Annotated in this window: 107 protein-coding genes (1 of these 107 cut by a window edge); 46 read left to right on the top strand and 61 right to left on the bottom strand. The window is 68.9% G+C overall.

Going from position 1 to position 113,414, the window contains the following annotated elements:
* The first annotated feature begins 28 nt into the window (after window positions 1–28).
* The gene (locus ACH34W_RS24310; RefSeq protein WP_395963307.1) at window positions 29–154 is read left to right on the top strand and encodes a hypothetical protein; all 126 of its coding nucleotides are present in this window, start codon (window positions 29–31) and stop codon (window positions 152–154) included.
* Complete coding sequence (locus ACH34W_RS24305; RefSeq protein ID WP_395963306.1) at window positions 151–687, top strand: hypothetical protein; 537 nt, start codon at window positions 151–153, stop codon at window positions 685–687. Before ACH34W_RS24310 ends, ACH34W_RS24305 begins: the two co-directional genes overlap by 4 nt.
* 54 nt (window positions 688–741) lie before the next feature.
* Here ACH34W_RS24305 and ACH34W_RS24300 read toward each other — a convergent pair whose 3' ends face one another.
* The 8 genes from ACH34W_RS24300 to ACH34W_RS24265 all read right to left on the bottom strand — a co-directional run bounded on the left by ACH34W_RS24300 (window position 742) and on the right by ACH34W_RS24265 (window position 9,190).
* Complete coding sequence (locus ACH34W_RS24300) at window positions 742–1,566, bottom strand: NmrA family NAD(P)-binding protein (protein WP_395963305.1); 825 nt, start codon at window positions 1,564–1,566, stop codon at window positions 742–744.
* Window positions 1,567–1,682: 116 nt separating this feature from the next.
* Window positions 1,683–3,194, bottom strand: coding sequence for an AAA family ATPase (locus ACH34W_RS24295; protein ID WP_395963303.1), 1,512 nt, complete (start codon window positions 3,192–3,194; stop codon window positions 1,683–1,685).
* 154 nt (window positions 3,195–3,348) lie between these two features.
* Window positions 3,349–4,167 (bottom strand): MetQ/NlpA family ABC transporter substrate-binding protein, encoded by an 819-nt coding sequence (locus tag ACH34W_RS24290; protein WP_395963302.1) that lies wholly within the window; start codon window positions 4,165–4,167, stop codon window positions 3,349–3,351.
* Window positions 4,168–4,218: 51 nt separating this feature from the next.
* Window positions 4,219–4,875 (bottom strand): methionine ABC transporter permease, encoded by a 657-nt coding sequence (locus ACH34W_RS24285; protein WP_395963301.1) that lies wholly within the window; start codon window positions 4,873–4,875, stop codon window positions 4,219–4,221.
* Window positions 4,872–5,960 (bottom strand): methionine ABC transporter ATP-binding protein, encoded by a 1,089-nt coding sequence (locus ACH34W_RS24280; RefSeq protein WP_395963300.1) that lies wholly within the window; start codon window positions 5,958–5,960, stop codon window positions 4,872–4,874. The genes ACH34W_RS24285 and ACH34W_RS24280 overlap by 4 nt, the downstream gene beginning before the upstream one ends.
* Window positions 5,961–6,390: 430 nt before the next feature.
* On the bottom strand, window positions 6,391–7,257 hold the full coding sequence (locus ACH34W_RS24275; protein WP_395963299.1) for a DUF4097 family beta strand repeat-containing protein: 867 nt from the start codon (window positions 7,255–7,257) through the stop codon (window positions 6,391–6,393).
* Window positions 7,254–7,907 carry a response regulator gene (locus ACH34W_RS24270; protein WP_395963298.1) on the bottom strand — a complete coding sequence of 218 codons (654 nt, stop codon included), beginning with the start codon at window positions 7,905–7,907 and terminating at the stop codon, window positions 7,254–7,256. The genes ACH34W_RS24275 and ACH34W_RS24270 overlap by 4 nt, the downstream gene beginning before the upstream one ends.
* Window positions 7,895–9,190 carry a histidine kinase gene (locus ACH34W_RS24265; RefSeq protein WP_395963297.1) on the bottom strand — a complete coding sequence of 432 codons (1,296 nt, stop codon included), beginning with the start codon at window positions 9,188–9,190 and terminating at the stop codon, window positions 7,895–7,897. Before ACH34W_RS24265 ends, ACH34W_RS24270 begins: the two co-directional genes overlap by 13 nt.
* A gap of 134 nt (window positions 9,191–9,324) precedes the next feature.
* On the opposite strand from ACH34W_RS24265, the gene ACH34W_RS24260 reads away from it, so the two are divergent.
* From ACH34W_RS24260 to ACH34W_RS24240, 5 genes are all read left to right on the top strand, one after another.
* Window positions 9,325–9,876 (top strand): hypothetical protein, encoded by a 552-nt coding sequence (locus ACH34W_RS24260; protein ID WP_395963296.1) that lies wholly within the window; start codon window positions 9,325–9,327, stop codon window positions 9,874–9,876.
* A 129-nt stretch (window positions 9,877–10,005) separates the two neighbouring features.
* Window positions 10,006–10,572, top strand: coding sequence for a hypothetical protein (locus ACH34W_RS24255; RefSeq protein ID WP_395963295.1), 567 nt, complete (start codon window positions 10,006–10,008; stop codon window positions 10,570–10,572).
* A 187-nt stretch (window positions 10,573–10,759) separates the two neighbouring features.
* Entirely contained in the window at window positions 10,760–11,176 is a 417-nt protein-coding gene (locus ACH34W_RS24250; RefSeq protein ID WP_395963294.1) for a hypothetical protein, read from the top strand.
* Entirely contained in the window at window positions 11,173–11,502 is a 330-nt protein-coding gene (locus ACH34W_RS24245) for a hypothetical protein (RefSeq protein ID WP_395963293.1), read from the top strand. Before ACH34W_RS24250 ends, ACH34W_RS24245 begins: the two co-directional genes overlap by 4 nt.
* A 12-nt stretch (window positions 11,503–11,514) precedes the next feature.
* Window positions 11,515–12,219: a class I SAM-dependent methyltransferase gene (locus ACH34W_RS24240; RefSeq protein WP_395963292.1), complete on the top strand. Its 705-nt coding sequence runs from the start codon at window positions 11,515–11,517 to the stop codon at window positions 12,217–12,219.
* Window positions 12,220–12,251: 32 nt separating this feature from the next.
* On the opposite strand, the gene ACH34W_RS24235 is transcribed toward ACH34W_RS24240, so the two are convergent.
* The 5 genes from ACH34W_RS24235 to ACH34W_RS24215 all read right to left on the bottom strand — a co-directional run bounded on the left by ACH34W_RS24235 (window position 12,252) and on the right by ACH34W_RS24215 (window position 17,671).
* The gene (locus tag ACH34W_RS24235; protein WP_395963291.1) at window positions 12,252–13,838 is read right to left on the bottom strand and encodes an amidase; all 1,587 of its coding nucleotides are present in this window, start codon (window positions 13,836–13,838) and stop codon (window positions 12,252–12,254) included.
* Window positions 13,839–13,905: 67 nt separating this feature from the next.
* Complete coding sequence (locus tag ACH34W_RS24230; protein WP_395963290.1) at window positions 13,906–14,511, bottom strand: response regulator; 606 nt, start codon at window positions 14,509–14,511, stop codon at window positions 13,906–13,908.
* The gene (locus tag ACH34W_RS24225; RefSeq protein ID WP_395963289.1) at window positions 14,508–15,629 is read right to left on the bottom strand and encodes a sensor histidine kinase; all 1,122 of its coding nucleotides are present in this window, start codon (window positions 15,627–15,629) and stop codon (window positions 14,508–14,510) included. Before ACH34W_RS24225 ends, ACH34W_RS24230 begins: the two co-directional genes overlap by 4 nt.
* Window positions 15,630–15,748: 119 nt before the next feature.
* The gene (locus tag ACH34W_RS24220; RefSeq protein ID WP_395963288.1) at window positions 15,749–16,399 is read right to left on the bottom strand and encodes an ATP-binding cassette domain-containing protein; all 651 of its coding nucleotides are present in this window, start codon (window positions 16,397–16,399) and stop codon (window positions 15,749–15,751) included.
* Window positions 16,400–16,504: 105 nt separating this feature from the next.
* Window positions 16,505–17,671: a lactate 2-monooxygenase gene (locus tag ACH34W_RS24215; RefSeq protein ID WP_395963287.1), complete on the bottom strand. Its 1,167-nt coding sequence runs from the start codon at window positions 17,669–17,671 to the stop codon at window positions 16,505–16,507.
* A gap of 74 nt (window positions 17,672–17,745) precedes the next feature.
* On the opposite strand from ACH34W_RS24215, the gene ACH34W_RS24210 reads away from it, so the two are divergent.
* Window positions 17,746–20,244, top strand: coding sequence for a DNA topoisomerase (ATP-hydrolyzing) subunit A (locus ACH34W_RS24210; RefSeq protein ID WP_395963286.1), 2,499 nt, complete (start codon window positions 17,746–17,748; stop codon window positions 20,242–20,244).
* On the opposite strand, the gene ACH34W_RS24205 is transcribed toward ACH34W_RS24210, so the two are convergent.
* The 3 genes from ACH34W_RS24205 to ACH34W_RS24195 are packed head-to-tail and all read right to left on the bottom strand — an operon-like array spanning window position 20,207 to window position 22,051.
* Window positions 20,207–20,710, bottom strand: coding sequence for a DinB family protein (locus tag ACH34W_RS24205; RefSeq protein WP_395963284.1), 504 nt, complete (start codon window positions 20,708–20,710; stop codon window positions 20,207–20,209). The two genes, ACH34W_RS24210 and ACH34W_RS24205, sit on opposite strands and share 38 nt — an antisense overlap.
* Window positions 20,711–20,714: 4 nt before the next feature.
* Window positions 20,715–21,230 carry an anthrone oxygenase family protein gene (locus ACH34W_RS24200; protein WP_395963283.1) on the bottom strand — a complete coding sequence of 172 codons (516 nt, stop codon included), beginning with the start codon at window positions 21,228–21,230 and terminating at the stop codon, window positions 20,715–20,717.
* A complete protein-coding gene (locus ACH34W_RS24195; RefSeq protein WP_395963282.1) occupies window positions 21,227–22,051 on the bottom strand; it encodes an NAD(P)H-binding protein in 825 nt (274 codons plus the stop codon). Before ACH34W_RS24195 ends, ACH34W_RS24200 begins: the two co-directional genes overlap by 4 nt.
* Before the next feature lie 63 nt (window positions 22,052–22,114).
* Here ACH34W_RS24195 and ACH34W_RS24190 point away from each other — a divergent pair, with 63 nt between their 5' ends.
* Window positions 22,115–22,615 carry a MarR family winged helix-turn-helix transcriptional regulator gene (locus ACH34W_RS24190; RefSeq protein ID WP_395963281.1) on the top strand — a complete coding sequence of 167 codons (501 nt, stop codon included), beginning with the start codon at window positions 22,115–22,117 and terminating at the stop codon, window positions 22,613–22,615.
* Window positions 22,616–22,675: 60 nt separating this feature from the next.
* Window positions 22,676–23,260, top strand: coding sequence for a CGNR zinc finger domain-containing protein (locus ACH34W_RS24185; protein WP_395963280.1), 585 nt, complete (start codon window positions 22,676–22,678; stop codon window positions 23,258–23,260).
* A 74-nt stretch (window positions 23,261–23,334) separates the two neighbouring features.
* Here ACH34W_RS24185 and ACH34W_RS24180 read toward each other — a convergent pair whose 3' ends face one another.
* Window positions 23,335–23,703, bottom strand: a complete 369-nt coding sequence (locus ACH34W_RS24180) for a nuclear transport factor 2 family protein (protein WP_395963279.1) — start codon at window positions 23,701–23,703, stop codon at window positions 23,335–23,337.
* Between the two features lie 112 nt (window positions 23,704–23,815).
* On the opposite strand from ACH34W_RS24180, the gene ACH34W_RS24175 reads away from it, so the two are divergent.
* A complete protein-coding gene (locus tag ACH34W_RS24175; protein WP_395963278.1) occupies window positions 23,816–24,382 on the top strand; it encodes a thioredoxin family protein in 567 nt (188 codons plus the stop codon).
* Between the two features lie 5 nt (window positions 24,383–24,387).
* Here the strand turns inward: ACH34W_RS24175 and ACH34W_RS24170 are convergent, their stop codons facing one another.
* The 14 genes from ACH34W_RS24170 to ACH34W_RS24105 form a co-directional block, all read right to left on the bottom strand.
* Window positions 24,388–24,771, bottom strand: a complete 384-nt coding sequence (locus ACH34W_RS24170) for a hypothetical protein (RefSeq protein ID WP_395963277.1) — start codon at window positions 24,769–24,771, stop codon at window positions 24,388–24,390.
* A 125-nt stretch (window positions 24,772–24,896) separates the two neighbouring features.
* Window positions 24,897–25,499 (bottom strand): PadR family transcriptional regulator, encoded by a 603-nt coding sequence (locus ACH34W_RS24165; protein WP_395963276.1) that lies wholly within the window; start codon window positions 25,497–25,499, stop codon window positions 24,897–24,899.
* A 95-nt stretch (window positions 25,500–25,594) separates the two neighbouring features.
* Window positions 25,595–26,263, bottom strand: a complete 669-nt coding sequence (locus ACH34W_RS24160; protein ID WP_395963275.1) for a response regulator — start codon at window positions 26,261–26,263, stop codon at window positions 25,595–25,597.
* Window positions 26,260–27,429 (bottom strand): sensor histidine kinase, encoded by a 1,170-nt coding sequence (locus ACH34W_RS24155; protein ID WP_395963274.1) that lies wholly within the window; start codon window positions 27,427–27,429, stop codon window positions 26,260–26,262. The genes ACH34W_RS24160 and ACH34W_RS24155 overlap by 4 nt, the downstream gene beginning before the upstream one ends.
* Window positions 27,430–27,522: 93 nt before the next feature.
* A complete protein-coding gene (locus ACH34W_RS24150) occupies window positions 27,523–29,091 on the bottom strand; it encodes a N,N-dimethylformamidase beta subunit family domain-containing protein (protein ID WP_395963273.1) in 1,569 nt (522 codons plus the stop codon).
* A gap of 370 nt (window positions 29,092–29,461) precedes the next feature.
* The gene (locus ACH34W_RS24145) at window positions 29,462–30,817 is read right to left on the bottom strand and encodes an APC family permease (protein ID WP_395963272.1); all 1,356 of its coding nucleotides are present in this window, start codon (window positions 30,815–30,817) and stop codon (window positions 29,462–29,464) included.
* 140 nt (window positions 30,818–30,957) lie between these two features.
* Window positions 30,958–32,310: a hypothetical protein gene (locus ACH34W_RS24140; RefSeq protein ID WP_395963271.1), complete on the bottom strand. Its 1,353-nt coding sequence runs from the start codon at window positions 32,308–32,310 to the stop codon at window positions 30,958–30,960.
* Entirely contained in the window at window positions 32,307–32,696 is a 390-nt protein-coding gene (locus ACH34W_RS24135; RefSeq protein ID WP_395963270.1) for a hypothetical protein, read from the bottom strand. Before ACH34W_RS24135 ends, ACH34W_RS24140 begins: the two co-directional genes overlap by 4 nt.
* Window positions 32,697–32,727: 31 nt before the next feature.
* A complete protein-coding gene (locus ACH34W_RS24130; RefSeq protein ID WP_395963269.1) occupies window positions 32,728–33,843 on the bottom strand; it encodes a molybdopterin-dependent oxidoreductase in 1,116 nt (371 codons plus the stop codon).
* Window positions 33,819–34,436, bottom strand: a complete 618-nt coding sequence (locus ACH34W_RS24125; protein ID WP_395963268.1) for an SAM-dependent methyltransferase — start codon at window positions 34,434–34,436, stop codon at window positions 33,819–33,821. The genes ACH34W_RS24130 and ACH34W_RS24125 overlap by 25 nt, the downstream gene beginning before the upstream one ends.
* Window positions 34,433–35,083 carry a TIGR04282 family arsenosugar biosynthesis glycosyltransferase gene (locus tag ACH34W_RS24120; RefSeq protein WP_395963267.1) on the bottom strand — a complete coding sequence of 217 codons (651 nt, stop codon included), beginning with the start codon at window positions 35,081–35,083 and terminating at the stop codon, window positions 34,433–34,435. Before ACH34W_RS24120 ends, ACH34W_RS24125 begins: the two co-directional genes overlap by 4 nt.
* On the bottom strand, window positions 35,080–35,778 hold the full coding sequence (locus ACH34W_RS24115) for a glycosyltransferase family 2 protein (RefSeq protein ID WP_395963266.1): 699 nt from the start codon (window positions 35,776–35,778) through the stop codon (window positions 35,080–35,082). Before ACH34W_RS24115 ends, ACH34W_RS24120 begins: the two co-directional genes overlap by 4 nt.
* Window positions 35,775–36,782 (bottom strand): NAD-dependent epimerase/dehydratase family protein, encoded by a 1,008-nt coding sequence (locus ACH34W_RS24110; protein ID WP_395963265.1) that lies wholly within the window; start codon window positions 36,780–36,782, stop codon window positions 35,775–35,777. The genes ACH34W_RS24115 and ACH34W_RS24110 overlap by 4 nt, the downstream gene beginning before the upstream one ends.
* Window positions 36,783–36,943: 161 nt before the next feature.
* Entirely contained in the window at window positions 36,944–39,031 is a 2,088-nt protein-coding gene (locus tag ACH34W_RS24105; RefSeq protein ID WP_395963264.1) for a type IIA DNA topoisomerase subunit B, read from the bottom strand.
* Window positions 39,032–39,629: 598 nt separating this feature from the next.
* Here ACH34W_RS24105 and ACH34W_RS24100 point away from each other — a divergent pair.
* Window positions 39,630–39,860 carry a hypothetical protein gene (locus ACH34W_RS24100; protein ID WP_151563348.1) on the top strand — a complete coding sequence of 77 codons (231 nt, stop codon included), beginning with the start codon at window positions 39,630–39,632 and terminating at the stop codon, window positions 39,858–39,860.
* A 116-nt stretch (window positions 39,861–39,976) separates the two neighbouring features.
* Here the strand turns inward: ACH34W_RS24100 and ACH34W_RS24095 are convergent, their stop codons facing one another.
* On the bottom strand, window positions 39,977–40,672 hold the full coding sequence (locus ACH34W_RS24095) for a GNAT family N-acetyltransferase (RefSeq protein ID WP_395963263.1): 696 nt from the start codon (window positions 40,670–40,672) through the stop codon (window positions 39,977–39,979).
* Between the two features lie 35 nt (window positions 40,673–40,707).
* On the opposite strand from ACH34W_RS24095, the gene ACH34W_RS24090 reads away from it, so the two are divergent.
* Window positions 40,708–41,451 (top strand): YaaA family protein, encoded by a 744-nt coding sequence (locus ACH34W_RS24090; RefSeq protein ID WP_395963262.1) that lies wholly within the window; start codon window positions 40,708–40,710, stop codon window positions 41,449–41,451.
* A 132-nt stretch (window positions 41,452–41,583) separates the two neighbouring features.
* Here the strand turns inward: ACH34W_RS24090 and ACH34W_RS24085 are convergent, their stop codons facing one another.
* The 3 genes from ACH34W_RS24085 to ACH34W_RS24075 form a co-directional block, all read right to left on the bottom strand.
* Window positions 41,584–43,245, bottom strand: coding sequence for an RNA polymerase sigma factor (locus tag ACH34W_RS24085; protein ID WP_395963261.1), 1,662 nt, complete (start codon window positions 43,243–43,245; stop codon window positions 41,584–41,586).
* 255 nt (window positions 43,246–43,500) lie between these two features.
* Window positions 43,501–45,804: a SpoIIE family protein phosphatase gene (locus ACH34W_RS24080; RefSeq protein ID WP_395963260.1), complete on the bottom strand. Its 2,304-nt coding sequence runs from the start codon at window positions 45,802–45,804 to the stop codon at window positions 43,501–43,503.
* 487 nt (window positions 45,805–46,291) lie between these two features.
* Complete coding sequence (locus ACH34W_RS24075) at window positions 46,292–46,873, bottom strand: HhH-GPD-type base excision DNA repair protein (protein WP_395963258.1); 582 nt, start codon at window positions 46,871–46,873, stop codon at window positions 46,292–46,294.
* A gap of 99 nt (window positions 46,874–46,972) precedes the next feature.
* Here ACH34W_RS24075 and ACH34W_RS24070 point away from each other — a divergent pair, with 99 nt between their 5' ends.
* From ACH34W_RS24070 to ACH34W_RS24020, 11 genes are all read left to right on the top strand, one after another.
* Entirely contained in the window at window positions 46,973–47,677 is a 705-nt protein-coding gene (locus tag ACH34W_RS24070) for a molybdopterin-dependent oxidoreductase (protein ID WP_395963256.1), read from the top strand.
* A 64-nt stretch (window positions 47,678–47,741) separates the two neighbouring features.
* On the top strand, window positions 47,742–48,437 hold the full coding sequence (locus ACH34W_RS24065) for a cytochrome b/b6 domain-containing protein (protein ID WP_395963255.1): 696 nt from the start codon (window positions 47,742–47,744) through the stop codon (window positions 48,435–48,437).
* A gap of 93 nt (window positions 48,438–48,530) precedes the next feature.
* Window positions 48,531–48,788 carry a hypothetical protein gene (locus ACH34W_RS24060; RefSeq protein ID WP_395963254.1) on the top strand — a complete coding sequence of 86 codons (258 nt, stop codon included), beginning with the start codon at window positions 48,531–48,533 and terminating at the stop codon, window positions 48,786–48,788.
* A gap of 102 nt (window positions 48,789–48,890) precedes the next feature.
* The gene (locus tag ACH34W_RS24055) at window positions 48,891–50,486 is read left to right on the top strand and encodes a hypothetical protein (protein ID WP_395963253.1); all 1,596 of its coding nucleotides are present in this window, start codon (window positions 48,891–48,893) and stop codon (window positions 50,484–50,486) included.
* A 111-nt stretch (window positions 50,487–50,597) separates the two neighbouring features.
* Window positions 50,598–52,235, top strand: coding sequence for a TY-Chap domain-containing protein (locus ACH34W_RS24050; RefSeq protein WP_395963252.1), 1,638 nt, complete (start codon window positions 50,598–50,600; stop codon window positions 52,233–52,235).
* A gap of 21 nt (window positions 52,236–52,256) precedes the next feature.
* Window positions 52,257–54,005 carry an SseB family protein gene (locus ACH34W_RS24045; RefSeq protein ID WP_395963251.1) on the top strand — a complete coding sequence of 583 codons (1,749 nt, stop codon included), beginning with the start codon at window positions 52,257–52,259 and terminating at the stop codon, window positions 54,003–54,005.
* A complete protein-coding gene (locus tag ACH34W_RS24040) occupies window positions 54,002–54,370 on the top strand; it encodes a hypothetical protein (RefSeq protein WP_395963250.1) in 369 nt (122 codons plus the stop codon). Before ACH34W_RS24045 ends, ACH34W_RS24040 begins: the two co-directional genes overlap by 4 nt.
* 28 nt (window positions 54,371–54,398) lie before the next feature.
* Window positions 54,399–55,196 carry a putative hydro-lyase gene (locus ACH34W_RS24035; protein WP_395963249.1) on the top strand — a complete coding sequence of 266 codons (798 nt, stop codon included), beginning with the start codon at window positions 54,399–54,401 and terminating at the stop codon, window positions 55,194–55,196.
* A gap of 153 nt (window positions 55,197–55,349) precedes the next feature.
* The gene (locus tag ACH34W_RS24030) at window positions 55,350–56,102 is read left to right on the top strand and encodes a LamB/YcsF family protein (RefSeq protein WP_395963247.1); all 753 of its coding nucleotides are present in this window, start codon (window positions 55,350–55,352) and stop codon (window positions 56,100–56,102) included.
* Complete coding sequence (gene pxpB / locus ACH34W_RS24025) at window positions 56,099–56,740, top strand: 5-oxoprolinase subunit PxpB (protein ID WP_395963246.1); 642 nt, start codon at window positions 56,099–56,101, stop codon at window positions 56,738–56,740. The genes ACH34W_RS24030 and pxpB overlap by 4 nt, the downstream gene beginning before the upstream one ends.
* Window positions 56,737–57,591, top strand: coding sequence for a biotin-dependent carboxyltransferase family protein (locus ACH34W_RS24020; RefSeq protein ID WP_395963245.1), 855 nt, complete (start codon window positions 56,737–56,739; stop codon window positions 57,589–57,591). Before pxpB ends, ACH34W_RS24020 begins: the two co-directional genes overlap by 4 nt.
* A gap of 24 nt (window positions 57,592–57,615) precedes the next feature.
* Here ACH34W_RS24020 and ACH34W_RS24015 read toward each other — a convergent pair whose 3' ends face one another.
* The gene (locus ACH34W_RS24015) at window positions 57,616–58,320 is read right to left on the bottom strand and encodes a histidine phosphatase family protein (protein WP_395963244.1); all 705 of its coding nucleotides are present in this window, start codon (window positions 58,318–58,320) and stop codon (window positions 57,616–57,618) included.
* Window positions 58,321–58,366: 46 nt separating this feature from the next.
* The gene (locus tag ACH34W_RS24010) at window positions 58,367–59,113 is read right to left on the bottom strand and encodes an SDR family NAD(P)-dependent oxidoreductase (protein WP_395963243.1); all 747 of its coding nucleotides are present in this window, start codon (window positions 59,111–59,113) and stop codon (window positions 58,367–58,369) included.
* An 85-nt stretch (window positions 59,114–59,198) separates the two neighbouring features.
* Between ACH34W_RS24010 and ACH34W_RS24005 the strand changes: the two genes are divergently transcribed.
* A complete protein-coding gene (locus ACH34W_RS24005; protein ID WP_395963242.1) occupies window positions 59,199–59,834 on the top strand; it encodes a TetR/AcrR family transcriptional regulator in 636 nt (211 codons plus the stop codon).
* A gap of 118 nt (window positions 59,835–59,952) precedes the next feature.
* Window positions 59,953–61,110 carry a Fic family protein gene (locus ACH34W_RS24000; protein ID WP_395963241.1) on the top strand — a complete coding sequence of 386 codons (1,158 nt, stop codon included), beginning with the start codon at window positions 59,953–59,955 and terminating at the stop codon, window positions 61,108–61,110.
* A gap of 165 nt (window positions 61,111–61,275) precedes the next feature.
* On the opposite strand, the gene ACH34W_RS23995 is transcribed toward ACH34W_RS24000, so the two are convergent.
* Both ACH34W_RS23995 and ACH34W_RS23990 read right to left on the bottom strand, forming a co-directional pair.
* On the bottom strand, window positions 61,276–62,484 hold the full coding sequence (locus ACH34W_RS23995) for an RNA polymerase sigma factor (RefSeq protein ID WP_395963240.1): 1,209 nt from the start codon (window positions 62,482–62,484) through the stop codon (window positions 61,276–61,278).
* Window positions 62,481–62,855 carry a YciI family protein gene (locus tag ACH34W_RS23990; protein ID WP_395963239.1) on the bottom strand — a complete coding sequence of 125 codons (375 nt, stop codon included), beginning with the start codon at window positions 62,853–62,855 and terminating at the stop codon, window positions 62,481–62,483. The genes ACH34W_RS23995 and ACH34W_RS23990 overlap by 4 nt, the downstream gene beginning before the upstream one ends.
* 120 nt (window positions 62,856–62,975) lie before the next feature.
* Here ACH34W_RS23990 and ACH34W_RS23985 point away from each other — a divergent pair, with 120 nt between their 5' ends.
* Window positions 62,976–63,746 carry an SMP-30/gluconolactonase/LRE family protein gene (locus tag ACH34W_RS23985; RefSeq protein ID WP_395963238.1) on the top strand — a complete coding sequence of 257 codons (771 nt, stop codon included), beginning with the start codon at window positions 62,976–62,978 and terminating at the stop codon, window positions 63,744–63,746.
* A 171-nt stretch (window positions 63,747–63,917) separates the two neighbouring features.
* A complete protein-coding gene (locus ACH34W_RS23980) occupies window positions 63,918–64,532 on the top strand; it encodes a DUF4287 domain-containing protein (protein ID WP_395963237.1) in 615 nt (204 codons plus the stop codon).
* A gap of 81 nt (window positions 64,533–64,613) precedes the next feature.
* Here ACH34W_RS23980 and ACH34W_RS23975 read toward each other — a convergent pair whose 3' ends face one another.
* From ACH34W_RS23975 to ACH34W_RS23965, 3 genes are all read right to left on the bottom strand, one after another.
* The gene (locus tag ACH34W_RS23975; RefSeq protein WP_395963236.1) at window positions 64,614–65,714 is read right to left on the bottom strand and encodes a winged helix DNA-binding domain-containing protein; all 1,101 of its coding nucleotides are present in this window, start codon (window positions 65,712–65,714) and stop codon (window positions 64,614–64,616) included.
* Window positions 65,715–65,812: 98 nt separating this feature from the next.
* Window positions 65,813–68,623 carry an AAA family ATPase gene (locus ACH34W_RS23970; protein ID WP_395963235.1) on the bottom strand — a complete coding sequence of 937 codons (2,811 nt, stop codon included), beginning with the start codon at window positions 68,621–68,623 and terminating at the stop codon, window positions 65,813–65,815.
* A 429-nt stretch (window positions 68,624–69,052) separates the two neighbouring features.
* Window positions 69,053–69,556 (bottom strand): VOC family protein, encoded by a 504-nt coding sequence (locus tag ACH34W_RS23965; protein WP_395963234.1) that lies wholly within the window; start codon window positions 69,554–69,556, stop codon window positions 69,053–69,055.
* 10 nt (window positions 69,557–69,566) lie between these two features.
* Between ACH34W_RS23965 and ACH34W_RS23960 the strand changes: the two genes are divergently transcribed.
* From ACH34W_RS23960 to ACH34W_RS23950, 3 genes are all read left to right on the top strand, one after another.
* On the top strand, window positions 69,567–70,493 hold the full coding sequence (locus tag ACH34W_RS23960; RefSeq protein ID WP_395963233.1) for a haloalkane dehalogenase: 927 nt from the start codon (window positions 69,567–69,569) through the stop codon (window positions 70,491–70,493).
* Window positions 70,494–70,551: 58 nt separating this feature from the next.
* On the top strand, window positions 70,552–71,301 hold the full coding sequence (locus ACH34W_RS23955; RefSeq protein WP_395963521.1) for a ribonuclease HII: 750 nt from the start codon (window positions 70,552–70,554) through the stop codon (window positions 71,299–71,301).
* Window positions 71,302–71,374: 73 nt separating this feature from the next.
* Window positions 71,375–72,004, top strand: a complete 630-nt coding sequence (locus ACH34W_RS23950; protein WP_395963232.1) for an endonuclease — start codon at window positions 71,375–71,377, stop codon at window positions 72,002–72,004.
* A 140-nt stretch (window positions 72,005–72,144) separates the two neighbouring features.
* Here ACH34W_RS23950 and ACH34W_RS23945 read toward each other — a convergent pair whose 3' ends face one another.
* Entirely contained in the window at window positions 72,145–73,440 is a 1,296-nt protein-coding gene (locus ACH34W_RS23945; protein ID WP_395963231.1) for a TerD family protein, read from the bottom strand.
* 168 nt (window positions 73,441–73,608) lie between these two features.
* On the opposite strand from ACH34W_RS23945, the gene ACH34W_RS23940 reads away from it, so the two are divergent.
* Both ACH34W_RS23940 and ACH34W_RS23935 read left to right on the top strand, forming a co-directional pair.
* A complete protein-coding gene (locus ACH34W_RS23940) occupies window positions 73,609–74,277 on the top strand; it encodes a DoxX family protein (RefSeq protein ID WP_395963230.1) in 669 nt (222 codons plus the stop codon).
* 196 nt (window positions 74,278–74,473) lie between these two features.
* The gene (locus ACH34W_RS23935) at window positions 74,474–75,352 is read left to right on the top strand and encodes a hypothetical protein (protein WP_395963229.1); all 879 of its coding nucleotides are present in this window, start codon (window positions 74,474–74,476) and stop codon (window positions 75,350–75,352) included.
* Between the two features lie 120 nt (window positions 75,353–75,472).
* On the opposite strand, the gene ACH34W_RS23930 is transcribed toward ACH34W_RS23935, so the two are convergent.
* Both ACH34W_RS23930 and ACH34W_RS23925 read right to left on the bottom strand, forming a co-directional pair.
* Window positions 75,473–76,567, bottom strand: coding sequence for a lipoyl protein ligase domain-containing protein (locus ACH34W_RS23930; protein ID WP_395963228.1), 1,095 nt, complete (start codon window positions 76,565–76,567; stop codon window positions 75,473–75,475).
* A gap of 71 nt (window positions 76,568–76,638) precedes the next feature.
* The gene (locus ACH34W_RS23925) at window positions 76,639–77,277 is read right to left on the bottom strand and encodes a TetR/AcrR family transcriptional regulator (RefSeq protein ID WP_395963227.1); all 639 of its coding nucleotides are present in this window, start codon (window positions 77,275–77,277) and stop codon (window positions 76,639–76,641) included.
* A 123-nt stretch (window positions 77,278–77,400) separates the two neighbouring features.
* Between ACH34W_RS23925 and ACH34W_RS23920 the strand changes: the two genes are divergently transcribed.
* The 3 genes from ACH34W_RS23920 to ACH34W_RS23910 all read left to right on the top strand — a co-directional run bounded on the left by ACH34W_RS23920 (window position 77,401) and on the right by ACH34W_RS23910 (window position 80,008).
* On the top strand, window positions 77,401–78,822 hold the full coding sequence (locus tag ACH34W_RS23920) for an MFS transporter (protein ID WP_395963226.1): 1,422 nt from the start codon (window positions 77,401–77,403) through the stop codon (window positions 78,820–78,822).
* A 278-nt stretch (window positions 78,823–79,100) separates the two neighbouring features.
* Window positions 79,101–79,382 (top strand): winged helix-turn-helix transcriptional regulator, encoded by a 282-nt coding sequence (locus ACH34W_RS23915; protein WP_395963225.1) that lies wholly within the window; start codon window positions 79,101–79,103, stop codon window positions 79,380–79,382.
* A gap of 74 nt (window positions 79,383–79,456) precedes the next feature.
* Window positions 79,457–80,008, top strand: a complete 552-nt coding sequence (locus tag ACH34W_RS23910; protein WP_395963224.1) for a carboxymuconolactone decarboxylase family protein — start codon at window positions 79,457–79,459, stop codon at window positions 80,006–80,008.
* A gap of 95 nt (window positions 80,009–80,103) precedes the next feature.
* Here ACH34W_RS23910 and ACH34W_RS23905 read toward each other — a convergent pair whose 3' ends face one another.
* A complete protein-coding gene (locus ACH34W_RS23905; RefSeq protein ID WP_395963223.1) occupies window positions 80,104–80,883 on the bottom strand; it encodes a helix-turn-helix domain-containing protein in 780 nt (259 codons plus the stop codon).
* 88 nt (window positions 80,884–80,971) lie between these two features.
* Here ACH34W_RS23905 and ACH34W_RS23900 point away from each other — a divergent pair, with 88 nt between their 5' ends.
* A complete protein-coding gene (locus ACH34W_RS23900) occupies window positions 80,972–81,352 on the top strand; it encodes a nuclear transport factor 2 family protein (RefSeq protein ID WP_395963222.1) in 381 nt (126 codons plus the stop codon).
* Between the two features lie 46 nt (window positions 81,353–81,398).
* On the opposite strand, the gene ACH34W_RS23895 is transcribed toward ACH34W_RS23900, so the two are convergent.
* Entirely contained in the window at window positions 81,399–82,310 is a 912-nt protein-coding gene (locus ACH34W_RS23895) for a MerR family transcriptional regulator (protein WP_395963221.1), read from the bottom strand.
* A gap of 250 nt (window positions 82,311–82,560) precedes the next feature.
* Between ACH34W_RS23895 and ACH34W_RS23890 the strand changes: the two genes are divergently transcribed.
* Entirely contained in the window at window positions 82,561–83,376 is an 816-nt protein-coding gene (locus ACH34W_RS23890; protein WP_395963219.1) for a hypothetical protein, read from the top strand.
* Between the two features lie 88 nt (window positions 83,377–83,464).
* On the opposite strand, the gene ACH34W_RS23885 is transcribed toward ACH34W_RS23890, so the two are convergent.
* From ACH34W_RS23885 to ACH34W_RS23850, 8 genes are all read right to left on the bottom strand, one after another.
* On the bottom strand, window positions 83,465–84,712 hold the full coding sequence (locus ACH34W_RS23885; RefSeq protein WP_395963218.1) for a cytochrome P450: 1,248 nt from the start codon (window positions 84,710–84,712) through the stop codon (window positions 83,465–83,467).
* Window positions 84,713–85,269: 557 nt separating this feature from the next.
* Window positions 85,270–86,397 carry a hypothetical protein gene (locus ACH34W_RS23880; protein ID WP_395963217.1) on the bottom strand — a complete coding sequence of 376 codons (1,128 nt, stop codon included), beginning with the start codon at window positions 86,395–86,397 and terminating at the stop codon, window positions 85,270–85,272.
* A 1,133-nt stretch (window positions 86,398–87,530) separates the two neighbouring features.
* Complete coding sequence (locus ACH34W_RS23875) at window positions 87,531–87,854, bottom strand: helix-turn-helix domain-containing protein (RefSeq protein WP_395963216.1); 324 nt, start codon at window positions 87,852–87,854, stop codon at window positions 87,531–87,533.
* Complete coding sequence (locus ACH34W_RS23870; RefSeq protein WP_395963214.1) at window positions 87,851–88,978, bottom strand: tyrosine-type recombinase/integrase; 1,128 nt, start codon at window positions 88,976–88,978, stop codon at window positions 87,851–87,853. Before ACH34W_RS23870 ends, ACH34W_RS23875 begins: the two co-directional genes overlap by 4 nt.
* A gap of 101 nt (window positions 88,979–89,079) precedes the next feature.
* Window positions 89,080–89,871 carry a DUF1883 domain-containing protein gene (locus ACH34W_RS23865; RefSeq protein ID WP_395963213.1) on the bottom strand — a complete coding sequence of 264 codons (792 nt, stop codon included), beginning with the start codon at window positions 89,869–89,871 and terminating at the stop codon, window positions 89,080–89,082.
* A gap of 631 nt (window positions 89,872–90,502) precedes the next feature.
* Entirely contained in the window at window positions 90,503–93,316 is a 2,814-nt protein-coding gene (locus ACH34W_RS23860; RefSeq protein WP_395963212.1) for a vitamin B12-dependent ribonucleotide reductase, read from the bottom strand.
* A 108-nt stretch (window positions 93,317–93,424) separates the two neighbouring features.
* Window positions 93,425–93,898: a transcriptional regulator NrdR gene (nrdR, locus tag ACH34W_RS23855; RefSeq protein ID WP_395963211.1), complete on the bottom strand. Its 474-nt coding sequence runs from the start codon at window positions 93,896–93,898 to the stop codon at window positions 93,425–93,427.
* Between the two features lie 466 nt (window positions 93,899–94,364).
* Window positions 94,365–94,595: a LysM peptidoglycan-binding domain-containing protein gene (locus ACH34W_RS23850; RefSeq protein ID WP_395963210.1), complete on the bottom strand. Its 231-nt coding sequence runs from the start codon at window positions 94,593–94,595 to the stop codon at window positions 94,365–94,367.
* Between the two features lie 291 nt (window positions 94,596–94,886).
* Between ACH34W_RS23850 and lexA the strand changes: the two genes are divergently transcribed.
* Complete coding sequence (lexA, locus tag ACH34W_RS23845; RefSeq protein WP_395963209.1) at window positions 94,887–95,585, top strand: transcriptional repressor LexA; 699 nt, start codon at window positions 94,887–94,889, stop codon at window positions 95,583–95,585.
* 1 nt (window position 95,586) lies between these two features.
* On the opposite strand, the gene ACH34W_RS23840 is transcribed toward lexA, so the two are convergent.
* The 3 genes from ACH34W_RS23840 to ACH34W_RS23830 form a co-directional block, all read right to left on the bottom strand.
* The gene (locus tag ACH34W_RS23840; protein WP_395963207.1) at window positions 95,587–96,582 is read right to left on the bottom strand and encodes a hypothetical protein; all 996 of its coding nucleotides are present in this window, start codon (window positions 96,580–96,582) and stop codon (window positions 95,587–95,589) included.
* An 81-nt stretch (window positions 96,583–96,663) separates the two neighbouring features.
* On the bottom strand, window positions 96,664–99,162 hold the full coding sequence (gene leuS, locus ACH34W_RS23835; RefSeq protein ID WP_395963520.1) for a leucine--tRNA ligase: 2,499 nt from the start codon (window positions 99,160–99,162) through the stop codon (window positions 96,664–96,666).
* A 288-nt stretch (window positions 99,163–99,450) separates the two neighbouring features.
* Entirely contained in the window at window positions 99,451–99,912 is a 462-nt protein-coding gene (locus tag ACH34W_RS23830) for a hypothetical protein (protein ID WP_395963206.1), read from the bottom strand.
* A gap of 339 nt (window positions 99,913–100,251) precedes the next feature.
* On the opposite strand from ACH34W_RS23830, the gene ACH34W_RS23825 reads away from it, so the two are divergent.
* A complete protein-coding gene (locus ACH34W_RS23825; RefSeq protein ID WP_395963205.1) occupies window positions 100,252–101,796 on the top strand; it encodes a long-chain fatty acid--CoA ligase in 1,545 nt (514 codons plus the stop codon).
* Window positions 101,797–101,856: 60 nt separating this feature from the next.
* On the opposite strand, the gene ACH34W_RS23820 is transcribed toward ACH34W_RS23825, so the two are convergent.
* Window positions 101,857–102,705 (bottom strand): helix-turn-helix transcriptional regulator, encoded by an 849-nt coding sequence (locus ACH34W_RS23820; RefSeq protein ID WP_395963204.1) that lies wholly within the window; start codon window positions 102,703–102,705, stop codon window positions 101,857–101,859.
* A gap of 108 nt (window positions 102,706–102,813) precedes the next feature.
* On the opposite strand from ACH34W_RS23820, the gene ACH34W_RS23815 reads away from it, so the two are divergent.
* Entirely contained in the window at window positions 102,814–103,545 is a 732-nt protein-coding gene (locus ACH34W_RS23815) for an SDR family oxidoreductase (RefSeq protein WP_395963203.1), read from the top strand.
* A 615-nt stretch (window positions 103,546–104,160) separates the two neighbouring features.
* Window positions 104,161–104,643 carry a hypothetical protein gene (locus ACH34W_RS23810; RefSeq protein ID WP_395963202.1) on the top strand — a complete coding sequence of 161 codons (483 nt, stop codon included), beginning with the start codon at window positions 104,161–104,163 and terminating at the stop codon, window positions 104,641–104,643.
* A gap of 430 nt (window positions 104,644–105,073) precedes the next feature.
* Here the strand turns inward: ACH34W_RS23810 and ACH34W_RS23805 are convergent, their stop codons facing one another.
* Entirely contained in the window at window positions 105,074–105,949 is an 876-nt protein-coding gene (locus ACH34W_RS23805) for an alpha/beta fold hydrolase (protein WP_395963201.1), read from the bottom strand.
* 179 nt (window positions 105,950–106,128) lie between these two features.
* Here ACH34W_RS23805 and ACH34W_RS23800 point away from each other — a divergent pair, with 179 nt between their 5' ends.
* Entirely contained in the window at window positions 106,129–107,520 is a 1,392-nt protein-coding gene (locus tag ACH34W_RS23800; protein WP_395963200.1) for an aspartate aminotransferase family protein, read from the top strand.
* A 90-nt stretch (window positions 107,521–107,610) separates the two neighbouring features.
* Here ACH34W_RS23800 and ACH34W_RS23795 read toward each other — a convergent pair whose 3' ends face one another.
* Entirely contained in the window at window positions 107,611–109,164 is a 1,554-nt protein-coding gene (locus tag ACH34W_RS23795; RefSeq protein ID WP_395963199.1) for a GMC family oxidoreductase, read from the bottom strand.
* A gap of 229 nt (window positions 109,165–109,393) precedes the next feature.
* Between ACH34W_RS23795 and ACH34W_RS23790 the strand changes: the two genes are divergently transcribed.
* The 3 genes from ACH34W_RS23790 to iscB all read left to right on the top strand — a co-directional run.
* A complete protein-coding gene (locus ACH34W_RS23790; protein ID WP_395963198.1) occupies window positions 109,394–110,758 on the top strand; it encodes an MFS transporter in 1,365 nt (454 codons plus the stop codon).
* A complete protein-coding gene (locus ACH34W_RS23785; RefSeq protein ID WP_395963197.1) occupies window positions 110,755–111,768 on the top strand; it encodes a hypothetical protein in 1,014 nt (337 codons plus the stop codon). Before ACH34W_RS23790 ends, ACH34W_RS23785 begins: the two co-directional genes overlap by 4 nt.
* Before the next feature lie 302 nt (window positions 111,769–112,070).
* On the top strand, window positions 112,071–113,414 hold the 5' portion of the coding sequence (gene iscB, locus ACH34W_RS23780) for an RNA-guided endonuclease IscB (protein WP_395963196.1). Its footprint extends 108 nt past the window's final position; only the first 1,344 of its 1,452 coding nucleotides appear in the window; the start codon lies at window positions 112,071–112,073; the stop codon falls past the right edge of the window.

Below are 113,414 nucleotides of genomic sequence, written 5' to 3'. Positions count from 1 at the left end.
GTGCCGGGCGCGGGAGATCGTGGCTCGCATGAGCACGAAGTGGAAGATCAAATTGGCGGTCGTCGCCGCGCTGACCGCGCTGATCGCTGGAGCTCTGCTGGCCACCGGCTCCGACGAGCCCGCGGTATCGCAGACCATCGGGAGCGTGCGATGACGGCCATGACCGTGGAGAAGCCAGCTGCCATCCGCATGACCAAGGGGCCCGTGCCCCGGTGGGCCGACTGGGCCGCGCAGGCGACGATGTGGTGCGCGGTGCCGTCCGGCATCTGGCGGATCCTCTTCGGGCTGGGCCTGCCGGCTGGTTTCACCGGGTCGCAGGATCCGGACAACGGCCCCTGGTACCTGTTGCTGTACGTGATCGGGTTGACGGTCCTGTCCGAGGCGCTCGCGTTCCTCAGCATGGGACTCGTCCGGCCGTGGGGCGAGATCTGGCCGCGCTGGGTGCCCTTCCTGCGCGGCCGTGAGATCCGCCCGCTCGCCGCGATCATTCCCGCCGCCCTCGGCTCGGTCGCGCTGATGCTGATCTGGACACCGATGTTGTTCGTCGAGTTCGAGCCCGATCCGGAGCTGCCCCACGGCTCCAAGGGCGTGATCCTCTTCGTCTGCTACGCCCCGCTCGCGGCATGGGGTCCGTTGCTGGCGGCAGTCACCGTGGCATACGCGGTACGCCGCCGACGCCACGGATGACGGCCATGACGAGGCGGCGAGGCGGGCGCCGGTGCCCACCTCGCCGCCCTCCGGTCACGGGCGGAACGCGTCGGCGTTCTCCGCGGCCCACTGAGCGAAGCTGCGCGCGTCGCGGCCGGTGATCTCCTTCACGGTCGGGACGACGGTGTAGCCGGCCTCCGGCGTGTTGCCCAGCGCCTCGACGAGGAACTCGATGGTCTCCTCGCCCATGCCATCGCCGCGCCACTTGGCCCGCGCCTCGTCCACGGTCAGCTCCACGAACCCGATGTCCCTGCCGATGGCCGCGCTCAGCATCGCGACCTTCTCCTTGAGCGTGATCGCCTCGGGGCCGGTGATGGTGCAGGTCTTGCGGTTGTAGCCTCCCTCGACCAGCACTGTCGCCGCCACGGCGGCGATGTCGCGCTCGTGCACCAGCGCGCTCAGCCGGTCGCCGAACGGCTCCTTGATGACGCCCTCGGTCTTGATCGTCTGCGCCCACCAGCGCAGCGTGTTGGACATGAACTCGACCGGCTCGAGCAGCGTCCACTCGATGTCGGTGGCGGCGAGGGCCTGTTCCAAGTCACCCTCCGCACGCCCGCCGAGCACCGTGACCCGGCGCACACCCGCCTCGGCGGCCAGCTTCACCAGACCTGCACCGTCGGGCAGTGGCGTGTAGTCGTCGCCGGCGAAGTTGATGAGGTGTGCGGCCTCGACGCCGTCGAAGACCCCGGCCAGCGAGTCGAGGCGGGCGAGGTCACCGGCGACGACCTCGACACCCTCGGGGAGCGCGGCCTCGGCGGGGTTCCGGGTCAGGGCGCGAACCGGCTGCCCGGCGGCGAGGAGCTCCGCGACGACGAAACGGCCGACGGTCCCGGTGGCACCGGTGACGAGAAAGGTCATGACAGACTCCACATCTTTCGGAACGGAACGTTCTACTCTCACTATAGCAGAACGGAACGCTTTATTCCGAATGAGGGACGGTCCTGTTGCAGGCGCTTCACAACAGGCGTTGGGAGCTACGAGCAGGAAGGCGGGGACTGAGACCAGCGTCCTGAGCGCGGGCGACGCACGGGAGCCGGGACCTCGTCGGCGGTGTCTTCGAAGTCCTCGAAGTCGAGGTCGTCGTCGGCTTCGGTGGCGGCGCCGAGGAGGCCCGGGGTCAGGCCCTGGCCGGGGGCCGACATGCCGTCCAGCGCCTGGGCGAAGTGCTCGTCGGTGAGGGACTCGACGTTCTCCTGGGTGCGGAGCGCCACGAGCACAGCGCGGCGGAGGAGTTCCTTGATGAACGAGGCGGTCACGCCCTCGGTGCGTTCGACCACGGCGTCCAGGTCGGCGTCGAGGCGGAGATGGCGCGCGTAGAGACGCAGCAGGCGCAGGCGGCCCTCGGCGTCGGGGCGCGGGATCTCCACGGCCAGGTCGACGCGGCCGGGGCGCTCGGTGAGGGCCCGTTCGAGGACCTCGATGCGGTTGGTGGTGAGCATGAAGACCACGTCGGCGTCCTCGGCGATGCCGTCCATCGCGTCGAGCAGGGAGAAGAGGATCGGCGAGCTCTCGTACATCTCGCGGTCCTCGGCCACCAGGTCCACGTCCTCCAGGACCAGCACGGCCGGCTGCAGGCGCCGGGCGAGCGCGACGGCGTTGTCGAGGAAGCGCATCGCGGGGCCGGTCAGCTGGATCACCGTGTAGCCGGTGAGCTGACCGATGAGGTAGCGGACGCTGTGGGTCTTGCCGGTGCCGGGCGGGCCGTAGAGCAGCACACCGCGCTTGAGGTGCTGGCCCGCGGCGAGGAGGCGTTCGGCCTGCTCGGCGATGCCGACGACGTGCGCCTGGATGCCCTCCAGACGGCCCTCGGGCAGGATCACGTCCTGCGCGGTGAGAGAGGGCCGCGGCAGGAACGTGACCAGCTGGTTCTCCATGTGCTCGCTGACGCCGAAGCTCACGAACTGGCCGCGCAGGACGTCGTGCTCATCCTTGAGGCGGCGCACCTCGTCGCGGACCGCCGTGGCGACCTCCCGTTCCCGGGCGAAGACGACCAGGCCGACCTGCCGGTTGTAGTCCTCGGTCGTCTGGACGCCGAGGACGACGGGCGTGCCGTCGGCGGCGCGGCTCGGCACCATGCCGAGCTTCACGACCTCCATGTTCTGGTCCGGCGCGATCCCGGTGGTCCCGTAGTCGGCACGGCCGAGGCGGTACGAGCCGAAGTCGAGCGCGCGGGTCAGCATGGAGTCGAGGCTGTCGAAATGCCGCTCGCCGCCGGCGATCCCGAACCATTCGGCGCCCGGCGAGTACGCCGCGAGGTACGCCTCCACACCGCGCTGCAGGCTGGCGTGATCCCAGTCGGCGAAGTCCTCGTCCACGGTGAGCACCTCGTGGAACTCGCAGCCGAGGTGGTCGGTCAGCCGCCTGATGAGGGGCGACTGGGCGTTGTCGTCGCTGACCCGGTCCGCGGCGGAGCGCAGCAGGCGCTGGAGTGCGGCGGCGATGGAACGGGCGGACGCCGGATCGAGTTCGCCATCAGGTGTGGACACGAGTTCCCCGTTCGGTTGGCCGCCCGCCTCAGAGTGGCAGGCCTTTCCCGCCGACCGCGAGCGAATTTCGCACCCGTACAGACGAGGAGACCCCGGACGGAGTTCCGTCCGGGGCCTGCGCTCCAGTGCGTCACGACGTGACCGCTCCAGCGCGTCACGACGTGGCGATGAGCACCGAGCCCTTGTACTTGTCCTCGACGAACTTCTTGACCTCGGGGCCCTGGAGGAGCTGGACCAGCTTCTTCACCCGCGGGTCGTCCTTGTTCTCCGGCAGGGTGACGATGCCGTTGGCGTACGGGTTGCCCTCGGGCTTCTCCGCGACCAGCGCGTCCTTGTTGGGGGCCAGGTCCGCTTCGAGGGCGTAGTTACCGTTGATCACGGCCGCGTCCACGTCGTCCAGCGACCGGGGCAGCTGGGCAGCCTTGAGCGCCTTGAACTTCAGGCTCTTGGGGTTGGCCGCGATGTCCTTCTCCGTGGCGCTGGTGGGCGCGCCCGGCTTGAGGGTGAGCACGCCGTTGTCGGCCAGCAGTTTGAGCGACCGGCCCTGGTTGGCCGGGTCGTTCGGGACCGCGACAGTGGCGCCCTGCGCGAGCGCCTTGATGTCCTTGACCTTCTTGGAGTAGATCCCCAGCGGCTCCAGGTGCACCGGTGCCACGAACGCAAGCTTGGTGCCCGACTTCTTCTCGAACTCCTGCATGAACGGCACGTGCTGGAAATAGTTGGCTGTGACCTGCTTTTCCTTGAGCGCGTTGTTCGGCTGCACGTAGTCGTCGAACGTGACGATGTCCAGCTTGAGACCGGCCTTGGCCGCGAGGCTGTCCTTGACGTACTTGAGGACGTCGCCGTGCGGCACCGGGTTGACGGCCACCTTGAGCGGCGCGTTCTTGTCCTCGGACGCGTCGGACGAGCCGCAGGCGGTCAGTCCGGCGAGCAATCCGGCGGAGGCCAGCGCGATCGTAATCTTGCGAAGCACGAAGAGTGCCTTTCTCTTGATGGGGTCTATCCGGGGGGAGGCCGTCACCGACTATTTGTGGTTCAGGCGCCGGGCGAGGAGATCGCCGACCAGCTGGACGGCCAGCACGATGGCGACGAGCAGCACCACGGTCGCCACCATGACCTTGGTCTCGAAGCGTTCGTAGCCATAGGAGATGGCCAGGTAGCCCAGGCCGCCGCCGCCGACCGTGCCGGCCATCGCGGTGTAGCCGATCACTGCGATCACCGTGACGGTGAGGCCGGACACCAGGCCCGGACGGGCCTCGCGCAACAGCACCTTCCCGACGATCTCCCGGCGGGTGGCGCCCATCGCGCGGGCCGCATGGATCACGCCCGGATCCACCTCGCGCAGCGCGATCTCGACCATGCGTGCGAAGAACGGGATGGCGCCGACCGTGAGCGGCACGATCGCAGCGGTGTTGCCCAGGCTGGTGCCCGTGATCAGCTTGGTGAACGGGATGATCGCGACCATCAGGATGAGGAACGGCAGCGACCGGCCCACGTTCACGACGAAGCCGAGCAGCTTGTTGAGCGGCGGAACCGGCAGCAGGCCGCCCCGCTCGGTGAGCACGAGCAGGACTCCGAGAAGGGTGCCGAGCACCGCTGTGAACGCCGTCGCCACGGCGGTCATGGTGAGAGTTTCCTTTGTGGCCGGCCAGAGGAGCGGCCACACTTCGCTCCAGGTCATGAGAGCGCCTCCTCTTCCGTAAAGGCGGCCTCGCTGTGGACCGCGGCGTCACCGTCGACCGCGGCGTCACCGTCGACGGCGCCCTCGCCGTCGGCCGCGGCCTCACCGTGGACCTCGACGGTCAGCCCGGAGTCGCGCAGGTGCGCGAGCTGGGCCGCGTTGATCTGGGGGTCGCCGGGGAGTTCGATGCGCAGCCGGCCGATGCGGGCGTCGCCGATCTCCTCGACGGCGCCGCCGAGGATGTTGACGTCGATGGAGTAGGTGCGGGCCAGCGTCGACACGAACGGCCTGTCGGCGCTGTCGCCCTCGAACGTCACGTCCGCCACGGTGGTGCCGGGCCGGACGGTCGCCTCGGGCAGCGGGAACAGGCCGCGGGCCAGTTCGGAACCCGGCCGCAGCAGCAGGTCACGGACCTTGCCCGACTCCACCACCCGGCCGTCGCGCATGATCGCGGCCGAGTCGCAGATGCGCTTGACCACGTCCATCTCGTGGGTGATCAGCAACACCGTGAGGCCGAGGCGGCGGTTGAGGTCGCGCAGCAGTTCGAGGATCGAGGCCGTGGTCTCCGGGTCGAGCGCCGAGGTGGCCTCGTCGGACAGCAACACCTTGGGCCGTCCCGCGAGCGCCCGGGCGATGCCGACGCGCTGCTTCTGCCCGCCGGAGATCTGCGCAGGGTAGGCATTGGCGTGCTCGCTCAGGCCGACGAGCTCCAGTAGCTCCGCCACCCGCTGCGCACGCTCGGCCCTGGGCACGCCCATGACCTCCAGCGGGAACGCCACGTTCCCGGCGACCGTGCGGCTGCCGAGCAGGCCGAAGTGCTGGTGGATCATGCCGATGCCCTGGCGGGCCTTGCGCAGCTCACCACCCGGGAGCGCGAGCAGGTCCTGCCCGTCAACGACCACGCGCCCGGTGTCGGGTCGCTCCAGGAGGTTGACGCAGCGGAGCAAGGTGCTCTTGCCGGCGCCGCTGCGGCCGAGGACGCCGAAGATCTCGCCCTCGCGGACCTCCAGGTCGACGCCGTCGACGGCGGCCACCTCACGCCCACGGGCGCGGTAGGCCTTTCGAAGTTTTTCGATCTGAATCAAGGGAATTCATCCGTGCGGAAGTCCCCGCCGTCAGGCGGAGCAGGTGATCAGGACAGGAACGAACGCCGCTGGCAACGCTGCTGGAACGCTGGGAGCGTGCTGCGCGGGGAGGCGGGCTACGCGGGGAGCGTGCTACGCGGTCTCTACGAGCGGCCGGGCGGCCACGGCGCGTGGCTCAGCAGATGCAATTCGAAGATCATGTGAGGCTCGGGGGTCGGAGTTCGCTCGCTTCGGGGCGCGAGGCTCTGGCAGGGGCCCTCAGCGGTCACACATTCGCCGACAGCACGCACAGCGCATGGCCCGCGGTGGTTGCGGGCCGCGCATGAGGCGGGTGCGTACGTCGATCATGATGTCATCAGTAAACCTGTTCGACATAGATGACGCAAATCGGCCGTACCCCCTAGGACACCCCCTATGACCTGCGTCACTGTCACTTCGGGTAGCCGACACGGACGGAGCCCGAGCCGGTGGTGACGCTGATCTGGCCGGTCGCGTCGTTGTCCTCCAGGGCGCCGTCGATCTCTCGGTCGCCCGACCCCGTCCAGCCGTCCACCCGGTAGTGGGTGCCGCGCGGAACCGTGACGGTCGCGGCGCCGGAGCCCGTCCTCACGTTGACCTTCTGCGGCGGATCCACGAACGACAGATCGACCGAGCCGGAACGCACGCCCGCATCCACCTCCGGCGAGGCCAGGGCGCGGCCCTCGATCGAGCCGGAGTTGGTCCCCGCCCAGACCCTGCCGCGCAGGTGGTCCAGCTTGACCGCGCCCGAGGTGCCGTGGATGCGGATGTCCCCGGCGATGTCGCGGATGACGACCTGCCCGGACGTGGCCTGGACGCGCACCGACACCTCCGGTGGCACCTGCAGGTCGAGGTCGGCCGCGCAACCGAAGTCGCCGTACGGGGCCACCTTGTCATCGCAGACGACCAGGATCTTGAGGGTGCCGGCCTGCATGCTCTTGATGACCTTCGGTTTGGTGACCGACCACGTGAGGGTGCTGTGGAGCTTGACCCGGCCGGTGGATCCGGCGCCGATCGCGACCCCCGCGCTGCCCGCGTCGATCTCCAGCGCCTTGATCGCGCCCGGCACGGTCTCGGTCGAACGCTCGGTCCGTTCGAACAGGCGGCCCAGTGTCGCAATGCCGGTGGGGAGCACCACCACGATCGCGGTGAGCACCGCCAGCACGATCCAGACGCCCCTGCGGCGAGGGCGTTCCGGCTGGGTCGCCGGGCTGGGCGGGGTCGGCGAGCCAGGCGGGGTCGGCGGAGTCTCGGCCGTGCGCGGTTCCGTCATCATCATGTCGGGTCGCCCCCTCGCAGGAACCTCAGCACCGCTAGGACCCGGCGGTGGTCAGCCTCGGCGTGGGGCAGGTCGAGCTTGGCGAAGATGTTGTTGATGTGCTTGGCCACCGCGCTGTCGCTGACGACCAGCTTCTCGGCGATGCCCGCGTTGGAACGGCCCTCGGCCATGAGCTCCAGCACCTCACGCTCGCGCGGCGTCAGGCGTTCGAGCGGATCGCTGTTGCGGCGCAGCAGCAGCTGGGACACCACCTCGGGGTCGAGCGCGGTGCCGCCGGTGGCCACGCGCCGCAGCCCGTCGAGGAAGACCGAGACGTCGGCGACGCGGTCCTTCAGCAGGTAGCCGACCCCGCTGGTGTTGGCGGCCAGCAGGTCCGCCGCGTACCGCTCCTCCACGTACTGCGACAGGACCAGCACCGCGACCTCGGGCCACTGCCGGCGGATGACCAGCGCGGCGCGGATCCCCTCGTCGGTGAAGCCGGGCGGCATCCGCACGTCCACGATCGCCGCGTCCGGCCGGTGCCGTTCCACCGCCGCGAGCAGCCCCTCGGCCTCGCCGACCGCCGCCACGACCTCGAATCCGGCCGTCTCCACGAGCTTGGTCAGCCCGGCTCGCAGCAGCACCGAGTCCTCGGCGATCACAATGCGCACGGCAACTCCACGGTGATGGTGGTCGGTCCCCCGGCGGGGCTGGTGATCCGGAACGTACCGTCCACGGACTGCACGCGCCGCGCCAGCCCCGCCAACCCGGTCCCGCCAGCGCCACCGGTCCCGCTGGCACCACCGGTCGCGCTGGCACCGGCGGCAGCGGAGGAGGAGGGGATGGCGCCGCCGATTCCGTCGTCGGTGACGGCCACCCGGAGGAGGTCGCCGATCCGGTCCACGTCGATCTCCACCTTCGTCGCCTTCGCGTGCTTGACCACGTTGGTGAGCGCCTCGGAGACGACGAAGTAGGCCACGGCCTCAACGGTCGAGGACGCCCGTTGCGCCACGTCCACCCGCAGCCGTACGGGCAGCGGAACGCGGGCGGCGACCCCCGAGAGGGCGGCGTCCAGGCCGCGGTCCTCCAGGACGGCCGGATGCAGGCCGCGGATGAGGTTGCGCAGCTCGGTGAGCGCCTCCTTGGCCTCCTCGTGCGCCTCGACGATGACCTGCATCGCCTCGTCCGGGATGTCGGTGAGGGTCTCCCGGGCCAAGCCGAGGTTCATGGCCAGCGAGACGAGCCGTTGCTGCGCGCCGTCGTGCAGGTCCCGCTCGATGCGGCGTCGTTCGAGGTCGGCCGCGTCCACGACGCTGGCGCGTTTCTCGGCGAGGTCCTCGACCTTCCGGGCAAGCTCCTCGGCACGGCTCGGCCCCAGCAGGGCGACCCCGGCACGCGTGTCGAGGCGAGTCACCCATGCCGCCAGCCAGGGCGCCGCCAGCAACAGCAACACTCCACCAACGCAGATGACCGCGACGGTGGTGGCGCCATGGTTGTTAAGCGACAGCCTGCTGGAGTCGGGAAGTGCCCAGGCGAACGTGGGGAGCGCAGCCATCGCGACACCCGCCGCCCATACCCACAGGGTCAGCAGCCCGCCCGCCGCGATGAGCGGCCCAACGAGTACGTGATAGAGAAGCACCCGCCAGGCGGTCCATGAGCGCAACTGGCGCAGGGCGCCCTGCCAGCCAGGGCCGTACTGGTCCTTGCGCGGGAGCAGCGGGATTTCCACGCCCAGCATCGCCCAGAACCGTTCGCGGTGGGCCCGGGTGAGCGGATGCGCCAGGAGCAGCACCACGATCGCCGAGATCCACCAGAAGCGGTACGGAGCCCAGAACGGCAACCAGACCGCGAGCTGCAGCGGCACCCCTGAGACGACGAACGTGGTGTCCCGCCACGTCGCCGCTGACCACGGAGCGTGCGTGCGCGCACGCCTCAGCGCAGAGATGGATGCCATGAGGCAACACCGTATTGGCCCTGTTGAGGTGCCGCCATGCAGTGCACGTGAGGATCGAGGGTGAACCTAGTGCCACCCCATGTCGGATATCGGCGTTACTGAAGGTGACGTACAACGCGGCCAGGCTTTGGAGCATGAGTTACGAACCTGCGCAGCGGACGCGTACCGGCGTCCTGGGATGGGCGCTGACCGGCGCCGGAGCGGCGATGGTGCCGTGGATGTACGTGCTCGCGACCCGGTTGCCGTCCACCACGGAGGTCTCCAACTGGTCCACGGCGTGGGTCGGCCTGGACACGATGCTGGCGGCCGGGTTGGTCAGCACGGGCGTCCTGCTGCGGCGGAAGGACTCCCGGCACACCCTCACCGCCGCCGCGACGGCCGCGCTGCTGGTGATGGACGCCTGGTTCGATGTGACCACGTCGGCCGGGGGTGCCGAGCGGGCGACGGCCGTGGGCCTGGCGGCTGGTGTGGAGCTCCCGCTCGCCGCGCTGTGCGCCGCGCTGGCCGTCCGTGGCCTGCGCAGCCCACACCAAAGCGGCCAACACCAAAGCAGCCAGCACCATAGCGACCAGCGCCAAGGCCAACCACGCCTGAGCGGCCCACACCAGAGCGGCCCACGCCAAAGTCGGCGACGCGCTAAAGGGCTCTCGAGGAAGAAGATGGCGAGTGCCGCACTGGTGGGCTGAAACGTCATTCGATCAGGTGAAATCAGCCGACTCCGACCCTTAGAGTGGGGTTTCGACATCGGGCCTCTTCCGGCTTCGGAGGGGCCCGTTCCGCTGTCCGGCACGAGCACGATCAAGAGGTTTCCGGAGATGACCGACCACGAGCTGTACGACGAGCTCCTCCGGCTGCTGCGCGAAGGGATGCCGGAGCCCGCGCCAGCCGAGTTCGACGACGAGACGGGCTTCCTGCCGCTCGGCGTCGATGTGGACGGCGATGTCGCCGTCGTCACCTTCCTGTGCCGCGAGCCGCTCGGGTTGTTCATCGAGGGCACCACGTTCCACCGCCGCAACGGCGAGTGGATGGAGCTGGGCGGCGGCGGAGGGGCGGCGCCGGACCGGCCACTGGCCCGCCGCACCGCGTCCGAGCTCGGCGGGCACCACCTCCTGACGTACGGCACAGGCAAGACCGTCCGCAATGCCGACCGGCTGCTGCCCTGGGGCGCCAAGTGGGTCAGCCAAGCGCGGCTGCAGGTCTCGGCCGAGGTGGCACGGCTGCACGTCGGCAACCGGTTCATGAGCGTGCCCGCGCACGGTCACGCCGTGGTGGTCTGGGGAGCACGCCGCGCCCCGGTCGTCGAGGCGCTCTCGGAGGACGGCTCGGTCCTCGGCTCGCTCGATCTCGGCCAGCCACTTGGAGCGCTCCGTTCCACCGCCTAGAGCCGTGACCAGGCACTGACCGCGTCCACCGCGCACGGTCGCTGGCGCGTCGCCGCCGACCGTCTATGACTCCGCGTATATGTGTCACTAACTGCGCGTACATCAATTCGATTACATATGGTTACTAGCGATCACTATTTGTGTTAATTTCCGGACGACAAGGAGACTTCGGCGACAGGAGACACCCATGGGATGGCGAGGTTTGTTGTCCTGGAATCCCTTCGGAACGATGATCGCGGTGGCCGCGATCATCCTCGGCGCGCTCGGCATGATCATCGGAGACGGCGTCAGCCAGGGCATGACCAACAGCCTGGCCGGTCACGCCAACGTAATCGCCCACCTGTGGGGGGCGATGTTCACGGTGGGCGGCCTCGTCAACCTCTACGGGCTGTACGCACGGCGGCTGGTGATCGAGGTCCCCGGCCTCTACCTGATCACCGGCGGCTACGCGTTCTACTGCCTCACGGTCATCACCGGCCTGCGCACGCACGGGCTGGCCGCCGGCACCATCTCGGGTGCGCTCACCATCGGCTGCCTGCTCAAGGCCCACGCCATCATGAACCGCGCCCGCGACGTGGCGCAGGAAGGGCGTGAGGCCGCATGAACACCGCCAACATCATCGTCTCCATCGCCCAGGTCGCCGCGGGCGGCACGATCGTCCAGGCCATGGTCGCGGTGTTCCGCCGGCGCGGCGAGCTCCGCCAGCTCGACCGGCAGAGCGACTCGGTCGCGGTCGACACCGCCGACCAGGTCGTCACGATGTTGCGGCGGGAGCTGGTGGAGAGCAAGGAGGAGCTCGCCGACCTCAAACAGGACCGCGCCAACCTCCAGCGCCAGGTCGGCACGCTCAGCGAGCACGTCTCCAGGGTCAGCGCCGATCTTGCCGTGGCGCGCGCTGATCTCGACCGCTTCCGGAGCAGCTCGTCCTGACACACTGGCCAGGTGGCCGTGCCGCCGGACTATGACGACGATCCCGGGCGTTTCCGCCTTGGTTCGCGCATCACCGAGCGTCATCTGACGGCACCGAGCCTGTACGAGCATCTCGCCGCCAGGCTGATCCGCCACAACATGATCGTCGATGTCGGCTGCGGGGAGGGCGCCCTCGCGGCGGCGCTCCGCTCCTCCCGCCCCGCCCGGCCTGCCGGCCTCCCCCCGCAGCGGCTCGTTGGCGTGGACGCCTCGATCACGATGCTCGGCGCACATCCGCGTCCCGTGGTCCTGGCCGAGGCGACCCGCCTGCCGTTCGCCTCAGGGGTCTTCGACGCCGCCCTGGCCATCAACGTGCTCTACCACCTGGACGATCCGGTACCGGCTCTCCAGGAGGCCCGCCGAGTCCTTGCCCCAAGCGGTGTGTTCATCGCGTCGGCCATTGCCCGCGACGACAGCCCGGAGCTCGCCGATGTGTGGCACCGCGCGCCCACGCCCTTCGACGCCGAAGAGGCTCCAGACCTTGTCGCCGCCGTCTTCGGCGCGGTCGAGGTGGAACGGTGGGACGCCGCGCTGATCACGCTCCCGGACCGCGACGCCGTCCGCGACTACCTGATCGCGCGCCAGGTCCCGCGCCAGGCAGCCATCGACGCCTCGGGCCGGGTCAGGACGCCGCTTCCGATCACCAAGCGCGGCGCCCTGATCCTCACGCACCGATGATCGGAACAGCGGCTGATCAGAGCGGCAGGTGATCAGAGCGGCGGTGTGGTCGGCGGGAGCGTGCGGTGCCGGGTCGCCTGCTCGTAGGCGTAGCCCATGCCGAGGAGGCTCGGCTCCGTGAACGGGCGGCCGAGCAACTCCACGCCCACCGGAAGGCCTCCTGCGGTGAACCCAGCGGGCACGCTCAGCGCGGGGAAGCCGCTGTAGGAGGCCAGCCTGCAGTTCAGATACGACTGCGTAACGCCGATCTCCGTGGGCGGCCGGGTGATGCTCGGGTAGACGATCGCGTCCAGGTCGTGCGCCCGCATCAGGTCGGTGATGCGCTGCTTGAGGATGTCGCGCTGGCGCAGCTTCTCCTCGTACGACGGGTTGGGCAGCGGCGGGCTCCCGACCCAGGCCTTCAGGGTGGACAGCACGCTTGGCGTGACCTGCCCTGACGTGGCGATGTCGGCGAGCGTGATCTGGTCGTACGGGGGTTCCAGCCGCGCCAGCGAGGCGGGGCGGCCCTGGGCGGACGAGGCCAGATAGGCGTTGAGGTCGCGCTCGAACTCGTCGCGGACCCGGTTGGCGCCCGCCGCCGTGGCGAGGATCTCCGGCTGCGCACCGAGTTCGACCGTGCGGGCGCCGAGCTCGGCCATCCGGGCGACGGCGGCGCGGACCCGGGCCGTCGTCTCCTGCTCGTCGCTCGTGGCCGTCGCAAGGTAGTCGGTGAAGATCCCGATCCGCTTGCCGCGCAGGGAGCTCTTGCGGAGCGTCTTCTCGTAGCTGCGCGGCGTCCTGCCGATCGCGGCCCGCGTGACCGGGTCCTTGGGGTCGTAGCCGGCGGTCGCGTCGAGCACGAGCGCCACGTCGCGGACGGAGACGCCGATCGGGCCGGCCACGTCCTGTGTCCCGGCGAGCGGCGCCACGCCGTCGCGGCTGGAGAGGCCGAGGGTCGGCCGCAGGCCCACGAGGTTGTTGTGCGCAGCCGGGATGCGGATCGATCCGCAGGTGTCGGTCCCCATCCCGACGGGGGCGAAGGCCGCCGCGACGGCCGCGCCGGTGCCGCCGCTGGAGCCGCCGGGATGCCGCGCCGGGTCGTAGGGGTTGCGGGTCTGACCGCCGAGGGAGCTGATCGTGTAGATGTTCATCGCGAACTCGTGCATGTTGGTCTTGGCCAGCACGATCGCGCCCGCCTTGCGGAGGCGGCGCACCTGCTCGGCGTCGTCCGGCGGCTGGAGTTCGCGGAGGGCGGCCGAGCCGCTGGTCGTGGGCATGTCCGCGGTATCGAAGTTGTCCTTGAGCACGATCGGGACGCCGTGCAGCGGCCCGCGGACCCGGCCGAGACGGCGTTCGGCGTCCAGCCTTTTGGCGTCGGCGAGCGCGCGCTCGTTCACCCTGATCACGGCGGTGAGGCCAGGACCTGCGGTGTCGTACGCCTTGATCCGGCGCAGGTACTCCTCAACGAGCTGAACCGAGGTGACCTTGCGGGTGGTGAGCAGCGCGCGGATGTCGGCGACGCCCAGACCCGCGACCTGGGGAACGCGGCGGGACGGAGCCGCGCTGGCGGCGGGGGTCGGCAGGAGCGCCGCAGTCAGGGCCGCAGTGGCGGTGAGCGCGGTGAGTCGGCGGGGCAGCATCAAGATCCTTTCGGGGGCCTGCGGGGAGGCTAAAGGATCAACGACGGCGATGGGTTGCGGTGATGTTTCAGAGCCAGCCGAGGTCGCGGGCCGCTCGTACCGCCGCATGGCGGTTGTCCACGCCCAGCTTGGTGACGGCCGCGGACAGATAGTTGCGGACCGTTCCTTCGGAGAGACCGAGGGAACGCGCTATGCGCGAGATCGGAACGCCGTCGGCCGCGGCGCGGAGCGTGTCCAGCTCGCGCGGGGTGAGGGGGCACTCCTCGGCGGCGAGCGCGTCGGCGGCTAGCTGCGGATCGATGTACCGGGCGCCGTCGCAGACCTGGCGGATGACCTGGGCGAGGCGGGCGCCGGGGGCGTCCTTGCCGAGGAAGCCGCGGACGCCGGCGCCCATGGCGCGGCGGAGGTTGCCTGGGCGGCCGTGGGCCGTGACGATGACCAGTTTGCAGGCGGGAAGCTCGCGGGCGAGGCGCTCGGCGGCCGCCAGCCCGTCCAGCCCGGGCATGTCGATGTCGAGCACGGCCACGTCCGGGACGAGCTTGCGGGCCAGGTCGACGGCCTCGTCGCCACGGCCCACGTCGGCGACGACCTCGATGCCGTCCTCGGTTTCGAGAAGGAGGACGAGGGCCTCGCGGATGAGGGCGTGGTCGTCGGCGAGCAGGACCCGGATCATGACTCTCTCGTTTCCAGGGGCACCGAGGCCCGTACGCGGAACGTGCCGTCGCCGTCCGGCCCGGCCGCGAGCTCGCCCCCGGCCGCGGCGACGCGTTCGGCCAGCCCCTGCAATCCGGTGCCCGGCGTGTGCGACCGGCGGTCGGCGCCGTCGTTGACGATCTCCAGGTGGACGCGGGAGTCGGCGGCCAGGGTGATCCGGCACCAGGAGGCGCCGCTGTGCCGCAGGATGTTGGTGGCGGCCTCCCTGGCGACCCAGCCGAGGGGTTCGTGCACGTGGGCGGGCAGGTCCGGTATCGCGGGCCGGTCGCAGCGGATGCCGGCGGCCTGGAGGACGGCGGAGATGCCCTCCAGCTCAGTGCGCAGCGACGTCGCCCGGTAGCCGCGGACGACCTCCCGCACGTCCCGGACCGCGTCCCGCGCCATCGTCTGGATCTCGGTCAGCTCCTTGCGGACGCGCGGCGGGTCCCGGTCGACGAACCGTTCGGCCACCTCGGCGCGCAGCGCCACCGCCTGCAGGCTGTGACCGAGGACGTCGTGCAGGTCGCGGGCGAAGCGCAGGCGCTCCTGCCCAACTGCCGAACGGGCCAGCTCGGCGCGCGCCTCCCTGAGCTCCTGCACGATGTGAAAGAGCCAGACGGTCACGTACCCCGAGAAGGCCGTGATCGGAAAGCCGATCGCCTCGTACAGGACGCTCAGCGCGGGAAGGCCCAGCAGCAGGCCGTACACCGGCGTGAGGACGGTCCCCACGGCGGTGACCGGGACGGCATGGCGGAGCGGCAGGACGACGGCGATCAGGCCGGCCGGCACCATCAGCAGGTTGCCCCAGCCGGCGTCGCCGCCCAGCACGGCCGGGAGCACCCAGCACAGCCCGCCGATCGCGGCCAGGCCGAGACTGTGGACGGGCGCCGTGCGGCGCATCAGGTTGAGCCACAAGAGCCGCGCGTAGAGCACGAAGATCGCCACAACGCCCGCTCCGCCGGCCACAAGGCGCCCCGGCTCCCGCCGCTCGATCAGCTCGTACCAGAGCGCGGGCGCCAGGAGACCCGTCAGCGTCACCAGCGTGAGCGCCACAATGGCCGCGGCGACCACCGTGGGCCGGGGGATCCTGGGTTGCACCTGCGTCTCCGAAGGACAGAGGGGCTCCAGAGTATGTGACCCGGCCAGGGCGTCTGCGTTCAGTTGTGACGAGCGGGGTCAGCCGATCCCCTCGCTAGGCAGCTCGCTTAGCGGCTCGCTTAGGCGGCCCGGACTCGCGCGGAGCTCTGGCCGACGGGCAGGCGTCCCTTGTCCATGGCCCCGATGCGGTCCGCGCGGCAGGCCTCGTCCACGTCACGCGTGGTCAGCAGCACCGTGACCCCGTTCGCCGCCAGGAAGAGCAACACCGACCAGATCCGGCGAACGTCGTGCTCGCCGAGCCCCGCGGTCGGCTCGTCCAGGAACAACACGTCGGACCGGCCCACCAGGGCGAGCGCCAGGTCGAGCAGCCGCCGCTGACCGGCGCTCAGCCGCTCGAACGGAACGTCCGCCTGCGCACCCAATCCCGTGAGCCGCAGGGCTTCGTCCCGGGTCAGCGGGTCGAGCGTCCAGCGCCGCCAGGTGTCGACGACCTCGGCGACCGTCAGGCCGGGGAAGAGCCCGCCGTCCCGCCATACGGCACCCGAGCGCACGGCGTCGCGGTACGGGTCGGCCCTGCGGACCCGCACGGTCCCGGAGGTCGGCCGGCGGGAGCCCGCGACGGCCTCCAGGAGCGTGGTCTTTCCCGCTCCGTGGCCGCCGAGCAGCGCGTAGATCTCCCCCTTGGCGACGGCGAACGAGACGCCGCGCAGGACCTCGTTCTCGCCGAGGCGGACCTGCAGTTCGCGCACTTCGATCACATTCGCCCGCATGATCCCATGCTGCCGATCATGTGCTCGAACGTGCAGTCACGCCCGTCAGGAATGCCCCATGACATAAGCGGGGGCCACCCATGACAAATGTCACGGGGCCAAATGTCACGGAGCAGGGACGACGAAGTCCGGACCGAGCTCCCCTGGCCGCGTCACGCCGGCCAAAGTCAATGTCAGCTCCAGCTCAGCCTGCAGACACCGCAGCACATGCCGGACGCCCACCTCCCCGCCGAGCGCCAGGCCATAGGCGTACGGCCGGCCGACCAGGACCGCCTTGGCGCCCAGGGCCAGTGCCTTCGCCACATCGGAGCCCGTACGGATGCCGCTGTCGAACAGCACGGCCGCCTGGTCGCCCACCGCCTCGACGACGCCCGGCAGCGCGTCCAGCGACCCGATGGCCCCGTCGACCTGGCGGCCGCCGTGGTTGGAGACGATGATCCCGTCCATGCCCGCGTCCACCGCCTGACGGGCGTCATCAGGATGCTGGACGCCTTTGAGCGCGATCGGCCCGTCCCAGTGCTCCCGCAGGAACACCAGATCACTCCACGTCAGCGACGGGTTGCCGAAATTGGCGACCCAGTGGACCAGCGCCATGTCCCGGTTGGCGTCGGTCACGGGCCCGCCGACGGCCTTCTGGAAGACCGGGTCGCTGAAGTAGTTGGCCACGCCGATGCCGCGCAGGAACGGCAGGTACGCCTGGTCGAGATCGCGCGGCCGCCAGGCCAGGGTGAACGTGTCGAGCGTGACGACGAGGGCCGTGTAACCAGCCGCCTTCGCCCGTTCCAGGAAGCTGACGGCCAGCTCCCGGTCCTTGGGCCAGTAGAGCTGGTACCAGCGGGAACCCTCCCCGTTCGCCTCCGCGACCTCCTCCATGGCGTGCGAGGCGGCCGTGCTCAGCACCATCGTCAGCCCGGTGGACGCCGCCGCCCGCGCCACGGCGAGCTCCCCCTCCGGATGGAAGATCGACTGCACCCCGATCGGGGCCAGCACCACCGGAGCCGACATCACCGTCCCGAGAACCTCCACCGACAGGTCACGTTCGGCCACGTCACGCAACATTCGAGGCACGATCCGCCACCGGTCGAAGGCCTCCCGGTTGGCCCGCGCGGTGGACTCGCTCCCCGCCGACCCCGCCACGTACCCGAACGCCGGCGCGGAGAGCCGACGCTCGGCAAGCGCCTCCAGCCTGGTCAGGTCGGTGGGGAACCCCGGCAGCACCTCCCCCAGCCCCGCCAGGTAGATCTCGTTCTGAAAATCCGCCAATGAGCTCATCCGAGAACCTCCATGCGGCGCGCCGGACCGGGTTGGGTGCAAAAATGTCCCAGAGACCGGCCACAATGTTGCCCATGGCACGACGCGGATCCCAAGCCCCTCCACCGCCGCCGGACTTCGAAGAGAACATCATCGATGTCGATGTCTCCGAGGAGATGCGCGGCAGCTTCCTCGAGTACGCCTACTCGGTCATCTACCAGCGGGCGCTGCCGGACGCGCGCGACGGGCTCAAGCCCGTGCAGCGCCGCATCCTCTACTCGATGAACGACATGGGCCTGCGCCCCGACCGGGGGCACGTCAAGTGCGCCCGCGTCGTCGGCGAGGTCATGGGCAAACTGCACCCCCACGGCGACAGCGCGATCTACGACGCGATGGTGCGGATGGCCCAGTGGTGGTCCATGCGGATGCCGCTGGTCGACGGGCACGGCAACTTCGGCTCGCTCGGCGGCGACGACATGCCGGCCGCCATGCGTTACACCGAGGCCAGGCTGTCGCGTGCGGCCATGCAGATGGTGACCTCCATCGACGAGGACACCGTCGACTTCCGGCCCAACTACGACGGCCAGGAGACCGAGCCGGAGGTCCTGCCCGCCGCGTTCCCCAACCTGCTGGTCAACGGGGCGGCGGGCATCGCGGTCGGCATGGCGACCAACATGGCGCCGCACAACCTCGGCGAGGTGATCGCGGCCGCGCGGCATCTGATCGACCATCCCGAGGCGTCACTCGACGACCTCATGCGCTACGTGCCCGGCCCCGACCTGCCGACCGGCGGCAAGATCGTCGGCCTGGAGGGCATCCGCGACGCCTACGAGCGCGGGCGCGGGACGTTCCGGACGAGGGCCACCGCCCACATCGAGAGCGTCACCCCCCGCCGCAAGGGCATCGTGGTCAGCGAGCTGCCCTACGCGGTCGGCCCGGAACGGGTCAAGGCCAAGATCAAAGAGCTCGTCAACGCCAAAAAGATCAACGGCATCGCCGACCTCAAGGACCTAACCGACCGCAACGTCGGGCTCCGCCTGGTCATCGAGATCAAGAACGGTTTCCACCCCGAGGCCGTGCTGGAGGAGCTCTACCGGCTCACGCCGATGGAGGAGACCTTCGGCATCAACAACGTGGCGCTGGTCGACGGCCAGCCGCGCACGCTGGGGCTGCGCGAGCTGCTCCAGGTGTACGTCGACCACCGCATCGACGTGGTGCGCCGCCGGTCGATGTTCCGCCGCACCAAGCGCGAAGACCGTCTCCACCTGGTGGACGGCCTGCTGATCGCCCTCCTCAACATCGACGAGGTCATCCAGGTCATTCGGCAGAGCGACGACGCCGCGCAGGCCAAGCAGCGGCTGATGCAGATCTTCCAGCTCTCCGAGATCCAGGCGCAGTACATCCTCGACACCCCGCTGCGCCGCCTCACCCGCTACGACCGGCTGGAGCTGGAAAAGGAGAAGGAGCAGCTGGCACGCGAGATCGCCGAGCTGACCGCGATCCTGGAGTCGGAGCCCAAGCTGCGCGCCGTCGTGTCGGGCGAGCTGGCCGACGTGGCCGCCGAGTTCGCGACGCCGCGCCGGACCGTGCTGCTGGAGGCGTCCGGCCAGACCCGGTCCGCCGCCGTGCCACTGGAGGTCGCCGACGACCCGTGCCTGGTGCTGCTGTCCTCGACCGGGCTGCTGGCCCGCACCAACTCGGCCGACGCGCTGCCGGCCGAGGGCACGCGGTCGCCGCACGACGTCCTGGTGTCGGTGGTGCCCGCGACGGCCCGCGGCCAGATCGGCGCGGTGACATCGGCGGGCCGCATGATCCGGGTGGACGTGCTCGACCTGCCGACGCTGCCGCCGACCTCCACCCCGCCGTCGCTGGCCGGCGGCGCGCCGCTCAGCGAGTTCGTGGTGCTGGAGCCGGGCGAGACCGTGGTCGGGCTCGGCAGCCTGGACGACGTGGGCGCCGGGCTGGCACTGGGCACCGAGCAGGGCGTGGTCAAACGGGTGGTGCCCGACTATCCCGCCAACCGGGACGACTTCGAGGTGATCGCGCTCAAGGACGGCGACAAGGTCGTCGGCGCCGTCCATCTGGAGACCGAGGAGACGGACCTGGTCTTCATCGCCACCGATTCCCAGCTCCTGCACTTCCAGGCATCGCTCGTCCGGCCGCAGGGCCGGGCCGCGGGCGGCATGGCGGGCATCAAGCTGGCGTCCGGCGCACGGGTCGTCTGGTTCGGCGCCGTCGATCCCGAGTGGGATGCCCGGGTCGTGACGATCTCCGGGTCGTCCTCGGCCCTGCCCGGCACCCAGACGGGCGCGATCAAGGTAGCCGACTTCGCCGAATACCCGGCCAAGGGCCGCGCCACCGGCGGCGTGCGCTCGCACCGTTTCCTCAAGGGTGAAGACACCCTGCTGATGGCCTGGGCCGGTGTGACCCCGGTCCGCGCCGCCTCGTCCACCGGCAAACCGCTGGAGGTCCCGGAGGAGCTGGGCCGCCGCGACGGTTCGGGCGAAAGGCTGAGCAAGCCGATCGCCGCCTTGGGCGGCCCGTTGGGCCCGCTCGCTATTCGCCGGTGGCGCCGTCGATGCGTTCCCGGATGAGGTCGGCGTGCCCGTTGTGGCGCGCGTACTCCTCGATCATGTGGGTGAGGATCCAGCGCAGCGAGTAGACCGTGCCCTCGAACTCCGCGGTCGTGTCGAGTGACTCGGTGGCGTCCACGATCTCGCAGGCCAGCGCGCACTCCTCCTCCCAGGCCGCGAACGCCTCGCCGGGATCGGCCTCGTCGGCCTCGAAGGGCGAGTCGTCCCCGGGGCCCCGCTTCCAGCGGAACGGGATGTCCTCGCCGCGCAGCACCCTCCGGAACCAGCCCCGTTCGACCTCGGCCATGTGCCTGACCAGCCCGAGCAGGGAGAGCTTCGACGGCGGGACGTTCCGTTCACGCAGCTGCTCGGTCGTCAGGCCCGCGCACTTCCAGGCGAAGGTCTCGCGATGCCACTGCAGGAATCCGGTCAGCGTCGCACGCTCATCTCCGACCAGCGGCGGTTCAGTCCTTGCGGTCTCGTCCATCCGATCATGATGCCAACGCACCGGCCGGACGTTCGATCGCGGGAGTGTCCACCCGGGTATCCGATCGCCGGGCAAGGATCAGGCAGCCGAACGCGCACACCGCAGCGACGGTACGGACGGCGTGCGCGATCTGCCACCGGTCCCGGTCGTCCGCCCAGCCGGCCGGAGGAGCCTGCACGTTCCAGTCGGCCTGGTCGTTGTTGATCGGGTAGTTGACCACCATCGTCAGCACGAAGACCAGCACCAGCAGCGCGAGCGCCGACAACACCGGCCACCGGCCGCCTTCCCGCGTCCGGAACGCGGCGACGGCCAGCAACGCCGTCGCGATCAGCGCGGGGAGGAGGGTGGCCCCGGCGAGCCTGTCGAGCGAGTCGAGCTCGACCTGTCTGACCTGCGCGTACACCCGGCCGTCGTAGCTCCGCAGCGACAGTTCCAGGACAAGGACCGCGACCAGGAATCCGGCGAAGACGCCGCCGAAGAGCACGCTGACGAACCGCGCGCCGCGTACCAGAGCGCTCATGACCGGCCGCCGAACTCCGCCGCGTGGTCGGCGGCCCACCTGGCGTACGTGAGCGCCGGGCGGCCCAGCACCTCCGCCACCGTGCCGGTGGACGGCCCCGGTTGCTCGGCGCAGGTGGCCAGGTAGCCGAGCATGCGGTCGGGCACGTCCTCGGGCACGCCTTGGGCGAGCATGCCCTCGCGGACCTCCTCAGGGGGCACCTCGGTGAACATCAGGCCGGTGCCGATGGCCTCACCGATGAGGCGGACCTTGTCGCGCTGGCTGAGGGACTCCGGGCCGGTCAGAGCATACGCACGGCCGGCGTGTGCGGAGTCGAGCAGCGCCCGGACGGCGACTTCGGCGATGTCGCGCTCGTGGATGGACGAGGACGCCGCATCGCCGTACGCGCCGCGAACGGCTCCGGTGGCGCGGATCTGCGGAGCCCAGGCCAGGTTGTTGGCCGCGAAGTCGGCACAGCGCAGGAAGGTCCACTCCAGGCCGGAGGCGTCCACGGCCTTCTCGGCGGCCTTGAACGCGGCGGCGAAGCGTTCGTATCCGCCTCCGTACTCCACGGTGACCGCGGACAGCAGCACCGCTCGCTTGACGCCTTGCGCGGCCGCCGCCACGAGCAGTTCCCCGATGGTCTCGCCGACCGCCCGCGGTGCGATGAGGATCGCTTCCACACCGGCCATGTCCGAAGCCTGCGAGACCACCTTCGCGCCCTCGGGCAGGTCGGCGGACTCCGGCGAACGGGTCACGGCCGTCACTTCCTCACCCGCCTCCAGCAGCAGCTTCACCACGCTGCGCCCGACGACCCCCGTCGCCCCGGTCACCAGAATCATGCGGATACCTCCATTGCCGTAAGATATGGAAACCGTAACATATTGATTTGAGAGACATACAATATGACTTCCGTAACACCTGCCGACCGAAGGCGGGCCACCGTCACCCTCCGTGAAGCACTGCGCGAGCTGAGCCTGCAGCTCTCGCTCCTCAACCGGCAGGTCGGAGCGCATCTCGAACTCAAGGACGTCGACCTTGACTGCCTGGATCTCGTGAACGCGCACGGACCCCTGACCCCGAGCGCGCTGGCCCGCCGCGCCGGGCTGCACCCCGCCACACTGACGGGCATCCTGGACCGGCTCGAACGAGGCGGCTGGGTGGTGCGCGAACGCGACCCCCAGGACCGCCGCGCCGTCCAGGTCCGGGCTGTGCGCGAGCGCAACGCCGAGCTGCTGGGGCTGTTCGCGGGGATGAACGCGTCGCTCGACCAGATCTGCGGCGGCTACGAGCAGGCCGAACTGGAACTGCTCGCCGGCTTCCTCCGCCGCACCGCCGACGCCGGGATCGAGGCCGTCAAGGAACTGGCCGGCGAGGAGACCCCCCGCCGGCCGAAGTCACGCTGAGCCCGGTACGTGTGAACGGGTCGCGGTCGTGACACCGGATATTGTGGTTACGTGACGGCGATGGCGAGGGTACTGACGGGCCGCGACGGGCAGAGCTTCACGTTCGATCCGGGCGCCTTCTGTCTCGAACTCCTGCTGACCGGCGGCCCAGGCGTGTACGCGTACTGGGAGATCCTGCACACGCCGGACGACCTGGCCGGCTGGCTCAAGGAGTCGCGCCTCGCCGCCATCGCCCCCCTCGACGATCTGCGCGTCCGCCCCGCCGAACTGAGCGCCGTCAAGGCGTTCCGGGACACGATGCTGAGCGTCGCCCTCGCTCTCGCCCACGACCAGGACCTCCCGGCGGACGCCCTCGAAACGATCAACGATGCCGCCGGACCCGTCCCCCGCCCGCGTATCGACCCCGTCACCGGCCGGCGCGCGTGGGCGGGCCCGGTGACCGGCACCCAGATCCTCGGGGCGGCCGCCCACGAGGCGATCGATCTGCTCACCGGTCCCCACCGCGACCGTGTCCGGGAGTGTGCGGCATCCAACTGCCTCCTGCTGTTCGTCGACACCTCGCGCCCCGGCAAGCGCCGCTGGTGCTCCATGGAACGCTGCGGCAACCGCAACAAGGTCAACGCCTATCGGACCCGCCAGACCTGACGCACTGCGGTGCAAGTCGCACTACCGCCTGCCCGACGTCTGACGTCGGCGCGCAATACCGGCGCGCGATGTCGTCACTGCTCGATGTCGTCCGGCCCCCAGAAGGCCTCCATCCTGGTGACCTTGCCATCCTCACCGAACGTCATGACGTCGATGGCGCGGATGCGCAGCCCCATGGCCGGGACGTCCACGGTGAAGGCCATGGCCGCGCTCGTCCCGTGCGAGCCGCGGATCGGGACGTCGAGAGACAGCTTCGCGCCTGAGCCGATGGCGTTGACGTAGAACTCGTCGATCGCCGCGCGGCCCTGGATCTGCGGCTGTCCGACCGGATCCTCGATCACCGCGTCATCCGCGAACAACCCCGAGACCGCGGCGGGGTCACCGGCGTTGAAGCCGTCGATGTACGCCTGCAACACGGCCTTCATGTGCTCCTGAGTCGGCATGATCTCAAATTACCAAGCGAACGTTTGGTCAAGCCAGCCGCCGCGGGGAGTTCGCCGTCGAGGTCCGGCGGGGTGGGGCCCGCGCCCCGGCCGTCCGGGTAAGAATGGGCGCATGGCGATCTCCTCGTTCATGGTCCCGCTCGGGACGCCCGCACCCTCGTTCGCGCTGCCGTCCATCGACGGAGGCGAAGTCTCACCGGAGGACTTCGCCGGTGCGCCCGCGCTGCTGGTGGTGTTCCTGTCGAACCACTGCCCCTACGTACGCCGCATCGAGCACGCCATCGGTGCGGTGACGGCCGAGTACGCGGCCCGCGGCCTCACCACCGTCGCGATCTGCAGCAACGACGTGGTCAACTACCCCGACGACGGCGCCGACCACCTGCGCGAGCAGGCCAAGCGGGCCGGGTTCGGCTTCCCCTACCTCGTCGACGAGTCGCAGGAGGTCGCGCGGGCCTACCGGGCCGCGTGCACGCCGGACTTCTTCCTGTACGACGCGGAACGGCGGCTGGCCTACCGCGGCGAGTTCGACGGTGCCCGACCGCGCAACGACCTGCCTGCCGACGGCTCCACGCTCCGGGCAGCACTCGACCACGTGCTGGCAGGCGAGACCGTACCCGAGCCGCACACGCCCAGTCTCGGCTGTGGCGTCAAGTGGAAGCCCGGCAACGAGCCGGGCTGAGATCGCTAACCGGCACTGACCCGGGGGCGTGGCAGACCAGGGCGTGGCAGACCCTGCCGTGCCTTCCCGGGCTGGAGCCCCCGTTCGGCTGCGGCGGCCAGCGCCTCCAGGAGTTCGGCGGGGCTGCCGCCCTGGTCGTCGTAGTGCCAGTAACGAATGATGTGTTCGCCCTCCGCGCCCGGGTTGAACCGGCCGAGGGCGAAGCAGCCCGCGATGGCCATGCGGACGATGACGCGCTCGCTGTCGTCCTTCTGCAGGCAGTAGGCGGCGGCGTCGATCAGGCCGATCGCCGCCCGGGCGTTGCGCCCGTCGTCTCGCGCCTCGGCCCGGTTGATGCGCCATTGGGCGTACGGCCGCAGGTAGTCCGCGATCATCCAGGTCTTGGGCACGCCAACGTCCTTTCGGGCTTACCGGACGGGGAATCATTTCCCATGGTGAGCAGCCGACTCCGGGACGGTGGCGGACTTGACCCAGCCCTTGCCGAGCGCCTCCCCCGCGTTGACCGCGGGAACGATCAGGGCAGCTCGTCGAGGTCGGTGAGCATCCGTTCGGCGAGGTCGCACTCCGCGGCGTAGTAGCGGGCCGCCCAGCGTGCCACCAGCTCCGGATAGACCCAGCCGGGCATCTCCGCTGCCCTCTGCCGTGAACACTCGGCCTCGTCGTGCAGGCGCTGGGCGTTGTCGCGGTGCTGGGACACGATCTCGCGGAGCCGTTCGGGTGTGGTCAGGTGGCCGAGGCACACGCGCAGCGCCGCACCGTGCTTGAGGACGGGCTGTTCGACGGGCGCGTCCTCGACCCAGTGGGAGAGTGCGTTCCGGCCCGCGCCAGTGATGCTGTAGACACGCTTGGTCCGGGTGTCGTCGCCCGTCACCGTGCGCGAGGCGGCGTACCCGACCTGCTCGAGCCGCTTGAGCTCGGAGTAGATCTGGCTCATCGCCGGGCTCCAGTAGAAGAACCGGAGGATGTGGTCGGCCCATTGCCGGACCTCGTAGCCGGTGAGCTCCTCGCCGAAGGACAGGATCCCCAGTACCGCCCAGGCTGTGGCCGGGAGCCGCGCGGACATGTCGTCGTCACCGTCGGTCAGATGTGCGGGGGGCCGATCTGCGGTTGGCGGCATGCTCGCAAGCGTAGTCCCGATCATGCCCTCCGACGCAACAGGGCCTGACAAGTTCTTGACAGATATCTCTGACTAGCCAGGACTTGGTTGCCCGTTCAACCGGCGAGGCCGTGGCGGAAGGCATAGGTGACGGCCTGTGCCCGGTCGCGCAGCCCGGCCTTGGCGAAGAGGTTGTTGATGTGGGTCTTGACGGTGGCCTCGGTGATGAACAGGTCTCCGGCGATCTCGGCGTTGGACCGGCCCTGCGCGATCAGTGCGAGGACCTCGCCCTCGCGGCGGGTGAGCCCGTCGGGCAGGTCGCCGTGCCGGACCTGCTTCTCGCCCGCGTGCTCGCCCGCCGCGACGGCCTCGACCAGCCGGCGCTGCACGGCGGGGTCGAGCAGGGACGAGCCGTTCCGCACGGTCTCGACGGCGGCGGCGATCTGCTCGCCCCCGGCGTCCTTGGTGAGGTAACCGCGGGCCCCGGCGCGCAGCGCCGCGAAGATGGACTCGTCATCGGCGTACGTCGTGAGCACGACGATCTCCACCTCGGGATGCGCGGCCTTGATCCGCCGGGTCGCCTCGACCCCGTCGACCCGGGGCATCCGCAGATCCATGAGCACGACCTCCGGCGCCAGCTCGGCCACCTTGGCCACCGCCTGCTCACCGTCGGCCGCAGAGCCGACCACGTTGATCCCGGGCAGCAGTTCCAGCAACAGGAGCAGCCCCTCACGGACCACCGTCTGGTCGTCGACGACCAGCACGCGCGTCCTGGCGGCGCTCATACAGGCACTCGCAGCGACACTCGGAACCCCTTCCCCTGCGGCCCGGTGTCCAGGGTCCCACCGATCAACTCGGCGCGCTCACGCATCCCCACCAGTCCGTACCCGCCGCCCAGATCCGCCGCGATCGCATCTTCGGTGCCGCCCGTGTCGGTGACCTCAAGCTCCACCCGCCCGTCGAGATAGGCGAGGTGCAGCTGGACGCGGGCACCCGGTGCGTGCTTGCGGACGTTCGTCAACGCCTCCTGTGCCGTGCGGATCACGGCCAGCCCGGCCTGCGGTGAGAGCTCGCGAGGGGTGCCCGACACCTCGGTCTCGCACGGGCGGCCCGTACTGACCCGGAACTCCTCGGCCAGCTCCGTCAGCGCCTCCTCGGGCTGGGGCGAGTCCCCGCGCAGTGTGGCCAGCGCGCGCCGCGTCTCCTCCAGACCCGAGCGGGCCAGCCGCTGCGCGCGTTCGACCCGGTCCAGCGCCTGAACGCGGTCGCCGTCGCGTGCCAGCAACATCCGCGCCCCTTCCAGGTGAACGACCTGCGCGGACAACGAGTGCGCCAGGATGTCGTGGATCTCGCGGGCGATGTGCGACCGCTCGGCCAGGATCAGCGTGTCGGCCTCCGCCCGCTTGACCGCCTCCTGAGCCAGCTCGCGCTGCCGGTTCGCCATCGCCCCCAGCGCCACCGCGACGAAGGCCGCCATGAGCCCGAAGTCCGTGCCCGTGGTCTGGATGTCCCAGCTGATCAGCCCCACCGCCGCCACGGCCACCGCCGCGAGTGCCATCCCCCATCGGAGAGGCAGGAAGTTGAGCAGCACCCAAATGGCGATCATGGCGAAGATGAAGCCGCCGTTCTCCCGGGACGACAGGTCGTACAACCACAGCGACGCTCCCACCGAGATCAGCAGCAGCACCGTCCCTTCCCGCCAGCGCGGCGCCCATTCCGCCCGCGCGAGCCGTGCGTCACGGGGCGAGCGGGTGAGCCAGATGCCCGCGCTCAGACATGCGAAGGCGATGACGTTCAGAACGACCACCAGCAAGCCCTCGCCGTGCAGCGCCGGCTTGGGATCGGACTGGAGCAGGTCGCGGACGTACGCCACGATGCCCCACGTCAACCCCGCGGCCACGATCAGCAGGCGCAACCATCCGGGATCTGGACAGACCCGCTCGAATCTCACGCGACGACGCTAACCGATGCGGATCCTCCGGCGGATCGGCGCCAGGCAGGACAGAGGATTCTCCACCCAGGGATGGAGAGCCCTGGCAAGCCCTCATGAGGTGAACTCGCGCAGGTTGTCCTTGACCGGATAGGTGGTGCCGAGAGGCCCGGCGGCCATCGCCAGCAGCAGGTTCTCGGTCGCCTTCGTCACGAATCGCCGCCCCGCCTCGGTGACGCCGTGCCCGCACTTGGGCCCGCGCATCGCGCAGACCCAGCGCATGGTGCCGGTGGCGACGACACCGGAGCCGCTCTTGGTCGTGTAGTACGTGGCGTCCGCGGTCTTGGCGATGCCGCCGCAGTCGATCGGCGAGTGCGCCAGCACCTCGATGGGCCGCGGCGTCGGGCCGATCGGATTGATCGCGTCGGTCTCCGGGCCGATCAGGCCGGGGAACGCGGTGCCCTTGCGCGCGCCGGTGCCGCGGAAGAGCCAGCTGCCGGGACGGTGGACGGTGAACGAGCCGGCCGCCGGGAAGCAGTTGTACATGATCCCGATGAGGTCGCTCTCGGGACGCGCTACGGGCGGCAGTCGCCAGTCGTGCGTGGACTCCTTGGGGTTGGACTTGGCGACCGGGTCCTCGGAGGAGTCCTTGTAGCAGGTCACCAGGCGGTCGGGGCCGAGCTTGGTGGGGCTGAAACGGATGTGCCGGTTGACCGCGTTGGCGCCGAGGAACGCGACGTTGACTCCGCTGTCGCGTGCCTTGGTGACGTTCGCGCGCATGTTGGTGGACCAGTACTCGTCGTGCCCGAGCGTGACCAGACCCCGCGCGCCTTCGAGGAGGTCCGGGCTGGCGTGCAGATCGTTGTCCGTCGCGTACGCCAGCTGTTTCCCGGTCTTCTCCGCGAGGACGATCGCCGGATGCTCATAGCCCATGAACTTGCCGGTGCCGTCCTTGTCGTACGGCCGGTCGAAGCTGACTGCGCGCGACCGGTCGCTGTACCCGCTCGGCCCGTTGTAGAGGTTGTGGCCGCCCCACATGTTGTACGCCTGCCAGGTGGTGGTGGCGTTGAGGATGACCAGCCGTCCGGCGGTATCACGCGAACGCAGCGTCATCGGTACGTACCGTTGGGCGCCTGAGTCGGCCGTGAGCCGCAGCAGGTAGACGCCTTCGGGCCAGTCCGTGGTGGTGACTGTGAGAGACGGTTTCCATGGCGCGGTCACCGTGTAGTTCTGGTTGCTCACCTTGGGGTAGGCCTGGCGGACACCGGGTTGGCGCGGCGATTCCCAGAGCTTGCGTGCATGCGCTCCGCCGTACCAGCCGACCCGGAACGCCTCGGCCTTGAAACCCTTGGTCGTCGTCGACACGAACAGCTGGAAGCTCTCGCCGGGGAACACGCTCACCCGGTCCGCGTAGCCCTCGATCTCGTCCGCCTGACCGCGCTTGCGCAACCGCCAGTCCGGCGTGCCCGGCCGCGCGTTCTCCGCGATGGTGTCGGCGACCTTGGGCGAAGCCACCACGGCCGGCCTCGCCGTGCCGCCGCCGCCTGCTCCCCCGACTGCTCCCCCGACTGCTCCCTCGCCACGCGGAGGGCCGTCGTCACTCCAGAACGCACACCCGCCCAGAAGGAGAAAGGGCAGGACGGCGAGCAGGGTCCAGTTGGTGATCCCCCGAAGTACGCGCACGGGCTAGCATTCTGCCGAAAAGGGGAGACATATGAGTCTCCTGTTACAGAAGTCGCCCGCAGCACACGTTCGCTCGCGGGCCACAGCGCCAGGCAGCCCACCGCCGCCTCCCGCGCCACTCGGGTCCAAGGGACGAACCACAACAAAGCCACAAAGACAGCCCAGAGGTCGTGCCGCTGCACGCCGACCAGGCCTTCGTCGACCGTCATCGCGTACCCGCACAGCCGCCAGCCGGAGAGCACCACCGCGATGGGCGGCAGCGACAGCCACTCCTGGACCGCCGCTCCCACATCCTCGAGACCCATCGCCACTCCTCCCGGAAACCGTGATCACTACGGTCCCGTGGAGGCAGGGGTGTCGTCGGTAACCCCTATGGCCGACTTGGGGTGGTACTAGGTTCACCCCTGCCGACGATGAGGCGGTTGACGATCCACAGCAGCACGCCGATCCCGATCAGGATCGCGGCCCGCAGATAGACCTCGCCCTCCCGCCCGGTGATCGGCAGCGTCAAGAACAGGCAGCTCACCGCGCCCAGCGCGGGCATCCAGGTCGGCGCGCGGAAATGGTCATGCTCGACCGGTTCCCTGCGCAGCACCAGCACGCACACGTTCACCAGCGCGAAGACGAACAGCAACAACAACACCGTCGTGTCGGCCAGCCCGCCGACGTCCCCGGTGCTCACCAGGATCACCGCCAGCGCCACGGTGAACACGATGGACACCCACGGCGTCGCCCGCGTCGGGTGCGTCACGGCGAACACCTGCGGCACGATCCGTTCCCGCGCCATCCCGTACACCAGCCGCGACGCCATGATCATGTTGATCAGCGCGGTGTTGCCGACCGCCAGCAGCGCGATCAGCGCGAACAACTTCGGCGGGAAGCTCAGTCCCGCGACCTCCACGACCTCCAGCAGCGGTCCCGTCGAGGACTGCAGCGTCTCCGTGTCGACCAGCATCGTCGCCGTGAACGCGACCGCGACGTAGATGACGACGGTGATGGCGAGCCCGCCGAAGAGGGCCCGCGGGAAGTCTTTGGCCGGTTCCTTGGCCTCCTCGGCCAGGTTGACGGAGTCCTCGAAGCCCAGCAGCGCGTAGAACGCCAGCGCGGTGCCGCCGAGCACGCCGAGGAACGCCCCGTTCGCCGGATGGAACTCCAGCGCCCGGCTGGGCTCGCCGTCCCCGCTGATCAGCGCGAACACCCCGATCACCATGATCACGAGCAGCCCGAACGCCTCGATCAGCGTCAGCACCACATTGACCTTGATCGATTCGGAGATCCCGGCGAAGTTGACCAGCGTCACCAGCCCCAGGAAGATCAGCGCCCCCACCAGCGTCGGCAGCGAGACGAACTCCGCCAGGTACTTCCCGCCGAACGCCCGTGCCGCCGCGCTCGCCGAGGTGATCCCGCTCATCATCACCGCGAACGCCACGATGAACGTCACGAACGGGATGCCGAACGCCTTGTTGGTGTAGAGAGCGGCCCCGGCGGCCTGGGGATACTTGCCGACCAGCTCCGCGTACGCGGTCGCGGTCAGCGCCGCCAGCACGAAGGCCACCAGGAACGGCACCCACACCGCTCCGCCGACCTCGCCCGCGACCTGCCCGACCAGCGCGTAGATGCCGGCGCCGAGGATGTCCCCGACCACGAACACCATGAGCATCCTGCGCCCGATGACCCGCTTGAGCCCGCCCTTGATCTCCCGCGGATCGACCGCCGTCTCCGACATTCACGCCTCCCTCGCCCGGCCCTGGATCACCACCTACCCAGCAAACGATCACTTATCGTCGAGAACCGGCGACGGACGGGAATCACCGGACGTCGTCACCATGGCGAGCCGTCACACGCGAGCCGTCACCATGCGAGCCGTCACCACTCAGAGAGGACCAGGGACTGCACCAGCAGGGCGGTGACGGCCTGAGCCGCGAGCCAGCCGCGCGACGGAGGTGTGTGGCGGGCGGCGGCGACCATGATCCAGGCGGCGTACGGCACCCAGATGCGTTCGACCTCGCCCCTGGTCACCCCCGACACGGCCAGGGCGATGGTCCCCAGCAGCGCCGCGCCCACCAGCAAGGTCGGGAGGGGCGGAAGCACCCGATCGCGGGCGGCGCGGCCGATCGGCGCCAGTGCGGCAGGGAGCGCGTGGGCGACGGCCGGGCCGACGAGCAGCCCCAGGACGGCGAAGTCGGCGACCAGGAAGTACCAGTAGGAGCGCATCGCCGAGCCCCGGCTGACCCGGTAGGTCTCGAACGTGGCCGCCACGCCGTCCGGCCACCAGAACCCGCCCATCGTGAACGCCACAGGGACGATCGCGCAGCCGCACAGCAACACCACGGCGACTCGCGCGGACGGGCGGGCGGCGATCAGCACGGCCGCCGGGACAGCGAACAACGGCAGGAGCCCGTAACTCAGATAGGGCAGCGAGCCGAGCAGCAGTCCACCGCCGAGCGCGGCCAGGGCACGGTTCCGTTTGGCGGCGAATGCCACGAGGACCGTCCCCCACGCCCCGACTCCGAGGAAGAACGCGTCCATGGCGGTCGCGATCCAGAGCACCAGCGGGGCCATGACGAGGAACGGCAGCGTACGCCGGGCGAGCTCCTCCCCGGCGAGCAGGCGCACGGTCATCGCGACGGCGACGATCGCGGAGGTGCCGACCACAATGATCACGACCGCGGCCCAGGTCGTCCCGCGCAGGCCGACGGCGTCGAGGGCCCAGAAGACCAGCGTCGGGAGGGGTGGATGGCCGCGGATGTGGGTCGGGTAGCCGTTCAGCCGGTCGGTGAACGTGTGAAGCCACCCGGCCGGGTCGGCCCGTACGGCGTCGAGCCCGGCGGGGTACTCGGTCGGGGCGTCGAGCGGCTTGGCGATGTGGTCGAACCCGTCGCTCAGCGCGAGCACGACCGTCCAGGCCAGCGTCGCGAGCCAGGCCGCCAGGAGCAGCGGTCGCCAGGTGAGGCGCCGGACGAGCACGGGCAGCGCCGCCACGTACAACACGGCGACGGCGATCGCCGGGTAGAGCTGCCAGGTGTGCGGCTCACCCCGGGCCTCCGCGTGCAGCGGCGGCAGTTTGTCCTCGGTGGCCAGTCCGGCGCGCCGCATGAAATACCCGGCGACGAAGGTCGCCGCGATGAGGAGTGCCCATACCACCACGGCCACACGGCCGCTGCGGTACACCGGCTCGGCGGGCCGGATCAGGGTGGACGGCGCCTCGCGAGTGATCATTTCTGTGTCCGCTTCCGGAGGAGCCAGATGACCGTGACGGCCACGACGAGGGTCAGCAGGATGACGAGAGAACGCCCGTACGAGAGCGGGAGGATCGACGGGTTGTCCGGGCGCCGGCCGGTGCTGAGCAACATCGGCGACGCCACCAGGGTGAATGCTCCTGCGACGATCAACCCGGCCCGAGCCGGAGTGCGGTAGGCGACGGGCAACCACGCGGTGAGCGCGCCGATCACGAGGACGGCGGGCACGAACACGAAATCGTGGACGAGTACCGCCCCCGCGAACCACACCACCCAGGAGCGCGGCTCCGACTCGGTCAGGATCCCGCGCAGACCGAGCAGGATCAGCGAGCCGCCCACGGCGTACAGGGCGATTCTGGTCTTCATGCGACCACCCCGTTCATGCCGCCACCCCGTTTCATGCGACCACCACGGTGTGCAACCACTTGGTCTGGAGCACGCCCGGCCGGTTGGGTGCGATCAGCCTGCAGGGGCTGCCGTGGTCGAGGTCGAGCGGTGCGCCGTTCAGGTCCAGGGCCAGCAGGGTCAGCGGATCCCGCCAGTGCGGCGGATCGACCCATGACTTGCGGTACGGGCCGCCGCGCTGCAGGGACTCGACCCGTACCTGCGCGTCGGCGGCGACCCCCGCCATCCGCAGGAGATCCCGCAGCCGCACGCCGGTCCAGTCGCCCGAGGCGCTCCAGCCTTCGACGCACGAGATCGGCAGGCGTTCGGTGTGCTGCGGCAGGGCGCGCAGCTCCGCCATCGTGAAGGTGAGCTCCTTCTCGACCCGCCCGGTGACGGTCAGCGTCCAGCCCGGCTTGCGCGCCGTCGTGGTGACGCCCGCGGCGACCGCCGACGTGTTGACCGGCAGCCGTGCGGGGCCGACGCCCGGACGGCGAGGGGCGAGCACCGCGAGCCGGGCCAGCGGCGAGAACGTCTCCCCGACCGTGGTGAGCATCACCGCTCCCGACGCGGCGGCCACCGTGAACAGGAAGGCACGCCGGTTCACCCCGTCCTCGGGCCGCTTCATCACCGTGCGCTGGACCTTGGACCACTCGTTCACCACATGGATGATCAGGGCCCCGATCAGGATGTAGCCCGTCCAGTAGTGGGCGACGGTGAAGAAGAAGGGGAACGCGTACCAGTAGGCGATGTTGAGCAGCCCGGTGAGCATCTGGAAGAGAGCGGCCGCGACGAGCAGGAAGATCAGTCCCCGCTCCACCGCGTGCCGGACCGACCGGAGCGACGGCCACTGGAACAGCTTGGGATAGACGGTCCACATCTTGGCCAGCAGCAACGGGATCGTGGCCAGGCCCCCGATGACGTGCAGGCCCTGCGTCACCCGGTAGAGGTTCACCGGGCGGGACGGCCAGCGCAGCCAGTCAGGCGGCTGCTGCATGAAGTGGCTGATCAGACCGGTCAGGAACGCGACGCCGAAGCTCACGCCGAGCCAGATGCCAAGCCATGAGGCCGTGCGCTCATCGTGCAAGCGGCTGCTGAAGCGGCCTAGAACCGAAGGCTGACGAACCATCGGCCTGCCTCCTCCCACATCTCATCCACTGCGGCCCCGCAGCCTGCCGCGAACACACCGATGTCATCGGCCGACACCCTGGCCCAGGCGAACCACTCCCCGACGGTGTGCGCCATGCGGAGCCGGACCTGTTCTGTGTGCGAACGTGTGCCGGGACCGGCCACCTCAGCGAGGATCCGGCCACCCCGGCCGAGCAGCTCGCCCGCCCGGCGCAACAGCGCGACCGGATCGCCGCCGATGCCGATGTTGCCGTCGGCCAGCAGGATCGTCTGCCACAGACCGGCCCCCGGCACCTGGTCGAACACGTCCCGGCAGAGCGCAGGCCCGCCCGACGCCACGGTCAGCGCGACCGCGTGGGGGGCGATGTCGATGCCGAGCGCGAGCAGGCCGCGTTCGGTCAGCGCCACGGTGAGCCGCCCGGGACCCGACCCGACGTCCAGCGTCGGCCCGGCGCACCGATCAAGGAGCGCGGCGTCCCCGGGTCGCAGCGCCAGCCAGTCGCCGATCGGCAGCGGGCGCCGCCTGCCCGCTGCGTCCTCGATCTCGACCCGGTGCGCGCCCTCCAGCGCGCGTTCGTACAGCTCTCCGATCATGTCCGGACGGCCCGCCCTTCCCGCATTCGCCGGACCGCGGCGGCGAACCGGCCGTCCGGCGTGGCGGTCGCCACCGCCTCGGCGTCGGCGGCGGTGTCGACATCGGTCAGCACCGGCAGTGATGCCACCGACAGGTCGGCCGCGCGGAGCCGATCGAGCTGGACCCGGCCGGTGTTGGAACGCGACATCGGCACGCCATGGAGCAGTCCGGCGTCGGGCCGGGAGAGGCCCAGCAGCCAGAATCCTCCGTCGGCGGCCGGGCCGAAGACCGCGTCGTGCGTGCGCAGCAGCTGCGCAGCCTGCTTGAGCAGGGTGGGGCTGACCTGCGGGGTGTCCATGCCGATCAGGACGAGCGGGTGCCCGGTCCAGGCGTCGTCGAAGGCGGCCGCGAGACGTTCGTCCAGCCCGCCCCCGCGCTGCGGGATCACCCGGAATCCCGGCGGCAGCCATTCGCCCGGTTTCCCGGCAAGGGCCAGCACCCGGTCTGCGGCGGGTACAGCCGCGACGGTCGTGAGGGTGTCGGCGAGTGAGGCCTCGGCCAGCTCAGCCGCCTCCTCAGAGGTGTAGGCGGGCGTGAGGCGCGTCTTCACGCGTCCAGGGACGGGTTCCTTGGCGATGACCAGAAAGGTGACCTGGGCGGCGTTCATGAGGCGACCTCGGCCAGCACACGGCGCATGTCCCGGACGGCCCGTACCGTGCCGCCGACCGTTCCGGTGACCTTCGACCGGCCAACGCGCGGCAGGTAGGGCACGTCCAGCTCGACCACCCGCCAGCCCTCTTCGGCGGCCCGCAACACCATCTCCAACGGGTAGCCGAACCGCCGGTCGTGCAGGTCCAGAGCCAGCAGGTCGGCGCGCCGGGCGGCCCGCATCGGCCCCAGGTCGTGCAGCCGGGTGCCCGCGCGCCGGTTGAGTGATCGAGACAGCACGGCGTTGCCGAGCCGCGCGTGCGGCGGCCACGCCCGATGCCCCGCAGGGCGCCGCCGCCCCATCACGAGCATCGGCCGGGTGGCCACGTCCAGGCGAGCGCCCGGCTCCAGGCGGCGGGTGCCCGCGTCCAGCTCCGCCACGAACCGGGGGAGCTCACCGGGATCGAGCGAGGCGTCGGCGTCCATGACGCACACCACGTCGGCCGTCGCCGCCACCAGCCCGGCATGGCACGCCGCGCCGAAGCCGCGTTGCGGGGCGTCCACGACCTCCGCGCCGTGGTCACGTGCGACGCGGGCGGAGTCGTCGGTGGAGGCGTTGTCGACCACGATCGGCCGGAACCCCGCCGGCATCCGGGACAACACCCACGGCAGCGCCTCGGCCTCGTTGAGACAGGGCAGGATCACGTCGATCATGCCGTCACCCCGCACGCGGCGAACTCGGCCATCCCGTCCTCGAACGACACTTCCGGCGCGAACCCGAGCTCGCGGCGGGCGCGGCCGGAGGAGGCCACGATGTGCCGCACGTCCCCGACCCGGTACCCGCCGGTCACCTGCGGTGCCGGGCCGCCGTAGGCCGCGGCCAGCGCCTCGGCCATGTCGGCGATCGTGCGCGGTTCGCCGCTGGCGATGTTGTACGCGCGGAACGCCTCGGCGTCACCCGCGACCACACGTTCGAGGGCCAGCACGTTGGCACGGGCGACATCGCGCACATGGACGAAGTCGCGCCGCTGCCCTCCGTCCTCGAAGACCAGAGGCGCCTCGCCGCGTTCCAAGCGTGACCGGAAGAGCGCGGCGACCCCGGCGTACGGGGTGTCGAGCGGCATCCTCGGCCCGTAGACGTTGTGGTAGCGCAGCGCCGCCACCGAGCCGCTGGTCATCCGGGCCCAGGACGTGGACAGATGTTCCTGCGCGACCTTGGTGTCGGCGTAGACGTTGCGCGGGTCGAGCTCGGTGTCCTCGCCGACCGTGCCGGGCTCCAGCGGATTGCCGCAGCGGGGGCAGCCGGGCTCGAAACTGCCCGCGCGAAGCGCCTCCTCACCGCGCGGCCCGGGACGGACGGCCCCGTGCCGTGCGCAGGAGTAGGCGCCCTCGCCGTACACCACCATCGAGGAGGCCACCACGAGCGCGCCCACACCCGCCCGCGCCATCTCAGCCAGCAGAACGGCGGTGCCGTGCGCGTTGACGGAGACGTAGGCGGGGAGATCGAAGACGTCGACGCCGAGGCCGACCATCGCCGCCTGGTGGCAGACCGCGTCCACCCCCCGGAGCGCGCGGGCCACCGCCGGGGCATCGCGCACGTCGGCGACCTCGCCGTCCGCCCGCAGATCCAGGCCGCGGACGGTGTGCCCGGCGGCGGTCAGCGCGTCGGCGATGTGGGAGCCGATGAACCCGGCGGAGCCGGTGAGCAGCACGTTCATGCTCCGACGTTAAGTCGCCGAAGGGCCCCGGGACCGGATAGGCGGCCTGCCGTACGAACCTCGTAAGATTTGCCGCCGCGTCAGCGAACGCCAAAGTGATCGATCAGGTGCCGAGATGATCGATCAGGTGCCGAGATGATCGATCAGTGCCGAAACGTCGATCAGGTGTCGATGCGTTCGATGTCGAGTTCGGCTGCTCCGGCGGTGATGAACTCGCGGCGGGGTGCCACCTCGCTGCCCATCAGGAGGTCGAAGATCTTCGCTGCCTCTTCGGCGTCCTCGATGCGGATGCGGCGCAGGATGCGGTGCTGCGGGTCCATCGTGGTCTCGGCCAGCTGGTCGGCGTCCATCTCACCGAGGCCCTTGTAACGCTGGACCGGCTCCTTCCAGCGCTGGCCCTTGCGCTCGAACTCCACCAGCTTTTTGCGGAGCTCGGCGTCGGAGTAGCAGTAGACGTACTTTTCCTGCCCCTTCTTGGGCTTGACCAGCTCGATCCGGTGCAGCGGCGGCACGGCGGCGAAGACCCGGCCCGCCTCCAGCATCGGGTGCATGTAGCGGTAGAGCAGAGTCAGCAGGAGGCAGCGGATGTGGCTGCCGTCGACGTCGGCGTCGGCCATGAGGATGATGCGGCCGTAGCGCGCGGCGTCGATGTCGAAGGTGCGGCCGGAGCCGGCTCCGATGACCTGGATGATCGCGGCACACTCGGTGTTCTTGAGCATGTCGGCGACGGACGCCTTCTGCACGTTCAGGATCTTGCCGCGGATGGGCAGCAGGGCCTGGAACTCGGAGTTGCGGGCCAGCTTGGCGGTGCCCAGGGCGGAGTCACCCTCGACGATGAAGAGCTCGCTGCGGTCGTCGGCGGTGCGGCAGTCGACCAGCTTGGCCGGGAGGGCGGAGTTTTCCAGGGCGTTCTTGCGGCGCTGGTTGTCGCGCTGGGTGCGCGCCGCGATGCGGGTCTTGGCGGCGCCGACGACCTTCTCGAGAACGGCGCGGAGAGGCTGCTTCTGGCCGCGCGGGGGGTTGTCGAAGATCGTCTTGAGCTCGCGGCCGACGACCTGCTGGACGATGCGGGTGGCGGCGGAGGTGCCGAGGATCTCCTTGGTCTGGCCCTCGAACTGCGGCTCGGGCAGGCGGACGGTGACGACGGCCGTGAGGCCCTCGAGGATGTCCTCCTTGATGACGTTCTCGTCGCCGTTCTTGAGCAGCTTGGTGGCGCGCAGCTGCTCGTTGAGAACGCGGACGAGGGCGCGGTCGAAGCCCTGCACGTGGGTGCCGCCCTTGGGGGTGGCGATCACGTTGACGAACGACTTGGTGACGGTGTCGTAGCCGGTGCCCCAGCGGAGCGCCACATCGACCTCGAGATCACGTTCGACGTCGGTGGGGGTGAGGTGGCCCTGGTCGTCGAGCACGGGCACGGTCTCGGTGAAGTGGCCGCGGCCCTGGAGCCGGAGGACGTCGACGACCTCGGCGTCCTTGGCCAGGTAGGAGCAGAACTCGCTGATCCCGCCGTCGAAGCGGAACGTCTCCTCGACGACCTCCTCGCCGCGTTCGTCGCGGACGTCGATGGTCAGGCCGGGGATGAGGAACGCGGTCTGCCGCATCCGGTCCATGACCAGGGGCTGCTCGACCGTGGCGTCCTTGATGAAGATCTGCAGGTCCGGCCAGAAGCGCACGCGGGTGCCGGTGGTCTTCTTGGCCACCTTGCGGATCGTGCGCATGCCGGACTTCTTCTTGAACCGGCCCTCGGGACCGGGGGTCGCGAACTCGCCCGGCAGGCCGCGCTTGAAGCTGATCGCGTGGGTGGCGCCGTCACGGTCCACTTCGACGTCGACGCGGGCGGAGAGCGCGTTGACGACGGACGCGCCGACGCCGTGCAGGCCGCCGGACGCGGTGTAGGACACCCCGCCGAACTTGCCGCCGGCGTGCAGCCGGGTCATGACGACCTCGACGCCGGCCAGGCCGGTCTTGGGCTCGATGTCGACCGGGATGCCGCGGCCGTTGTCGACGACCTCGAACGAGCCGTCCTTGTGCATCGTCACGCCGATATGGCTGCAGTAACCGGCCAGCGCCTCGTCGACGCAGTTGTCGACGATCTCCCAGAGACAGTGGGCCAGTCCCCGGCTGTCGGTCGACCCGATGTACATGCCGGGTCGCTTGCGCACGGCCTCCAGCCCCTCCAGCACCGAGAGGTGCCGGGCGGAGTAGCCGTGCGGATCGTCAGTGGCCTTTTCAGCGGTCGCGGCGGTCAACTGCGTGTGCTCCTAGAGACGCAAGCGAAGCTTGTCTGCGCAACGGTCGGGGGTTGCGGTTGGCCAAGCAAGGCTTGTCCTTCGAAAGAGTGGCTGGGTGGGGGCTACGAGTAGGTGGACGTCGGCAGCAGAGTACCCCCGGGCGCCGACGGTCCTCCGCCAGGCTCGCCGAAACCGGCGAGCGGATGTTCGAACATACCATCGAATCTGTCATCGGTGGGGGTCCTCCAGGGGGCACGGCGGGGCGGAGAAGCCCAACTCCACCCGTGGACCGGTGTCCCCCGACCTGGCCATCCGTAACTTCCTGATCATGACACACACCCTCAAGGTTGACTGTCTCCACAAACGGTACGGGCCTCGGACCCTTGCCCCTTGCGCAGATCGGAATCCTTCTGGAAATCGCGTTGGTGGCCGCGGTGGTCGTAGCAGACTGTTCCGCTGGCGCGCCACATGACGCTCATAAAACCCTTGCCGGAACGTGTGACGTCGGTCACTTAATGCCCCATTCTGCTCTGGGCGTACTTCAGGGCAGGTTGGGAACGCCAGCGTCGGGTTAGATGTTCTCCTAAGTACCGACCCCGAGCATGAGGAAGGTGCCGTGACTGGAGCCCTTGCCCCAACCAAGCCGCTGTCCGTCGCAGACCGTTGCGACCGCTGTGGCGCCCAGGCCTACGTCCGTGCAGTCCTTGTAGGCGGCGGCGACCTTCTGTTCTGCGCCCACCACGGGCGTAAGTACGCAGAGGCTCTCCGCGCGAACGGGGCCGACATTCAGGACGAGAGCGACAGGCTGAACGAAACCCCGGCTTCTGCCCCTGCCGAAGAGCGGTAAGCCCCTACATAAAAGAATCCCGCGACGGCGGTCACCGGTATGGGTGGCCGCCGTTGGCATTTCGGGAAGGCCTAGTTTCACACAGTTATCACTTCAATACTCTCCGTATTGAAAAATCACTTCACGCGGTAGTGATAGCCCCCGGCCACCTCGAATCCCTCCGACGCGTACAGCACCCGGGCGGCCGCGTTCTCCTCGACGACCAGCAAATAGGCACGCGTACACCCCAGTTCGCCACCCCACCGCAGCAAAGCGCGGAGCACACGCCGGGCGAGGCCGCGCCGCCGTGCCTCAGGCGCCACCGCCATCGAGTAGATCCCAAGCCACTCTCCCTGGACCACCCCACGCCCTACGGCCACGCCGTCGAGCATCGCGTACCCGGCCGGAACACCCGTGAGGATCTTCTCCGCCATGGGCAGCTGCTCCGGATACCGGCCGTCCACCGACCACCACAGATCCAGCCATTCCCGCGACGGCGTGTCGTCGATCGCCACCCCGCCGCCACCCTCGCCGATCTCTTTGATCATCGCCAGCGTGGGATCGACCCGGGCATAGCCGCGCTCGGCGAGCGTCCCGTCCAGCCCTTCCGGACGTGCCTGATCGCTCACCGAGAAGACGGCGGGAAGGCCGAGCTCGGCATAGAAACGTTCGGCCCGTTCGATCGCCACGTCCACCCGCCCCGGATCCCCCAGGGGGAGCACGGAGTTGGCGCGCTTGGTCACCCCGTCGGCGTGTCGCAGTCGCCAGCCGCCCATATCCTGGGAGAACGGGGCGGGCCATGCCTCGGCCACAAGGTCGTAGATGCCGTCCATCGCAGAACCTTATGGGATGTTTTCGGGGGGAATGTGTGCTCATCCTGCTGCCGCCGTCGGAACGGAAGGCGACCGACGGGGAGGGCCCGCCGCTCGACCTGACCAGGCTCAGCTTCCCGGAGCTCAACCCCACCCGTGAACGTGTGCTCGGCGCTCTGGCCGAGGTGTGCATGCGCGCCGACGCGCCGGAGGTCCTGTGCCTGCCCGCAGGGCAGATCGTCGAGGCGCTCGGCCGCAACCGGGCCCTGTACGAGGCGCCGACGCTGCCCGTCTCCCGCCTCTACACCGGGGTGCTGTACGACAACCTGGCCCTGCCCGGCCTGGAGCCGGACCGCGCCGCCGACCAGATCATCGTCTTCTCGGGGCTGTGGGGCGCGCTGCGGCTCACCGACCGCATCCCGCCGTACCGGCTGGCCATGGGTGTGACCCTGCCCACTGAAGGGCGCCTGGCGGCCACCTGGCGGCCCGCTCTCAAGGAGGCCCTGCGCCCGGACGGCAGGCTGGTGGTGGACATGCGTTCCGGCCCGTACATGGCGGCCTGGAAGGCCCCGCAGCCGGCCGTGACGGTCAGGGTGTTCCGTGAGCGCATGCTCGGCGGCGTGCCGAAGCGCACGGTCGTCAGCCACATGGCCAAGGCCACCCGCGGCAAGGTCGCCCACGACCTCATCAAGGCAGGCGCGACCCCGCGTACACCCGAAGCCCTCCTCAAGGCCGTCGCCGACCTCGGCTACACGGTCGAGCTGAACGGCGCCCACCTGGACGTGATCCTCCACGCCTGACCAAGCCGCAGCCTGACCAAGCCGCAGCCTGACCAAACCCCAGAGATGTCGGCTTCCAGTTTTGGGTGCTTGCTACGAGAAACGCCGGTCTTGCCCCACTGGGGCCAGACCGGCGTTTCTCGTGATGGGTGATCAGTCCAGGTAGTCGCGGAGGACCTGGCTGCGGCTCGGGTGACGCAGCTTGGACATCGTCTTGGACTCGATCTGGCGGATGCGCTCGCGGGTCACCCCGTACACCTTGCCGATCTCGTCGAGCGTCTTGGGCTGGCCGTCGGTGAGGCCGAACCGCATCGACACCACGCCTGCCTCGCGCTCGCTCAGCGTGTCGAGCACCGAGTGCAGCTGCTCCTGCAGCAGCGTGAAGCTGACCGCGTCGGCCGGGACGATCGCCTCGGAGTCCTCGATGAGGTCACCGAACTCGCTGTCGCCGTCCTCGCCCAGCGGGGTGTGCAGGGAGATCGGCTCGCGGCCGTACTTCTGGACCTCGACGACCTTCTCCGGGGTCATGTCGAGCTCCTTGGCCAGCTCCTCCGGGGTGGGCTCGCGGCCCAGGTCCTGGAGCATCTGGCGCTGCACGCGGGCGAGCTTGTTGATGACCTCGACCATGTGCACCGGGATGCGGATGGTGCGGGCTTGGTCGGCCATCGCGCGGGTGATCGCCTGCCGGATCCACCAGGTGGCGTACGTGGAGAACTTGTAGCCCTTGGTGTAGTCGAACTTCTCGACCGCGCGGATCAGGCCGAGGTTGCCCTCCTGGATCAGGTCCAGGAAGAGCATGCCGCGGCCGGTATAGCGCTTGGCCAGCGAGACCACCAGCCGGAGGTTGGCCTCCAGCAGGTGGTTCTTGGCGCGGCGGCCGTCCTCGGCGATCCACTCGAAGTCCTCGAGGTCCTCTTCGGACATCGACGGACCGTCGGACGCCAGGCGCTCCTCGGCGAACAGGCCGGCCTCGATGCGCTTGGCGAGCTCGACCTCCTGCTCGGCGTTGAGCAGCGGGACCTTGCCGATCTGCTTGAGGTAGTCCTTGACCGGGTCGGCGGTGGCGCCCGCGGCGGCGATCTGCTGCGCCGGAGCGTCGTCCTCGTCGTCACTGAGCGTGAACGACTCTTCCTCGGACGTGGTGGTGCCGCCCTCGGGCGCCTTGCCGGCGGCGGCCGCCTTGGCGGCGACCGGCTTGGCGGCGCCGTCCTCGGTCTCGCCGTCGGTCGCGTCGTCGGTCTCGGCGACCACTACCAGGTCCGCCTCAAGATCGGCGAGGTCGGCTTCCTCGAGGTCGGCGACGTCGACGTCCTCGTCCTCGAGCTCAGGGTCGTCGCCGGCCTTGCCGGTCGCCTTCACCGGGCCCTTGGCGGCGTCGGCGGCGGCGACCTTCTTGGCGGCTCCGGCCTTCTTCGGCTTCGCCGGGCCCTTCTTGGGCTCGGCCTTCTTCGCCGCGGGCGCCGGCTTGGGCGCGGCGGCGGTCTCGTCAGCGTCGTCACTCACGACCGCGGTCACCGTGTCGGGCTGCTCTTGTGCAGCAGCGGCTGTTTTGGGCCTGCGCGCCGTCGGCGTCGCGCGCTTGCGCGGACGCTTGGGCGCTGCGGAGTCGGCAGCGCTCACCATGACGGTTACACCCTCCTTGCTGAGGCTCCGCAGAATGCTGGAGGCCTTCGACACGGGGATGTCGGCCTCCTCGAACGTACGTCGTACGTCGTCGGCGTCGAGGTAACCCTGGGACCGTCCACGCTCGATCAGTTGCGCGATGACGTGCTCGTGCAGATCTGACGCTTTCGAGGTCGAGCTAGCAGGCGACACAAATACCTCTCGAACGAACGTGTGGCTTGGTTGACCCAAGTGCCCTGACGGGCCCGGCCTCACACTGGGTGGGGCCACACACTGGGCGGGCGCTCCGGTGCGGGACCGCAGCGTACCCGCTCTTACTAGGGTCAAGCATTCTGGCACGGCTGCGCATTCCGCATCGATGTCCTGCCCGGTAACACACCCACCTTAGAGGGCGCCGAGCGGTCCTTCGTACGTACTGCGCCGTCTTGCGCGGGTCTTCGGTGGTGATCAGGCGGACTTCGGTGGGACGTGCAGGGCAAGTACGGTCACATCGTCCACTTGCTCATACCCGGCAAGCATGCGATCGACCAGAAAGTCGACAAGTCTCTCTGGGTCTCCTACCACTTCAGGTGGGGCGTCCATGGCCACAGAGACGAGCTCCTCGAGGCCGGCGTCCACTCCACGCCTACGGTTCTCCACCAGTCCATCGGAATAGAACACCACAGTGTTGCCGGTCTCGATGGAAAAACTTGTCTGTTGCCTCTGGCTCGGCCATCCGAGGGGCGTGCCGGGCTCCCGGGTGCTCACGCGCGCGGGCGTGTCGGGCGAGATCAACAGGGGTGGCGGGTGGCCCGCGTTGCTGAACGCGCCGCGGCCCGTCTCGGGATCGATCACTGCGTACGCGACCGTGGTGAACTGTTCCTCGTCCTCGGTCGCGCTGAACAGCCGGTCGAGGCCCGCCAGCACCGCGGCAGGCCGCGGATCGTTCAGCGCGAGGGCGCGCAGGGCGTTGCGGACGCGGCCCATTCCGGCCGCGGCGAGCACGCCCTTGCCCATGACGTCGCCGACGGCCACGGCGAGCCGGTCGTCCGGCAGCCGGAACACGTCGTACCAGTCGCCGCCGACCTGCACATGGCGTGTCGCGGGGTTGTAGCGGGCCGCCAGCTGCATGCCGGGCAGCTGGGGAAGATCGCTGGGCAGCAGGCTGCGCTGCAGCTCCTCGGCGGTCTTGTGTTCGCGTTCGAACAGCAGCGCGCGCTCGACGGCCAGGGCGCACTGGCCCGCCAGCGCCTCCAGGAAGACCCGCTCCTCCTCAGTGATCTCCCGGGGGCGCGTGAACGAGAACCGCAGGGCGCCGATCGGGGCGCCGGCCGCGAGCAACGGCAGGCCGACCCACGCGCGCTCCTCGGTGTGCTGCAGGAACAGGCCCGCCTCGTCACGGCCCAGCTGCAGGCGGAGGCTGTCGGGATGCTCGGCGAGGAACGGCCGGCTCTCGCGCACGGCGACCGACATAACAGTTTGGTCACTTACTTTGAAGTCGTCGCGGGAGGAGGGCCTGCTCTCGCCGCCGCGGCCGTCCAGTTCGGCGCCCGGCTGGGACGGCGCGACGATGCTCAGCCGCAGCTTGTCGTCGTCCAGCAGCGCCACCGCGGAGTAGTCGGCGCCGATCGCCGACCGGCCCACCTCGGTGATCACCTGGACGACCTGGCTGACGGTGAGGGCCTCGGCCAGCATCGAGGTGGCCTGCTGGAGCCGCGCGGTGCGCAGCGCAGCGGCCGACAGCTGCTCGGTGAGCCGGCCGCGCATCTCCTCGGCCTCGCGCTGGCCGGTCACGTCGGTGTTGGCACCGACCCACTCGATCACCGTCTCGCCCTGCCGGATCGGCACGGCGCGGACGTCGAAGTGGCGGTACGTGCCGCTCTTGGTGCGGATCCGGTAGTTGGTCTCGAAGACGCGGTCGTCCTCGACGCACTCGCGCCAGGTCGCCTCGATGCGGGGGCGGTCTTCGGGGTGGACGACCGCCAGCCAGCCGTCGCGGGCGTAGTCGTCGGGCGTCTGGCCGGTGATCGACCGCCACTCGGGCGCGTCGTCGATCACGTCGCCCTCGGGCGCCGCCACCCAGACCACCTGGGAGCTGGCCTCCACGAGCGAGCGGTAACGCTGCTCCTTGCGGCGGATGACCTCCTCGGCGCGGCGGCGATCGGTCACGTCCAGCACGGTGAGCACGACGCCGAGCTGCTTGCCGTCGCGGCCGTGCGAGGGCAGCCACGAGCAGCTCAGAATCCGTTCGTCACCGAACGGACGCCCGGGCGTGTCGCCGCCGGCGATGTCACTGGCGATGTCACCTGCGCGGTCGCCGCCGCCGGCCCCGGTGCCCGCGTCCGCGGCGGACTCCGGGAAGTGCGCGGTGGACGGGCCGTTGGAGCTGGGCGGGCCGTTCGTCTCGTTGGGCGGCTCGCCTGCCGGGGCCTGGGTCGGCGCGGACGCCGCTGCTCCCCGTACGACCAGGTCGATGTCCGTCAGCGGCCGGTCCTCGGCCAGGACCTTGCGCAGCGCCGCCTCGAAGGCGGTCGCCAGCTCCTCGGGGAGCACCTCGGCGGGGAGGCGGTCCTGCAGGTCGCCGGCGGCCAGGCCGAGCATGCGGGCGAGCGCGTCGTTGACCCGGCGACAGCCGTGCCCGGTGTCGAAGAACGCGAAGCCGGCTGGAGCCTCCTTCATCAACGTCACGTACAGCGCGGAATCGGACGCATCCATGGGCTTGCCCTCCACCCCAGAGATCCGGGGACGCGGAACGGACGTGTCGGTGCTCATGGACAACACCTCCGTCCCAGGGGGTCCCGTACCGCGAGGCAAGTCTTCATCACAATGAGTGAATGGGAGCAGGCTAACGCTCCCGCCTCCATCACAACACCGGTCGGAGTCAGGTACTCATCATCCCGATGGTTCGCCGTGGACGGAAGCCCTGACAGGCATCCATGTCGGACGACTCCTCCGGAATTCGGACGCCGCCCGGCCGGTTTCCCCCGAAATTCTTCCGGGGGATGCCCGTTCGGACGGCGAGTAGCAGATGTTACGACGCCAAGGCGCTCTCCGGGGAGGGAGTTCGATGAAGATCAGGTTTAGGGGCACACCGAATAGGGGCCTAGCTGGGTCGCTTCCTTTTGGCAAAAATAAGGTAAAGCCTTACGGAAGGTCAGCCTGCCGGGTCAGTATGGCCCTTTCTGGGCGTTCTTTTGGGACAGCCCGCTTGGTCCATCGCGCGCGGTGGGCCTGAGGATCAGTTCGGTGCACCTGAGGATCAGTCCTTCGCCTTGGCGGCGGCCTTCATCTCCTTCTTGAAGGCGCGGACCTTGTCCAGCGACTCGGGCCCTGTGATATCGGCCACCGAACGGTACGAGCCTTCCTCGCCGTAGGCACCGGCCGCCTCGCGCCAGCCCTCCGGCGTCACCCCGTACTGCTTGCCGAGCAGCGCCGTGAAGATCTGGGCCTTCTGCTTGCCGTATCCGGGCAGGGCGTTGAGCCGCTTGAACAGCTCGCGCCCGTTCGGCGCGTCCCGCCAGATCGCCTCGGCGTCGCCCTCGTAGTGCTCGACCAGGTACTGGCACAGCTGCTGCACCCGCTTGCCCATCGACTTCGGGTAGCGGTGCACCACGGGCGGCTCCGCCATCAGCGCCTCGAACTGTTCCGGGTCGTAGGCGGCGATCTCATGCGCGTCGAAGTCGTCCCAGCCCGCGCGCTGCATGATCACGTGCGGCCCGGCGAAGGCGCGTTCCATGGGAAATTGCTGATCGAGCAGCATGCCGACCAGGGCGGCGAGCGCGCTGCGTCCGAGCAGCTCGTCCGCCTCCGGCTGCTGAGCGAGGTGAACCTTGGTGGCCATGCCCCCGAGCTTAGAACTGACACGGCTTAGATCTGACAGATCCCTTACGTCCGGCGTCCGCCCCTGGCGCCGCCGACCTCGCGGTGCTCGAATGGGACGGTGAAAGAAGACGACGAGGCCACCGGCGCCCCCATAGGGCGGCGGGTGATCCTCGGCATGCTCGGCCTCGGCGCCGCGGGGATCGTCGTGGGCGCGAACGCTCAGCAGAAGGTCAACCGCGCACTGGCGCCGCTCGGCCCGGTCGGCCAGGTGCTGCCCGCGGCAGGCGGCTTCCGCTACTACTCGGTGGTCGCGGGCGTGAAGGCGCGCAAGCCGGAGAACTACCGGCTGACGGTGAACGGCCTGGTGAAGAAGGCGCGTACGTTCTCGTTCGCCGACCTGCAGAGTCTCCCCCAGACCCAGATGACCAAGGACTTCCAGTGCGTGACGGGCTGGCGGGTGGAGAACGTCGCCTGGGTGGGTGTAGCGCTCCCTGATCTGCTGGACGCCGTCGGTGTGTCGCCGCAGGCCCAGGCGGTGCGGTTCCACTCGTTCGACGGCGTCTACACCGAGTCGCTCACGCTCGAGCAGGCACGGCGGCGGGACGTCCTGGTCGCGACGGGGATGCTGGGCGGGCCGGTTGAGCACGACCACGGCGGCCCCGTGCGCCTGTACGTGGCGCCGATGTACGCCTACAAGTCCCTCAAGTGGCTCGGCCGGATCGAGCTGACCACCGACGTCATCCCGGGTTACTGGGAGGAACAGGGCTACGACGTCGACGCCTGGGTGGGCAGATCGAACGGACGTGACGATGAACCAACCTGACGGGCCCACGGACACAAACCCCGCAGACACGAGCCCCGCAGACACAAGCCCCGCGGTTACTTGGTTGGCGCGGTTCAGCGTCACCGAGCGGGCCGTTCACCATGTCACCGGGCTGCTGATGCTGATCTGCCTGGTCACGGCGGCGTGCTTGTACGTGCCGGATCTCTCCACGCTGGTGGGGCGGCGGAACATCATCAAGCCGATCCATGTGTGGGCGGGTTTCCTGCTGCCGGTGCCCGTGCTGCTCGGCGTGCTGTCGCGGGCGTTCCGGCAGGATCTGCGGCGCCTCAACCGGTTCGGGCCGCAGGACACGGAGTGGCTGCGGCGGCGTGATCGTCGTGCCGTGCTGAACGGGCGCGGTGTGATCGAGGTCGGCAAGTTCAACGCGGGCCAGAAGCTGAACGCCGCGTTCGTCGCCGGGTCGATCTTGGTCATGCTCGCGACCGGCGCGATGCTCACCTTCCCCGATCCGTGGCCGGACTCGTGGCGGGGCGGCGCCACGTTCGTGCACGACTGGCTGACGCTGGCGATCGTGGTCATGACGTTCGGCCACCTCTGGTACGCGCTGCGCGACCAGGAGGCGCTGACCGGGATGCTCACCGGCCGCGTGGACCGGTCCTGGGCGGCTCGCCATCACGCCGGATGGCTGGCGGCGATGGATCGTTCCAGCGAAAACGGGGTAGGACACCGTGGGGGTTCTCAAACCGTTCTCCAGGGGGACGCCGGCGTGCCCCGAAAACGTGGCCCGGAGAGCCCTTGACAGGCCCCGTAAACACGTTGGAATAGGACATCGAGGAGAGGTTGGTCGGAACCCCGTCCGCAGGGACCTCTCGGGCTCGGAGGGTGTGCGCAGATGCCTGCTCTTGCCGATCACCGGAGCGAGACCCGCGACGTTCTCGCGCGGCGGCTCGCCGTGGAGTTCGCGGCCGTCAGCACCGGCGCGGTGGAACGCTGTGTGGCCGATGTCCGCGCCTGCATGACCCATCTGGGACTCGACGCCACGCCGGATCACGTGGAGCGGCTGGCGCGCGAGCGCCTCGTCGGAATGATCAAGTCCGAACCGCCGTCCGGGCGCGGTCCGCTCCATCCGGGACACGGCGACGGCTTCTGAAGCCGCACGGCGCACAATCTCTGAAGCCGCACGGCGCACAATGTCCTTGACACCGTGCGGGTCCTTGACGCCGTCCGGCACGGGATCTGAGAAGCTAGGACCGTGAGTTCCCGCAGCCGCCGCCATCCCCCCGGGGACCCCGCGGGGGACGGCAGGCCGCCCTCGGACGAGGTCTCCTCGATCTTCGACGACATGTTGCGGCATGCCCGGGAACTGCTGGCGGTGCGCAGCCCGCTGGACGCCGAGTTGATCGTGAGCGAGATCCTCGGCTCCTGGTGGGGGCACCGCATCGGCGAAGGAGAGGTCGAAGAGGTCATCGGCGAGGCCCTGGTCGACCACGCCGGGCAGGCGGGCACCCCGGCCGCGCTGGCGCTGCTGACCGGCATCTCCTACCTCGGGACCACCCGGCAGCAGGCCAAGGCCGAACGCGCCGCGCTCGCGCTCATGGACCGCGGCGTGGCCCGGCCTGGCTGGGCCGACCGGGTCGGCGCGGTCGCTCACGAGGAGTGCTACGTCTCCCGCGACGTCTACGGCGACCAGGATTCGATCATCTGCACGTACACCTACGGCGGCGAGGAACGGCACGCGCTCGTGGTCCTGGTGGACCGCAACAAGGCCGCCCCCACCGGTAACGGCAACCCGCCCGCCTGCGGAATGGTCCGCGACGCATGGGTGTCGTCCCAGGTCGGCAAGCTCCTCGACCACTGCCGCCGGGAGGGGCGCACCAACCCGCTGATGCGGTTCGAGCAACTCGACCCGCGCGACACCAGGGCGGTGCTGCAACGCGCCCTGGAGTTCACCAACGAGACCATCGGGCCGCCGGTCAACGAGAACTTCGGCTCGTACCACGCGTTCCTGCGGGCCCGCGTGCGCGCGTTGCCGCCGGGCGGCCGGCCGCCGCGGCCCGAGGCGTACGGCAAGGACCGCCGCGCGAAGATCGCTGTGAGCTTCCTGGCCTCCGACGAGGCCGAGGATCTCTCCGACCGGTCCGCCGCCAGCCGCTGCGTCGACCGGATCATCGACTACGGGTGCGCGCACGACTTCGGCCGGCCGCTGCGGGTCAGCCCGATCAAGAGCGAGATGTTCCTGCTGGACTGGCTGCCCCGCAAGGTGCTGCTGTCACCGACCGAGCAGGAGGCCGTGCCGCACGTCCTGGCGGCGTGGGTGCGCTGGGCGGGCAAGCAGACCGGGCTGCCCGAGGAGGGGGTCCGCGCCACGCTCGACGCGATCTGGGACGCCACGACCAAGTTCGCCGAGGCGTACCGCGACCCGTCGGCGTTCGGCCTGGAGCGCGAGCTCGTCGACCGGCTGCTGCCCGACGGCGATCTGGAGGCGCTCCCCCGCCGGGCGTTCGCGCTGCCGTTCCTGTCCGGCAAGCACCGGCTCTCCGGGCGGCACGGCTCGATTGACCTGTCCACCCTCGACCCGTCGGATCCGGACGACCGGCGCATCATGCTCGAGTTCGAGCACCCCGGCGCCGACGCCGAACACCTCGACTCGCACGAACGGCTGACCGAACGGCTGTGGAACGGCGATCCGCCGCAACTGTGGGAGACCGCGCAGGCACTGCTGGACGTCGGCTACGAACGGCACGAGATCCTGCACAAGTTGATCGACGTTCTCGACGGGTGCGGCGACGATGATGCTGAGCTGGTGGAATCCTTGCGTGTGTTGCGTCACGAACCCCCACCTGAGTGAACTTCCGGTTTGCCAGAGGCGTCCGGGACGACAATCATCGAGATCTCGGGCAACGGCGCCGCGGCGGTTTTCGCCGGCGCGCCGGGGACGGCTCGGCGGTAGGGAGTGATCTTGTTGGAGTGGTCCGAGTTCGCCCGGCATCTTGGACGCGAGCTGGCGGTCCTCGAGAGGGACACCATCCTCATCGTGCGAGAGCGTGATGAGAGCCGCCATTACGTCCAGGCGATGCGGGAGCCGGACCGGCTGTACGCCGAGGCCGTCAGCAACAACTTCCTCGACGGGCCGCTGCTGCTCACGCTGGCCGACGAAGAGGTGATGAGCGAGGCCGGGTGGCGCCCGCCCGCCGAGCCGTCACCGCGCAACTGGTGGACCGAGCTGCCCGAGTCGGGCTCCGGGATCCACACGGTGGCCCCGGGCGACTACGCGCGCCTCGCGGACGTGATGGTGACCGCGCTGCGCGACGTCCAGGGCGTGCGGCGCCCGTCCGACCTGGTGTACGAGTCGTTCCACCGGCACGGCAGCGGCCTGATCGAACTGCTGGACTTCGGCATCGAGGCCGCCGACCCGAGCCGGATCAGCATGCGGCGGCGGTCGGTCATCGAGAACGTGACCGCCCCGGCCATGGATCCCGAAGAGCTGGAGACCCTGCTCACCGAGGCCAAGCAGCGCGCCGACCACGCCACGTACTTCCAGCTGCTGCTCGCGGCGGACCTCGTCCTGCCCGCCACCGGCGCCGCCGTCGAAGACCCGGAGTACGCCGAGTTCCCGACGACGACCATCGGCTCCGGCACGTACCTCATGGTCTTCACCTCGCCGCAGGCCCTCGCCCGCTCGGTCGGCGACCGGGCCGCCGGGCTCTACCGCCGCTCGTCCTTCGGCCAGCTCGCCGCCGCGTGGCCGGACCCGGCCTGGCAACTCGCCATCAACGCGGGCCTGCCGAGCGAAGTCCATCTCGACGCCACGGCCGTCACCCGCCTTGCCTCCCAGCGACCGACCGCTCTCCCCCCGGCCGCCGCTCCGCCCGGGCAGGCGCCCGCTGCGCCGGCCATGCTCTCAGCCCCCATCGCCCCTGAACCCAAGCCGGGCTCAATCCCGCCCAATCCCGCCCAACCGGGTCAGGCGCTGCCGGGAGCCCCTCAGCCGGGCGCCGCGTTCCCTGAGGCTCCTCAGCCGGGCTCGACCTTCCCGGGAGCTCCTCAGCCCGGCTCAGGGTTTCCAGAAGCTCCTCAGCCTCGCTCGGCGTTCCCGGAATCTCCTCAGCCCGGCTCGGGATTTCCAGAAGCCCCTCAGCCTGGCTCGGGGTTTCCAGAAGCTCCTCAGCCAGGGTCAGCGTTCCCGGAGGCCGCCAAGCCCGGCTCGGCGTTCCCGCAAGCCACCCATCCTGGCTCGCCATTCCCGGAACCCGCCTCGCCCGGGTCGCCTGGGGCGCCCGGATCACCGTTCCCAGACTCGACCCAGGCGGCGGGTCCAGCGTCACACGGCCCCACCCAGCCCGGGCAGACGTCCCGTGGGCCGCTGTCCCCGAGCGCACCGTCCCCCGGGCCGGTTACTCCCGAACCGGTACCACCTGGTGCGGTGTTGTCGGGTCCTGTGGTCCCTGTTCGCGCTCCTCAAGGCACGCGGCTCTGGCGTTGGAACGGTGAGGGAGACGAGAACGAGAAGGCCGTCCCCGTAGCGGTCTACGACGCCATCGGCGGATCGTGGACCCCGGTGCGTACCGACGCCGTGCCTTCCCCTTGGACCGAGTGACGTTCCGGGTACGGTCGAAAAGTGGACTGGGACGACTTCGCCAAACGGCTGGCCATCGAACTGATGAGGTTGCCGGCCCAGTCGTTCCTGATCCTGCAGAAACCCGGTGGCCTGCCCTACGTACAGGTGATGCGGGCACAGGACGCCCTCGACGCCGAGGCCGTCAGCAGCGCCTTCCTGTCCAATCCCCTGAACGCGCGCCAGGAGAGCCTGCTCACTGACCTGGGCTGGCGGCCGCCGAACGATCGCAACCGGCACAACTGGTGGCACCGTGCCTCCGTCGCCGACCGCGCCGGACGACCCCTCGACGACCTCTCTGCCACCTGCGAGCAGATGGCGGGCCGGATGACGGCGGCGTTCCGGGATGTGCACGGGGTGGGCTCCCCGCTGGAGCTGGTCTACCAGGCGAGTCGCAGCGGCCCTGACGGAGGGCCCCTCGCGCTCCCCGGCCTGGGCATCCCGCTGGCCATCCCCGAGGAACCGGTCCCCGAGGAGCAGGACGAGGAAGCCTCCGACGCCGACCTGGAGGCCGCGCTCGCCGAGGCACGCGATCGCGGTGACCAGCGAGGTTATCTGGATCTGCTCGCCGGGGCGGTCCTCCATCTCCCGGTCCCCGGTGACCCGTCGCGCGCCGGACATCACTACGCGACCGCTCAATTCGGCGACGGCACGTTCGTCCTGGCCTTCACATCGCCGGACGCGATGGATCGTTCGCTACGCGGGCAGGCGGTCCATCACCGGCCCGCCACCCTCACGGACCTCGCCCGCAACTGGCCTCGCCCCGAGTGGCAGCTCGCCATCAACCCTGGACTCCCCAGCGCCGCCTACCTGGACGCGGACCTCCTTAAGTCCGCTCCGCATGAGGCTCCTGCTCCCGCGCCCCAAGCGGCACCGGAGCCCGCGCCCGCCGTACGAGAAACCGCGCCGCCCGGGCCCACGCCCACGCCCACGCCCACGCCAGAGCCTGCGGCTACGCCAGAGCCAGCGGCACAAGTGGTCGCGACGCCACCTGTACGAGACCTCACGCCGCGGCCCCTTCAAGAGGCCGCGCCACCGCCCGTGCGGGAAACCGCGCCGCCCACTCGGGAGACGACGCCACCACTCGTCCAGGAGAACGCGCCGTCCTCACAGGGAAACGCGCTGCCGCCCCTGCAAGAGGCCGCAGCATCGTCCGCGCAAGAGAGCGCGCCATCGCCTGTGCGAGAGCGAGAGCAAGCGCTGCGGCCCCTGCAGGAGGGCGCTGTACCGCCTGTGCAAGAGAGCGCGCCGCCGCCTGTAGATGCGGATTTTGTCGTGATGCAGAAGGTGGTGCGGCCAGAGCATGTGGCGCACTATCTGGACGGCGGCTACGAGTGGGTTGCCGGGTATGTGCACCGGCTGCAGGACGTGGCGGAGCTCAACACTCCGCAGCGGCTCGTACGCGCGCTCGGCCTCGTTTACGAAGGGTCGCCGTTCTCCGCCAGGGACGAGGACATCTACGTGATCCGGTGGCCGGCCGTGAAGCCGTCGTTGTTCCGGCGGCCACTGGGCGGGATCGATGAGTGGAGCATGGGGATCATTCCGGGTGGCTGGGTCATCGAGAAAGCGCCGTTCCCAGGGTCGGGGTACGCGCCGGGTGAAGGGCCCGCGATTCCGGAGTTCAAGGTCGACAGCCAGCGGCTGCCGCACGGGGCGGAGATGTACCGGATCAACCGGTCCGGGGTGGAGGCGTTGATCGCCGGGTACGACGCGGACCGCCGTCGTTGGGTGCGAGTAGGGGGAGGCGTATGAGCTTCCGGCACGGCTACTACGCGGGCTGGCGCGGTGCGGAGTACGAGGCGAGCCCGGATGGGGACCAGATGCGGCTTTACTCGGCGGCCCCGACGGACGGTTTCGCCGAGGTGGTCCCGGGTCGCTTCGTGCGGGTGGTACCGGCCGCGGAGCTGGAGCATCTCTCGTACGTCAACACGTTCTGCACGTGGCAGGGCGAGCCGTTCGTGGTGCTGGGCGAGCACCAGACCTGGCTCCGGGTGGAGTACACGGGAGGCAAGGCGCCAGTGGCCGAACGACTCGGCCTCGAAACGTTCGACCGCGGTGTCTATCAGGCGTGGGCGCCGCGTAGCGACGTGGCGGATCTGCGCGAGGAAACCGTCTAAACAGGTGGCAATCGGGCATGACGCTTGAATGAGCCAGGCCCTCGACCAACCGTCGGTCCTGACGCCGACGCAGGCCCGCGCCCTGTTCCGTACGGGCGCCACGACGCCGACGACGAGTGGCTGGTGCCGCGGATACGCGCAGGCGAATCTGCTCGCCGTGCCACGTGAGCTCGCGTTCGACGCGCTGCTGTTCGCGCATCGCAACCCTGGTCCGTGCCCGCTGCTCGACGTGACCGACCCAGGCGACCCGCATCCCCGCAGCGTCGCGCCGGCCGCGGATCTGCGTACTGACCTGCCTGCCTACCGGATCTACGAGAACGGCACGCTGCTGGCGGAGGTGGCCGACGCCACCGAGTACTGGCGACCCGACCTGGTCGGCTTCCTGTTCGGGTGCAGCTTCAGCTTCGAGGCGGCGCTGTCGGCGGCGGGCGTGCCGGTGCGGCACATCGGACAGGGCCGGAACGTGTCGATGTACGTGACCAACCGGCCCTGCGTTCCGGCCGGACGGCTCGCCGGGCCCCTCGTGGTGTCGATGCGTCCGATCCCGCCCGCGCTCGTCTCCACCGCGGTCGACGTGAGCGCACGCCATCCGGAGATGCACGGCCCGCCGATCCACGTCGGCGACCCCGCGGAGCTGGGAATCGCCGATCTCAACCGGCCCGACTTCGGTGACGCGGTCGAGTTCGCGCCGGACGATGTGCCGGTCTTCTGGGCGTGCGGCGTCACGCCGCTGGCAGTCGTGATGACGAGCAAGCCGGCCTTCGCCGTCACCCATTCGCCCGGCCGGATGTTCATCACCGACCACTCGGACGCCGCCCCACTGTGACCGCACCGAACGCTCGCACGCCGCCCGCCATGACCGCACTGAACGCTCGCACGCCGCCCACTGTGACCGCACCGAACGCTCGCACGCCGCCCGCCGTGATCGCACCGGCCACTCGGGCGCGGCGCCGCTGCGGCTGAGTGATAGATCTGGGACATGCCCGTCATCGACATCAACGCCGACCTGGGTGAGGGATTCGGCATCTGGAAGCTCGGCGACGACCTTGCCCTGATCGACGTGATCACCAGCGCGAACGTGGCGTGCGGCTTCCACGCCGGCGATCCGCTCATCATGCGGCGGGTGTGCGCGGGCGCGGTCGCACGCGGGGTGACGATCGGCGCGCAGGTGTCCTACCGGGATCTGGCAGGGTTCGGCCGCCGTGAAATGGACGTCGCGGCGCCGGAGCTGACGGCCGAGGTCCTCTACCAGCTCGCGGCGCTCGACGGGATCGCCCGTGCCGAAGGCGGCCGCGTCGCCTACGTCAAGCCGCACGGCGCGCTCTACAACCGCATCGTGCGTGATCCGGTACAGGCTCGCGCGGTGGCCGACGCCGTCCGCGCGTACGACCCGTCGCTGCCGCTGCTCACCTTGCCGGGCTCGGCGGTCCACGAGGTCGCCGACGGCCTCACGGTCGTCGCCGAATGCTTCGCCGACCGCGCCTACACGCCGGAGGGCAGGCTGGTGTCGCGGCGCGAGCCGGGTGCGGTCATCCATGAACCCGCCGTCGTCGTCGAACGGGCCGTCCGGATGGCGGTCGATGGGGTGGTCGTCTCGGTCGACGGCGCTGAGGTTCCGCTGCTGGCCCGCTCGATCTGCGTTCACGGCGACACCCCCGGCGCCGTCGAGCTCGCCAGATCCGTCCGGTCCGCGCTGACGGAGGCGGGCGTCACGCTGGAGTCTTTCGCGTGAGGGTCCGGAGGGCGGGCGACACCGCGCTCTTGGTCGAGACCGGCGACTTGGAGACCGCGCACCGCCTCCACGCCGCCGTGCGCAAGGCCGCCGCGGACCGGGACGCGACCGTGGACGGCGTGCTCGACGTCATTCCCGGCGAACGCACGGTCCTGGTGGTCATCGACCCGGCCCGCTGCGATCTCAGCCGGCTCGCCTCCAGGCTGCCGGAGTTGCCCCTTCCGGAGTCGGCCGCCGGTGACGCGCCCGCCGTGGAGATCCCGGTGGTGTACGACGGCGCGGACGTGGACGAGGTCGCCGAGCTCACGGGGCTCTCAAGTGACGAGGTGATCGAACGCCACGCGTCCGCCGCGTACATCGTGGCGTATCTCGGGTTCTCGCCGGGCTTCGGATATCTCACCGGTCTCGACCCCGTCCTGCATGTCCCGCGCCGCGAGTCGCCGCGTACCTCCGTACCCGCCGGATCGGTCGCGATCGCCGGACCGTACGCCGCCGTGTACCCGTCCGCGTCACCGGGCGGCTGGCGGCTCCTCGGCCGCACGGACCTGCGGCTGTGGGACGTGACGCGCGACCCGCCGTCCCTCCTCCAGCCCGGCACCCGCGTGCGCTTCGTCCGCTCGCCGGAGGGTGCGCGGTGATCGAGGTCGTACGGCCCGGGCCGCTGGCGACCGTGCAGGACCTCGGCCGCCCCGGCCACGCACACCTGGGCGTGCCATCCTCCGGAGCCGCCGACGGTCAGGCGCTGCGGCTTGCCAACCGCCTCGTCGGCAATGCCGAGAGTGAGGCGGGCATCGAACTCACCCTCGGCGGCGCGGCCTTCCACTTCCACCGGGCCGCGTGGATCGCCGGCTCCGGCGCCCCGGCCCCGCTCCTGGTCAACGGACGCGCGTACGGCATGAACGCACCCTGCCCGGTCCCGCCGGACGGTCTCGTCGAGGTGGGTCTTCCTACCTGCGGCCTGCGTACCTACCTGGCCGTACGCGGCGGGCTCGACGTCGAGCCGGTGCTCGGCAGCCGATCCACGGATCTCCTCTCAGGACTCGGCCCCGCCCCGCTCTCGGTCGGCGACCGCTTGCCGATCGGTGAGACGTCCGGATTGCACGACATCAACGTGGACGTCGCCCCCGTGGCGCAGCCACCCGATGTCCCCGTACTGCGGATCCTGCCGGGTCCCCGCGACGACTGGTTCGTGCCAGACGCGATCTCGGTGCTGTGCGGGCAGCCGTACGAGGTGACGCCGGACAGCAACCGCGTGGGCGTACGTCTCGACGGCCCGAAGCTCCTCCGCGCCCGCGACGGCGAACTGGGCAGCGAGGGCATGGTGACCGGCGCCCTCCAGGTCCCGCCCAGCGGCCTGCCGATCATCTTCCTGACCGACCACCCCACCACCGGCGGTTACCCCGTGGTGGCGGTCATCCGCGCGTCCGACGTCCCCCTGGCCGCCCAGCTGAGACCCGGCCAGCAACTCCGCTTCGCCCCGGCGACCTGATCACTGTGAGGCGGCCGTCCCCGATCAGCTCAGCGGTGTGAAGCCGGCGTCCAGGTCCGACTCGAAATGGGCGATGTCGTTGAATCGCCGAACGGACCACAGGCCGCCGAGCACCACCAGCTGCGAGATCGACCCGTTGTCAGCGCCGAGGAAGGCGAACGGCCGCGCCCCGCTGGCCATCGCCAGCGCCTGGGCGATCACGCCGCCATGCGTGAACACCGCAACCCGCCCGTCCGGATGCGCCGCCGCGATGCGATCCACCGCGCCGCGCACCCGGGCGGCGAACGCCTCGGTCGGTTCCCCGCCCGGGATGACGTCCCACCGTTCCTCGGCCCAGAACCGCTGCGCGATCGGTCCGTTCTCCTGGATCATCTTGCGGAAGAGGCCGCCCTCCCACTCCCCCAGACGCACCTCACGCAGGTCCTTCTCGACCCGCGGCTCGATCCCGCTCATCCTCACCAGCGGCTCGGCGGTCTGTGCGGTCCGCCGCAGCGACGTCACGTAAACGGCGTCGAGCCGGATCTTGCTCAGGCGATCTCCCAGCCGTTCCGCCTGCTCACGTCCTTCGGGTGCCAGCTCAGGATCTCCATGCCCGTCCACCAGCGGGAAGGGGCGGTCAGGTCGTGCGGGTTCCGATGCCCCGTGCCGTACGAGCAGGAGCTCGGTCGCCCCAGGCGGCGGTGCATAGGGGGTCTGGCGGTACTCGGTCTGATCATCGTTCGGCGCCACACCGAGACCCTAACCGCTACGACCCTGACCGCCGCCCGGGCGCGACTCAGGCGAGGGCCCCGCCGTCAATGGTCAGAACGCTCCCCGTCACGAACGACGCGCCCGGACTCGCCAGGAAGACGATCCCGGCAGCGATCTCCTCAGGCCGCCCGAACCGTCCCAAGGCGTTGCCCGCCCGCTGGGCGTCGGCCATCGGCCCGTCCTCCGGGTTCATGTCCGTCCCCACCGACCCTGACTGCACCACGTTGACCGTCACGCCCCGCGGCGCGAGGTCGCGCGCGGCGCCCTGCGCGTATCCGACGATCGCGGCCTTGGTCGCCGCGTAGTCGGCCACTCCCGGGAAGCTCGTACGAGCCGCGAGGTTGGACCCCAGCGTGATGATCCGTCCACCGTCCCTGATGACCTTCGCCGCGGCCCGCGTGCCCGCGACGACACCCCTGATGTTGACCGCGTACATGTTGTCGAACGCCGCCTCATCGATCTCGTCGCCCACGCCACCGTTCGTGAGCACCCCGGCGTTGTTGACCAGCACGTCCAGCGCGCCGAAGTCCGCCACCACGCCCTCCACCAGCCCGGCGACCTGCTCCGGGTCGGCCTGGTCGGCCTTGTAGGCCTCCGCCCGTACACCCCGGCCCGCCAAGTCCCGGACCACGTCCGCCGCCTTGTCCGCCGAGGCGGCATAGCTGATCGCCACGTCCGCACCCGCGTCCGCCAGCGCCCGCGCCGTCGCCGCACCGATCCCCCGTGACCCGCCGGTCACCAGCGCGACCTTGCCCTCCAGCACCTTGCCCATGTCCAGCCTCCACTTATGTACCGAGCGGTATGGAATGACGCGGAGTACTATACCGATCGGTACGGATTGTGCAACGGAGGGGACGATGACGGGACGGCCACGCGAGTTCGACGTCGACGAACGCCTGGACCGCGCCCTGGAGGTCTTCTGGCGCCAGGGCTACGAGGGCACCGCGCTCTCCGACCTGACCAAGGCGATGGGCATCAACAAGCCGAGCCTGTACGCGGCGTACGGCAACAAAGAGGCCCTCTTCATCAAGGTCCTCGACCGCTACAGCACCGGCCCGGCCAACTACGTCACCAAGGCCATGGCCGAGCCCACCGCCCGCGCCACCGCCGAGGCCCTCATGCGCGGTGCCGTAGAACTCACAACCTCGGCCCCAGGCGGCTGCCTCTTCGTCCAAGGCGCCCTGGCCACCGGCGAACAGGGTGCCGGCGCCTGCAAAGAACTGAACGCCCGCCGCCAAGAAGGCCACGCCGACCTCCGCGCCCGCTTCGAACGAGCCCAAGCCGAAGGCGACCTCCCGCCCGACGCAGACCCCAACGCCCTGTCCCGCCTCATCTGGGCGATGGCCTCCGGCCTCTCAGTCCAAGCCACCAGCGGAGCCACCGCCAAAGAACTCCACCAAGCCGTAGATCTACTCCTCACCACCTGGCCCCCGCCCGCCGCCAGCAATCCTCCGCAACCCCACCGAGGCACATCTCCACAGGCAGGGACCTAAACAGACCACGCCGAGATCGCGCTGGCCCGACGAAGCCTCATGTTTGATAGTTGGATTCAATCCAGCATCATGTCCGTTAGTATCGGACATGAGATCTGATTGTTTCGGAGTTACAAACATGTTGTTTTCCACACCGCATCTCAATGAACACGAACTGCATGTCCTTCAAGAGGTCGAGCAGCTCAAGCACACTTTGCGCTACCGGCTTCATGAGCCGCGACGGTGGGCGGGCCAGCTTCGACGGCAAACCTTCGCTCGGGCGCTCCAGGGCTCCAACTCCATCGAGGGCTACGTCGCCGAGCTTGATGACGCTGCCGCTATCGCCGCTGGCGCGGAACCCCTGGATGCCAGTGAGGAAACGCGCCTGGCAATCAAGGGCTACAGCGACGCGATGACGTATGTGATCCAGCTTGCCGATGACGATGACTTCACCCACAGCGTCCAGCTGCTCAAGAGCCTCCACTTCATGATGACGGGCTACAGCCTGGACAACCGCCCTGGTCGGTGGCGGGCAGGAGCGATCTATGTCCGCGATGAACAATCTGGGGTCAGCGTCTACGAAGGCCCCGATGTTGACAGAGTTCCGGCGCTCATGAACGAACTGGGTCAGCAACTCAACACAGAATGCGCAGACAACGAGCATCCGGCACTGGTCCGCGCGGCGATGGCGCACCTCAATCTCGTCATGATTCACCCATTTCGAGATGGCAACGGGCGTATGGCTCGCTGTCTGCAGAGCCTCATCCTCGCTCGCGAACGGGTTCTGTCACCCGTCTTCATGAGCGTGGAGGAATACCTCGGCCGTAATACCCCGGCCTACTACGCGGTCCTTGCCCAGGTTGGGCAAGGCTCCTGGCATCCCGAGAACGACGCCAGACCTTGGATGCGCTTCATGCTGACCGCTCACCTGCGGCAAGCCCGCACGTTGCTGGTCAGGGTTCGCGAGAGTGAGCAGCTTTGGATCGAACTGGATCGGCGGGCCAAGAAGCATGGATTGCCTGAGCGGACCCTGACCGCGCTCTTCGACGCTGCGATGGGTTACCGAGTCCGAAACCAGACTTACCGGGCAGACGTGGGAAGCCTTGCCGATGAGGAGATCACCGACGCCACCGCGAGAAGAGATCTGACTCGGCTCACGGACCTGGGTCTCATGGAATCTCGTGGTGAAAAACGTGGTCGGTACTACGTCGCAGGCCGAGAGCTTCGGGAAATACGTGAGGCGATCGTCAAGTCGCGGAACAAGCGCGACGACTCTGATCCGTTCGAGGACGCGTGAGTCCATGCAGGTCGGCTTAGTACTTGACCTCCGCGGAGGGGGCGGGGGTGTGGGGGCGGAGCCCCCACCTTGGGTTTGGGGCGGGAGCCCCAATGAGGCTGTCCCGAGCGGAGCGAGGGGCGATGCCTTTGAGGGAGCGGATTGATGCCTTGGCGGGTTGGGTGTTCAGGGTTGGGCGGTGGCGCGGGAGTGGAGGTAGCGCTGCTCCGGGATGCTGAGGGTTAGGCGCGCGGCTCGTTCGTAGTGGGTGCGGGCGGCGGCGTGGTCGCCGGCTAGGTCGAGCAGATGGGCTCGTACGGCGTGGACTCGGTGGCTGTTGGCCAGCGCGGGGGCTGACTCTGCGACGGCCAGGCGTTCTAGGCCTGCCCGGGGACCGTGGACCATGGCGTACGCGACTATGCGGTTGAGCGTGACCATGGGGCCCGGGGCAATGGTCTCCAGGAGTTCGTAGAGGCCGAGGATCTGGCGCCAGTCAGTGTCTTCGGCGCGGGCAGCCTCATCGTGGAGGGCGGCTATCGCGGCTTGAAGCTGGTAGGGGCCGATCGGGGCGGTGGCAAGGGCGCGGGTTACGAGGGCAGTGCCTTCGGCTATGGCGGTGCGGTCCCAGCGGGTGCGGTCCTGTTCGTTCAGCGGGACGAGAGCGCCGTCTGAACGGGTCCGGGCGGGGCGGCGGGCGTCTGTGAGCAGCATGAGGGCCAGGAGGCCGGATACTTCGCCGTCTTCGGGGAGCAGGGTGTGGAGCTGGCGGGTCAGGCGGATCGCTTCGCTGGAAAGCTCGACGCGGTGGAGTACGGGCCCGGAGCTGGCCGTGTAGCCCTCGTTGAAGATCAGGTAGAGGACGTGCAGGACTGCGGCGACGCGTTCGGGGAGCTGGCCGGGGGGCGGCATCCGGAACTCGGCGCCGTCCGCCTTGATGCGCGCCTTGGCCCGGCTGATCCGCTGGGCGACAGTGCTCTCTGGCACCAGGAGCGCGCGGGCGATCTCGGCGGTGGTCAGACCCCCGACCGCGCGCAGGGTCAGGGCGATCTGGGAGACCGTCGTCAGGGACGGATGGCAGCAGAGCAGGAGGAGCGTGAGGGTGTCGTCGGTGGCGGGCATGGGCTCGGGGGCCGTCGGTGCCAGGGCTGCCACGGTCTCCTCGCGGCGTTTGCGAGCCGATTCGCTGCGCCACAGTTCGATCCGGCGGCGGGACGCGACCGTGATCAGCCAGCCCTTGGGGTTGCCCGGTACGCCCTCGTCCGGCCATTGGACGGCGGCGGCCAGCAGCGCCTCTTGCACGGCGTCCTCACAGGCGTCGAAATCGCCGTGATGCCGTACGAGGGCCGTGAGCACCTGCGGGGCGAGCTCGCGCAGGAGGTCCTCGGTGCTCTTCACATCTCCGGACCGCCGCGCAGGCCCATGACGGGCCGTACTTCGATCATGCCGAGAAAGGCCTCCGGGATCTGCCCCGCGATCTCGGTGGCACGTTCGGCGTCCTGGCATTCGATCAGGTAGAAGCCGGCCAGCTGCTCCTTGACCTCGGCGAACGGACCGTCCGTGGAGATCGTCTTGCCGTCGCGGACGCCTACTCGGCGGGCGGTCTCGGGGTCGGCCAGCCGTTCGGAGACGATGAGCTCCCCGGACTCGGTGAGCGCCGCGTCGAGGGCCTCGTAGGCGTCCAGCCCCAGGTTCTGGTCTTCCGGGGACATCTCCGCCCAGATCTTCCGGCTCTCCGGGTTGTGGTAGATCATGATCAGAAACTTCATGGACGCCTCCAGAGATTCTTTGGAAATTCTCCCCCACAGGATGTCGAGAACGTCGAGGCGGCCTCTACGTCCCCGGTGAAAGGCGCCCACCGAGGGCGCCCCGAGCAGGGGAGCACGACCATGCGTTCACTCGACACCCTCGTCACCGGCGGCGCGTTCTTCGAGGGCCCGCGCTGGCACGACGGTCGCCTGTGGGTCTCCGACTTCTGGCGCCACCATGTTCTGGCGGTCTCTCTCAACGGTACGGCCGAGACGGTGGCCGAGGTCCCCGGGTCGCCATCAGGCCTCGGCTGGCTGCCCGACGGCACGCAGCTCATCGTCTCCATGATGGACAACCAGGTGCTCCGCCTGGAGAACGGGAAGCCCGCCGTCCACGCCGATCTTTCCTCGTACTCGGGCGGTGGAACGGCCAACGACATGGTCGTGGACGCCGAAGGCCGCGCGTACATCGGCTGCGTCGACTACATGGCCTGGGACGAGCAGCCGACGACCGTCTTGCTCCGCGTTGACCCTGACGGCGGCGTCGCCGTGGTCTCGGACGGGATGTCGTTCCCGAACGGCCCGGTCATCACTCCGGACGGCTCGACCCTGATCATCGCCGAGTCCTGGGCCGAACGCCTCACCGCGTTCGACATCCAGCCGGACGGATCACTGGCCGGCCGGAGGGTCTGGGCGGACATCCCCGGTAGCCCTCCGGACGGCATCACCCTCGACGCCGAAGGGGCCGTCTGGATGGCCGACGCGGGCGGCAACCGTGCCCTCCGCGTCCGTGAGGGCGGCGAGATCCTGGAGGAGATCAGCGCCGGTGACCTGGGGGTCTTCGCCTGCGCCCTGGGCGGTGAGGACGGCCGCACCCTCTTCCTGTGCGCGGCCCCCACGTACGACCCGTAGGAGGCTGCCAAGATCCGCCAGGCCCGCGTCCTCACCTGCCAGGTGGACGTCCCCCACGCCGGCCGCCCCTGACGCTCCGGGAGGCCCGGAGCCCGGAGCCCGTCAGGGCCTTCGACATCGAAAGAGCAGGTCAACGCCATGACGACGGCACAACTGGGGAAGGAACTGATCATGAGTCAGAAGCCGTCCAAGCCCACAGGCCCGGTATCCAAGCCCACAGGCCGCGATACCGGGGCCCCCAAGGCGCTCAAGTCCAAGATCACCGATGCCTCCGTTCACGAGAACACGGCGCGCACCTGGGACGACTGGTTCGCATTGCTCGACACCTGGGGCGCACAGAGTCACAAACACGGCGACATCGTGCGCTGGCTCGTCGAGGAGCAGGGGATCGACCACTGGTGGGCGCAGACACTCACCGTGGGGTACGAGCAGGAACGCGGCATGCGGGCGCCGGGGCAGGATGCCTCCGGCTACTTCTCGGCAAGCGTCAGCAAGACCGTGGACGCCTCGGCGGAACGGCTGTTCGAGGCCTTCACCGATGCCAAGCTCCGCAAGCGCTGGCTTCCGGACGAAATCAAGATCCGTACAGTCACCCAGCCCAAGTCTCTGCGGGCCGACTGGCAGGACGGCTCGACGCGCATCGCTGTCGGCTTCGTCGCCAAGGGCGAGAGCAGAGCCCAGGTCTCTCTGCTGCACGAGAAGGTGCCCGATGCCGAGACGGCAACTGAACTGAAGGCCCTCTGGCGCGACCGCCTCGCCGCACTCAAGAACCTCCTCGAATCTTGAGCCCGCAACGCGGAAGGCCGGAGACGGCATGCGGGGATTCGCGACGGCCGGGACGCGTGGCGCGCGCATCCAGATTCAGATTCAGGAGGCCTTGGCCGTACGGGACAAGAGCGGAGCGATCCTGGCGATCTCGGTGGCCAGCGGCTTGGCCGGGATGTCCTCGAAGGGCGTCACGGTGATGTCGCCGTCCTTGCCCTCCCAGACTCCGGCCACGCGGCCTTCGTGGAGCACCACAGGCGAGATCCAGCCTGCTGCCCGGCTGACCGCGGCGCGGCGCTCGGCTGGAACGAGGTAGGTGGCGCCCGTTCCGGCGCCGAGGACGTACTGGTCGAACCCACCCAGGAGCCGCACGGAACGCGTCGGCTCGGTGTCGATGAGCTCGTCCAGATGCTCCGGCAGAACGAACATCTCGGCGCCCTCGACGTCGACGGCGGCGAGCTCACCCGCCGCCGCGAACCACGCCTTGACGTCCTTCTTCCTGGAGGTCTTGCGCATCAGCCAGTTGTCGAACATCTCCGGCGTCGCGGGTCCATGCGCCCCAAGAAAGGCTCGCACGACCGTACGAGCCGCGTCCTCGACCTCAGGCAGCCCCTTCCAGCCGGGCACGAACCGCTCAGGCGACGCGAACGTGACGCGCTGGCCCTGCGAGGGGCCGTAGCAGAGCACGCCCCACCAGGCGAGCGGCTTGAGCAGCGGCCCCCAGCCCGACCCCAAGACCTCGGCGAGGTGCGCCGAGTTCGTCTTCTCCACGATCGCCGCGTTCAGCTCCTCGCGGGTGAGCGCCGCGCCCCCGGCGAGCGCTTCACCGGCGGCTTCGGCGATCGCCTCCAGGTCGGGTGGGCTGGCCCCAAAGGCCTTGGCCCACGAAGGCTTCTCCCAGTGGCGGATCGTGGCGCACAGCGCAAGGTAGGCCCCGGCCTCGTCAGCAGGCAGCAGATGGAGTGTCCCGCGCATGGCCCACGTCTTGATGAGTGAACGTTCGTCCCAGAGCGCCTTCGGCACTTCCCCAGGCGCGGGTGTCGCTTGCCGGACCGCGACCGCCAGCTCGGCGGACGACGCGACCTGAGCCTGGACGCCGGCCAACCGCCGCGCCACCTCCACGGCCGGCAAATCTCCGGCCGGTTCGAGGAGCTGCCGCCGCATACGCCAGGCCAGCACCTGACCCCAAGTCACCGATCCCATAGCCCGATTAGACCGCATCCGTCCGACAGACCGCCCGAGCGACCGCCCGACAGACCGCGACAGACCTCCGACAGGCCGCCGTGGCTCGCTCGGTGCGTTCAGCCAAGGCGGTGGGTCACCTCGGCGAATGCGGCGCGGACGTCGTCCGTTGTCAGGATGGTCAGGTCGGCGGCGGTGGCGGCCGGACCCAGCTGGGCCGCTCGTACGGCACGTGAGGCGCAGGCCTTCTCGTAGAGGGAACGCGCGAAGCGGCCGTTGCCCAGTTCGTCGATGCGTCCCGTACCGCAGGCACGCTGGAAGACGAGGGCCAGGTCGTCGAGGGCCTGTTCCTCCCAGTGGTCGCCTTCCTGCTCGGCGATCAGTTGGGCGATCTGGAGGAGCTCGTCCGGGCCGTACGAAGGGAAGTCGACCCGCACGTCGAAGCGCGAACTCAGGCCGGGATTGGAGGCCAGGAAGCGTTCCATGTCCTGGTCGTATCCCGCCAGCACGACGACGAGGCGGTCGCGGTCGTCCTCGGCTCGTTTGAGGAGCGTCTGGACGGCTTCGGCGCCGAACGCGTCGCCGCCGCTGTAGCCGGGATTGCTCAGCGCGTACGCCTCGTCGACGAAGAGCACGCCGCCGAGCGCCGAATCGATGACCTTGTTGGTCTTGAGGGCGGTCGCGCCGAGGTGATCGCCGACGAGGTCGGCGCGCTGGGCCTCGACCACGGACGGCCGCGTCAGGAGGCCGAGCGCCGCGAAGATACGGCCGAGGACGCGGGCGACGGTGGTCTTGCCGGTGCCGGGCGGCCCGGTGAAGACGAAGTGGCGGGTCGGCGTGCGGGTGACCAGGCCCTGTTCGGCGCGCATCTGGGCGACCTGGAGCTGCGCGGCGATCTCGCGTACCTGGCGTTTGACGGCGGACAGCCCGATCATCGCGTCGAGTGAGCCGAGGGCCTCGTCGAGGGTCGGCGTCTCGGCGTACCCGCGGTACCGCTCGGTGAGCTCGGCGAACGCGGTCTCGACGTCCTCGGTGCGCAGCGTGACCAGGTCGTCCGCGGTGGGACGGTCGGCGGCCTCGACCACGCGGACGTCACGCGCGCGGGCGGCGGCCTCGGTGAGCGAACGCACGAACCGCCCGTTGCCGAGTTCGTCGATGATGCCGCGCCGTTCGATCTCCTCGAAACGAGTGCCCAGGCGGCGCCGGGCCTCGCCGTCGAGCCGGTCATCGCGCAGGCCGGTGTGGTAGTCGGCGATGCAGAGGAGCTCAGCCGTGCGGTACGAGGGGAAGTGCACGCGCGTGCCGAACCGCGAGGCCAGCCCTGGGTTGGAGTCGAGGAACTCGGTCATCTGCGCCTCGTACCCGGCGAGGATGATGACCAGGTTGTCGCGGTCGTCCTCGGCGCGCTTGAGGAGGGTCTGCACGGCCTCGTTGCCGAACCGGTCCGGCTGCCCTTCGCCGGAGTTCACCAGCGCGTACGCCTCGTCGATGAACAGCACGCCCCCGAGCGCCGAGTCGACGAGCTGGTTGGTCTTGATCGCGGTGGCGCCGAGGAACTCCCCGACGAGGTCGGCCCGGTGCGCCTCCACCAGGTTGGGCGTCGGCAGCAGCCCGAACGCGTAGAAGATCTTGGCCAGAACGCGGGCCACGCTGGTCTTGCCGGTGCCCGAGGGGCCGACGAAGACGAAGTGCCGCATGGGCTTCTCGGTCGGCACACCGGCGGCGGCGCGCAGGTGTGCGGCTTCGATGGACGCGGCGATGGAACGCACCTGGCGCTTCACCGGTGCCAGCCCGATCATCTCGGTCAGCTCGGCGAGCGCCTCGGCGACCGAGATCTCCGGCTGGTCCTCCGCACGTCCGTCCTGCGTGCCGTCGTCCCGCGACCCCTCACCGCCGCCGTATTCCTGGGACTGCGCCGCCGCGCGCGCCTCGTACGCCGCCTGCGTGGCCGCAGGCACCCCGGCGGAGTCCAGCGTTCCGCCGCTCCCACCCGGACCGGACCCGCTCCCAGAGTTTCCCCCGGACGCGTTCTCCGAGCCGCTGCCGCCCGCTCCAGAGCCAGAGCCGCTTCCCTTTCCAGAGCCGCCGCCCTTGCCTGAGCCGCCGCCCGAACGCGGACCAGTGCCAAACTTCGGTCCGTTGCGCGATCCCGCGCCGGTCCCCGGCCATGAGCCGGTCCCGGCCCCCGCCCCATTCCCCGCAGCCGGACCGTTCCCAGCACCTGACCCATTACCTGGGCCCGACCCCGCCCCAGATTCACTGCCCGAACCGGGGCCGGTGCGGCGGTCGGGCCGAGGTTTGCCGGGCGTCGTCATGCCGTCGCCTCCCGGGTTGGACTGCTCCTGGACCCACCCCGTCTCGTATGCCTCGGCAGGTACCGAACGGCGCGCCTGGTCCCACCGGTAGGCCAGGAAGCCGAGCGCCGCCAGCCAGCCGGGTAGTACCTGCAGGTCCGGCAGCGGATGGGCCGCCGCAGCCGTGACGATCCCGGCCGCGGCGAGGGCGAGCAGGGCCGTACGCCACGGCGCATACCCCCGCAAGCGCAGCGCCACGAACGCGACAGGCAGGGCGAGGAGCGCGAGCAACAGCGACGGGCTGAGATAGGGCTGCTGGTCCTCGTGCCCTGGGTACAGATGGCCGAGCGGAACCGACACCACCAGCCAGCCCACGATCACCGAGACCACGGCCATGCCCGCCGGCGACCGCAGGGTCAGGTGCACCACGATCAGCAGGATGAGGGCGAACGCGGCGGCGCTCAGCACGGGCCCGTTCAGCACCACCGCCCCCGCCACCACCAGGGCGAGCAGCAGCAGCCCGCCCAGGAAGCGCAGCCCCGCCTGGACCTGGAAATAACGCCATCGCAGGCGCTCGAAGAGATCCCGCGCCGCGGTGCCCGCCGGGCGGGAGCGGGATCTGCCGAACAATGCCATCACAGGCGAGTAAAGCGCAGGACAGGCTCGAACGGGACTCCTCGCACGCGGTTCGTTGACTCCTGACGAGACAGGACGGCGAAGGTTTCTGTCGACCGAGGCCGACAACAAGCCCGGCGAACAGGACATTTGTACTGGGCAACGGTGGATTGCCAACCCTGCCCGACTTGCCGGACACACCCGTAGCGTCCTTGCCGGACACACCCGTAGCGTCAGTGATGTGACAAACAAGATCGGCAAATCCGCCGTGCACTCGGGCCGGGCCTAGGGCGTGTCTCAAAGTCGGCGCCCGTAGCGAGCGGCGTCCAGGTGCGTGCATCGTGGGGGCGGAGGAGGGAGTCGGCCCGGGTTTGGCCGTCGACTGACGACAACTCCGCGAGGTGCGTGCCTGGGCGTCGCGCAGTAGGGCAACTGACTTTGAGACGCGCCCTAGTCCTCGCGAACGTGGGTGTTGGCTCTGGGAGCCACGCAGAACAGGTGACCTACCGGGTCGACGTAAACGCGGAAGTGGTCGTCATCGGGCTGGTGTGCGGGCACCGTGGCCCCGAGCTCACGAAGCCTGCGTTCCATCTCATCCGGGTCCTCGTCGATGGCGAACTCGAGATGATGACGCAGCGGCGCCGTCGGGTCGGGCCACCCTGGCGGCGCCGGATTGTCCGCCCGCTGGAAGTCGAGCCGCACTTCGCCCTCGATGACCAGCACTGCGAAGTGGCCATCGTCGGCGACATGTACCTGCCCACCGAGAAAACCTTCGTAGAACCGCGCAAGCTTCCCGGGATCGGGACAGTCGAGTGTGACGGCGAACAAAGACACAGCCATGTCGGCAGCGTAGGCCGGATGATCGCTGGCACGCGAGCCGACATTGGTATGGACGTGCGCGAGCCGATAGTGGATGGACGTGCATGCGTCACTGGGATCATGGGCGTCATGCATGATGGGCATCATGCGAACCTTGCGCACGCCCGACGAGCGATTCGGCGCGCTGCCCGGCTTCCCATACGAGCCGCGCTATGCCGACGTCCCTGACCAGGACGGCGGAACGCTGCGAATGGCGTATGTCGAAGCGGGCCCGGCGGACGGGCCTGTGGTGCTGTGTTTGCACGGTGAGCCGAGCTGGTCGTTCCTCTACCGGCGCATGATGCCTGTGCTCGAGGACGCGGGTCTCCACGTAGTAGCCCCCGACTTGGTCGGCTTCGGGCGTTCCGACAAACCCACCGAGATCAGCGACCACTCGTACGCCCGCCACATCGAATGGACCCGTTCGCTCGCGTTCGACGTACTCGACCTGCGCGACGTCACCCTCGTCGGGCAGGACTGGGGCGGCCTGATCGGGCTGCGCCTGGCCGTGGCCCATCCTGAACGTTTCGCCCGGATCGTCGCGGCCAATACCGGCTTGCCGACGGGTGACTTTCCGATGCCGGAGACGTGGCTGCGGTTCCGGGAGTCCGTTCGTACGGCGCCGGAGTTCGATGTGGCACGCGGCATCCAGTCTGGTTGCCGCACGTCGCTCACGGACGACGTCCGCGCCGCATACGACGCACCCTTCCCGGACGAGTCGTACAAGGCAGGCCCACGCGCCATGCCCGGCCTGGTTCCCGCCGAGCCCGACGACCCTGAGGCCCAGCCCAACCGCGATGCCTGGGACGTTCTCCGGAAGTGGGAGAAGCCGTTCCTGGTGGCCTTCAGCGACAAGGACCCCATCACCGGCCCCATGGCACCTCTCTTCAGCCAACTCGTCCCCGGCGCCGCGTCGTTGCCACAGGCAGGCGTCAGCCACCCTACGATCGAAGGAGCGGGGCACTTCCTCCAGGAGGACGACGGAGAACGTCTCGCCCACGAGATCGTCGCCTTCGTACAGGCGACCTCGTGACCATCCGGCAAACACCCACACCGCGACCGGAGCCCTCTTGACCGCCAACGGGGAATTGCTGCCCGGCCTTGAAGCGGCAGGTGAGGGCTCAGTGCCACCTCCGCTGCCGCGGGTGGCGGGGTACGAGATCGAGAACCAGCTCCGGGAAGGCGGCGCCTTGCGGATCGCGGGCGTGGACGAGGTCGGGCGCGGCGCGTGGGCGGGGCCCGTGGTGGTGTGCGCGGCGGTCACCGACTTCAGCCCGCCGCCAGAACTTCCCGGACGCGGCAAGCGCAAGATCAGGCTCACCGACTCCAAGCTTCTCACCGAGGCGCATCGGGAGGCGTTCGCCGAGGTGTTGCCCGGCTGGCTCGCCACGTACGCCATCGGCTCCTCCTCGCCCGAGGAGATTGACGAGCTCGGTATGACAGAGGCCCTCCGCCGCGCCGCCCTGCGCGCGCTGGAGGCCCTTCCGGAGCCGCCCGACATGGTCATCCTCGACGGCAACAACGACTTCCTGAAGCGGCCCTGGCGCGTGCGCTGCGAAGTCAAAGCCGACCAACGGTCGGTCACGGTCGCGGCGGCGTCCGTCCTGGCCAAGGTGCATCGCGATCGCCTGATGGCCGAGCTCGATCCGGAGTTCCCCGCGTACGGCTTCGGTGCGTGCGCCGGATACCCCTCGCCCGTTCACCAGAAGGCGCTGGAGGCACACGGACCAACGCCACATCACCGGATGTCGTGGTCATACCTGGACGACCTCCCGCAATGGCGTCACCTTAAGAAGCACCGCGATCCGCTCGCGGGGGAAGGACAGCTCAGCCTGATCTGACATCGTCTTTGACTTCGGGCGGAGTTGTTCCCCACAGCCTGGGTAAGCCGCTCGATGACGGGAGGACGATGCCATGGACGCTGTCGTACGAAAGCTGATGCGAGAGGCGAGCAAGACCTACGCGGAGGAGGCCGGCATCCCGCTGAAGGACCAGCCTGCCGCTCTCTTCAAGTTGCTGGTCTTGGCCAACCTGATGAGCACCCGCATCTCCTCGGACATCGCGATGGCGGCTGCCCAAGAGCTGTTCGAGGCGGGCGGCGGCACACCACGCGGCATGAACAGGCTGAGCTGGCAAGACCGCGTCGACGCGCTGGGACGGGGACACTACGTGCGGTACGACGAGAGCACCGCGACACGGCTCGGCGATATGGCGGAGATGGTTCAGGACAAGTACCAGGGCGACCTGCGGCGGCTCGCGATCGAGTCAGGGCGCGACCGAGAACGCGCGGGCAAGCTGCTGCGGGAGTTCCCGGGGATCGGCCCTACGGGCGTCGACATCTTCTGCCGCGAGGCCCAGGCCATGTGGCCGTGGCTGCGCCCCTACTTCGACAGCCATACCCTCAAGGGCGCCGAACGCCTGGGCCTGCCCGGCGACCCCAAGCGCCTCGCCGACGTAGTCCCTGAGAAGGACCTGGCCCGCTTCGCCGCCGCGCTCGTACGAGTAAGCAAAGACAAGAAGCTCGCCGAAACCATCAAGTCCTGAGCTCACAAGTCCTGAGCTCAGCCGATGCGACAGCGCAGGGCACACCGGCAAAGTGTGCCCTGCGCTGATACGAACGTGTCTCAGAGCCGAACGAAGAGGAGGAAATCCGCAGAGCTCGGCTCGGAGTCAGCGGAGCCTGGTCAGTCCTTGCCGCGGGAGGCGACCCATTCGAGGTTCCAGTTGTACGCCTGGTCGACCGACATCTTGCCCCAGCGCGGGCGGCCGGGCGGTGGCAGGACGAACCGGCCCTGGCGGTGGACCACGAGCTCACCGTTCACGTTCTCGATGAGGGCGAGGACGGCGTCTCGCGAGGCGTCGTGGCAGTCGTCCATGCGCATCTCGATCGGTGGGGAGCCCACCGGGAAGAGCGTGGCGATCGCGTCCAGGCCGCGGAAGTCATCGGCGCCCTCGTAGATCTCCGCGAACACCAGGATGCGCTTGAACTGCGCGGTGTGGTCGAGGTTGATCGTGAGGTTCTCGCCGGTCTCGACCGAGCCCGTGCGGTCGTCCTTGTCGAGCTGGATGAACGGCGGGCGGTCGAGCGCGCCGAAGTCACCGACGGCGTGAATGATCCCCTTGCGGCCGTCCATCAGTTCCCAGAGGCAGCACAGGTCCAGGTCGAGGTCGTAGCCGCGGCGCCGCTTGCCGAACCGCCCGGTCGCGACGCCTTCACGTGCGGTCCAGTTGAGGTTGACCCGCATGTTGCCCGAGGTGGCGCCCTGCTTGGTGAGCGACACCGACGGGGAGCTCTTTGTCAGCGAAATCATCCCGCCTTGCACCGGAGGCTGCGACGGCGCAGCCTGTTGCGGCTGAGGCGGGGCGGGAGGGGGCGGCGGTTGTACTGGTTGCTGCGGTGGGGCAGGAGGAGGCGGTGGCTGTACGGGCTGCTGTGGCGGAGGAGCGCTCTGGCTCGGTTCGTCTACTGAGATGCCGAAGTCAGTGGCCAGACCCGCAAGACCCGAGTCGTACCCCTGGCCAATAGCGCGGAACTTCCAGGCGCCTTGGCGCCGGTAGAGCTCCCCCAGCACGAACGCAGTCTCAGTCGTGGCGCCAGGGTTGTCGAAACGCGCAACCTCAGTCCCGGCTGCCGCGTCCACCACCCGCACATACAGCCCCTGGAACTCGCCGAACGTACCGCCGTCCGCCGAGGCCGCGACCACGATCTTCTCGATGTCCGGCTCGACCGCCGCCAGGTTCACACCCAGGACGTCCCGTACGGTCGGGCCCCGTTGCTTGCCCTCGTGCCGTACCGAACCAGAACCGTGCACCGGCTGGTTGTAGAAGACGAAATCGTCGTCCGAACGTACTTTGCCCGTGCCAGCGATCAACAGCGCGGAAGCGTCGGCATCAGGCACGCCAGGACCACCCTGCCATCCCAGCTCCACCCGGACCGAGGCCACAGGCACCGCCGTGTTGGCGCCCTTCTGCATCGACATCTACGCACCCCTTCTCATCCGACGTCACCCAACCTATGACCAGGAACCGCCTACGGGCGACAACACCCGCCGCATATGCCGCTGCCCCTGGCCAGGAAGGCTCGCGGATTTGCCCTGCTACGGGTCATACTCACGAGCGGCGCTGCCCATACGGAAGGAGCGACGTCAATGCGTCCATCGCTGTTCTACGACGTCGTGGCCCTGCTCGCACGAATCGCCGTCGGAGTCGTCTTCATCGCCCACGGCTGGCAGAAGATCGAAGCAGGCATCACCGCGACCGGCCAGAGCTTCGACGACCTCGGCGTGCCCCTCCCCACGGCCGCCGCCGCATACGCGGCGTTCGTCGAGCTCCTGGGCGGCGCCGCCCTGATCGCCGGGGTGGGCCTCCCGATCGCGGGCGCCCTTCTCTTCGTGGACATGGCAGGTGCGTTTGTCTTCGTCCATGCCGACCAAGGCCTGATGCTCGTGGAGGGCAACAAGGTCGGGTACGGATACGAACTCGTGCTGGTCCTGGGCCTGATGAGCCTTCTCTTCGCCGCCGGAGCCGGCGGCCGCCTCTCCGTTGACGCGCTGGTGTTCAAGCGCGGCGCGTGGCCTAAGGAGAACCAAGATCCGGATCCGGATGCGGAGGTCACCGAAGCCCTCAAGCACTTCGTAGAGGTCGGCGAATCCGAAGGCACACCTTCTCCCGCCCCGGACGAGCCACGCACAGCCGCCGCCATCATCGAAGGCACCGAAGACGACACCCTGGTAGCCGGCCGCCGCGGCATCCGCCGTCGCCGTTCCTCCCAAACCCAACCCATCGAACGCCCCGAAGAAGGCCCCCCAACCCCGTAACCGCCACCTGCAACCGACGGTCATGCCGATGATCACGCAGTCGAGTCCGGCAAACGGACCGAGCATGCCCGCCTGATCGGTAGCCGCCGCCCTCACGGCTCCGGGGACACCCGCTCAGAAATGTCAGACGCGCGACCTACGGTCGTCACTGTAAGGATTTGCTTAACTCCAGCGAGTGTCGAATCCAGGAGGGATCATGGCCAACAGGAAGAACCGCAGTCCTCGCCACCGCCGGACTCCGTCCGCAGTCCGGCAACCAGGTCCCGAGGTCACCGTTGCCCTGCTCTGCAACGAGGACGACTTCGAGGCCATGCACCAGGCGTGCCCAATGCCGGAGTTCGGCGATTACGCCAAATACCGCGAACGCTCACGCTTACTCCTCCGTGCTCTGCGACGCCACGGCGGCCACGTCTGGGTGCGCCCGTTCGATCCTGAGGGCTACCGCACGTTCTGCGCGCTCGAGAGCCTTCCGGCAGACCACGTCCAGAGCCGCGCGCAATACTCCGCGAGTCTTCGCCTCCTACCGCCGCAACTGTACGGAGGAGAGCCGCTCGACGTGCTGCTCCGTGCGCTCGGCCGTCAACGCGACGACGAACGCACCGCAGCCGCCGCCCTCGAACTCCTCGGCCTCGCCACCGAACCCGGACCCGCCTCCAAGCTCAACGATCCAGCCCAAGAGGCGATAGCGGTCGCAACCGCGATCCTCCTCGCTCTCGTACGAGGCGTAGGCCTTGGAGTCCACCGGCTCGCCTGCGTTATGGACGCAGGCCCGGAGCAGCTCTCGATCCAGACCGAGTTCGAGAAGTCGCCACACCAGGTCTTGTCGTACGGCCCGCAGCTGGACATCTTCACCACGATCCTCGCGGCCGCGTACGCCCTAGGAGAGTCGGCCGCCGTCACCATCCGCACCCAGGACGACAACAGCGAGACCGTCCGTGGCTGGCAGATGAACGGGGACCACCTGGAGCCGTTATCAGCGTTGGAGGTCCGCAGCGCGTACTCCGCCCACGCACCCGACTCACCCACCACGCACTACGAACCCGGCTTCCCCCTACCCAACCGCCCGCCGCCGTGATCAGCCCTGGCCAGTGGTCTGGATTCGTGCGGTCGCGGTTGCCACAGCGACCGTCATGCCATCGGGCCCGATGAGCTCGCCCGCGTTCAAGGACAGCAGCAGGTCGGAGGAGTCGGGATGTTAGGGAACGCGAGCGGTCCAAGACGGGCTGGAGAACTTCTCCATGGCGAGCTTCTCCGCCATCCGGAGCTCGGCTTCGGTCAGCCGATCGTCGGTGAGGCCATATCGAGTGCGGAAGTGAGCGATCATCCGGTCGATGACCTGTTCACGAGGCAAGCCGGTCTGGCTGCGGAGCGGATCGACCCGCTTCTTGGCGCTGGCGATGCCCTTGTCGGAGATCTTCTCGCGGCCGATGCGGAGCACCTGGGTCATCTTGTCGGCATCGATGTCGTACGCCATGGTCACGTGGTGGAGCACCGCGCCCGCCGCCAGCCGTTTCTGGGCAGCTCCGGCGATCTTCCCGTTGGCGGACGCGATGTCGTTCAGCGGCTGGTACCAGGCCTTGATACCGAGGTCACCGAGCGCACCCAGCACCCAGTCGTCCAGGAAGGCGTAGCTCTCCGCAAAGGACATGCCCGCCACGAGCGACTCCGGCGCGTACAGCGAATAGGTGATGGTGTTGCCAGGCTCGACGAACATCGCCCCGCCACCGCTGATCCGGCGGACGACCGTCACACCGTGCCGCTCCGCCTGCTCGGCGTCCACCTCGTTCCGCAACGACTGGAAGCTACCGATGATCACGGAATTGGAGGCCCACTCCCACACCCGCAACGTAGGTGGCCGGCGACCGGCACCGACCTCCCCGGCAAGCACCTGGTCCAGCGCCATATGAAGAGCTGGAGCCTGCGGTTCGGTCTGAATGAGCTGCCAATCATGGTCACGCCAGTCGGACGCGTGCGCCAGAGCGCGCCGGACAGCGATGCCGATGGCCTCGGCCGAGACGCCGAGCATGACGGTGCCCTGAGGCAGACCAGCCTGCACGCGGCCACCGAACTCTCCGGCTTCCAGCCCCGCAGACAACCCCTCCAGGGCCGCATTGATGCTGTCCAGAGCCTCGTCCGGCTCAAGGAAGAAGTCCCCGCTGACCCTGACGTCCCGCAGGCGGCCATCCTCGACCTCCAGGTCGACGGCCACGAGCTTCCCACCAGGCACCTTGTACTCACCGTGTGTCACGTACAAGGTCAACAGCCAGCCCACCGCCGAGATTCCTGCCACCTCGCCACACTCCCCGCCCCAGAGATGCCCTAGGTGCCCGGAGATGCCCTGGGCGTACTGCCCAGGGACATCTAGATCTGGCTGGGAGGTAGTTGGGGCGGGCCGCCCGGGAGGGGGTTTGGGTCGTCGGTGCGGAGGCCGTCCAAAACGATCTGGAGGTTGCGTTCCCACTGGAGGTCACCTGCGCGCAGGCCCAGGGTGCGGTCGCCGGTCGATGTCGAGACCATCAGGAACGCCACATCCTGCCAGGTGACATCCGTACGCATGGCTCCGGCGGCTTGGGCTCGTTCGACCAGGAGGCGGATGCGGTCGCGGAGGACGGTGCGCTCGTGGTCGATGATGCCGCCGAGCGCCTCGTTGACGTCGCAGAGTTCGTTCCGCAGCCGGATGTACGAGCCCGCGAACCGGCACAAGGCCGCCCAGGGGTCGGGATCCGCGAGACCTAGGTCTGCCGCCGCCACGATCTCGTCGAGCAGTTCGCTGAGCACCGCCTGGAGGAGCACCTCAAGAGAGCCCACGCGGCGGTAGAACGTACCGACGCCCACGCCGGCACGCCGCGCGATCTCGTGGGCGGTGATCTCACCCCCGTCGGACGCGGCCTCCCGCGCGGCTATGACCAGGCGTTCAACGTTCCGGCGCGCGTCCGCACGTGGGCGGCGGCCGGAACCGTCCTGGAGCAGCCGCTCCACAGCGGTCGCTGTCCTGCTCATGAGTACAGCCTAGCAATAAGCGGACGCCATCTGTCCGATTTAAGTGGACAGGTCACGTCCGTTTGAAATACCGTTCGAAGCGGACTGCACTCGTCCGTTTACTTCGAAAACGTTAGGTGGGCCATGTCGTCAGACGAGGAACGTTCGGCCATGAAGATCACCGCGCTGGCGGCTGGGTTTGTGATGGCTGGGCTGGACGCGACGGTGATGCAGGTCGCGGGCGCGACCATCCAGGAACGACTCGACGCGTCGTTGACCCAGCTCACCTGGGCCGTCGACGGCTATGTGCTGACGTTCGCCGCCTTGCTCATGCTCGCCGGCGGCCTGGCGGGCCGGATTGGCGCCCGAACGGTCTACATGTGGGGCATGGCGATCTTCGTGGTCGCCTCTCTGGCGAGCGCCCTCGCTCCCACGATCGAGTCGCTGATCGCGGCCCGGCTGCTGCAGGGCGCGGGGGCGGCGCTGTTCATGCCGAGTTCGCTGGCCTTGCTCGTGCATGCGTTCCCGGATCCGCGCGAACGCACCAAGGTCCTCGGTCTCTGGTCCGCGGTCGTGTCATCGTCCTTGGCGCTCGGCCCCACGGTCGGCGGCATCATGGTCAGCACACTCGGATGGCAGAGCATCTTCCTGATCAATCTGCCCGTGGGGCTCATCGGCATGGAGCTGACACGGCGCTTCGTCTCCCGGACCGGCGCGAGCCGCGAGACGCCGCTGGCCATCTCCGGGCACGCCACATTGATCGTCGTGCTCGCCGCGTTGAGCTTCGCGCTCATCGAGGGCCCGCAGCGGGGCTGGACCTCGGCGACCGTGCCGGCGGCAGCCGCCGTCACGGTGATCGGGACCGTGCTTCTCCTGGCCCGCGAACGTCACGCTCGTACGACCGTCATGCCATGGACACTGTTCCGGGAACCGCGCTTCGCGGGGGCCAACGCCGTGGGATTCTTCTTCAACGCGGCGTTCTACGGCGTGCTTTTCCTGGTCGGCCTGTACTTCCAGCACGCTCGCGGCGCGTCACCACTCCGCGCCGGGCTGGAGATCCTTCCGTTGACCGCCTTCCTGCCGCTGAGCAACATCACGTTCGCGCGCATCTCCGCCCGCTTCGCCAACGGCCCACTGCTGATCATCTTCCTCTTCGTGGCCGCCATGGCCTCGCTCGCGATGGCCACGATCTCCCCCGCCACCCCGTACTGGCAGGTGGCCCTGGCCCTGGCCGTGACCGGCATCGCCGGCGGGATCATCTCACCTGCGATGACCGCCACCATGGTCGACGCCGCCGGATCGGAGAACGGCAACGCGGCCGGCGCCGTCCTCAACGCCAACCGCCAGGTCGGCACGCTGGTCGGGATCGCCGTCATCGGCGCCGTTCTCGCCGCGGCCCCTGACTGGACCACCGGCACCGCCACCGCGTTCCTGGCCATCGGCATCGCCTATCTCGCTGCGGCCGTGACCGCCTGGCATCTGATCGCCAGGCCCGAACGCCGCGCCACCCTCGCACAGACGATCCCCGCCACGTCCCAACCCGCCCCGCCCCTGTCCCGCCACTGATCATTCCGGAACGCCGTTCCCCCGCCCACCGATCTCTCCGACCTGCTGATCCCTGCATCGGCTGCAAGCCTCGGAGCGGACGAACTGGGTGAACGCCCAGACCTCAACGCAACAACGGCCGCGTCTTGCAATACGGGACGCGACTTCTGCGCACGAGGAGGCGAAGGACGCACATGGCACCTGACTGCTAGCGTTTCGGAAACCGAAACACCGGGGGCCGAATGACGACGCCTACACCAGGACGGCCCGTAAGGGGCTCCAGCACCGGCCGGCCGCTGATGGCAGCGCTTGACCTGTTCGGTCGGCGGTGGACTCTGCGGATCGTGTGGGAGCTGCACGAGGGGGCACATGGCTTCCGCCCGTTGCAGCAGCGATGCGACAACATGTCGTCGAGCGTGCTGCGGCAACGCCTGGTCGAACTCACCACTGCGGGGCTCGTCGATCAGACGCCCGAGGGGCAGTACGCGCTGACCACCCTCGGCCAGGAGGCGTACGAGGCGCTCCGGCCGCTTGCCGGCTGGTCAGAACGCTGGGCGTCAACCCTCTCCGGAGGGGACTAAAGGACCATCCCCTTGCGCTTCTGTTTTCGAAGCGACATAGTGATTCGGAAACAGAAGCACCCGAAGGGTCACTCATGCCGCGCATCGAACCACTCACTCCCCCGTACGAACCTGAGATCGGCGAGGCTCTCCGCAAGTGGATGCCACCCGGCGTCGCCCACGACCCGCTCCAGCTCTTCCGGGTCCTGCACCGCAATCCCGAACTTGCCTCTCGGATGCGTGTCCTGGGCGCCGGACTACTGGCACACGGCAAGCTCCCCGCTGAAGACCGCGAGATCGTCATCGCTCGAGCCTGCGTACGCAGCGGCTGTGAGTACGAATGGGGTGTGCACGCCGCGACCTTCGCTGAAGCGGTCGGGCTCACGAAGAAGCAGATCGACGCCACCGTGACCGGGGACCCCACCCCGTGGTCACCCAAGCAAGGCGCCCTGATCCGAGCGGTCGACGAGCTACACGACTCGGCGAACCTCTCTCAGAACGCATGGAACGAACTAGCCGCGCACTACGACCAAGCCCAAATGCTGGAGTTCGTCGTCCTAGCAGGCTGGTATCGCACCATTGGCCAACTGGCCAACTCGCTGCAACTCGACAACGAACCCTGGGCCGCCACGTTCCCCTCCACCTGAACGTAGGCGGCGCGTCATCTGCGCAGCTCGGACTACGGAGACGCGCTGACGCGGTAGCCAAGGCTCACTCGACCCCCCGGCCAGGCCGTCGACTCTTAGGAGGCTTCGGCCCGGAAGAATTCGGCGGTGAGATCGTCGGCCGGGAAGAAGGCCTCAACGGCGATCTCTTCAAGGGTGATGTCAAAGGCCGTGCCGAACGTCGTGATCGTGCTGAAGAGACTGAGCTCAACGCCACGATGCCGGATCCGGATCGGCAAGGCGATATCGGCCGGATCAGGCGGAGGCAGGTCCCCCTCAACCCCATACGACACCAGCTCCTCGTGCAACTCACTCAACGCCGGATCGCCGGTCTGCGCGACCTGACGCGCGAGGCGCGGCATCAGGAACGTGCGCACCTGGGCCAAGTTGCTCAGCCGCGGTGCAAAGCCCTTCGGGTGCAGGCCAAGGCGCATCATGTTGATCGGAGGCTCCAGCAACTCCGGGTCAGCGTCCTCGAAGAACACGCCGATCGCCGAGTTGGCCAGGATCACGTTCCAGCGGCGATCCAGCGCGACCGCCGGAAATGGCTCATGCCCGCGCAGCACTCGTTCGACCGCTGCCAGCGCCTTGGCCAGGTCCGGGTCGTCCAGCGGACGCTGCTGGTAGACAGGCGCGTGGCCGGCCGCGACAAGCAGCCGATTGCGCTCGCGCAGTGGAACGCCAAGGTGTTCGGCAAGATGCAGCACCATAGAGCGACTGGGAATCGTGCGACCGGTCTCGACGAAGCTGACATGCCTCGGCGACACATCCGCCTGAATCGCCAGGTCAAGCTGGCTAAGCTTGCGCCGGTGCCGCCAATCCCGCAGCAACTCCCCGACTGGCCGATCGTCCGTCATGCAGCCGTTCTACCGAAGCTGCGGCGCCGGTCACCACTACATGCCATGTAATCGACAGTGGTTACGGGGGGTTGCGATGGTCTGGGGCATGAACGAGACCGCGCAAGCCGCACGCAACAGGGAACTTGTCGAACGCACTTATCGGGAGTTTGCGAACGGGAACATCGAGTATCTGCGGACCGTCCTCACGGAGGACTTCATCGAGCACAGCCCCGGGAATCCCTCGGGGCGGGACGCGTTCATCGAGTTCATCGCCAAGTCACCGATCACCGACGCCAGGCTCGACCTCAAGCGGGTCGTCGTGGACGAGCAGTACGCGGTGGTGCACTACCTGATGACGCCGCCCGGAGACGAACGTGGCATCGCCGTTGTCGATCTCTGGCGGATCGAGGGCGGCTTGATCGTCGAGCATTGGGACGTCGTCCAGCCCGTACCCGACCCCGCGGATGTTCCCAACGGGATGCTCTGACCCGGATGCGGCCTCGCTTCCCCCAAGCGAGGCCGCATCGAGGTGATCATGCGTTCGTGTGGGCGCGGAGGGCGGCGATCAGCCACTCGAAGTTCGGGACGGCAGCCGGGTGTGGTGGACGGCCGTTGATGATCGCCAATAGCTGCCAGTAGCGTTCCACCCGCGCGTCGACGAAGACCTCAAGCTGTTCGAGCAGCCGGGAGCGCTCTCCGGAGGGGAAGTCGGGCGCAACGAGTCGGTCGAGGATGGCCTTTCCCTGGGCCGAGCCGGGCTCGATACCCTCTGCCAGCGCCCGTCCGGCATGTTCTGAGACCGCGTAGTAGTCGAGCTCATAATCGAGTTCGTCCGCTCCCGCCCCGGCCACCGCCATCGCACGTACTCGGTTGCGGAAGTCCTCGTTCGCGACCAGCTCGCCCAGCTCGATCCAGGCGTCCACCTGCTCGGGGGCGGGGTCGTCGGGGAGCTCGACGGGCATCTGCCGCATGCTGTTCGCGACTCCCATGGCGGGCGAGTCCGGATCGATGCCGGTCGCGATGTCCGCCACGAAATCGTCGATGATCTGCTGCCGTTCCTGCGCCGACAGCCGGGCCAGTTTGTGCATCAGGAGTGTCTCCTCGATCGAGCTTCCACGGTTGGCGATGGTGCTGAGCACCGCGCGGCGCAGCCTCAACGTCCGGATCTCCGTGTCGAGTGCGGCAACCTGCGCGGCGGCGACGTCCGTCACGGTGACCGCGCTCGAAAGGATCTGCTGCACCACGTCCAGGCCAAGGCCCAGCTCCCGCAGAGTCCTGACGAGCTCAAGCCGAAGCACCGCCTCGGGACCGTAGAGGCGGTAACCCCCAGCTGACCGTGCAAGAGGCACCAGGCCCGCGTCCGACCAGAACCTGATCGTCCGGGCCGACAGCCCGGTCCGGCGAGCAAGCTGCCCGATGGTGAACGACTCCGCGTCCGTGCTCATAAAGACACCGTGCACCTTCCAGTTACTGGAACCTCAACTCGATATCCGCACGCTCCAGTGAAGACGGGATCCGCACGAGTGAGGACGGGGCCCTCCACATGAACGAGCGGGAAGCCCGGCTCCCTGCCCTCGTGTTATCTCCTACGCCCCTGCGGCGTCGTGCTGCTGGGGCAGAGCACTTATTCGGAGTGTGCAGTATTCCCCGCGGACATCGCCCGAGTGACCGCCACGGTCGTGCTTAACTCGGCCTGTGATCGACTGGGCGCGTTTGCAAGGTGTGTACGGGCCGGCGCACGACGTTCCCGTGCTTCTCCAGGCAGCGGGGAACGGCGCCAAGGACGCCTGGGACGAGCTGTGGATCCAACTCTGGCACCAGGGGAATACCTGCGATGCGGGCATTGCAGCGTTGCCGACCTTGGCCTCCCTCGCACAGCATACGAACCGAGCGGTGAGGCTTCCTGCGATCGAGCTTGCAGGGGAGATCGTGGGGGCTGGTCTCCGCGAAGGTCGGCCCCTGAAGAAGATGAAGGAGCTCCACCAGCCGGTGGCCATGCTCAGCGCCTTGGCCGACGGATGGCTGTCGGAACGGCCAGCCGACTACCGGGTCTGTTTCCGCGCGAAGCTCGCGCTGGACGGCTTCCCTGTACTGAGCTACGTCCTCGACGATTTCCTGGACTTCTGCTGTGACGTCTCCTGCCCCCAGTGCTCCGACAAAGTCAGCATCGTGATCGGAGACTACGGCTGCTACTCGTCGATCCGCGACTGGAATCTCGGTGACGTGCACCCCATCCCGCTGCGCCCGGCCGCCCCAGACGATTTGCAAGACGCCGAGCAGGGACTGCATCACGCAGCGATAAGAGACGAGCAGCCAAAACTCGCCTGGGGCCTCAGGCACGTGTTCGGCGACGCGGAATGCGGCACCTGCGACACGACCTTCTCCGTCATATCGGCCTTGGAGGCCAAGAGAACACCGTCCACCGAATTCCAGGAGAACACCGGCGCCGCGACCGCCCCGGCCGAACACGACGAAGGGGAGAACCGGCACTGGCCGGCTCCCCCCTTCTGACGTTTGAGACTTCAGCCGCTCCTTGGCTCGAACGGAAAAGAGGTAGTCGACCCGGCATCTGCGGATCTCGCCACACCGGCCAGAACGGCTACCACTCGACCGGCAGGGATTCGGGTCCGGCGATGCTGTGCCCCGCCTTCCAGGGAATGTCGCCCGGGGGCACAGCCAGCCGCAGAGTGGGGAGCTCCCGCAACAACGCCTTGAGGGCGACGCGGATCTCCAGACTCCCCAGCGGTGCGCCGATGCAGTAGTGCGCGCCGTGCCCGTAGGACATGTGCGGGTTGGGATCGCGACCGAAGTCCATCTTCGCAGGGTCATCGAATACCCGGGGGTCACGGTTGGCGGCGTCGTGCGACGGGATGACGATGTCGCCCTCCTGCAAGGGGGTGCCGCTCGGCAACACCACGTCTGCCGTCACCCGGCGAGGCATGTCGTCTCCGTTGGTCGTCGAGTAGAGCCGCTCTAGCTCGGTGACCGCTGTGTCGATCTCAGTGGGGTGCGCGAGCAGATGGGCCCAAGCGGTCCGGTGGCCGGCGTACTCGCGGGTGAGCAGGACGTAGACGAAGCGGGCGATCGAGCTGGCGGCGGTGTCCCAACCGCCCACGACCAGTGCCAGCGCGAGTTTGATCTGAACGTCGGGCGCCAGGTCGGCGCCGGTCACGGCGATGCGGGTGAGTAGATCGTCCGCCGGACGGGCGCGGCGCAGTTCGATCTGTTCCCAGAGGTAGCCGCCCATCTCCAGCTCCGACTGGGCCGCGTCGTCCCGGGTGAGGTCGGCCGTGCCGAGGAACATGTCGCCCCAGGCGCGAAACCGTAGCCGGTCATCGCCCGGCAGGCCGAGAAGATCGCAGATGGTGTCGAGCGCGAAAGGCAGCGCAAAATCGGCCAGCAGGTCGGCGTGCCGGCCGTCGGCCGTGATGGCGGCCAGGCGCTCCGCGGCCGTCTTCTCCAGCGGACCGCGTAGTCCGGCGACGGCCGACCTGGTGAACGCCTCCCGGACGATGTCGCGCACCCGCGCGTGCTCCTCACCATCCATGCCGAGCATCGTGCCCGACACGTCGACGTCGTCGGCGTGCGCGGCGGTCGCCCGCGAGAAGGTCGTCTGGCGGCGCAGCACCTCACGCACGTCGGCGTATCGGCAGATCAGCTTGGCCTCAATCCGCCGCCCGTTCACCGTGCGAATGACCCGGACCACGCCAGAGCCGGACGCCGCGAACTCGGCGTAGGACGGATGCTTGTCCGGGCCTGGGGGCCGGTTGACTCCGTCGGCGTCCACATAGAGGGGATGGGCGATTCCAGTGGTGTCGGCGTCCAGACCTGCAGGGGACGTGCTCACGTGAGTCCCTTCCGTGAGGCTAGCCAAGATCGCAGACTAACCCGAGCCTCTGTACCGGGCGTCCTAACGATCTCGCCAGATTTCCTTCACGGCGGGGATCCGGTGAGCACGCCGGGGCGGAACGCGAGCGGGGAGCCGTTGAATCGAGAGACCCAACAAAGGTTGGTCGCTTCGGCACTTACAGACGATGATCTATCCGCCGAGCAGCACGCTCCAATACCCGTCGAACAGGGGGTCTAGCAGCGGGCATCACGCCTGAGGAGGCAAGACAAAGCCGTTGAGGTGGGGTGCTTTGCCTTCACGGGTGTGCCCGCCGAAATGATCAGGCGGCTCTGCCGGAGCACCTCCACTGCCTGGCCGCGACAGATGCCTCGTTGGTCTCGTCCTCGACAGCAGACAGGGAACTCACGCCCAAACGCGCGCCCCCGGAGCCGGACGGACCGCTGAATCCGACAGGGATCAACGTCCTCAAATGAGAGGGGCGCCGACTTTGGTCGGCGCCCCTCTCATTTCGGGCACGTGCCCTTGGGAGGACTCGCTGGACTGGGACAACGCACTTATTCGGGGGCTGCGGTATTCCCCTGCTTGAGGTCGTCTGCTCGGGCGGCCAAGTAGTGGGCCCAGTCTCTGCTGGCATAGCGGACCCAGTCGACGGCGGTGTTGATGTGGACGCCGAGGACCTTGCTGAGGATGGGTGCCGGGAGGTCGCTAGCGAGGGTGAGCACTGCGGTGTTGCGGGCCGCGCGTGTGTCGATGCCGTGGGCAGCGAGCCGTTTGGACAGCCTTTCTGGTCTTATCGGCTTTCCGGCGAGCCGTCCGGGGAACAGCCAGGGTTCCGGTCCGGGGGTGGCCTGCCCAACGATCGATGGTGCCGTGGCCTGGGTCTGTGCGGTGACCAGCCGATCCAGAGCAGGCGGCATGAGGACTGGATGATGGCCGATCGAGATGTAGGTTCCGTCCTGTCTGCGTTCGATGTCTTGGCTGGTCAGGTGGGCAATGCGGGTGACGGTGACGCCATATAGGAGGGTCAGGGCTCCGGCGGTCCGGACGTCGAGTGGAAGTTCGGGATCGTTGACGCAGCGTGTGAGGAGTGCGAGGTACTCATCTTCGTCGAAGAAGTTGACGGGCTCGCTTTCTGGCCGCCAGGGGACGTCGAGACCGGTGGCGAGGCGGCAGCGGTTGGTCCACCGCACGAAGTCGCGGAGGCCAAGGCGGCTGGTGTTTCCCTCGGCCAGCCACAGGTCAAGATCTGCTTGCCCCGCGCTCTGGAGCGAAAGCCCTCGGGAACCGAGCCACCGTAGAAATTCCAGAGCGATCGTGACCCGTGAACGAGCGTACTGAGCACCTTTGAAGGTGACGCCACGGTCCTGGGCGCGTCGCCGGAGTCGTCGCAGAACGACCCAGGTCGCGTAGGGCTGCAGGATCTCACGGTGTTCTCCCGCCTGGTCCATGCAGCGCCTCATCCACTGCTCGGTGCGCGCCATGTTCTCGTCCCGGGCTGGCAAGACACCGACGTGGACCAACAACTGCCGCAGGTGCGTGGCCGCCTGGCTGTGCGGGAAGGTATCGAGAAGCTCGTGGCTGAGCGGATAGCCCGAGGTCAGAAGCTGTTGCAGCAGGCTGGCGCCGCTGGTCTTGTTGCGCAGCCAGTTCAGCACCGACTTCGGGTGCTCGGCTGTCTTCAAGGCTGTGACCAGTGGCGCCAGGGCCGGATCCGCGCCGAATCGAGCGTGGAGTTCGCGGCTTACAACACAGCGGATGCACTCACCGTCGAGATAAAGCTCTCCGCAGGCGCCGCAGGAAACACAGGCATAGATGAGATCGGCACCTGAGCATGGACCGCAGCAACGCTGTCCCTGGGCGTCGGTGCCGATGAGCGGGCGGCGTTCGCCGCATGTTGCGCATGCAGCAGGGTGGAAGCGGATGTGCCGGTAGCAGGTGGAACAGACAGGGCCCATCGGCCAGCGGGTGGTGACGGGACGCGTTCGGTGGCATCTGGAACACTCATCCTGCGTCCGGGGCCTGCAGGATGCACAGATCGGACGGTCGCTCCGCACTCCGATGCAGGGGCGTTCGCGGCCGCAGGTGGAACAGACCATGATTGGCCAGCGGTTACAGCTGTAGCACAGATCTGGGGTCTCGGCGGTCGCGCGGACGGAGATCGGCGCGGACTGTCCGCAGCGGCCACACACACGCGTCTCGCGCACGTAACAGCGGTCACAGACTGGTCCGTCCGGTGTGTTAGCCCTGGCGAGCCGGTCCTGCCCGCAGCGAACACACACGCGCGTCGGCCGGTCGTAGCAGTTGGAGCACAGTGGGCCGCCATCGTCACGGCGAGTCGCAACCGGCCGGAGCTTCCCGCAGATCACACAGTCCTCATGGCGAGCGGGATCATGCTGGTAACACCGCAGGCAGAGATCGCCCTCGACGGCTCGGCGAGCTATCGGCGCAACCTGCTGGCAGCGACAACAACGTCGAGCGGATCGTTGTCGCGAACACATCTGACAGATCCGGGCTCCGTCTGGTCGCGCTCCGCGAAGCTGGCGGCGACTGCCGCAGTTGGCGCAGAGGGGAACCGTCACGCCTTCGACGTCCCGGGCGCGCAGTTCGGTCAAGAACCGGAACCACGACAGCGGCATTCGCGGGTCGCCCGAGGCCAACACGTCTGGATACTCATCGAGGTGGCTTTGAAAGCCGACCAGAGCCCTACTGGGGGCTGCCTGGTCCACCATGTCCCGCAAGTGAACGGGGTCCAGCAATGGCAGTTGCGGCGCGAGAACAGCCATCACATGGTCGAGACGATCGGACCGCGAGGGTCTCATGACAGATCCGGACGGCGGATCTGGGTGCGTCGGGCCTTGGGAACTGGTGGTGTGGTCTCCTCGGCAGTCTTACGGACCTGGGCGTTAACGACCTCGACCTCGATCAGGTCGTTCGGGGTGCAGTCGAGGATGTCGCAGAGTGCGGCGAGGGTATCCATCGACAAGCGCTGCGGCGGCTGGGTGACCAGGCGGAACACCTGTTCTCTGGACAGGTGGATGCCGCGTTCGGCCAGCAACGGCCCCAGGTCGGTGGTCTGGAACATGTCACGGGTCGCCATGAGCTTGCGCAGGTTCCAGCTGATCCCCATCTTCTTGATCATGGACTCTCCCAGAGGTCGGGGTGACGTTGCCGCATAGACCGCTGGACGAGCCGGTTGCGGTACTCGTCTGACACCCCGGTGTAGATCGCCGTCGAACTCGCATAGGCGTGTCCGACCTGCATTGACACAAATCGTTCGGGGTAGTCGAATTCGATCAGGTGCGTGATGTAGCTGTGCCGCAGCGCATGCAGGTCCAGTTCGGGCGGAAGCCCGGCGGCGTCCCGGGCCTGGGCAAACGCGTGGTCCAGCCCTCGCACCGACATGCGGGCGGCGCGTTCGGTAACGAACAGCGCGGCCAGCTTGCCCGGCGACATTAGCGGCCGCACTTCGGTGATCCAGTGGTCCAGCACGTCGACGATCCAGTCCATTTCCGGGACCGTCAGCACGGTGCGGCGTTTGGGTGGGCTGCCCCGTGACGCTTTTCCGTAGCGGACGAACAGCGCGCCATACCTTCCGTACTGGGGGGCCTTTTGGGCTCGCCGCAGATCGGCCAAGTCCAGCATCCGCGCCTCACCACGTCGAAGCCCGAACGCGTAGATGGTCTTGAGCAGGGCTGCGTCTCGAATCGCGGTCAACGCTCCTTTGCGACCGCGGGACTGTACTTCCTCAACACGGCCGTCGACGACGTCGAACAGGGCCTGGATCTCGTCGTAGGTCAGTGGCCGCCGTGCCGGTCGGCCCTCGTAGTCGGCGACATGTGCGACCCGGTTGTCCTCGTGGAACACCTGCTGGGGAACCTGCCCGAATCGCTCCAGGCAGGTCTCCGACCAGCCATAACGCCGATCGGTGAGGTACTGCATGAACAATGCCAGCGTGGTTTCATACGTGCGTCCGGTCGACATGCCGATCGGGCGGTCGCGGTTCGGCGACCGTAGATGAGCAATGAACGCCTCGCCATCAGCCGGCGTCCACTCCCACGGGTAGGCATTGGTGAACCCCACTAGCCGTCGCACCATCAAAACCCGTGGCGCGATCGTGCCCTTCTCGTTCAAGAACCGGGATTGCTGCTGACGCACCCACCCGGCCAGCATCGCCTCCAGCACCGCAGGCTTCGGGTCGAGATGGACAACCCCCTCAACGAGTTCCAGATGCGCAGCACCAGGCACATCGGCGGCATGAGCCACAGACACCTCCGTTGCAAGAGGTGCAACATCGTTGCGTCTGGAGTAGAGGCATGCAATCGCTTTCCCTACTTCGGCATACGAGTCAGCGCATGAACTCCTGCTCAGGTGACGGCGCCCGGACGCACAACCTCGGCGATCTCACGTGCGATCTCTTCGATGGTGAACTGAGCGGTGCTCCTGGCAATCTTGTCGACCAGAGAAGGGCTTTGAGCCATCACCTCGTCCTTGGTGATGTTGTGCCAGATCGGCAGGAGACTCTGCTCGCCTGAGACATGGCGGCTGATCAGCCCGTCGAGTTCGTACTGCGGCCACTCCTTCGCGAAGAACGACTTCGATAGCACGATGACTCCGAAACGACTGCGTGCCAAGCCTCGATCGATCTTCCGACGCAAGCTGTCGCCTATCCGCATCTCGAAGGCGTCGAGCCAAACCTCCAGGCCGGCGGCCTGGAGATACTCGGCCAGGGGCCTGGCCACCGCCGCCTTGTCCTCACTCGCGTGGGAGATGAACACATCCCACACCTGCGGATCATCGACTTCCTCAAGCCGAGGAGGGGCTTCGTGTCGAATATTCCTCAGGGAAACGGCGTCAGTAGTCTCGCGCAGCGGCGGCAGCGGAGGCGGCGGAGGCGGCTCCACGGTTACCGCTGAGCGAACTGAGCCGCTGAGACCGATCAAGTCCACCGTCACATACCAGTGGCCGTTGTTCGGAATGGCAAGTCGGACTGGTGACCCTTTTGCGAGACCGCCCGCATACTTGTGGCGACGTCCCTTTGAGAAAGCTCGATAGTTCTGGGCATCCATGAGTCGCACGTTGGCTGCGCTACCGCGGAGTGACACGACCGCGACCGCACCCTTCGTCTGACGCCCCAGGTCATAGGACTGAAACTTCATGCGCGCCTCTCCCTGGCCAGCGGTGCCATGCAACTGATGAGGCATGGCACCGACGGCCTCAAAGACGGCCCCGTTCACCGGGGCGGTTGCCCGGGGCGTGCCCGGGCAACCTCAGTTCACTTCTTGAGGCGACGTTGAGCCGCCTGCGACAAGGCGCTTGCTGCAGCGGACTTCTCCGCCTTGCTCGCCTTCGAACTCCTAAGCGTCCTGCTAGCAGCCGACGCCGCCTTCGCACTGGTCTGACCGGTGCTCTTAGGCGCCTGCGACAACGCGCTCGCGGCAGCGGATTTCTCCGCCTTGCTCGCCTTCGGGCTTCTCAGCGTCCTGCTAGCAGCCGACGCCGCTTTTGCGCCGGTCTGACGAGGGTTCTTGGCCATGATTCTTCACCTCCTCTCAGGTCGGGATTTGCTTCGCGACCTGAGAGGTGATGTCATGCGGATTCCAACACCGAGCAGGACATCACCTCCTGGTCGCAACGAACGCCCGGCCCTTACGAAGCCGGGCGTTCGTCGCACCTGGGGGCCGCCCTCTGCCGTCACTCGACAGGCCAGAGCAGCCGTCACTATTCAGCTGTAGGCCTTCCACTCGGTGGACCGACCGGTTGTTGCGTCAACTGCAACTTTGCCTGGTTTCAGCTGCAGCCGCTGGTGGAGCCGCAGCCTTCGCAGACGTAGCAGCTGCCGGCCGGGCGCATCTTCGTGCCGCAGGTGAGGCAGAGCGGTGCGTCGGCGGTGCGGCCTTGGCGGCTCTCGATGACCTCCATCGACGAGTGCGCCTCGTGGGCCGGAGCCGCTGCGGGCTTGGGCCTGGTGATCTCGGCGGACTGGGCCAGGGTCTCGTGCTCGAGTTCGGCGTCGGAGTGGAGGGACGCCGGGTCTTCGCCGTTCGCCTGCATCGCGCGTTCGTCGGCGGTGAAGATGCCGAGCTCGGCGCGCTCGTCGTACGGCAGGTGGTCGAGGGCGAGGCGACGGAAGATGTAGTCCATCACCGAGGTCGCCATGCGGATGTCCGGGTCGTCCGTCATGCCGGCAGGCTCGAAGCGCATGTTGGTGAACTTCTCCACCCACGTCTCCAGCGGCACCCCGTACTGGAGGCTGATGGAGATCGCCATGGAGAACGCGTCCATGACTCCGGCGAGGGTGGAACCCTGCTTGCCGAGCTTGAGGAACACCTCGCCGAGACCGTCGTCCGGGTAGGACGAGGCGGTCATGTAGCCCTCGGCGCCGGCGACCGAGAAGCGCGTCACGGTCGCGGGGCGCTGCTTGGGCAGGCGCTTGCGAACGGGGCGTGCCGGGGCTGCGGCCTCGACGACGACGGGCTCCTCCTTGGTCTTGTTGCCCGCGACCGAGAGGGGCTGGCCGACCTTGCAGTTGTCCCGGTAGATCGCCAGAGCCTTGAGGCCGAGCTTCCAGCCCTCGAAGTACACCTTCTCGATGTCCTCGATGGAGGCCTGCTCGGGCATGTTGACGGTCTTGGAGATCGCACCGGAGAGGAACGGCTGGACCGCGGCCATCATGCGCACGTGGCCCATCGGGCTGATCGCGCGCTCGCCCATGGCGCAGTCGAACACCTCGTAGTGCTCGGGACGCAGCCCGGGCGCGTCCACGACGTGGCCGTTCTCGGCGATGTACTCGACGATGGCCTCGATCTGCTCCTGCTGGTAGCCGAGCATCTCGAGCGCCCGCGGCACCGTGTGGTTGACGATCTGCATGGAGCCGCCGCCGACGAGCTTCTTGAACTTCATCAGCGCGAGGTCCGGCTCGATGCCGGTGGTGTCGCAGTCCATCATCAGGCCGATGGTGCCGGTGGGCGCGAGAAGGGAGGCCTGGGCGTTGCGGTAGCCGTGCTTCTCGCCGGCCTTGAGGCACTCCTGCCACTGCTTGGTCGCGGCGGCGTGGACGGCCTTGCCCATCTCGTCGAGCGTACGGACCTCGTCGTTGGCGGCGGCGTGCTTGCGCATGACGCGCTTGTGGGCCTCGGCGTTGCGCGCGTACCCCTCATACGGCCCGACCACGCCGGCGAGCTCGGCGGAACGGCGGTAGGCGACGCCCGTCATCAACGAGGTGATCGTGGCGGCGAGCGAGCGGCCGCCGTCGGAGTCGTACGCGTGGCCGGTCGCCATGAGCAGCGCGCCGAGGTTGGCGTAGCCGATGCCCAGCTGGCGGTAGTCGCGCGTCGTCTCGCCGATCTTCTCGGTCGGGAAGTCGGCGAACGTGATGGACGCGTCCATCGCGGTGATGATCAGCTCGGTCAGCTTGACGAACTTCTCGACGTCGAACGTGCCGTCCGCGCTCAGGAACTTCAGCAGGTTGATGCTGGCGAGGTTGCAGGAGGAGTTGTCGAGCGACATGTACTCCGAGCACGGGTTGGACGCGGTGATACGGCCCGACTCGGGGTTGGTGTGCCAGTCGTTGATCGTGTCGTCGTACTGGATGCCCGGGTCGGCGCACTCCCACGCCGCCTTGGCCATCAGCCGGAAGAGCTCCTTGGCCTGGATCTTCTCAACGACGTCGCCGGTCAGGCGTCCGCGCAGCGCGAATTCGTCGTCGGTCTCCACCGCGCGCATGAACTCGTCGGACACCCGGACCGAGTTGTTGGCGTTCTGGTACTGGACACTCACTATGTCCTTGCCGCCCAGGTCCATGTCGAACCCGGCGTCCCGCAGCGCGCGGATCTTGTCCTCTTCACGCGCCTTGGTCTGGACGAACTCGGCCACGTCCGGGTGGTCGACGTCCAGAACGACCATCTTGGCCGCACGCCGCGTGGCGCCACCCGACTTGATCGTTCCGGCCGAGGCGTCCGCCCCGCGCATGAACGAGACCGGGCCGCTGGCCGTGCCACCGGACGACAACAGTTCCTTGCTGGAACGGATGCGGGAGAGGTTGACCCCGGAGCCGGAGCCGCCCTTGAAGATCGTTCCCTCTTCCTTGTACCACTCCAGGATCGACTCCATGGAGTCGTCAACGGAGAGGATGAAACACGCGCTGACCTGCTGCGGCGACTTGGTGCCGACGTTGAACCACACCGGGGAGTTGAAGCTGAACAACTGGTGGACCAGCGCGTACTTCAGTTCGTGGTCGAAGATTTCCGCGTCCTGGTCGGAGGCGAAGTAGCCGTTCTGCAGACCGGTGTCGACGTACATCTTCACGACGCGGTCGACGAGCTGTTTGAGGCTCCACTCCCGCTGCGGCGTGCCCACCGCGCCACGGAAGTACTTGGACGTCACGATGTTCGCGGCGTTCAACGACCAGAACTCTGGAAACTCCACCCCGCGCTGCTCGAAATTGACCGAGCCGTCGCGCCAGTTGGTCATGACCACGTCACGACGTTCCCAGCGGATCTCGTCGTACGGATGCACGCCGGGCTTGGTGAAAATGCGGTCGACTTTCAGCCCCTTGCGGCCCCCCTTGCCGCGCCGAGCCGAGCCGCTCACCGTCTCCGTCATGACACTCCCCCTCCTCGGGCCTCCGCCGGGCCCTATCCAGGAATAACGTCGCCCTGCCAGCCGCTCATCCCGGCTGTGGGCGTTTTCAACTGTCTGCAGGATCGGCCTCTAGTGAGGCCGGTCGGCTTCCCCCGAGGAATCCGTTCTGCGCAGCGCATCGATCTCTTTGGCGAAGTCGTCGAGCGACTCGAAGCCCCGGTAGACCGAGGCGAATCGCAAGTAGGCGACCTCGTCCAATTCGCCGAGGGGCCCCAGGATCGCGAGGCCGATCTCATGCGAGGGGATTTCCGCAACCCCGGTCGCCCTGATCGACTCTTCGACCCGCTGCCCCAACTTGGCGAGCGCATCCTCGTCCACCGGGCGCCCCTGACAGGCCCTGCGCACCCCGGCGATGATCTTGTCTCTCGAGAACGGCTCGGTGACCCCACTTCGCTTGGCCACCATCTGCAGCACGTTCTCCTGCGTCGTGAATCGTTTGCCGCATTCAGGGCATGACCGCCGCCGCCTAATTGCGGCCCCGTCATCCGTCGAACGACTGTCGATCACTCGGCTGTCAGGGTTACGGCAGAACGGGCAGTGCACCGCGTTCCCTCCTCCCCTGGCAGATCAAAAACAATCGCCACAAGAACACAACTTGTGGTTAATGACATCCATGTAACTACTAGATGTTGTGGTCAACCGTAGGGCGCGCGCCAGGGCTTCGCAACCTCAACGGGCGCCTCTCACGTAGATCCTGATCACACTGAGCGTCCCGCGTCCCACCCCGGCGTGTCGCGCCCTTGACCTGCAGCATCGAACACCTGTCGCATAGCCCGCCACCCCTCGGCGCCCACCAGCAAGATCACCGCCCACACCCCCGCAGCCCCCAAGAACCGGGACCTCCCCACCCCCAGATCACGATCAGGTCACGATCACCTCGGCCGGCGGTGGCGGCGCAGTCACACAGGAAGGCAGCGCAGCCATGCGGGGGCGGCGACTCAGCTACGCAGCGGGGCCGCAGCTCAACTACGCAAGGGCGGCGGCGCGGGAGCGCGGGTGCAGATGGCCGTCAGCGGGCGGGGAGGCGGAGTTGCTGGCCTGGCTGGACCACGGGGCCGGAGAGGCTGTTGACGTCGATGATGCGATCTACGGTGCGGCGGGGGTCGGATTCGGGGGCGTGGCGGGCGGCGATGTCCCAGAGGGTCTCGCCGGGCTCGACGGTGACGGTTTGGCGGTGAGCGGGTGCGTGACTGCCGTCGCCGGCGCGGGCACCGGGGCCCGCGGTCAGCCAGAAGGCCACGAGTAGCGTGCTCGCTGCGAATGCGGTCAATACGGCGCGGCCTCTGCGGGTCAGTCTGATTCCCGGCCGGATGTCCGAGCTGTCCGTCCTCGCGTACGCCACCATCCCCGACCCCCAGTCGCCCGTTGATCTTCGAACGCATTTTCGATCGAACGCGTGTACGATGTTCTACCGCATGACGCCGACAAAACGCGAGTACTTTCTTCGAACAATTGTTTGATCATCCAGCTCTGACGCGATAACGTTCCATGACAAGGAGTGACGGATCGAAGCGCCGGGAGGCGACTAGCGATGAGCAAGGTCCGGGAGTTGCCCGATGGGCCGATGGACGAGAGCGGCCTCACCCAGCGGCAACGCATGGTGCTCGAGGTGATCCGCGATTCGGTCCAGCGTCGCGGTTACCCTCCGTCGATGCGGGAGATCGGCGAAGCGGTGGGGCTCACGAGCACCTCCAGCGTGTCGCACCAGCTTCGTGCGCTCCAGCGCAAGGGCTTCCTCCGGCGCGATCCCAACCGCCCGCGGGCCGTCGAGGTGCGGGTGCCGGGTGCCACGCCGGTGCTGACCGAGGCCGACTCGTACGAGACGGTGGGCGTGCAGGAGACCTCGAGCCGTCCCGCGCCCGCGTACGTCCCGCTGGTCGGGCGGATCGCCGCCGGTGGGCCGATCCTCGCCGAGGAGGCCGTGGAGGACGTGTTCACGCTGCCCAAGCAGCTGGTCGGTGAGGGCACGCACTTCCTGCTGAAGGTCTCCGGTGACTCGATGATCGACGTCGCGATCGCCGACGGCGACTGGGTCGTCGTACGGCAGCAGCCCGTCGCCGAGCAGGGGGACATCGTCGCCGCCATGATCGAGGGCGAGGCGACGGTGAAGACGTTCAAGCGTAAGGACGGCCACATCTGGCTCATGCCGGCCAACCCCGCCTACGAGCCGATCCCCGGAGACGAGGCGTCGGTGCTCGGCCGGGTGGTGGCGGTCCTGCGCAAGATGTGAGTCAGCCGAAGTCGTTGACGCCGTCGGTGGTGTGCGGTCCGGTGGACCGCCACTGCTGCTCGTTCAGCAGCCTGGTCCGTTCGGCGACGCGGCGTAGGGCGGCGACGGCGTCATCGTTCATGCGCGCGCCGCTGTAGCCGACGAAGGCGACCGTTCCGGGCGTGGGCTCCCAGGCCAGCAGGCCGTTGCCTCCCATCGCCGAGGTGACGACGGCGGGTTCGCCGCGTACCGTTCCGGCCGGCCGCGCGTTCGCCGCGAACAGCCGGTCCTCCACCCCGCCGACGGGGGCGACGCCCACGAACGTGAGGCCGCCGCCGAGAGCGGCGCCCTCGGCCAGCTCCTTCGAGCCGTACCGCGCTTCGCGGATCACCAGCGGCCGGTAGTGCCCGTCGGTGATCTGCGGGAAGCCTGCCAGAGTCCGCACCGTGGGCCGCCAATCGACGACCGTGGTCGCGGCGGCGATCCGGACGAGGTCGCGTTCGGGCAGGTCACCCCGGATCCGCGCGTACGATCCGGCGATCTTCCACACGATCAGCCCGTCCGCGGCCCTGCCTTGGACGTCACCGATCCGGACGCGGCGCTGCAACGGGGCTTTCGGCACGGGATAGGTGATCACCGCGCCATGGCTGGCCAGTGATCCGCCTTTCCGCCGTACGACGACGCTCCATGGATTCGCCGTTCCCGCCCGGTCTCGGCGTTCGAGTGTGCTTCCGTTGGCGGCGTTCCCGATCGCGATGCCGGGGATGTCCCCTGGATCCAGGCGCGCGTCCGGTCCGGCGGGCACGACGATCCCGGACGGCGGGGACGTCCTGGCGGGCGCAGACTCCGCCGGGCGCCGCGGAGTCTCCTTGTCATCGGCCGCCAGCAGGCGTACGCCTCCGGCTCCGATCACCAGCAAGATCGCAGCCGCGAGGGCGATGCGGCGTGCCAACGGGCGGCGGGGCTCTTCGGGTCCACTGCTGAGGACGTCGTCCGGCATGCCCGCAGTCTTGGCCATGCCCCTTCCACGCACAACATGCCCCTTCCGCGCACAACCCGAGGGGACCTTCCGCGCACAACCCGAGGGGACTCGGCGGCGTCAGGCTCCGGGGACGATGTTGACGATCTTGGGGGCGCGGACGATGACGCGGCGTGGGGGGGTGCCGCCCAGGGCGTCCTGGACCTTCGAGGAGGCCAGGGCCAGCGCCTCCAGATCCGCGTCGGAGATGTCCGGGGAGATCTCCAGGCGGTCCTTGACCTTGCCCGCGACCTGGACCACGCACGTGACCGTCTCCTGCACCAGCAGGACCGGGTCGGCGGTGGGCCAGCCGGCCGTGGCGACCGGGGCGGAACGGCGCAGCAGCGCCCACGACTCCTCCGCCGTGTACGGGGCGAACAACGACAGCAGGATCGCGATCGTCTCGGCCGCCTCGCGTACGGCGGGGTCGGCGGCGCCGGGGCCGGAGTCGATGGCCTTGCGGGTGGCGTTGACCAGCTCCATGATCCGGGAGATCGCCACGTTGAAGCGGTGCGAGTCGACCAGGGTCGTTGCCTCGGAGATCGTGTGGTGGGTGACGCGGCGCAGGCCCTCGTCGCCGGTCGTCGCGTCGGCGCCGGGGTCGGAGGCGACCTCGGAGGCGATGCGGTGGACGCGGGACAGGAACTTGGCCATGCCGTGCAGCGACACGTCCGCCCAGTCGATGTCGTCCTCGGGCGGCCCGGAGAACAACATCGCCAGGCGCACGACGTCGACCCCGTGTTCGGCGATCTGCTCGCCCAGGTCGACCAGGTTGCCCGTGGTCTTCGACATCGCCTTGGCGTTCAGGATCACCTGGCCCTGGTTCAGCAGGCGCGTGAACGGCTCGGTGAAGTCGATCATGCCCATGTCGTACAGCACCTTGGTGAAGAAGCGGCTGTACAGCAGGTGCAGGATGGCGTGCTCGACGCCGCCCGTGTACTGGTCGATCGGCATCCACTTGCGGACCTGCTCGACGTCGAACGGGCCCTCGGTGTAGCCCGGCGAGCAGTAGCGGAAGTAGTACCAGGACGAGTCGACGAACGTGTCCATGGTGTCGGTGTCGCGCTTGGCTGCGCCACCGCACTTGGGGCATTCCACGTTCACCCAGTCGGCGGCCGCGGCCAGCGGCGACGTGCCCTTGGGCGCCAGGTCGGCGCCGCGCAGGTTGTCGGGCAGGCGGACGGGCAGCTGCTCGTCCGGCACCGGCACCTCGCCGCAGGCCTCGCAGTGAACGATCGGGATCGGGCAGCCCCAGAAGCGCTGCCGTGAGACCAGCCAGTCGCGCAGGCGGAAGTTGACCGAGGCCTTGCCCGTGCCCCGCTCCGCCATGACCTCGGTGATCCGGGTGATGCCGTCGGCCTTGCCCAGGCCGTCGATCGCCGGGGAGTTGACGATGCGGCCGTCGCCCGTGGTCGCCACGCCGGTCTGGGTGGGGTGGGGCTCTCCGGTGTCGACGACGACGCGCACGTCCAGCCCGAACTTCAGCGCGAAGTCCAGGTCACGCTGGTCATGCGCGGGCACGGCCATGATCGCGCCGTGGCCGTACTCGGCCAGCACGTAGTCGGAGGCCCAGACCGGGATGCGCTCGCCGTTGACCGGGTTGATCGCGTACCGGCCCAGGAAGACGCCGGTCTTGTCGCGCTCGGTGGACATCCGCTCGATCTCGCTCTCCCGGGAGACCTCCTCGCGGTATGCCTCGAACGCGGTGCGCTGCTCGGGAGCGACGATCTCCTCAGCCAGGTCGGCGTCGGCGGCCACGACCATGAACGTCGCGCCGTACAGGGTGTCGGGGCGCGTGGTGTAGACGGTGACCGGCTCGTCGCGGCCCTCGATCACGAAGTCCACGTCGGCACCGGTGGAACGGCCGATCCAGTTGCGCTGCATCAGCAGGACGCGCTCGGGCCACTTGCCCTCCAGCTGCTTCATGTCCTCCAGCAGCCGGTCGGCGTACTCGGTGATCTTGAAGTACCACTGGGTCAGCACGCGCTTCTCGACCAGCGCGCCGCAGCGTTCGCAGTGGCCGCCGACGACCTGCTCGTTCGCCAGCACGGTCTGGTCGTTCGGGCACCAGTTGACCTGGCCGCCCTTGCGGTAGGCCAGGCCGCGCTCGTAGAAGCGCAGGAACAGCCACTGTGTCCACTGGTAGTACTCGGGGTCGGACGTGTGCAGCCGCCGCGACCAGTCGAACGCAGGCGCGTAGCGCTTGAACGACGCCGCCTGGGTGTCGATGTTGGCGTACGTCCACTCCGCCGGGTGGGAGTCGCGCTTGATCGCTGCGTTCTCGGCGGGCAGTCCGAAGGAGTCCCAGCCGATCGGGTGCAGGACGTTGTAGCCGCGCTGGAACCAGTAGCGGGCGGGCACGTCGCCGATGGCGAACGCCTCGGCGTGGCCCATGTGCAGGTCACCGGAGGGGTACGGGAACATGTCCAGCGCGTACCGCCGCTCCCGGCCGTCGTCCTCTTCGACGGCCTTGAACGGGTCGAGCTCCGCCCACCGGGCCTGCCATTTGTCTTGAACCGCCCGGGGGTCGTACTGCTCGTCGCTGCTCACGGTCGCTACTCCGGTCCTTCTGTACGGGATTCGTCCGGCTGCCCTGCCCCATATGCCGACGCGTATCCGTGCCGACAGGCCTGCGCATGAAGAGACTGCACATGAAGAGACCCCTCACACAGGAGGGGTCGCCGCGTCAACGCCGGTGCGTCAACGCAGCGGGCTAAGAAGCAGCCTGGGTCGCATACCCCAAGACTAGCGCAGCGGCAAGGCCCGAGGCCGCCTCATTGATCCCCTGGGTAGGGCCCCCTGGATATGACCCCCTGAATATGACAAGGCCCGCCGGTGAGGTCCACCGGCGGGCAGTGTCATGGAACGTCAGTCGGCGTACCACTTGCCCTTGTACTTGAGCTTGGCGTTCTTGACCACGGCCGACTGGGCGTAGCCGTAGGTCTTCAGGCGGATCGGGCCCGCGAAGGACTTGTAGTTGCGCTTGCGGCCGTCCTCCACATAGCCGGTGATCGAGCCGACGTTGTTCATGCGGAACATCTCGACCTGGATGTGGCTGACCTTGCCCTTGTAGGCCTTACGGGGCTTGGCGATCGCACAGGTCCAGTGCCAGTGCTTGGTCTTGTACTTGCCCTTGGCGTACTTGTAGCCGTAGACGTACATGTCTCCGACCACCGTCTTGCCGCGCTTCAGCGGCTTCTTGCTGATCTGCTTGTAGCCGGGCCCGCAGGATGCCGCGGCATCGGCGGGACTGGCGATGGCAAGGCCGCCGCCGAGGGCGACGGCCGCCCCCAGCGTCGTGGCGGCGAGCGCTCGGGTGATGCGCTTCATATGTAGTCGTACCTCCGGTGCGTGATCGGACGGCCGCCCCGCCGACCCGCGCCGTGAATGACGACACAAGATCGACTTTGCGGCCAAATCGGACCGTACCACCCGAAGGAGACACATTTGATCTAGTTCTCCATGTATTCGATCTAGCGTCCCGGGACGTGCCGTTGTGACGGTGCACAAGTTCGCCGGGGTTCGGGCGGCTCTGGTCACAAAGATGCACGTCATCTGGGGCGGAGGGGATGGCGTATCGCGGGGCCGGTACGCGAACATGAGGCGAACCGTTCATAGACTCGCCGGTAATAACCGCCTGGCGACAATGCCCCGTGCGCGAGGAGTGCCATGCTCAACCTCTCCGTCCTGCTCGAAGACGCGGCCCGGGAGACGCCCGATCGCGAAGCACTGGTCTTCGGGGACCTGCGCCTCTCGTACGCCTTCGTCGACGGCATCGCCAACCAGGTCGCGAACCTGCTGGTGTCGCGGGGTGTCAAGCCGGGCGACAAGGTCGCACTCTCCAGCCCGAACCTGCCCTACTTCCCGATGATCTACTTCGGGGCGCTCAAGGCCGGCGCGGTGGTCGTGCCGCTGAACGTGCTGCTCAAGCCGCGCGAGATCGCCTACCACCTCGGTGACTCGGACGCGAAGGCGTTCTTCTGCTTCGAGGGCACCCCGGAGCTGCCACTGGGTGAGGCCGGGCACGCCGGCTTTGAGCAGGCCGACGAGTGCGAGCACTTCTTCCTGCTGCCCGCGAGCCTGGCCACCACCGAGTCGCCGATCGAGGGCGCCGAGCTCTTCTGGGCGGCCCTCGCCGGCCAGCCGGGCACGTTCGAGTCGGTGCAGACCGCCCCGACCGACACCGCCGTGATCATCTACACCAGCGGGACCACCGGCCAGCCCAAGGGCGCCGAGCTGACGCACAGCAACCTGCTGGCCAACACGATGATCGACGACACGCTCTTCAAGAAGACGCTGCACGACACGTCGCTGGTGACGCTGCCGCTGTTCCACATCTTCGGCCAGGTCTGCGTGATGAACGTGGGCATGTACCGGCGCGCCACCCAGGTCCTGCTGCCGAGGTTCGACGCCAAGCAGGCGATCGAGCTGATGGTCAAGGAGAAGATCACCATCTTCGCCGGCGTGCCCACCATGTACTGGGCGCTTCTCACCGACGACACCTCACCCGAGGACGTGGCCTCCATCCGCGAGAACCTGCGCGTGGCGGTCTCCGGCGGCTCCGCGCTGCCGCTCGAAGTCCTCAAGGGCATCAAGGAGAAGTTCGGCGCCGATGTGCTGGAGGGCTACGGCCTGTCCGAGACCTCCCCGGTCGCCTCGTTCAACCGCCCCGACCGGCCCACCAAGCCGGGCTCGGTCGGCCTTCCCATCTGGGGCGTCGAGATGAAGCTCATCGACGACGAGTGGAAGGAGATCGAGGGCGAGGGCCCCGGCGAGATCGCCATCCGCGGCCACAACGTCATGAAGGGCTACTACAAACGGCCCGAGGCCACCGCCGAGGCCATCAAGGACGGCTGGTTCCGCACCGGCGACGTCGCCAAGCGGGACGAGGACGGCTACTACTTCATCATCGACCGCTCCAAGGACATGATCATCCGTGGCGGTTTCAACGTCTACCCGCGGGAGCTCGAAGAGGTCCTGATGACCCACCCGCAGGTCTCCCTGGCCGCCGTCGTCGGCATCCCGCACGAGTCGCACGGCGAAGAGGTCAAGGCGTACATCATCCGTACCCCCGGCGCCACGGTCACCGAGGACGAGCTGATCGCCTGGGGCAAGGAGAACTTCGCCAACTACAAGTACCCGCGCATCATCGAGTTCCGCGACGAACTCCCGATGACCGCCACCGGCAAGATCCTTAAGCGCGAACTCCGCTAGAGGCTCAGAGCGGGAAGCCCGTGAGAGGCCGCAGCGTGCCACCCGGCGCGCCGCGGCTTCTCACGTTGTCGTCAGGGACTGGATTCCCACGACACGCAGCAGTTTGAGCGCCTCGTGCGACGCGGTGCCGGGCGCTGCGGTGTAGAGCACGACCTTCTGGTCCTGCTCTGGTACGAGCAGCACGTCGCAGTGCAGCTCCACCGGGCCGATGACCGGGTGGACCCACCGCTTGGTGTTGCTCCGCCGCACTTCGACCCGGTGCTCGGCCCACACCCTCCGGAAGAGCTCGCTCTTGGCGGTCAGCTCGGCGACCAGGTCCCTGATCCCGGGATCACCCGGATACCGGCCCGCCGCCGCCCGCAGGTCGGCCACGCTGTCGCGGGCGAACGCCAGGTACTCCTCGTCCCGTTCCAGCCGTTCATCGGTGTCCGGGCCGAAGAACCACCGGATCACGTTGCGTTCCTTCGGCGTCATCGTCGAGAAGTCGGCGATCAGCGCCGCGGCCATGGCGTTCCAGGCGAGCACCTCGTATTCGGCGCTCAGCACGTACGCCGGGGTGTCGTCCAGCCGGTCCAGCAGATGCAAGATGCCCGCGGGCACCTCGTGCGGCGGGCCGACCGGCGGCCCCACCGGTTCGCCCGCGACGTTGTAGAGGTAGGCGCGCTCGTCCTCGGTCAGCCGGAGCGCCCGCGCGAGAGACGCGAGGATCTGCCGTGACGGCCGGGGCCCGCGGCCCTGCTCCAGCCGGATGTAGTAGTCGACCGACATGCCTGCCAGCCGCGCGACCTCCTCGCGGCGCAGTCCCGGTGTACGCCGGCGCGTCCCGGCCTCCAACCCCACGTCCTGTGGCTGGATCCCGTTCCGCCGCGACCGCAGGAACCGGGCCATCTCCTCTCTGTCCACGTTCACCAGCATCCCCCATAACGGTGCGTCCTGACCGCGCCCAGGGTGGTATCGCCGATCCCAGCCTCAGGCGGTCTCTCCTCCTCCGCCGCACATCACCGCAGCCTGGATGGCATGACGAACTCCATCGCCCTCATCACCGGCGCCAACAAGGGCATCGGTTTCGAGACCGCCCGCGCCCTGGGCTCCGCCGGCATCACCGTTCTCCTCGGCTCCCGTTCGCCCGAACGCGGCGAGAAGGCCGCGGCCGAGCTCACCGTCGACGGCATCGACGCCCGCTTCGTCCACCTGGACGTCACCGACGAGGACTCCATTCAGCAGGCGGCCGGCGGGCTCGACCAGCTCGACATCCTCGTCAACAACGCCGGAATCTCGCCCGCTGAAGCCTCCGTCCTGCCCAGTGCGATCCCGCTCTCGGCGCTCCGCCACACGTACGAGACGAACGTCTTCGGCGTGGTGGCGGTGACCAACGCGATGCTGCCCCTGCTCCGCCGCTCACCTGCGGGCCGCATCGTCAACGTCTCCAGCGAGCTCGGCTCCCTCATCATGCTCACCGACCCCGAAAGCCCGTTCTTCCCCTTCAACCTCCTGGCCTACAACTCCTCGAAGACCGCGCTCAACGGCATCACCATCGCCTACGCCAAGGAGCTGGCCGACACACCGATCAAGGTGAACGCGGCGAACCCCGGCTATTGCGCGACCGACCTCAACGCCCACTCAGGCTTCCGCTCCGCCGCCCAAGGAGCCGCCGAAATCGTCCGCCTGGCCATGCTCACCCCCGACGGCCCCACAGGCACCTTTACCGGCGGCTCGAACGACCAACTGGGCGCCCCACTCCCCTGGTGACGTCCCAAAGGACCCCAAAAGCATCGCCCTCGCTAACGCTCGGACATCCTCACCGGGACTTCCCCCAAACCCCGGTGGGGACTCCGCGGTTCCGGACGCGGTGTGGTCGCGTTGGTGCGCTGACGCGGCGTTGCCGGGTCAGCGCGGAGGCTTGGGCGAGATGGGGCGGTGTACCCGCGGTGGTTGCCATTCACGACGGGCACGCGCTCAGGTGGGTAATTGAGCGCCTTCGCTTTCACCACTATTGGTGAAGTTTCGGGCACAGCCCGCAATGGAAGATTACCGAGCGCGGCTGAAGGCTTACTCCCTTGGGCCGGATGTGGGTGCAGCAAATGCCATCCCGTGTGAACGGTAGCGCAATCTATCCAATTAGGTCCCCTTTGAGTATTGACCACCCAGTTGCCATTACGTACGTTCCCTGTAGAACGCGTTCTACCTGGCTGACCGGGACCTCATGTCGAAGAGGAAAGTCGGATCCCGTTCGCTGGTCCTTGATTCGCGGTGTCTTCAACGTCCATTCGACAGGGGCGGAAGCGACACCTCGGATTACGGACATCCCACCCCACCCCTTTGGGCGCTGGCGCGACGCCCACCCTTCCTGAAACGAGGACTTCCTTGTCCCGCACCAAGAAGCTGGCTGCGGTCTCCGCAGCCACAATCGCCGCCGCTCTCGCCGTCGCCGTACAAACCGCTCCCGCCCAGGCTGAGGCCGCCGGCCCGATCTCGGCGACACTCTCCGGCAACATGACGATCAACGCAGGCATCAACTGGACCTGCACCAGCTCCACGATGGGCGGCACCATCGCCGACGATGGCACGCTCTCCATCACCTCGGCCACCGTCGGCGGCTGCGGTGTGACCGTCGCTCCCGCCAACCTTCCCTGGAGCGGCAGCCTCAGCGGGGGCGTCGCCACCCTCAGCGGCTTCCAGGTGACCGCGGTCGGCTGTACCTACGGCGGCAGCCTGACCGGCAGCTACGTCGACGGCCCCCTCCCCGTCACCGCCACCTTCACTAACCAGAGCGTCCCCAAGGTCAGCGGCATCTTCTGCCCGGGCTCGGTAAGCCTCACCGCCTCCTACGTTTTCAGCCAGCCGTAATCTGGCGCCTGACTGGAAGCGCAGGCTGAGTCCTGCCCTCACCGCCGTGGCCCCGGTAGTCATTTCCGGGGCCACGGCTCAGGGCAGCGTTACCTGGGGACGGCTTCACTCTCTGGACGCCAACCCTGGTTTTCGTGGCGCCGCCATACTGAAACCCGCGTCACGGTGAGATTCGAGCTGTCTTCAACTTTGGAAATAAAGGATGTGCTCGTGAATTCTCGGCGGGTGCGTCAGCCTTGCCATTTATTAGCCCGCCCTAAAGTCGTGCCCCACAATTCCAGGTTGCCGATTTCTTGGCTTGCTGCCGGACGGTTTGGAGGGGGCGGGGGGTGTGGGGGCGGAGCCCCCACCGGGGTTTGGGGCGGAGCCCCGATGAGGCTGTCCGAGCGTAGCGAGGGCGATGCTTTTGGGGGCGTTGCTCTTGGGGCGCTTAGGACAGCCAGTCGAGGATGCGGCGGTTGACGTCTGCGGGGCGTTCCAGTTGGAGGAAGTGGCCGGCGTCGGGGACGATCTCGGCGCAGGAGCCGGGTGGGAGCTGGGTCAGGACGCTGGACGGATCGCCGCCGGGCATGACCATGTCGGCACCGAGGCAGCCGTCCTGGGCGCCGTGCAGGTAGAGGACGGGACGTTCGCCGGGGGTGGAGGCGGATGCCTGTTCGGCGGCGTAGGCCTTGACCAGGCGTGAGGGGTCGAGCATCGCGCGGTAGTAGCCGATCGCCGCGGCGATGTTGCCGGGAGTGGAGAGGCACTCCATGACATGGCCGATCTCCTCGGCCGCGTCGTAGCCGGGTGACCAGTCGCGCCAGAGCCCCTCGATGAACGAGCGGTCGAGTGCCATCTCGGCGAGCGGTGTCTGGAAGAGGAAGATGTAGAACGAGCGCTTCAGCTGTTCGTAGCTGAAGAACGCCCCCATCATCGCGTTCACGGGCGGGACGGCGAGGGTGACCACTTTGCGCCACCGGTCGGGGGCGAACGCGGCGGCGCCGTAGGTGGCGAACGCGCCCCAGTCATGGCCGATGATCACGGCGTCGGAGCCGCCGCCCAGGGCCTCATGGAGGGCCACGGCGTCCGCCGCGAGGGCACCGGTCTGGTAGGCGCCGTCGGGCGGGAGGCTGGTCGGGGCGTACCCGCGCATGAACGGGGCGACGGCACGGTACCCGGCCGCGGCCAGCTCAGGCATCAGGTGCCGCCAGGTGTACGCCGAATCCGGGAAGCCGTGCAGGCACAGGGCGAGAGGCCCGTCCTCGGGGCCGGCCGACAGATATCCGAACTCCAGCCCGTTCGCCTTGACCGAACCCACGTCCATGCCGCTCCTCCTCGCTCGCCTGCCTGCTCGGCGCGACGTTACTCCCCCGCGACGGAGCGCGATGCAGTGAAGATCACTCTGTTTGCTTCGGATCTCGGTGCTTGAATGCATATTTACAGCTGATTCCGAAGTCATCTAGCATCAATACGACTGGATCGCTCGCGACAGGGAAGTGTGCAATGACGGACCCGACGCAGGAGACCCCGCAGACCGAGCCCCTACAGAGAGCAGCCCGCGACCACCTCTGGATGCACTTCGCCCGCCACTCGGCGTACGAGAACGGCGGCGAGGTTCCCATGATCGTCCGCGGCGACGGCGCCTACATCTACGACGTGCAGGGCCGCCGCTACCTCGACGGGCTCTCCGGCCTCTTCGTGGTCCAGGCCGGGCACGGCCGCGAGGAGCTCGCGCAGGCCGCCGCCAAGCAGGCCGCCGAGCTGGCGTTCTTCCCCCTCTGGTCATACGCCCACCCCAAGGCCGCCGAGCTCGCCGAACGGCTGGCGGAGCTGGCGCCGGGCGACCTCAACCGCACGTTCTTCACCACGGGCGGCGGAGAGGCGGTCGAGAGCGCCTGGAAGCTGGCCAAGCACTACTTCAAGCTCACCGGCAAGCCGGCCAAGCACAAGGTGATCAGCCGGTCGGTGGCCTATCACGGCACGCCGCACGGCGCCCTGTCGCTGACGGGCCTGCCGGGCATCAAGGCGCCGTACGAGCCGCTGGTGCCGAGCGCGTTCCGCGTCCCCAACACCAACATCTACCGGGCCAACGAGCACCGCGACGATCCCGAGGCGTTCGGGCGGTGGGCGGCCGACCGCATCGAGGAGGCCATCCTCTTCGAGGGGCCCGACACGGTGGCGGCGGTCTTCCTGGAGCCGGTGCAGAACGCGGGAGGCTGCTTCCCGCCGCCGCCCGGCTACTTCCAGCGGGTCCGGGAGATCTGCGACCGCCATGACGTGCTGCTGGTCTCCGACGAGGTGATCTGCGCGTACGGGCGGCTCGGCTCGATGTTCGGGGCGGAGAAGTTCGGCTACCAGCCCGACATCATCATTTTCGCCAAGGGCCTGACCTCGGGTTATTCGCCGCTGGGCGGGATGCTCGTGAGCGACCGGCTATTCGAGCCGTTCAAGAGCGGCAAGGAGATGTTCGCGCACGGCTACACGTTCGGCGGTCACCCCGTCTCGTCCGCGGTCGCGCTCGCCAACCTCGACCTGTTCGAACGCGAGGACCTGCTCGGGCACGTACAGCGGAACGAAGGCGCCTTCCGCGCGACGCTGGAGAAGCTGCACGACCTGCCGATCGTCGGCGACGTCCGCGGCGACGGGTTCTTCTACGGGATCGAGCTGGTCAAGGACAAGACCACGCGCGAGACGTTCGACGACGACGAGAGCGAGCGGCTGCTGCGCGGATTCCTCGACAAGGCGCTGTACGAGGCGGGGCTCTACTGCCGCGCCGACGACCGCGGCGATCCCGTCGTCCAGCTCGCGCCGCCCCTGATCTGCGACCAGTCCCATTTCGATGAGATCGAGCAGATCCTGCGGTCCGTCCTCACCGAGGCCTGGTCCCGCATCTGACCGCGCGGAGAGGCGGCCGCGCGGTCAGCTGCGCCCTAGTGGCGCGCAGCTGGGCGTGTCTCAAAGCCAGCTGACCGACTTCGAGACGTCCTAGGGCGCATGGATGAGGGCGGCCGCCTTCTCGCCGATCATGATCGCGGGGGCGTTGGTGTGGCCGCGGGTGATCTGCGGCAGCACGGAGACGTCCGCGACGCGCAGGCCCTCGACGCCGCGGACGCGTAGTTCGGCGTCGACCACGGCGTCGTCGTCGGTGCCCATCCGGCAGGTGCCGGTCGGGTGGTAGAGCGTCTCGGCGTTGGCGCGGATGTGGCGGACGAGCGTCTCGTCGTCGCCCGAGCTGCCCTCGTACGGCTCCATCGGCTCACCCACGTACGCCTTCAGTGGCTCGGTGGCCAGCAGTTCCTCGGCGAGGCGGATGCCGTGGAGCATCACCCGCAGGTCACCGTCGCCGCTCAGATAGCCGGGGTCGATCGACGGCGCGGCGAGAGGGTCAGCCGACGCCAGCGTGATCCGGCCCGCCGACTCGGGCTGGAGCAGGATGACGCCGACGGTGACACCGTGATCGGCCGGCGGGGTGAGGCCGTGCTCGACGTACGGCGCGGGCGCGAAGATCAGTTCGAAGTCGGGTGCCGGGAGGCCCGGATCGCTCTTGGCGAAGACGACCGCCTCCCCCACGTTCGAGGTGAACGGCCCGCGCCGCAGCAGCAGGTAACGCGCGATGTTGGGGACGGATTCGGCGCTCGCCAGCGTGACCGGCTTCGGGCAGTGCCGCATGACCGCGACCGACAGGTGGTCCTGGAGGTGCCGCCCGACCGCCGGCCGTTCGACGACCGGCTCGATGCCGTGCTCGCGGAGGTGCTCCGGGTCGCCGACGCCCGACAGCATCAGCAGGTGCGGGGAGCCGATGGCCCCGGCGGAGAGGATGACCTCGCGGCTCGCTCGCATCGTCCGGCCCGCCGACTCGATGCCGACCGCCCTGCCGTCCTCGATCAGCACCCGTGACACGTGCGCGTTCGGGACGACGGTGAGGTTGGCGCGCTTGCGGGCCGGGCGGAGGTACGCGTCGGCGGCGCTCCACCGCCTGCCGCGCCGCTGGCTCACCGGGGTCTGCGCGTATCCCTCGTTCGACGGCCCGTTCAGCTCGGGGAGCCGGGTCAGGCCGGCCGCCTCGCATGCCTGGAGGAACGCGAGGGTGGCTTCGTTCGGGCTGCGCTGCTCGGAGATCGTCACCGGCCCCCCGGTGCCGTACACCGCCCCGGCGTTGCTGCCGACGCGGCCTTCGAGGCGCTTGTAGTACGGGAGGACGTCGTCGTACGACCAGCCGGGCACGTCCCAGCCGTCGTAGTCGGCGCGGTGTCCACGCACCCACATCATCGCGTTCATCGACGACGAGCCGCCGAGCATCCGGCCGCGCGGCCAGTAGAGCTCGCGGCCGTCCAGCTCCGCCTGCTTGGTGGTGGTGAGGTTCCAGTCGTACTCGGTTTTGAAGAGCTTGGGGAACGCGGCGGGGATGCGGATCTCGCTCTTCTTGTCCGGTCCGCCCGCCTCCAGCAGCGCCACCCGTACCGAGGTGTCCTCGGAGAGCCTGGCGGCGAGGGCGCACCCGGCCGACCCTGCCCCGACGACGATGTAGTCGAACTCCATCTGACGCTCCTGACGATGAGGGGAGGGCGTCCCGCGGGTTCATGCCCAGATTCGGCATACCACCGCTACTCACGCGCGTAAACGGTGTAACTGGATGGGCGACGGCCACATCAGCGGCCAGCCGCGGCCAGCCGTTGGCCGCGGATGTGGCCGTATGCAGGCTTGGGCGACTTTAGGATCACCGTCAACTGGTTCTGACCGTTCACATTCCACGGGGTGAGGGGAAGCGGTGTACCTGTCGACGGCGCGCGCCACGGACGACGCGCAGGGCGTCGAACGTGACCGGATGCGTGACTCGGCGGCCGTACGGGGCGTTCCGGCGAACGTCTTCGCCCTCGGCGCGGTCAGCCTGCTCACCGACGTGTCGGCGGAGATGGTGACCGCGGTCCTGCCGATCTACGTGGTGGTCCAGCTCGGGCTGAGCCCGCTCGCCTTCGGGCTGCTGGACGGTGTGTACGGCGGGGTCACGGCGCTGGTACGGCTCGTCGGCGGGCACGCCGCCGACCGGGGACGCCGCCACAAGCTCGTCGCGGGGCTCGGATACGGGTTGTCGGCCGCCGCCAAGCCGGTACTGCTCCTGGCGTCGACCGTCCCGGCGATCGCGGCCGTTCTCGCGGTGGACCGTACCGGCAAGGGGCTGCGGACCGCCCCGCGTGACGCGCTGATCTCGCTGTCCGCCCGCCCCGGCGACCAGGGCCGCGCGTTCGGCGTGCACCGCACCATGGACACGGCCGGAGCGCTGCTCGGTCCCCTGGTGGCGTTCGGTCTCCTCTGGGCCGCCGCGGACGCGTACGACGCGGTCTTCGTGGTCAGTGGCTGCATCGCCGTGGCAGGCGTGCTGGTGCTCGTGCTCTTCGTTCACCGACCGCCGCCGGATGACGGGTCGGCCGGGGAGGCGCGGACGTCAGGGCGGATGCCAGAGCGGACGTCAATGCGGACGCCAGGGCGGACGTCTATGCGGGCGGCGTTCGGGCTTCTCCGGATCAGCGCCATGCGGCGAATCTGCGGCTGCGCGGCACTGCTCGGGCTTGTGACGATCAGCGACGCGTTCGTCTTCTTGCTCATCCAGAAGAAGCTCGATCTGGCGCCGCAGTGGTTCCCGCTGCTGCCGCTCGGCACGGCCGCTGGCTTCCTCGCGCTGGCGATGCCGCTCGGCCTGCTCGCGGACCGGGTCGGCCGGTGGCCGGTGTTCGTGGGCGGGCACGCCGCGCTGCTGGGGGCGTACGTGCTGCTGCTCAGCCCGGCCGGCGGCACGGGCATGATCGTCGGCGTGCTGGTGCTGCACGGGGTCTTCTACGCGGCGACCGACGGGGTCCTGATGGCGGCTGCCGGGCCGCATCTGCCCGCCGGCCTGCGGGCCAGCGGCCTCGCACTCGTCCAGACCGGGCAGGCCACCACCCGGTTCGTCTCGTCGCTGGCGTTCGGAGCCGCGTGGACGATGTGGGGGATGACTCCAGCGATCACCATCGCGGCCGCCGCCCTGACCGCATCCGCCGTTGTCGCCCTGGTCCTGCGTCCTGGTGCTGGTTCTGATGCTGGTCCTGGTTCTGATGCTGCTGCTGGCCCTGTTTTCGCCGAGGAGTCGTCCGTTTGAGCACCGCCGCGCGTTGGCGCATCCTGGTCGTCGCGTTCACCGCCCTCGCGGCCGTGGCGGTGACCTACACGTTGTACGCGGCGGGCCGTACCGACGCCCGCGACAAGGCTCGTCCCGGCGGGCCGGCCGTGGCCAAGGGCACGTTCGACCTGACCGGCCGCCAGCGGATCCTCTTCCGCAACATGGCGTGGGGCCCGCACCGGGATCACCTCGCCTCCGTCCCGCTGGACGGCACCGGCGGCACCCGCACGGCCATGCCGCTCACGTGCTACAAGTTCCACACCTCGGGCGGCACGGGCGTGTGCGTGCAGGCCAAACGAGGACCGGTCAAAACGTTCTATCTGCTGATCCTCGACTCGCGACTGCGGGAGATACGCCGGTACGCGGCGGGCGGCGGGCCGAGCCGGACGCGGGTCTCCCCCAGCGGCCGCATGGTGGCGTGGACGGTGTTCGTGAGCGGCGACTCGTACGCCGGGGTGAACTTCTCCACGCGCACGGCCATCCTCGACACCCGTACGTGGAAGCTGCACCGCAACATGGAGAAGTTCCAGGTCATCAAGGACGGCAAGCCCTACCGTTCCGTGGACGTCAACTTCTGGGGGGTCACGTTCGCCGACGACGACCTCTTCTACGCGACGCTGGCGACCAAGGGGAAGACGTACCTGGTGCGCGGCAACGTTTCCACCCGGACCGTGCGGACGCTCCGGGAGAACGCCGAATGCCCGTCGCTCTCCCCCGACGGCACGCGCGTCGCGTTCAAGCACCGCGTCAAAGGCGACATGTCGGCCCTGCCCTGGCGGCTGCACGTGCTGGACCTGCGCACGATGAAGGAGACCGCGACGGCCGAGACGAGGCCGCTGGACGACCAGGTCAGCTGGCTGGACGACCGTACGCTCATGTACGCGATCCCCGCCGAGTACGAGTCCGACCAGTACCGCGTGCCCGCCGACGGAACGGGCTCACCGGCACTGATCATGAGGGCCGCCCAGGTTCCCGCCGTTCTCCCCTAGGACGCCGTCCTTCCCCAGGAATTGCCATAAGTTGTGCTCTACCGGCGGAGGAGGCCACGTCACACGCTCCCCGGCCTGAAGGCCGGGGCTTGCCCCGCTGAGCGGGGTGGGCCTTGTTTGACCAGCCCAAGCCAACACGTATGTGGGAGGTGAACTAGTTGGCTACGTTTCACGCAGGTAAGAAGATCCACCAGGCCGTGCCGCCTCAGCGGCCTGCTCTGGAATCGGTGTCAGCAGACAAGCCTGGGAGCAGGCACGAAACGGGACACCGGCCCCCCACCCGTCAGGGTGGGGTGCCGAGCGTGGAACATGGGCGAGAGGAGACCACCACCGCTTCACCTGGCAGTGGTGGCGTCACCCCCGTGTCCCCTTCGGGGGCCGAGGAGAGCCCGCGTGAGCGGCACCCATCAGTCCGGCCGGCATCGGTGTTCGTGCTCGACAAGCACGGCACACCGTTGCAGCCCTGCCACCCGGCCCGTGCGCGGCACCTGCTGCGTACGGGTCGGGCGGTGGTGGCGCGGCACACCCCGTTCGTCATCCGGCTCAAAGACCGCGCCGCCGCCGAGAGCGAGGTGGACGGGGTCGAGGTCGGGATCGATCCGGGCTCCAAGCACACCGGCATCGCCGTCTTCACCGCCCGGGACGGTGAGGAGGGGATCGAGCGGCGCGGCCGGTACGCGGTCCAGCTTGACCACCGCGGCGCGGCCATCGGCAAGCGCATGGAACAGCGCGCCAACTACCGGCGGCGGCGCCGCTCGGCGAACCTGCGCTACCGGGCACCCCGGTTCGACAACCGCACCCGCCCGCAGCGGTGGCTGGCGCCGTCGCTGCGGCACCGGGTGGACACCACGACCTCGTGGGTGGACCGGCTCTCCCGCTGGGCGCCCGTCCAGGCGGTGCACGTGGAGCGGGTCGCGTTCGACACCCATCTGCTGGCGGCCGGGAAGCCGCTGGAGGGCGTCGAATACCAGCACGGCACCCTGATGGGATTCGAGGTCCGCGAATACCTCCTGGCCAAGTGGGGACGGGCCTGCGCCTACTGCGGCGCCACCGGGGTGCCGTTGAACATCGACCACGTCCACCCGCGCAGTAGGGGCGGCTCTGACCGTGTGTCGAACCTGACCCTGGCCTGCGTCCCCTGCAACCAGACCAAGTCCAACCGGCCGGTGGCCGAGTTCCTGGCCGGACGACCTGAGGTCCTGGCCCGGGTTCTGGCGCAGGCGAAGGTTCCGCTCCGGGACGCCGCCGCCGTCAACACCACCCGGTGGGCGCTGTGGCGATCCCTGGACGCCCGCCACCCCACCCGGACCGCCTCGGGTGGGAGGACGAAGTGGAACCGCGCCCGCAACGCCCTTGCCAAGTCGCACACCTTGGATGCCCTCGCCGTCGGCGAGGTCGACACGATCACGCAGGTGGTAGGGAGGGTGCTGGTGGCGGGGTGCGCGGGGCGCGGCACCCATTGCCGGACCCGGACCGGCAAGTACGGGTTCCCGCGCCTGAAACTGCCCCGCACCAAACAGTTCTTCGGCTTCGCCACCGGCGACCGGGTCCGCGCCATCATCCCGGCGGGCAAGTACCCCGGCACCCACACCGGCCGCGTCGCCGTCCGCGCCACCGGCAAGTTCAACATCACCACCCGGGCGGGG

Source organism: Actinomadura sp. 6N118, assembly GCF_044326415.1.
In the GTDB taxonomy this organism is placed as follows: domain Bacteria; phylum Actinomycetota; class Actinomycetes; order Streptosporangiales; family Streptosporangiaceae; genus Spirillospora.
The sequence above is the reverse complement of the archived record's forward strand: the minus strand, read 5'-3'. Positions and strand labels throughout refer to the sequence as shown.

Excerpts from the sequence above, each read along its gene's own strand:
- ACH34W_RS24310 (WP_395963307.1), top strand. The coding sequence starts at position 29 with ATGAGCACGAAGTGGAAGATCAAATTGGCGGTCGTCGCCGCGCTGACC.
- ACH34W_RS24305 (WP_395963306.1), top strand. The coding sequence starts at position 151 with ATGACGGCCATGACCGTGGAGAAGCCAGCTGCCATCCGCATGACCAAG.
- ACH34W_RS24300 (WP_395963305.1), bottom strand. The coding sequence starts at position 1,566 with ATGACCTTTCTCGTCACCGGTGCCACCGGGACCGTCGGCCGTTTCGTC.
- ACH34W_RS24285 (WP_395963301.1), bottom strand. The coding sequence starts at position 4,875 with ATGACCTGGAGCGAAGTGTGGCCGCTCCTCTGGCCGGCCACAAAGGAA.
- ACH34W_RS24275 (WP_395963299.1), bottom strand. The coding sequence starts at position 7,257 with ATGATGATGACGGAACCGCGCACGGCCGAGACTCCGCCGACCCCGCCT.
- ACH34W_RS24265 (WP_395963297.1), bottom strand. The coding sequence starts at position 9,190 with ATGGCATCCATCTCTGCGCTGAGGCGTGCGCGCACGCACGCTCCGTGG.
- ACH34W_RS24260 (WP_395963296.1), top strand. The coding sequence starts at position 9,325 with ATGAGTTACGAACCTGCGCAGCGGACGCGTACCGGCGTCCTGGGATGG.
- ACH34W_RS24255 (WP_395963295.1), top strand. The coding sequence starts at position 10,006 with ATGACCGACCACGAGCTGTACGACGAGCTCCTCCGGCTGCTGCGCGAA.
- ACH34W_RS24250 (WP_395963294.1), top strand. The coding sequence starts at position 10,760 with ATGGGATGGCGAGGTTTGTTGTCCTGGAATCCCTTCGGAACGATGATC.
- ACH34W_RS24245 (WP_395963293.1), top strand. The coding sequence starts at position 11,173 with ATGAACACCGCCAACATCATCGTCTCCATCGCCCAGGTCGCCGCGGGC.
- ACH34W_RS24235 (WP_395963291.1), bottom strand. The coding sequence starts at position 13,838 with ATGCTGCCCCGCCGACTCACCGCGCTCACCGCCACTGCGGCCCTGACT.
- ACH34W_RS24230 (WP_395963290.1), bottom strand. The coding sequence starts at position 14,511 with ATGATCCGGGTCCTGCTCGCCGACGACCACGCCCTCATCCGCGAGGCC.
- ACH34W_RS24220 (WP_395963288.1), bottom strand. The coding sequence starts at position 16,399 with ATGCGGGCGAATGTGATCGAAGTGCGCGAACTGCAGGTCCGCCTCGGC.
- ACH34W_RS24215 (WP_395963287.1), bottom strand. The coding sequence starts at position 17,671 with ATGAGCTCATTGGCGGATTTTCAGAACGAGATCTACCTGGCGGGGCTG.
- ACH34W_RS24210 (WP_395963286.1), top strand. The coding sequence starts at position 17,746 with ATGGCACGACGCGGATCCCAAGCCCCTCCACCGCCGCCGGACTTCGAA.
- ACH34W_RS24205 (WP_395963284.1), bottom strand. The coding sequence starts at position 20,710 with ATGGACGAGACCGCAAGGACTGAACCGCCGCTGGTCGGAGATGAGCGT.
- ACH34W_RS24200 (WP_395963283.1), bottom strand. The coding sequence starts at position 21,230 with ATGAGCGCTCTGGTACGCGGCGCGCGGTTCGTCAGCGTGCTCTTCGGC.
- ACH34W_RS24195 (WP_395963282.1), bottom strand. The coding sequence starts at position 22,051 with ATGATTCTGGTGACCGGGGCGACGGGGGTCGTCGGGCGCAGCGTGGTG.
- ACH34W_RS24190 (WP_395963281.1), top strand. The coding sequence starts at position 22,115 with ATGACTTCCGTAACACCTGCCGACCGAAGGCGGGCCACCGTCACCCTC.
- ACH34W_RS24185 (WP_395963280.1), top strand. The coding sequence starts at position 22,676 with ATGGCGAGGGTACTGACGGGCCGCGACGGGCAGAGCTTCACGTTCGAT.
- ACH34W_RS24180 (WP_395963279.1), bottom strand. The coding sequence starts at position 23,703 with ATGCCGACTCAGGAGCACATGAAGGCCGTGTTGCAGGCGTACATCGAC.
- ACH34W_RS24175 (WP_395963278.1), top strand. The coding sequence starts at position 23,816 with ATGGCGATCTCCTCGTTCATGGTCCCGCTCGGGACGCCCGCACCCTCG.
- ACH34W_RS24165 (WP_395963276.1), bottom strand. The coding sequence starts at position 25,499 with ATGCCGCCAACCGCAGATCGGCCCCCCGCACATCTGACCGACGGTGAC.
- ACH34W_RS24160 (WP_395963275.1), bottom strand. The coding sequence starts at position 26,263 with ATGAGCGCCGCCAGGACGCGCGTGCTGGTCGTCGACGACCAGACGGTG.
- ACH34W_RS24145 (WP_395963272.1), bottom strand. The coding sequence starts at position 30,817 with ATGTCGGAGACGGCGGTCGATCCGCGGGAGATCAAGGGCGGGCTCAAG.
- ACH34W_RS24140 (WP_395963271.1), bottom strand. The coding sequence starts at position 32,310 with ATGATCACTCGCGAGGCGCCGTCCACCCTGATCCGGCCCGCCGAGCCG.
- ACH34W_RS24135 (WP_395963270.1), bottom strand. The coding sequence starts at position 32,696 with ATGAAGACCAGAATCGCCCTGTACGCCGTGGGCGGCTCGCTGATCCTG.
- ACH34W_RS24130 (WP_395963269.1), bottom strand. The coding sequence starts at position 33,843 with ATGGTTCGTCAGCCTTCGGTTCTAGGCCGCTTCAGCAGCCGCTTGCAC.
- ACH34W_RS24125 (WP_395963268.1), bottom strand. The coding sequence starts at position 34,436 with ATGATCGGAGAGCTGTACGAACGCGCGCTGGAGGGCGCGCACCGGGTC.
- ACH34W_RS24120 (WP_395963267.1), bottom strand. The coding sequence starts at position 35,083 with ATGAACGCCGCCCAGGTCACCTTTCTGGTCATCGCCAAGGAACCCGTC.
- ACH34W_RS24115 (WP_395963266.1), bottom strand. The coding sequence starts at position 35,778 with ATGATCGACGTGATCCTGCCCTGTCTCAACGAGGCCGAGGCGCTGCCG.
- ACH34W_RS24110 (WP_395963265.1), bottom strand. The coding sequence starts at position 36,782 with ATGAACGTGCTGCTCACCGGCTCCGCCGGGTTCATCGGCTCCCACATC.
- ACH34W_RS24095 (WP_395963263.1), bottom strand. The coding sequence starts at position 40,672 with ATGGACGGCATCTACGACCTTGTGGCCGAGGCATGGCCCGCCCCGTTC.
- ACH34W_RS24080 (WP_395963260.1), bottom strand. The coding sequence starts at position 45,804 with ATGAGCACCGACACGTCCGTTCCGCGTCCCCGGATCTCTGGGGTGGAG.
- ACH34W_RS24075 (WP_395963258.1), bottom strand. The coding sequence starts at position 46,873 with ATGGCCACCAAGGTTCACCTCGCTCAGCAGCCGGAGGCGGACGAGCTG.
- ACH34W_RS24060 (WP_395963254.1), top strand. The coding sequence starts at position 48,531 with ATGCCTGCTCTTGCCGATCACCGGAGCGAGACCCGCGACGTTCTCGCG.
- ACH34W_RS24040 (WP_395963250.1), top strand. The coding sequence starts at position 54,002 with ATGAGCTTCCGGCACGGCTACTACGCGGGCTGGCGCGGTGCGGAGTAC.
- ACH34W_RS24035 (WP_395963249.1), top strand. The coding sequence starts at position 54,399 with ATGAGCCAGGCCCTCGACCAACCGTCGGTCCTGACGCCGACGCAGGCC.
- ACH34W_RS24030 (WP_395963247.1), top strand. The coding sequence starts at position 55,350 with ATGCCCGTCATCGACATCAACGCCGACCTGGGTGAGGGATTCGGCATC.
- ACH34W_RS24010 (WP_395963243.1), bottom strand. The coding sequence starts at position 59,113 with ATGGGCAAGGTGCTGGAGGGCAAGGTCGCGCTGGTGACCGGCGGGTCA.
- ACH34W_RS24005 (WP_395963242.1), top strand. The coding sequence starts at position 59,199 with ATGACGGGACGGCCACGCGAGTTCGACGTCGACGAACGCCTGGACCGC.
- ACH34W_RS24000 (WP_395963241.1), top strand. The coding sequence starts at position 59,953 with ATGTTGTTTTCCACACCGCATCTCAATGAACACGAACTGCATGTCCTT.
- ACH34W_RS23990 (WP_395963239.1), bottom strand. The coding sequence starts at position 62,855 with ATGAAGTTTCTGATCATGATCTACCACAACCCGGAGAGCCGGAAGATC.
- ACH34W_RS23985 (WP_395963238.1), top strand. The coding sequence starts at position 62,976 with ATGCGTTCACTCGACACCCTCGTCACCGGCGGCGCGTTCTTCGAGGGC.
- ACH34W_RS23980 (WP_395963237.1), top strand. The coding sequence starts at position 63,918 with ATGAGTCAGAAGCCGTCCAAGCCCACAGGCCCGGTATCCAAGCCCACA.
- ACH34W_RS23975 (WP_395963236.1), bottom strand. The coding sequence starts at position 65,714 with ATGGGATCGGTGACTTGGGGTCAGGTGCTGGCCTGGCGTATGCGGCGG.
- ACH34W_RS23970 (WP_395963235.1), bottom strand. The coding sequence starts at position 68,623 with ATGGCATTGTTCGGCAGATCCCGCTCCCGCCCGGCGGGCACCGCGGCG.
- ACH34W_RS23965 (WP_395963234.1), bottom strand. The coding sequence starts at position 69,556 with ATGCATGACGCCCATGATCCCAGTGACGCATGCACGTCCATCCACTAT.
- ACH34W_RS23960 (WP_395963233.1), top strand. The coding sequence starts at position 69,567 with ATGCGAACCTTGCGCACGCCCGACGAGCGATTCGGCGCGCTGCCCGGC.
- ACH34W_RS23950 (WP_395963232.1), top strand. The coding sequence starts at position 71,375 with ATGGACGCTGTCGTACGAAAGCTGATGCGAGAGGCGAGCAAGACCTAC.
- ACH34W_RS23945 (WP_395963231.1), bottom strand. The coding sequence starts at position 73,440 with ATGTCGATGCAGAAGGGCGCCAACACGGCGGTGCCTGTGGCCTCGGTC.
- ACH34W_RS23940 (WP_395963230.1), top strand. The coding sequence starts at position 73,609 with ATGCGTCCATCGCTGTTCTACGACGTCGTGGCCCTGCTCGCACGAATC.
- ACH34W_RS23935 (WP_395963229.1), top strand. The coding sequence starts at position 74,474 with ATGGCCAACAGGAAGAACCGCAGTCCTCGCCACCGCCGGACTCCGTCC.
- ACH34W_RS23925 (WP_395963227.1), bottom strand. The coding sequence starts at position 77,277 with ATGAGCAGGACAGCGACCGCTGTGGAGCGGCTGCTCCAGGACGGTTCC.
- ACH34W_RS23920 (WP_395963226.1), top strand. The coding sequence starts at position 77,401 with ATGTCGTCAGACGAGGAACGTTCGGCCATGAAGATCACCGCGCTGGCG.
- ACH34W_RS23915 (WP_395963225.1), top strand. The coding sequence starts at position 79,101 with ATGGCAGCGCTTGACCTGTTCGGTCGGCGGTGGACTCTGCGGATCGTG.
- ACH34W_RS23910 (WP_395963224.1), top strand. The coding sequence starts at position 79,457 with ATGCCGCGCATCGAACCACTCACTCCCCCGTACGAACCTGAGATCGGC.
- ACH34W_RS23905 (WP_395963223.1), bottom strand. The coding sequence starts at position 80,883 with ATGACGGACGATCGGCCAGTCGGGGAGTTGCTGCGGGATTGGCGGCAC.
- ACH34W_RS23900 (WP_395963222.1), top strand. The coding sequence starts at position 80,972 with ATGAACGAGACCGCGCAAGCCGCACGCAACAGGGAACTTGTCGAACGC.
- ACH34W_RS23895 (WP_395963221.1), bottom strand. The coding sequence starts at position 82,310 with ATGAGCACGGACGCGGAGTCGTTCACCATCGGGCAGCTTGCTCGCCGG.
- ACH34W_RS23875 (WP_395963216.1), bottom strand. The coding sequence starts at position 87,854 with ATGATCAAGAAGATGGGGATCAGCTGGAACCTGCGCAAGCTCATGGCG.
- ACH34W_RS23865 (WP_395963213.1), bottom strand. The coding sequence starts at position 89,871 with ATGAAGTTTCAGTCCTATGACCTGGGGCGTCAGACGAAGGGTGCGGTC.
- ACH34W_RS23860 (WP_395963212.1), bottom strand. The coding sequence starts at position 93,316 with ATGACGGAGACGGTGAGCGGCTCGGCTCGGCGCGGCAAGGGGGGCCGC.
- lexA (WP_395963209.1), top strand. The coding sequence starts at position 94,887 with ATGAGCAAGGTCCGGGAGTTGCCCGATGGGCCGATGGACGAGAGCGGC.
- ACH34W_RS23840 (WP_395963207.1), bottom strand. The coding sequence starts at position 96,582 with ATGGCCAAGACTGCGGGCATGCCGGACGACGTCCTCAGCAGTGGACCC.
- ACH34W_RS23830 (WP_395963206.1), bottom strand. The coding sequence starts at position 99,912 with ATGAAGCGCATCACCCGAGCGCTCGCCGCCACGACGCTGGGGGCGGCC.
- ACH34W_RS23825 (WP_395963205.1), top strand. The coding sequence starts at position 100,252 with ATGCTCAACCTCTCCGTCCTGCTCGAAGACGCGGCCCGGGAGACGCCC.
- ACH34W_RS23815 (WP_395963203.1), top strand. The coding sequence starts at position 102,814 with ATGACGAACTCCATCGCCCTCATCACCGGCGCCAACAAGGGCATCGGT.
- ACH34W_RS23805 (WP_395963201.1), bottom strand. The coding sequence starts at position 105,949 with ATGGACGTGGGTTCGGTCAAGGCGAACGGGCTGGAGTTCGGATATCTG.
- ACH34W_RS23800 (WP_395963200.1), top strand. The coding sequence starts at position 106,129 with ATGACGGACCCGACGCAGGAGACCCCGCAGACCGAGCCCCTACAGAGA.
- ACH34W_RS23795 (WP_395963199.1), bottom strand. The coding sequence starts at position 109,164 with ATGGAGTTCGACTACATCGTCGTCGGGGCAGGGTCGGCCGGGTGCGCC.